Annotated in this window: 98 protein-coding genes and 1 pseudogene (1 of these 99 running past the window's edge); 73 read left to right on the plus strand and 26 right to left on the minus strand. The window is 51.8% G+C overall.

The window, feature by feature from the left end; all coding sequences use genetic code 11:
* From VOI14_RS10160 to VOI14_RS10185, 6 genes are all read left to right on the plus strand, one after another.
* A partial coding sequence (locus VOI14_RS10160; protein ID WP_323751939.1) for a BolA family protein occupies positions 1-206 on the plus strand: 206 nt, incomplete at its 5' end.
* A 19-nt stretch (positions 207-225) separates the two neighbouring features.
* Positions 226-1,488, plus strand: coding sequence for a UDP-N-acetylglucosamine 1-carboxyvinyltransferase (gene murA, locus VOI14_RS10165; protein WP_323751940.1), 1,263 nt, complete (start codon positions 226-228; stop codon positions 1,486-1,488).
* 30 nt (positions 1,489-1,518) lie between these two features.
* Complete coding sequence (hisG, locus tag VOI14_RS10170) at positions 1,519-2,163, plus strand: ATP phosphoribosyltransferase (RefSeq protein ID WP_323751941.1); 645 nt, start codon at positions 1,519-1,521, stop codon at positions 2,161-2,163.
* A 35-nt stretch (positions 2,164-2,198) separates the two neighbouring features.
* Entirely contained in the window at positions 2,199-3,503 is a 1,305-nt protein-coding gene (gene hisD / locus VOI14_RS10175; RefSeq protein ID WP_323751942.1) for a histidinol dehydrogenase, read from the plus strand.
* 232 nt (positions 3,504-3,735) lie between these two features.
* The gene (gene hisC / locus VOI14_RS10180) at positions 3,736-4,797 is read left to right on the plus strand and encodes a histidinol-phosphate transaminase (protein ID WP_323751943.1); all 1,062 of its coding nucleotides are present in this window, start codon (positions 3,736-3,738) and stop codon (positions 4,795-4,797) included.
* Positions 4,798-4,927: 130 nt separating this feature from the next.
* Positions 4,928-5,671 (plus strand): Nif3-like dinuclear metal center hexameric protein, encoded by a 744-nt coding sequence (locus VOI14_RS10185; protein WP_323751944.1) that lies wholly within the window; start codon positions 4,928-4,930, stop codon positions 5,669-5,671.
* A gap of 49 nt (positions 5,672-5,720) precedes the next feature.
* On the opposite strand, the gene VOI14_RS10190 is transcribed toward VOI14_RS10185, so the two are convergent.
* Complete coding sequence (locus VOI14_RS10190) at positions 5,721-6,155, minus strand: YhcB family protein (RefSeq protein ID WP_323751945.1); 435 nt, start codon at positions 6,153-6,155, stop codon at positions 5,721-5,723.
* A gap of 234 nt (positions 6,156-6,389) precedes the next feature.
* Between VOI14_RS10190 and zapE the strand changes: the two genes are divergently transcribed.
* The 5 genes from zapE to VOI14_RS10215 all read left to right on the plus strand — a co-directional run bounded on the left by zapE (position 6,390) and on the right by VOI14_RS10215 (position 15,387).
* On the plus strand, positions 6,390-7,487 hold the full coding sequence (zapE, locus tag VOI14_RS10195) for a cell division protein ZapE (protein WP_323752045.1): 1,098 nt from the start codon (positions 6,390-6,392) through the stop codon (positions 7,485-7,487).
* Between the two features lie 38 nt (positions 7,488-7,525).
* Positions 7,526-8,710: an acetyl-CoA C-acyltransferase gene (locus VOI14_RS10200; protein ID WP_323751946.1), complete on the plus strand. Its 1,185-nt coding sequence runs from the start codon at positions 7,526-7,528 to the stop codon at positions 8,708-8,710.
* Between the two features lie 463 nt (positions 8,711-9,173).
* Positions 9,174-11,036 (plus strand): DUF1302 domain-containing protein, encoded by a 1,863-nt coding sequence (locus VOI14_RS10205; protein WP_323751947.1) that lies wholly within the window; start codon positions 9,174-9,176, stop codon positions 11,034-11,036.
* 33 nt (positions 11,037-11,069) lie between these two features.
* Complete coding sequence (locus tag VOI14_RS10210) at positions 11,070-12,431, plus strand: DUF1329 domain-containing protein (RefSeq protein WP_323751948.1); 1,362 nt, start codon at positions 11,070-11,072, stop codon at positions 12,429-12,431.
* Between the two features lie 271 nt (positions 12,432-12,702).
* Positions 12,703-15,387: a LuxR C-terminal-related transcriptional regulator gene (locus VOI14_RS10215; protein WP_323751949.1), complete on the plus strand. Its 2,685-nt coding sequence runs from the start codon at positions 12,703-12,705 to the stop codon at positions 15,385-15,387.
* Between the two features lie 25 nt (positions 15,388-15,412).
* Here VOI14_RS10215 and VOI14_RS10220 read toward each other — a convergent pair whose 3' ends face one another.
* The 12 genes from VOI14_RS10220 to pilB form a co-directional block, all read right to left on the minus strand.
* On the minus strand, positions 15,413-16,309 hold the full coding sequence (locus tag VOI14_RS10220) for an acyltransferase (RefSeq protein WP_323751950.1): 897 nt from the start codon (positions 16,307-16,309) through the stop codon (positions 15,413-15,415).
* Between the two features lie 33 nt (positions 16,310-16,342).
* A complete protein-coding gene (locus VOI14_RS10225; RefSeq protein WP_323751951.1) occupies positions 16,343-17,257 on the minus strand; it encodes a glucosaminidase domain-containing protein in 915 nt (304 codons plus the stop codon).
* A gap of 77 nt (positions 17,258-17,334) precedes the next feature.
* The gene (locus VOI14_RS10230; RefSeq protein ID WP_323751952.1) at positions 17,335-19,542 is read right to left on the minus strand and encodes a hypothetical protein; all 2,208 of its coding nucleotides are present in this window, start codon (positions 19,540-19,542) and stop codon (positions 17,335-17,337) included.
* A gap of 128 nt (positions 19,543-19,670) precedes the next feature.
* On the minus strand, positions 19,671-20,231 hold the full coding sequence (locus VOI14_RS10235) for a YfaZ family outer membrane protein (protein ID WP_323751953.1): 561 nt from the start codon (positions 20,229-20,231) through the stop codon (positions 19,671-19,673).
* A gap of 144 nt (positions 20,232-20,375) precedes the next feature.
* The gene (yacG, locus tag VOI14_RS10240; protein WP_323752046.1) at positions 20,376-20,564 is read right to left on the minus strand and encodes a DNA gyrase inhibitor YacG; all 189 of its coding nucleotides are present in this window, start codon (positions 20,562-20,564) and stop codon (positions 20,376-20,378) included.
* Positions 20,565-20,602: 38 nt separating this feature from the next.
* A complete protein-coding gene (locus VOI14_RS10245) occupies positions 20,603-22,981 on the minus strand; it encodes a hybrid sensor histidine kinase/response regulator (RefSeq protein WP_323751954.1) in 2,379 nt (792 codons plus the stop codon).
* Between the two features lie 19 nt (positions 22,982-23,000).
* Positions 23,001-23,750, minus strand: coding sequence for a tRNA (N6-threonylcarbamoyladenosine(37)-N6)-methyltransferase TrmO (tsaA, locus tag VOI14_RS10250; protein WP_323751955.1), 750 nt, complete (start codon positions 23,748-23,750; stop codon positions 23,001-23,003).
* Between the two features lies 1 nt (position 23,751).
* Positions 23,752-24,849, minus strand: coding sequence for a hypothetical protein (locus VOI14_RS10255; RefSeq protein WP_323751956.1), 1,098 nt, complete (start codon positions 24,847-24,849; stop codon positions 23,752-23,754).
* Complete coding sequence (gene coaE, locus VOI14_RS10260; RefSeq protein ID WP_323751957.1) at positions 24,836-25,435, minus strand: dephospho-CoA kinase; 600 nt, start codon at positions 25,433-25,435, stop codon at positions 24,836-24,838. Before coaE ends, VOI14_RS10255 begins: the two co-directional genes overlap by 14 nt.
* Before the next feature lie 18 nt (positions 25,436-25,453).
* Positions 25,454-26,329 carry an A24 family peptidase gene (locus VOI14_RS10265; RefSeq protein ID WP_323751958.1) on the minus strand — a complete coding sequence of 292 codons (876 nt, stop codon included), beginning with the start codon at positions 26,327-26,329 and terminating at the stop codon, positions 25,454-25,456.
* A 127-nt stretch (positions 26,330-26,456) separates the two neighbouring features.
* Positions 26,457-27,677: a type II secretion system F family protein gene (locus VOI14_RS10270; protein WP_323751959.1), complete on the minus strand. Its 1,221-nt coding sequence runs from the start codon at positions 27,675-27,677 to the stop codon at positions 26,457-26,459.
* Between the two features lie 2 nt (positions 27,678-27,679).
* Positions 27,680-29,392 (minus strand): type IV-A pilus assembly ATPase PilB, encoded by a 1,713-nt coding sequence (gene pilB, locus VOI14_RS10275; RefSeq protein WP_323751960.1) that lies wholly within the window; start codon positions 29,390-29,392, stop codon positions 27,680-27,682.
* Between the two features lie 396 nt (positions 29,393-29,788).
* Here pilB and VOI14_RS10280 point away from each other — a divergent pair, with 396 nt between their 5' ends.
* From VOI14_RS10280 to VOI14_RS10295, 4 genes are all read left to right on the plus strand, one after another.
* Positions 29,789-30,220: a pilin gene (locus VOI14_RS10280; protein ID WP_323751961.1), complete on the plus strand. Its 432-nt coding sequence runs from the start codon at positions 29,789-29,791 to the stop codon at positions 30,218-30,220.
* Positions 30,221-30,305: 85 nt separating this feature from the next.
* Entirely contained in the window at positions 30,306-32,189 is a 1,884-nt protein-coding gene (locus VOI14_RS10285) for a hypothetical protein (RefSeq protein WP_323751962.1), read from the plus strand.
* Positions 32,190-32,216: 27 nt separating this feature from the next.
* Positions 32,217-33,071, plus strand: coding sequence for a glycosyltransferase family 2 protein (locus VOI14_RS10290; RefSeq protein WP_323751963.1), 855 nt, complete (start codon positions 32,217-32,219; stop codon positions 33,069-33,071).
* Complete coding sequence (locus VOI14_RS10295) at positions 33,068-34,270, plus strand: glycosyltransferase (protein WP_323751964.1); 1,203 nt, start codon at positions 33,068-33,070, stop codon at positions 34,268-34,270. The genes VOI14_RS10290 and VOI14_RS10295 overlap by 4 nt, the downstream gene beginning before the upstream one ends.
* Here VOI14_RS10295 and VOI14_RS10300 read toward each other — a convergent pair.
* The 3 genes from VOI14_RS10300 to VOI14_RS10310 all read right to left on the minus strand — a co-directional run bounded on the left by VOI14_RS10300 (position 34,260) and on the right by VOI14_RS10310 (position 36,789).
* On the minus strand, positions 34,260-35,390 hold the full coding sequence (locus VOI14_RS10300) for a hypothetical protein (RefSeq protein ID WP_323751965.1): 1,131 nt from the start codon (positions 35,388-35,390) through the stop codon (positions 34,260-34,262). The genes VOI14_RS10295 and VOI14_RS10300 overlap by 11 nt on opposite strands.
* 258 nt (positions 35,391-35,648) lie before the next feature.
* On the minus strand, positions 35,649-35,894 hold the full coding sequence (locus VOI14_RS10305) for a hypothetical protein (RefSeq protein ID WP_323751966.1): 246 nt from the start codon (positions 35,892-35,894) through the stop codon (positions 35,649-35,651).
* A 613-nt stretch (positions 35,895-36,507) separates the two neighbouring features.
* Positions 36,508-36,789 (minus strand): pyrimidine/purine nucleoside phosphorylase, encoded by a 282-nt coding sequence (locus VOI14_RS10310; RefSeq protein ID WP_323751967.1) that lies wholly within the window; start codon positions 36,787-36,789, stop codon positions 36,508-36,510.
* 283 nt (positions 36,790-37,072) lie between these two features.
* Here VOI14_RS10310 and VOI14_RS10315 point away from each other — a divergent pair, with 283 nt between their 5' ends.
* The 42 genes and pseudogenes from VOI14_RS10315 (at position 37,073) to VOI14_RS10520 (ending at position 85,642) form a co-directional block, all read left to right on the plus strand.
* The gene (locus VOI14_RS10315) at positions 37,073-38,434 is read left to right on the plus strand and encodes an MBL fold metallo-hydrolase (protein WP_323751968.1); all 1,362 of its coding nucleotides are present in this window, start codon (positions 37,073-37,075) and stop codon (positions 38,432-38,434) included.
* A gap of 77 nt (positions 38,435-38,511) precedes the next feature.
* On the plus strand, positions 38,512-39,279 hold the full coding sequence (gene cysQ / locus VOI14_RS10320; RefSeq protein ID WP_323751969.1) for a 3'(2'),5'-bisphosphate nucleotidase CysQ: 768 nt from the start codon (positions 38,512-38,514) through the stop codon (positions 39,277-39,279).
* Between the two features lie 39 nt (positions 39,280-39,318).
* Positions 39,319-39,798, plus strand: coding sequence for a transcription/translation regulatory transformer protein RfaH (rfaH, locus tag VOI14_RS10325; RefSeq protein ID WP_323751970.1), 480 nt, complete (start codon positions 39,319-39,321; stop codon positions 39,796-39,798).
* A gap of 249 nt (positions 39,799-40,047) precedes the next feature.
* Positions 40,048-41,544 (plus strand): capsule assembly Wzi family protein, encoded by a 1,497-nt coding sequence (locus VOI14_RS10330; protein WP_323751971.1) that lies wholly within the window; start codon positions 40,048-40,050, stop codon positions 41,542-41,544.
* 92 nt (positions 41,545-41,636) lie between these two features.
* Entirely contained in the window at positions 41,637-42,761 is a 1,125-nt protein-coding gene (locus tag VOI14_RS10335; protein ID WP_323751972.1) for a polysaccharide export protein, read from the plus strand.
* Positions 42,762-42,772: 11 nt separating this feature from the next.
* Positions 42,773-43,207, plus strand: a complete 435-nt coding sequence (locus VOI14_RS10340) for a low molecular weight protein-tyrosine-phosphatase (RefSeq protein ID WP_323751973.1) — start codon at positions 42,773-42,775, stop codon at positions 43,205-43,207.
* A gap of 15 nt (positions 43,208-43,222) precedes the next feature.
* Positions 43,223-45,430: a polysaccharide biosynthesis tyrosine autokinase gene (locus VOI14_RS10345; protein WP_323751974.1), complete on the plus strand. Its 2,208-nt coding sequence runs from the start codon at positions 43,223-43,225 to the stop codon at positions 45,428-45,430.
* A 5-nt stretch (positions 45,431-45,435) separates the two neighbouring features.
* Complete coding sequence (rfbB, locus tag VOI14_RS10350) at positions 45,436-46,509, plus strand: dTDP-glucose 4,6-dehydratase (protein WP_323751975.1); 1,074 nt, start codon at positions 45,436-45,438, stop codon at positions 46,507-46,509.
* Positions 46,510-46,567: 58 nt separating this feature from the next.
* Positions 46,568-47,437, plus strand: coding sequence for a glucose-1-phosphate thymidylyltransferase RfbA (gene rfbA / locus VOI14_RS10355; RefSeq protein ID WP_323751976.1), 870 nt, complete (start codon positions 46,568-46,570; stop codon positions 47,435-47,437).
* On the plus strand, positions 47,437-48,537 hold the full coding sequence (locus VOI14_RS10360; RefSeq protein ID WP_323751977.1) for a DegT/DnrJ/EryC1/StrS family aminotransferase: 1,101 nt from the start codon (positions 47,437-47,439) through the stop codon (positions 48,535-48,537). Before rfbA ends, VOI14_RS10360 begins: the two co-directional genes overlap by 1 nt.
* Entirely contained in the window at positions 48,534-49,223 is a 690-nt protein-coding gene (locus VOI14_RS10365) for a WbqC family protein (protein ID WP_323751978.1), read from the plus strand. Before VOI14_RS10360 ends, VOI14_RS10365 begins: the two co-directional genes overlap by 4 nt.
* Positions 49,224-49,270: 47 nt before the next feature.
* Positions 49,271-50,296 carry a sulfotransferase gene (locus tag VOI14_RS10370; RefSeq protein WP_323751979.1) on the plus strand — a complete coding sequence of 342 codons (1,026 nt, stop codon included), beginning with the start codon at positions 49,271-49,273 and terminating at the stop codon, positions 50,294-50,296.
* 374 nt (positions 50,297-50,670) lie between these two features.
* Positions 50,671-51,921 carry a hypothetical protein gene (locus tag VOI14_RS10375; protein ID WP_323751980.1) on the plus strand — a complete coding sequence of 417 codons (1,251 nt, stop codon included), beginning with the start codon at positions 50,671-50,673 and terminating at the stop codon, positions 51,919-51,921.
* Between the two features lie 135 nt (positions 51,922-52,056).
* On the plus strand, positions 52,057-53,502 hold the full coding sequence (locus VOI14_RS10380; RefSeq protein WP_323751981.1) for a lipopolysaccharide biosynthesis protein: 1,446 nt from the start codon (positions 52,057-52,059) through the stop codon (positions 53,500-53,502).
* A gap of 22 nt (positions 53,503-53,524) precedes the next feature.
* On the plus strand, positions 53,525-54,619 hold the full coding sequence (locus VOI14_RS10385; RefSeq protein WP_323751982.1) for a glycosyltransferase family 2 protein: 1,095 nt from the start codon (positions 53,525-53,527) through the stop codon (positions 54,617-54,619).
* Between the two features lie 157 nt (positions 54,620-54,776).
* Positions 54,777-55,946, plus strand: a complete 1,170-nt coding sequence (locus VOI14_RS10390) for a glycosyltransferase (RefSeq protein WP_323751983.1) — start codon at positions 54,777-54,779, stop codon at positions 55,944-55,946.
* Positions 55,947-56,038: 92 nt separating this feature from the next.
* Positions 56,039-56,983 carry a Gfo/Idh/MocA family oxidoreductase gene (locus VOI14_RS10395; protein ID WP_323751984.1) on the plus strand — a complete coding sequence of 315 codons (945 nt, stop codon included), beginning with the start codon at positions 56,039-56,041 and terminating at the stop codon, positions 56,981-56,983.
* 10 nt (positions 56,984-56,993) lie between these two features.
* The gene (locus tag VOI14_RS10400; RefSeq protein WP_323751985.1) at positions 56,994-57,569 is read left to right on the plus strand and encodes an acyltransferase; all 576 of its coding nucleotides are present in this window, start codon (positions 56,994-56,996) and stop codon (positions 57,567-57,569) included.
* A 20-nt stretch (positions 57,570-57,589) separates the two neighbouring features.
* Positions 57,590-58,672 carry a DegT/DnrJ/EryC1/StrS aminotransferase family protein gene (locus VOI14_RS10405; RefSeq protein ID WP_323751986.1) on the plus strand — a complete coding sequence of 361 codons (1,083 nt, stop codon included), beginning with the start codon at positions 57,590-57,592 and terminating at the stop codon, positions 58,670-58,672.
* A 155-nt stretch (positions 58,673-58,827) separates the two neighbouring features.
* Positions 58,828-59,925 (plus strand): glycosyltransferase, encoded by a 1,098-nt coding sequence (locus VOI14_RS10410; protein ID WP_323751987.1) that lies wholly within the window; start codon positions 58,828-58,830, stop codon positions 59,923-59,925.
* A 26-nt stretch (positions 59,926-59,951) separates the two neighbouring features.
* A complete protein-coding gene (gene asnB / locus VOI14_RS10415; RefSeq protein WP_323751988.1) occupies positions 59,952-61,838 on the plus strand; it encodes an asparagine synthase (glutamine-hydrolyzing) in 1,887 nt (628 codons plus the stop codon).
* Positions 61,831-62,964: a glycosyltransferase family 4 protein gene (locus VOI14_RS10420; protein WP_323751989.1), complete on the plus strand. Its 1,134-nt coding sequence runs from the start codon at positions 61,831-61,833 to the stop codon at positions 62,962-62,964. Before asnB ends, VOI14_RS10420 begins: the two co-directional genes overlap by 8 nt.
* Before the next feature lie 6 nt (positions 62,965-62,970).
* Positions 62,971-64,143 (plus strand): hypothetical protein, encoded by a 1,173-nt coding sequence (locus VOI14_RS10425; RefSeq protein WP_323751990.1) that lies wholly within the window; start codon positions 62,971-62,973, stop codon positions 64,141-64,143.
* A 121-nt stretch (positions 64,144-64,264) separates the two neighbouring features.
* A complete protein-coding gene (locus tag VOI14_RS10430; protein ID WP_323751991.1) occupies positions 64,265-65,371 on the plus strand; it encodes a glycosyltransferase family 4 protein in 1,107 nt (368 codons plus the stop codon).
* A gap of 7 nt (positions 65,372-65,378) precedes the next feature.
* Positions 65,379-66,401 (plus strand): NAD-dependent epimerase/dehydratase family protein, encoded by a 1,023-nt coding sequence (locus VOI14_RS10435; RefSeq protein WP_323751992.1) that lies wholly within the window; start codon positions 65,379-65,381, stop codon positions 66,399-66,401.
* A 10-nt stretch (positions 66,402-66,411) separates the two neighbouring features.
* Complete coding sequence (locus tag VOI14_RS10440; RefSeq protein WP_323751993.1) at positions 66,412-67,374, plus strand: DHH family phosphoesterase; 963 nt, start codon at positions 66,412-66,414, stop codon at positions 67,372-67,374.
* Positions 67,375-67,464: 90 nt separating this feature from the next.
* The gene (cysD, locus tag VOI14_RS10445) at positions 67,465-68,379 is read left to right on the plus strand and encodes a sulfate adenylyltransferase subunit CysD (protein WP_323751994.1); all 915 of its coding nucleotides are present in this window, start codon (positions 67,465-67,467) and stop codon (positions 68,377-68,379) included.
* A 9-nt stretch (positions 68,380-68,388) separates the two neighbouring features.
* Complete coding sequence (cysN, locus tag VOI14_RS10450; protein ID WP_323751995.1) at positions 68,389-69,801, plus strand: sulfate adenylyltransferase subunit CysN; 1,413 nt, start codon at positions 68,389-68,391, stop codon at positions 69,799-69,801.
* The gene (cysC, locus tag VOI14_RS10455) at positions 69,798-70,400 is read left to right on the plus strand and encodes an adenylyl-sulfate kinase (protein WP_323751996.1); all 603 of its coding nucleotides are present in this window, start codon (positions 69,798-69,800) and stop codon (positions 70,398-70,400) included. Before cysN ends, cysC begins: the two co-directional genes overlap by 4 nt.
* Positions 70,401-70,439: 39 nt before the next feature.
* Entirely contained in the window at positions 70,440-72,206 is a 1,767-nt protein-coding gene (locus VOI14_RS10460) for an SLC13 family permease (protein WP_323751997.1), read from the plus strand.
* A gap of 149 nt (positions 72,207-72,355) precedes the next feature.
* Entirely contained in the window at positions 72,356-73,414 is a 1,059-nt protein-coding gene (gene wecA / locus VOI14_RS10465) for a UDP-N-acetylglucosamine--undecaprenyl-phosphate N-acetylglucosaminephosphotransferase (RefSeq protein WP_323751998.1), read from the plus strand.
* 152 nt (positions 73,415-73,566) lie between these two features.
* On the plus strand, positions 73,567-74,340 hold the full coding sequence (locus tag VOI14_RS10470; protein WP_323751999.1) for a hypothetical protein: 774 nt from the start codon (positions 73,567-73,569) through the stop codon (positions 74,338-74,340).
* An 18-nt stretch (positions 74,341-74,358) separates the two neighbouring features.
* Positions 74,359-75,693, plus strand: a complete 1,335-nt coding sequence (locus VOI14_RS10475; RefSeq protein WP_323752000.1) for a lipopolysaccharide biosynthesis protein — start codon at positions 74,359-74,361, stop codon at positions 75,691-75,693.
* Positions 75,694-75,696: 3 nt separating this feature from the next.
* Positions 75,697-76,845 carry an O-antigen ligase family protein gene (locus VOI14_RS10480; RefSeq protein WP_323752001.1) on the plus strand — a complete coding sequence of 383 codons (1,149 nt, stop codon included), beginning with the start codon at positions 75,697-75,699 and terminating at the stop codon, positions 76,843-76,845.
* 55 nt (positions 76,846-76,900) lie between these two features.
* On the plus strand, positions 76,901-78,115 hold the full coding sequence (locus tag VOI14_RS10485) for a glycosyltransferase family 4 protein (protein ID WP_323752002.1): 1,215 nt from the start codon (positions 76,901-76,903) through the stop codon (positions 78,113-78,115).
* Entirely contained in the window at positions 78,112-78,720 is a 609-nt protein-coding gene (locus VOI14_RS10490; RefSeq protein WP_323752003.1) for a sugar transferase, read from the plus strand. The genes VOI14_RS10485 and VOI14_RS10490 overlap by 4 nt, the downstream gene beginning before the upstream one ends.
* Before the next feature lies 1 nt (position 78,721).
* Positions 78,722-79,378 carry a NeuD/PglB/VioB family sugar acetyltransferase gene (locus VOI14_RS10495; protein ID WP_323752004.1) on the plus strand — a complete coding sequence of 219 codons (657 nt, stop codon included), beginning with the start codon at positions 78,722-78,724 and terminating at the stop codon, positions 79,376-79,378.
* Between the two features lie 68 nt (positions 79,379-79,446).
* On the plus strand, positions 79,447-80,622 hold the full coding sequence (locus VOI14_RS10500; protein WP_323752005.1) for a DegT/DnrJ/EryC1/StrS aminotransferase family protein: 1,176 nt from the start codon (positions 79,447-79,449) through the stop codon (positions 80,620-80,622).
* A gap of 40 nt (positions 80,623-80,662) precedes the next feature.
* Positions 80,663-82,615 carry a nucleoside-diphosphate sugar epimerase/dehydratase gene (locus VOI14_RS10505; protein ID WP_323752006.1) on the plus strand — a complete coding sequence of 651 codons (1,953 nt, stop codon included), beginning with the start codon at positions 80,663-80,665 and terminating at the stop codon, positions 82,613-82,615.
* Positions 82,616-82,664: 49 nt separating this feature from the next.
* Positions 82,665-83,798: pseudogene (locus VOI14_RS10510) on the plus strand (MBL fold metallo-hydrolase).
* 52 nt (positions 83,799-83,850) lie between these two features.
* Entirely contained in the window at positions 83,851-85,113 is a 1,263-nt protein-coding gene (gene tviB / locus VOI14_RS10515) for a Vi polysaccharide biosynthesis UDP-N-acetylglucosamine C-6 dehydrogenase TviB (RefSeq protein ID WP_323752007.1), read from the plus strand.
* A 160-nt stretch (positions 85,114-85,273) separates the two neighbouring features.
* Complete coding sequence (locus VOI14_RS10520) at positions 85,274-85,642, plus strand: histone-like nucleoid-structuring protein, MvaT/MvaU family (RefSeq protein WP_323752008.1); 369 nt, start codon at positions 85,274-85,276, stop codon at positions 85,640-85,642.
* A gap of 40 nt (positions 85,643-85,682) precedes the next feature.
* Here VOI14_RS10520 and VOI14_RS10525 read toward each other — a convergent pair whose 3' ends face one another.
* Together VOI14_RS10525 and VOI14_RS10530 are read right to left on the minus strand one after the other, a co-directional pair.
* Positions 85,683-86,639 (minus strand): diguanylate cyclase, encoded by a 957-nt coding sequence (locus VOI14_RS10525; RefSeq protein WP_323752009.1) that lies wholly within the window; start codon positions 86,637-86,639, stop codon positions 85,683-85,685.
* Between the two features lie 2 nt (positions 86,640-86,641).
* Entirely contained in the window at positions 86,642-87,667 is a 1,026-nt protein-coding gene (locus VOI14_RS10530; RefSeq protein ID WP_323752010.1) for a response regulator, read from the minus strand.
* A gap of 226 nt (positions 87,668-87,893) precedes the next feature.
* Between VOI14_RS10530 and VOI14_RS10535 the strand changes: the two genes are divergently transcribed.
* The gene (locus tag VOI14_RS10535) at positions 87,894-88,781 is read left to right on the plus strand and encodes a hypothetical protein (protein WP_323752011.1); all 888 of its coding nucleotides are present in this window, start codon (positions 87,894-87,896) and stop codon (positions 88,779-88,781) included.
* 45 nt (positions 88,782-88,826) lie between these two features.
* Positions 88,827-90,275, plus strand: a complete 1,449-nt coding sequence (gene sbcB / locus VOI14_RS10540; protein ID WP_323752012.1) for an exodeoxyribonuclease I — start codon at positions 88,827-88,829, stop codon at positions 90,273-90,275.
* Between the two features lie 34 nt (positions 90,276-90,309).
* On the opposite strand, the gene VOI14_RS10545 is transcribed toward sbcB, so the two are convergent.
* On the minus strand, positions 90,310-92,313 hold the full coding sequence (locus VOI14_RS10545; protein WP_323752013.1) for a hypothetical protein: 2,004 nt from the start codon (positions 92,311-92,313) through the stop codon (positions 90,310-90,312).
* A 192-nt stretch (positions 92,314-92,505) separates the two neighbouring features.
* Entirely contained in the window at positions 92,506-94,296 is a 1,791-nt protein-coding gene (locus VOI14_RS10550) for a flagellin (protein ID WP_323752014.1), read from the minus strand.
* Between the two features lie 380 nt (positions 94,297-94,676).
* Between VOI14_RS10550 and VOI14_RS10555 the strand changes: the two genes are divergently transcribed.
* The 6 genes from VOI14_RS10555 (at position 94,677) to VOI14_RS10580 (ending at position 102,094) form a co-directional block, all read left to right on the plus strand.
* A complete protein-coding gene (locus tag VOI14_RS10555; protein WP_323752015.1) occupies positions 94,677-96,473 on the plus strand; it encodes a flagellin in 1,797 nt (598 codons plus the stop codon).
* A gap of 70 nt (positions 96,474-96,543) precedes the next feature.
* Positions 96,544-96,978: a flagellar protein FlaG gene (locus VOI14_RS10560; protein ID WP_323752016.1), complete on the plus strand. Its 435-nt coding sequence runs from the start codon at positions 96,544-96,546 to the stop codon at positions 96,976-96,978.
* A 216-nt stretch (positions 96,979-97,194) separates the two neighbouring features.
* Positions 97,195-99,177 (plus strand): flagellar filament capping protein FliD, encoded by a 1,983-nt coding sequence (gene fliD, locus VOI14_RS10565; protein ID WP_323752017.1) that lies wholly within the window; start codon positions 97,195-97,197, stop codon positions 99,175-99,177.
* A gap of 55 nt (positions 99,178-99,232) precedes the next feature.
* Complete coding sequence (gene fliS, locus VOI14_RS10570) at positions 99,233-99,634, plus strand: flagellar export chaperone FliS (RefSeq protein ID WP_323752018.1); 402 nt, start codon at positions 99,233-99,235, stop codon at positions 99,632-99,634.
* Between the two features lie 135 nt (positions 99,635-99,769).
* Positions 99,770-100,981 carry an argininosuccinate synthase gene (locus tag VOI14_RS10575; protein WP_323752019.1) on the plus strand — a complete coding sequence of 404 codons (1,212 nt, stop codon included), beginning with the start codon at positions 99,770-99,772 and terminating at the stop codon, positions 100,979-100,981.
* A 90-nt stretch (positions 100,982-101,071) separates the two neighbouring features.
* A complete protein-coding gene (locus VOI14_RS10580; RefSeq protein ID WP_323752020.1) occupies positions 101,072-102,094 on the plus strand; it encodes an AraC family transcriptional regulator in 1,023 nt (340 codons plus the stop codon).
* Between the two features lie 220 nt (positions 102,095-102,314).
* On the opposite strand, the gene VOI14_RS10585 is transcribed toward VOI14_RS10580, so the two are convergent.
* Positions 102,315-103,286, minus strand: a complete 972-nt coding sequence (locus tag VOI14_RS10585) for a response regulator (RefSeq protein WP_323752021.1) — start codon at positions 103,284-103,286, stop codon at positions 102,315-102,317.
* A gap of 135 nt (positions 103,287-103,421) precedes the next feature.
* Between VOI14_RS10585 and VOI14_RS10590 the strand changes: the two genes are divergently transcribed.
* Both VOI14_RS10590 and VOI14_RS10595 read left to right on the plus strand, forming a co-directional pair.
* Complete coding sequence (locus VOI14_RS10590) at positions 103,422-103,904, plus strand: YajQ family cyclic di-GMP-binding protein (RefSeq protein ID WP_323752022.1); 483 nt, start codon at positions 103,422-103,424, stop codon at positions 103,902-103,904.
* A gap of 85 nt (positions 103,905-103,989) precedes the next feature.
* On the plus strand, positions 103,990-105,330 hold the full coding sequence (locus tag VOI14_RS10595; protein ID WP_416361407.1) for an AmpG family muropeptide MFS transporter: 1,341 nt from the start codon (positions 103,990-103,992) through the stop codon (positions 105,328-105,330).
* Between the two features lie 18 nt (positions 105,331-105,348).
* On the opposite strand, the gene VOI14_RS10600 is transcribed toward VOI14_RS10595, so the two are convergent.
* Positions 105,349-106,803 (minus strand): protein adenylyltransferase SelO, encoded by a 1,455-nt coding sequence (locus VOI14_RS10600; protein WP_323752024.1) that lies wholly within the window; start codon positions 106,801-106,803, stop codon positions 105,349-105,351.
* 117 nt (positions 106,804-106,920) lie between these two features.
* Here VOI14_RS10600 and VOI14_RS10605 point away from each other — a divergent pair, with 117 nt between their 5' ends.
* Genes VOI14_RS10605 through VOI14_RS10615 form a run of 3 tightly spaced genes read left to right on the plus strand, consistent with a single transcriptional unit; the run spans position 106,921 to position 110,681 of the window.
* The gene (locus VOI14_RS10605; protein WP_323752025.1) at positions 106,921-107,724 is read left to right on the plus strand and encodes an HAD-IIB family hydrolase; all 804 of its coding nucleotides are present in this window, start codon (positions 106,921-106,923) and stop codon (positions 107,722-107,724) included.
* A 12-nt stretch (positions 107,725-107,736) separates the two neighbouring features.
* Positions 107,737-108,960 (plus strand): glycosyl transferase, encoded by a 1,224-nt coding sequence (locus VOI14_RS10610; RefSeq protein WP_323752026.1) that lies wholly within the window; start codon positions 107,737-107,739, stop codon positions 108,958-108,960.
* Positions 108,957-110,681: an alpha-amylase family glycosyl hydrolase gene (locus tag VOI14_RS10615; protein WP_323752027.1), complete on the plus strand. Its 1,725-nt coding sequence runs from the start codon at positions 108,957-108,959 to the stop codon at positions 110,679-110,681. Before VOI14_RS10610 ends, VOI14_RS10615 begins: the two co-directional genes overlap by 4 nt.
* Positions 110,682-110,859: 178 nt before the next feature.
* Here the strand turns inward: VOI14_RS10615 and VOI14_RS10620 are convergent, their stop codons facing one another.
* Together VOI14_RS10620 and VOI14_RS10625 are read right to left on the minus strand one after the other, a co-directional pair.
* Positions 110,860-111,300, minus strand: coding sequence for a VOC family protein (locus VOI14_RS10620; protein WP_323752028.1), 441 nt, complete (start codon positions 111,298-111,300; stop codon positions 110,860-110,862).
* Between the two features lie 25 nt (positions 111,301-111,325).
* Positions 111,326-112,234: a DUF1853 family protein gene (locus VOI14_RS10625; protein WP_323752029.1), complete on the minus strand. Its 909-nt coding sequence runs from the start codon at positions 112,232-112,234 to the stop codon at positions 111,326-111,328.
* 290 nt (positions 112,235-112,524) lie between these two features.
* Between VOI14_RS10625 and VOI14_RS10630 the strand changes: the two genes are divergently transcribed.
* A complete protein-coding gene (locus VOI14_RS10630) occupies positions 112,525-113,823 on the plus strand; it encodes a hypothetical protein (RefSeq protein ID WP_323752030.1) in 1,299 nt (432 codons plus the stop codon).
* On the plus strand, positions 113,795-114,169 hold the full coding sequence (locus tag VOI14_RS10635) for a hypothetical protein (RefSeq protein ID WP_323752031.1): 375 nt from the start codon (positions 113,795-113,797) through the stop codon (positions 114,167-114,169). The genes VOI14_RS10630 and VOI14_RS10635 overlap by 29 nt, the downstream gene beginning before the upstream one ends.
* A 62-nt stretch (positions 114,170-114,231) precedes the next feature.
* On the opposite strand, the gene VOI14_RS10640 is transcribed toward VOI14_RS10635, so the two are convergent.
* Complete coding sequence (locus VOI14_RS10640; protein ID WP_323752032.1) at positions 114,232-114,774, minus strand: cold shock domain-containing protein; 543 nt, start codon at positions 114,772-114,774, stop codon at positions 114,232-114,234.
* Between the two features lie 167 nt (positions 114,775-114,941).
* Between VOI14_RS10640 and VOI14_RS10645 the strand changes: the two genes are divergently transcribed.
* Positions 114,942-115,160 (plus strand): SlyX family protein, encoded by a 219-nt coding sequence (locus VOI14_RS10645; RefSeq protein WP_199008023.1) that lies wholly within the window; start codon positions 114,942-114,944, stop codon positions 115,158-115,160.
* Positions 115,161-115,223: 63 nt separating this feature from the next.
* Here the strand turns inward: VOI14_RS10645 and dapE are convergent, their stop codons facing one another.
* Positions 115,224-115,343: the 3' end of a succinyl-diaminopimelate desuccinylase gene (gene dapE, locus VOI14_RS10650; protein ID WP_323752033.1), read on the minus strand. It continues 1,011 nt past the right edge of the window; the window shows 120 of its 1,131 coding nt (coding positions 1,012-1,131); its start codon lies beyond the right edge, outside the window; its stop codon occupies positions 115,224-115,226.

The following is a 115,343-nucleotide window of genomic DNA, read 5'->3' on the forward strand; positions in this document are numbered from 1 at the left end:
CTGATTGTGAGGTTCAGGTACAAGTCGATGGCAACCACTACATGGTCGTTGCAGTGGGTGACGTATTTGAAGGCCTGCCTACCATTAAAAGACAGCAGATGATCAACAAGGTACTGTTCCAGCACATCATGGACGGCACCATTCACGCTCTTCACCCGAAGGCTTTCACTCCGAGCGAGTGGGCTGCGCGGCAGGCCAACGCCTAAACAGAACAGGATTACTATTGTGGATAAACTTCTGATCCGAGGCAGAAAACCTCTGGATGGCGAAATTCGGATTTCCGGTGCCAAAAACGCGGCGTTGCCGATCCTGGCATCAACTCTACTGGCTTCTGAGCCGGTGACCGTCGGCAACCTGCCGCATCTGAATGACGTCACCACCATGATCGAGTTGCTGGGCCGAATGGGCGTCGAGCTGCTGATTGATGAAAAGATGAGTGTTGAAGTGCACGCCAACACCATCGAGCACTATCACGCGCCTTACGAGCTGGTCAAAACCATGCGCGCGTCGATTCTTGTGCTGGGGCCGCTGGTCGCACACTTTGGTGAGGCTCAGGTGTCTCTGCCCGGTGGTTGTGCCATTGGTACGCGCCCGGTCAACCTGCACATCCACGGCCTCGAACAGATGGGCGCGGACATCAAGGTTGAAAACGGTTACATCCATGCGAAAACCAATGGCCGCCTGAAGGGTGCTCATATCTTCATGGATACCGTTACCGTAACCGGCACGGAAAACCTGTTGATGGCCGCTACTCTAGCTGACGGTAAAACCATTCTGGAAAATGCCGCCCGTGAGCCCGAAGTGGTGGATTTGGCTGAATGTCTGATCGCCATGGGCGCAGACATCAAAGGCCACGGCACCGCGACGATTGAGATCAACGGTGTTGAACGTCTGCACGGCTGCCATCATAACGTCCAGCCGGATCGGATTGAAACCGGCACCTACCTGGTTGCTGCTGCGGCCACTGGTGGTCGGGTGAAACTGAAGGATACCCGTGCTGATTTGCTGGAAGCGGTGTTGCTGAAGCTGGAAGAAGCGGGTGCCCACATCACCACAGGTGAGGATTGGATTGAGCTGGACATGAAAGGCCAGCGCCCGAAAGCAGTGAGCATTCGTACCGCGCCTTATCCTGCGTTTCCCACCGACATGCAGGCCCAGTTTGCAGCTATGAATGCGGTAGCGGAAGGCACTGGAACCATCGTGGAAACGGTGTTTGAAAACCGTTTCATGCACCTGCAGGAATTGATCCGCATGGGTGCCGACATCACGCTGGAAGGTAACGCAGCCATTATTAAAGGCGTGGATCATTTGACCGGCGCGCCGGTTATGGCCACAGACCTTCGTGCATCGGCCAGTCTGGTGATTGCCGGTTTGGTTGCTGAAGGCGACACCATCGTAGACCGCATTTACCACATTGATCGCGGCTACGAATGTATTGAAGAGAAGTTGCAGTTGTTGGGCGGCAGTATTCGCCGCTTGCCAGCGTAATCAAACACCAACGGGAACCCGGAAAGACCCATGACAGATTCCATCACCATCGCCTTGTCGAAGGGACGAATTCTCGAAGAGACTCTGCCACTGCTGGCTGAAGCTGGCATTGAGCTGGTGGACGACGTGAAAAAGTCCCGCAAGCTGGTGTTCCCCACCACAGATCCGAATGTGCGTGTACTGATTATTCGCGCAACGGATGTGCCTACTTATGTTCAGTACGGTGGTGCAGACCTTGGCGTGACCGGCAAGGATGTGCTGATGGAGCATGGTGGGGAAGGGTTGTACGAGCCGCTGGATTTGAATATTTCCCGTTGTCGCCTGATGACGGCCGGTAAGGTGGGCGAGCAGCCTCCGGCCGGTCGTATTCGTGTGGCCACCAAGTTTGTGAACATTGCCCGTCGCTATTATGCGGCTCAGGGTCGGCAGGCGGACATCATCAAACTGTATGGTGCGATGGAGTTGGCGCCGATTCTGGATCTCGCGGACGAAATTGTGGATATCGTCGATACCGGTAATACGCTGAAGGCGAATGGGCTTGAGGCGCGGGAGTTGATTGACGATATCAGTACGCGGTTGGTGGTGAATCGGGCGTCTATGAAGATGCAGCACGGGAAGATTAATCCGATCATCGAGATGATGGCGGCAGCTGTGGATCGTCGCCGTTCCGAGTAAAGCACTAGTTTTCAATCCAAAGCAGGATTTGAGTTATGACCGATAAGATCACCAGACTGAACACCACCCAAGGCGATTTTGACAGTGCGCTCGCCAAACTGTTGGCGTGGGATGACAGTGTGGATCATCAGGTGAATGAGTCGGTGCGTCATATCCTGCATGAGGTGAAGACCCGTGGCGATGAGGCGGTTCTGGAGTTTACCGAGACGTTTGACCGTCTGAAGGTCAGCTCGATGGCTGAACTGGAGATGGGGCAGGATCGTTTGCAGGCGGCTTTGACGTCGATTCCTCAGGATCAGCGTGAGGCGCTTGAGACGGCAGCTGAGCGGGTTCGCGATTACCACGAGCGGCAGAATCAGCAGTCCTGGCAGTATCAGGATGAAGACGGAACGATTCTGGGGCAAAAGGTGACCCCGTTGGACCGTGCCGGTTTGTATGTGCCGGGTGGTAAGGCTGCGTATCCTTCTTCTGTTCTGATGAACGCCATTCCTGCGAAAGTTGCCGGTGTTGGTGAGCTGATTATGGTGGTTCCTACGCCGGATGGCGTGGTGAACGATATGGTCCTGGCCGCAGCCGCCATTGCCGGTGTTGACCGTGTGTTCGCCCTTGGTGGAGCGCAGGCAGTAGGTGCTCTGGCTTACGGCACGCAAACGGTGCCCGCGGTGGACAAGATTGTTGGTCCGGGCAACATTTTTGTGGCGACAGCCAAGCGTGAAGTGTTCGGTGTTGTTGGTATCGACATGATTGCCGGTCCGTCTGAAATCCTGGTGATTTGCGACGGCAAAACCGACCCGGACTGGATCGCCATGGACCTGTTCTCTCAGGCTGAGCATGATGAGCAGGCACAAAGCATACTGGTAAGCCCGGATGCGGACTTCCTGGATGCCGTGGAGGCGAGTATCAACAAACTCCTGCCAACCATGGAGCGCGAAGAGATTATCCGTACATCCATGACCAGCCGTGGTGCGCTGATCAAAGTGGCCAACCTGAAAGAAGCGGCTGAAGTTTCCAACTGTATTGCCCCTGAGCACTTGGAGCTGTCGGTAGAAGAACCACAAGCCATGCTGGAGGATATTCGTCACGCTGGCGCGATCTTCATGGGCCGTTACACAGCAGAAGCCCTTGGCGATTATTGCGCTGGCCCAAACCACGTGCTGCCCACTAGCGGTACCGCTCGATTCAGTTCACCTCTGGGCGTCTACGACTTCCAGAAGCGTTCATCCCTGATCGGTTTTACGCCTGAAGGCGCCGATCGCATGGGGCGTGTAGCTTCGGTTCTTGCCCGTGGCGAGGGACTGACAGCTCACGCCCGATCGGCGGAATATCGCGTCAAAGACTGAGATATTGTGCGCAGGGCGGTTTCGGGTTGGGTGCTTGAGAGCATGGCAAGAAAGCCTTTCCAAAAACCGCTCCTTCGGCACGTCCATGTGACGCTTCTGCTCCGCCATCCATGGTTCCGCACATTTTTGGAAAGGCTTTCTTGCCACACTCTCCGAAATCTTGTGCATTGCCGCCCTGCATTAGCGTCACCATTGAATTCTTGTTACAGCACCAACTCGGAGTGCGTGAATCATGAGTAAATACTGGAGCTCACTGGTCAGCGAGTTACAGCCGTACGTGCCAGGCGAACAGCCTAAAATGGCGAACCTGGTGAAGCTGAACACGAACGAAAACCCTTTCGGGCCTTCACCGAAAGTTATCTCGGCGATTAAGTCTGAGCTGAACGATAACCTTCGTTTATATCCGGACCCGCAAGGGCAGGCTTTGAAAGAAGCCATCGCCTCTTATTACATCGATTTTGGTATAGAAGAAAACCAGGTTTTTGTGGGCAATGGTTCTGATGAAGTGCTGGCCCACATCTTTCAGGGGTTGTTGAAGCAGGACAAGCCGATCTTGTTCCCAGACATTACCTACAGCTTCTATCCCGTTTACTGCGGTCTGTATAAAGTAGAAAGCAATATCATCCCGTTGACCGAGAACTTTGAAATCAACCCGGATGATTACAAAAGTGCGAATGGCGGCGTTATCTTCCCGAACCCGAACGCCCCGACAGGTCGCTACCTCGGACTGCAGCACGTAGAAGCGATCTTGCAGTCGAACATCGACAGCGTGGTGGTGGTGGACGAAGCCTACATCGATTTCGGTGGTGAAACTGCGATTCGCTTGGTTAACCAATACCCGAACCTCGTTGTGTGCCAGACCCTGTCCAAAGCCCGCTCCTTGGCCGGCTTGCGAGTTGGTTTTGCCGTTGCCAATGAAGAGCTTATCGAAGCTCTGAATCGAGTTAAAGACAGCTTCAACTCCTACCCGCTGGACCGCTTGGCTCTGGCCGGAGCGGTCGCAGCATTTGAAGATCGCCAGTGGTTCGAAGACTCCTGTAGCGGTGTGATTCGTGAGCGTGAGAAGGTTGCCAAAGGGCTGGAAAATCTCGGTTTCGAAGTGCTACCGTCAAAAGCCAACTTTGTGTTCGCCCGCCACCCTGAACACGAAGGGGCAGAGATCGCGGCGAAGCTCAGAGAGCAGGGCATTATTGTTCGTCACTTCAGCAAGCCACGGATCAGTGATTTCATTCGAATTACGATCGGTACCAGTGATCAGAACAACGCCTTGATCAAAGGTTTGGACTTTCTCTAGGCGATAAAGAAGTTGATCAGTGAAATGACGCGTAATCAAGTTGGTTGTAAGGCCTTCCTGTGCCTTACTGTTCACCAGAATAAATGCACTGATCCGATCTCAAAAGTTCTGAAAGATAGAGGGATGCAACATGGCAAACCGGAATGAGATCCTGGCGAAGATAAACGAATGGCTTCAGCCGGAAAACTTCCAGGACTACGCTCCAAATGGCCTGCAGGTTGAAGGCAAGGATGATGTCCAGACAATTGTCTCCGGCGTGACCGCCTCCCAAGCGCTGATCGACGCCGCCGTAAAGCAAAACGCAGACATGATCCTCGTGCACCACGGATACTTCTGGAAAGGCGAAGATCAAGCCATTCGCGGAATGAAAAAGCGCCGCATCAAACAGTTGCTCGACAACAACATCAACCTCGTCGCATACCACCTGCCATTGGATGATCATCCCGAATACGGTAACAACCGACAGTTGGCAAACGTACTGGGTATTCAAAACCCGCGCCCGGCAGATGGCTTGGTTTGGCAAGGCGAGCTAACCGATCCCATGACCCCGGAAGACTTTGGCCGTCAGATCGCAAACGCGCTGAACCGACCGCCGCTGCACGTAGGTAAGGGCGCAGACGTCATAAAAACCGTCGCCTGGTGCACCGGTGGTGCCCAAGGGTTTATCACCAAAGCATTGGAACTCGGTGTCGACGCTTACATCAGCGGCGAAATATCCGAACCAACCACCCACACTGCACGGGAGTCTGGCATCCACTACTACGCGGCAGGCCATCACGCGACCGAGCGTTATGGAGCCAAAGCACTGGGTGAGGCGTTAGGGAAAGCGTTTGGGGTGAAGCACCAGTTCATCGATTGCGATAATCCGGTGTAGGGGCAGGCTAACTGCCCCAACCTAATTCCAAAAGATGTCTTACGTCAGATTAAGCAGGCCGCTTCTCATCCTTAGGCAGCCCGAAATCCTCAGCCAGCGTACCCTTCTCTTCAGGATCGGCCTTCGGCGCATAATCCCGAGGTGGCTCAGAAGAATCGGAGTCAGAGTGCTCAATACGCCCTGACACATCCTGCGCCAGCGACTCCGGCCACTCCTCATCATTGCACAAACGATTCGCCCCGCGCGCCATATGCTGATTCACATCGCGATAGGCATCATTGAACCGCTCCATTAACTGTGCCGACTCAAGAAAATGCTCATTCACCTGAGCCTGATAGCGCGTAAACTCACCACGAAGCTCGTCAATCTTCTGTTCAGCTCTCCGCTGACGCAAAGAAGCACCCTGGCCAGAGCGGCCAAAAAGAACCCCAATGATAATGCCCACTACCAGCGCGGCTACCGCCGCAAGAATCAGGTTCGTCATATAACAATCGTCCTAGTCAGTACATGCGAGAGAGCGAAAACCTATAAAAAGAGTATACGCCTCCGAAGCGCCAGCGCCCATGCCGAAACACTGCGCCAATCGTCGTATTGCTCCAAGGCCTGTGTGCCGTGGCCAAAAAGCACAAAATGAGCGACAATACCGCGCCCAGAAATCCACCCAGATGGCAGGAAAACCCTGATGACAGAAGCCGTGCTCACCGAAACTGTTGCGAACCTGACTCCTTGGCAACGTTACCAGCAGGATCTAGAACGCCCGGATTTTCACAAGGACCCTGCGCAGGAAGACGCCGTTCGCCGCCTACAAGCACTGTACGACAAACTGGTGGAAGCTGAAAGTGAGCGTAGCAAAGGTCTTAAAAAATTACGCCGCAAGCTGAAAAAAGGTAAAGAGACTCCGGTTAAAGGCCTGTACTTCTGGGGTGGGGTAGGCCGCGGTAAAACCTACCTGATGGACACTTTTTACGAAGCCCTTCCGTTCGAGCGCAAAATGCGCGTGCACTTCCATCGCTTCATGCAGCGTGTTCATGCCGAACTTAGAAAGCTTAAAGGCGAGAAAAACCCGCTGGAACAAGTTGCCAAAACCTTCGCCGGTGAAACGCGGGTTATCTGCTTCGACGAGTTCTTCGTGTCCGACATCGGCGATGCCATGATTCTCGCCACGCTGATGGAAGAATTGTTTAGTCGGGGCGTAACTCTGGTGTGCACCTCCAACATCGTCCCGGACGGACTCTATAAAGATGGGCTCCAGCGTGCCCGCTTCCTGCCGGCCATCGAACTCGTTAAAAAGCACACCGACGTGGTCAACGTAGATGGGGGTGTCGATTATCGCTTGCGCACACTCGAACAGGCCGAGCTGTATTATTACCCGCTGGACGAAGGCGCGAATGCCAGCTTGCGGGAGAGTTTCGATGCGTTGGCGGTTGAAGCTGGCAAGCACAGTAAATCCATGGAAATAAACGGCCGTAAAATTCCGGCGCAAGCCCACGCCGACGACGTGGTCTGGTTCGATTTTTTGGACGTGTGTGACGGCCCCCGCAGCCAAAACGACTACATCGAAATGGCCCGCCAGTTCCACGCCATCATCGTCAGCAACGTACCTGTCATGGGCGTAGAAAAAGACGATCAGGCTCGTCGTTTCATCAACTTGATCGACGAATTCTACGACCGCAACGTCAAACTCATCATCTCCGCCGAAGCGCCGATCACCGAGCTTTACTCCGGTGGCAGCCTGAGCTTCGAGTTTGAACGCACCGAATCCCGCTTGCTGGAAATGCAATCCCAGGAATACCTGGAAGCACCCCACAAGCCTTAGTCAAAAACTAGAAAGAACCAAAACAGAGAGGTCACAACATGAGCCAAGACAACGTCGTAATCGTGAGCGGTGTACGTACACCCATGGGCGGATTCATGGGCAGTCTTGCCCCGATTACAGCGCCTGAGTTGGGTGCTATCTCCATCGCAGAAGCCGTCAAGCGCGCGGGCCTTCAGCCTGCCGATGTGCAAGAAGTAATCATGGGTAACGTACTGCCAGCAGGTCTAAAGCAGGGCCCGGCTCGCCAAGCCATGCGTAAAGCTGGCCTGCCAGACAGCACCGGTGCGACCACCATTAACAAACTGTGCGGCTCAGGCATGAAGGCTACCATGTTCGCCCATGACCTGATCAAAGCAGGCACCAACGACATCATGGTTGCCGGTGGCATGGAAAGCATGTCCAACGCTCCGCACATCCTGCAAGGCGCCCGCCAGGGCTACCGCATGGGCCCCGGTCCAGCACCGCAAGACCACATGTTCCTAGACGGTCTTGAAGACGCTGAAACCGGCCGCCTCATGGGCTCCTTCGCGCAAGAGGTTGCTGACCAAAAAGGCTACACTCGCGAGGAGATGGACCAATACGCCATCACCTCCTTGAACCGCGCGAAAAAAGCCATCGACGACGGCGTGCTCAAAGATGAGATCATCCCGGTCACCGTCAAAACCCGTAAAGGCGAAGTGGTTGTCGCAGATGACGAACAGCCCCACAACGCCAACATCGACAAAATCCCAAGCCTGCGCCCGGCCTTCGCCAAAGACGGCACCGTAACCGCAGCCAACGCCTCCTCAATCTCCGATGGCGCCTCCGCTCTGGTTCTGATGCGTGAGTCTGAAGCCGAAAAACGCGGCCTCAAACCGCTGGCTCGTATCGTCGGCCATACTACCCAATCGCAGCTCCCTGCTGAGTTCACCTGTGCCCCCGTGGGCGCGATTGAAAAACTGTTCGCTAAAACCGGTTGGAGCAAAGACGACGTTGATCTGTACGAAATCAACGAAGCCTTCGCCATGGTCGCCATGATGCCGATCAAAGAACTGGGCCTCGACGCTGAAAAAGTAAACGTTCACGGCGGCGCTTGTGCTCAGGGCCACCCCGTAGGTTCCACAGGTTCACGCCTGCTGGTCACCCTGATGTACGCTCTACAGTGTTACGGTAAAAAGAAAGGCGTAGCGGCACTGTGCATCGGTGGCGGCGAAGCTACCGCAATGGCGATCGAAATGATCTAACGAGTATTCGCTCATTGTTGCCCGGACCGAAAGCAAACAGTCTGGGCGAACAACGCCGGGCTTCCTTCTGGAAATTTCGTAGGCCATGGATGGCCGGAGGCAAGCGCACAGGGATGTGCTCGTAGCGGTTTCCGGATATCCAGCCCGGTGTTGTTTGCTTGCTCTGTGTTATAGCTCCAGAAGAGCGGCTGTAACCTCGAATTCCCCCTCCAAAACTCCCCCAATGAGCTCACTTAAAACCACCCGCCCCAAAGTGGTTGCATCCCAGAATCTTGTCTATAGTGATGAGGTGCGAGAAAGACGGCTCACGAAGAGTGATAGCAAAATCATACTTTTGACTGATCAAAGCCGCGAGAAGCCTTAGCTATAGTGCTAGCATCACGGCATCGTATACATGGCCGCAGAATACCAACCAATAGAAGAATCGAGCAGCGACTCAGAACAACAACGGAGTAGCCTTCCAATGACAAGAAAAACTCAACCCTGGCAGCGCTGGACAAAGTTACCACTCGCGGTCGCCATCGCAGCTGGCGTATCCAGCCCGGCCTTTGCTATTTCGTACCCCTTGGGGAATGCCGGGCAGATTCAATTTAACACTACGCTGTCAGCCGGGGCTTCATGGCGTACCGAAGAAGCTGATAAGCGTTTGCTTGCACCCCATGACGGCCGTGGTACAGCGTCTACAAACAACTACGATGATGGCAACCGGAACTTTGATAAAGGCGATGTCGTTTCCAAAATTGTCAAAGGTAACAGTGAGCTGTTCCTGGATTACAGCGTCGACAACGAATACCTGACCCGTATTGGCGGGTTGCTGCGAGGTCGTTATTGGTATGACTTCGAACTGAAGGATGAGGATCGTAATTACCGCCCGCTAAGCAGCGATGGTAAAGATAATGCTTCGGGCGGCGAAATTCTGGATGCATATATCTTCTCAGATTGGTATTTCGGAAACGTTCCGGTCAGCATCCGATATGGTAAACAAGTTCTGAGCTGGGGTGAGAGTACGTTCATTCAGGGTGGTATTAACACCATCAACCCAGTCGATGTGCCTGCTTTCCGGGCGCCAGGTTCTGAGCTGAAAGACGCTCTTTTGCCGGTTGAGATGCTTTATGTGTCTGCGGGTGTCACCGAGAATGTTACCGTCGAGGCCTTTGTCCAAACTGACTGGGAGCCTGTGCGCGCCGACGATTGCGGCACCTTTTTCTCGACCATCGACTTCGTCTCTGATGGTTGTGGGCCGATTTGGCCAGCAGGAGATATTAGCGAAGAGCAGAGCGAAATCTACGATAAAAATAACAGTCTGGGGTTGCCTGGCGGTCGATATGCCATTGCGAGGGAAGGTGACAGAAGGCCTGACGCAAAAGACCAATTTGGGGTAGCGCTTCGCTGGTACGTGCCCGAACTGAACGACTCTGAGTTGGGCTTTTATTTCATCCAATACCATAGTCGCTTGCCCTATGTCAGCGGTATTGTGAATGATGGGCCGGGACCTCAAGCGGGTGGTTTTCCTGAATATTTCATGGAATACCCGGATAACATCAAGCTCTATGGTGTGAGTATCAACACCACGACCCCAGGTGGTTGGTCGTTGGGCGCGGAATATAGTTTCCGTGAGGATGTGCCGTTGCAATGGAACGCTTTTGAATTGATATATGCGGGTCTGCAGCTACCTCTGCCGGATGGCACCCCGGTGAGCATGCTGCAACGGCAGCGACAGGAAGAGCTCGGAACCACGAATGTGGATGGCCTGGTTGCGAGCGGTAACGATCGCTTTAATGTGTCTCAGTTCCAGTTCACGCTCATCAAATTCTTCGATCAAGTCATGGGGGCTAGCCGGCTATCGCTTATCAATGAAGCCGCCGCTACATGGGTGCATGATTTGCCCGGTTATGATGAGGCGCGTTACGGTCGTTCTGGCACATTTGGCGTAGGCCCCGTGCCGACAGCCAGTGGCGATGCCTGTTCCCAGCCAATCGTTGGTGGGAAGGCGTTGAACTTGAATACGGATTACTGCGAAAACGATGGCTTCACTACCGATTTTTCATGGGGTTATCGCACACGTCTGGTTTGGGAATACCCGAATGCAATTGCCGGTATAAACCTGAAGCCACAGTTGGCATGGAGTCATGATGTCGAGGGCTACTCTCCGCAACCGGGTGGTGCGTTTAACGAAGGTAGTAAATCTCTTGGTTTGTCTTTGACAGGCGTTTACCAAAACCGGATCACCGGCAGCATCGGCTACACCAACTACTTCGGTGGCAAACCCTACAACGAGAAGACCGATCGCGATTTCGTAAGCGCGAGTGTTTCTTACTCATTCTGAATCGGACAGATTTTGTTCCAAGAGGTGATTTAAATGAAACTGAACAAGAAACTATTGGCTACAGGTATTTTGGCTGCAAGCATGTTCGCTGGCCAAGCCTGGGGTGCAGTTTCTGCCGGCGAAGCAGCCAAACTGGGTGACACATTGACCCCTATGGGTGCAGAAAAAGCCGGTAACGGCGGCGCCATTCCAGCTTGGGACGGTGGCATGACAACGCCGCCCGCAGGTTATAAAGGTGACGGGATCTATGTAAACCCCTTCCCCGACGAGACGCCGGAATTCGTGATTGATCAAAGCAACGTTGATCAGCATGCAGATAAGCTGTCGCCGGGTCAGGTCGCGATGATTCGTCAGTACGCCGATTATAAAATTCCGGTGTACGCAACTCACCGGACTGCGACTTACCCGCAAGACGTGATGGACAAAACCGTTGCGAACGCGAGCAAAGTGGAGCTTATTCAGGACGGTAACGGTCTTGGGAATTATGAAAGTGCGACGCCATTTCCTATTCCTCAGAACGGTCTTGAGGCGATATGGAACCACATCACCCGGTATCGGGGTGGTTCGGTCCAGCGTAACGTAGGGCAGGCTACGCCTACGGCCGGTGGCGCATACTCGATTGTGCGGTTCCAGGATGAGATTACTTGGAATAGTGCATTGTCTGACTACGAGAAGGGGCAGGATGATAACGTTCTGTTTTACTTCAAACAGGCCATTACTGGGCCGGCACGTTTGGCGGGTAACGTACTCCTCGTTCACGAGACCATTGACCAGGTAAAAGAGCCTCGCCGTGCGTGGGTCTATAACGCGGGTCAGCGTCGTGTTCGTCGTGCGCCTCAGGTGGCCTACGACGGACCAGGTACCGCGGCTGACGGTATGCGTACCAGTGATAACTTCGACATGTTTAACGGGGCTCCAGACCGTTATAACTGGGAGTTGTTGGGCAAGAAAGAAATGTACATCCCGTACAATTCCTACAAGCTGGTCGATCGCGATCTGAGCTACGACGAAATCATCAAGGCAGGGCATATCAATCAAGATTTGACCCGTTATGAACTGCACCGGGTGTGGCACGTACGCGCTACGTTGAAAGACGGTGAGCGTCACGTATATGCCCAGCGTGATTTCTACATTGATGAGGATTCCTGGCAAGCTGCGGTGATTGATCACTACGACGGTCGTGGAGAGTTGTGGCGTGTAGCGGAAGCACACGGTATGCAGTTCTATGACAAAGACGTTCCTTGGTACGCTATTGAGGTGCTGTACGATTTGCTCTCGGGCCGCTATTTGGCGTTGGGTCTGACCAACGAAGAGAACAATCCGTACACCTTCGGGGCCGAGCGTCATTCGCGTGACTACACGCCGGCTGCCTTGCGCAGAGCAGGTACGCGTTAATCGCAGAGTTGACGTAATCAAAAAGGCGAGCCACAGGCTCGCCTTTTTTGTGCCTGAAAATAATTGTCTAAAATGTGATGTATATCACATACATACGTTGCAATGGCGAAAAGGGCCATTTTTTGCTAATGGCCCGTAGTTTGGTTTACCCTCTACCCGTAATCTCATACTAAAGGCGACCCCACGTAGGTCGCCAACGCTTAAATGCTTAAGCGAATCATAGTTGTACCGGGCGGCTCGAAATTTGGCCCGGTTTTGAATGGGGCAGAGCGTGAAACCTTTAAGCGACGGTTGTGCAGCCAATGATGAATATCAGATTGCCAATGCAGGCGTTCAGCATGGTGAATTGGTTCGTGACCTTTTAGAGCATCGACTTCAACTACCGACGATACCCGCAGACCGGCTGCTCCGTCCCGAGTTGGATCAGGCAATACGCGCAGCCTTAAGTCCAGGCCATGTATTGTCTATTGACGCGCCCGGTGGGTATGGCAAAACCCATGCTCTCGTTAGTGCGCTTATCGGCACTGCAGAAGCCCCTGACGCGCCGTCAATACGTTGGATATCTCTGAGTGCCGCTGATAATGCGCCCTCGCGTTTTCTCTCCGTCCTGGCTTCGGCGTTTAAGATCTCTTACCGGGTCAAAGGGAATAGCAAAGCGTTTGAAGACCATCTGGCTTTGATGCTTGTGTCTAAGGCGCGACAGGCTAGCAAGCAGGCCGAAGTGCTGGTGTTGGATAACCTTCAGCACGTAACCAATCCTGCGGTCGTTGGTTTGCTTCAATACCTGGTGACGCATATCCCTGGCAATCTCGCGATTGCGATGGTGTCTCGTTTACCGTTGCCATTTGCCAGCCACACACTGCAACTCAATGGGAATTACGAGCGAATCGGAGTGGATCGCCTTGAATTGACTCGGTCTGAAACCTTTGAGTTTTTCCAGAAAGCCAAGACGGAACGGCAGATCACCAGTGTCGCAGTCGATCATCTCTATAACCTGACGGAAGGCTGGCTAACGCCTCTGGCATTGTATCGTCGGGAAATGGAAACCGCAGAGGATCGTCGCCCCATTCAGGAAAGCGCCTATGTGGAACGCTTTCTGAAAGACTCTGTGTGCCAGCCTCTAACAACAGCGCAGATCAAGTCTCTGAAAAGCATTGCAGAACTGGATAGTTGTTGTGATGAGCTGTTTTATGCAATAGGCGGTACCGACCTCGGCTCCGGTTTAACGCCGTCTCAGGCGGTGGAGCTTGGCTTGCCACTCAAGCAAGTACCGGGGCGCGGTCGTTGGTTCCGGTTAAACCCGTTGCTACAGACTTTCTTACAAAGCCCTCCTGTCGCCGGTCGTGCAAAACGAATGCTCTTGGCCAGTCAATGGTTTGGCCAGCGAGAGCAGTTCCCTGAGGCACTGAAGTGCGCGGTGCTGGCCGGTGACAATGATGAAGTAGTGCGTATTGCATCGGAAGGAACGGAAGCGCTGTTGCTGGGGCAGGACACGGCTTCGCTGCTTACGCTCCGAAAAAATTTACCGGAACATCTGCTCGAACGCAGCGCCAGATTGAGAATTGTGTACGGCTGGGTTCACGCCATCGGTGGCCAATTTCGACAGGCACGGCAGCTGTTGGAGGGATTTGCTCCAGAAGGTTGGAGAGAGCACGAGTCGCGAATTTTCGCCCTTAAAGCCTTTATTTTGAGAGGTGAAGGATTTGTTCAGCCGGCCTTGGCGATGGCGGACAAAGCGCTCAGCGCCGGAGGTTTGTCTGCTCAGGCCCAGTTGGTTACACACATTGTGCGCTCCAATGCTTTATGTGCTGCAGGCCGTTTTCAGGAGGCACGAGAAGCCAATCGCCATGCGTCAAAGCTGGCGAGGGAAGCGGGCGACTCGGGGTCAGAGGCACTTGCCGTGTATTCGCACGCGCGAATTGAATTGAGCAAGGGAGCTTTGGGGCATGCAGAAAACCTGTTGCGTACCGGTTTGGATGCTTCCCTGCAGGAACTTAGCCGACCAGCGCGCATTGGCGAGACCCGGCTTCAGTTAACTCTGGTGCTGGTGCTGTGGCACCAAGGCCGGATGAAGGAGGCTGACCGCATACTGGTGAGTTGTAACCGGCATGCGGAGCAAACAAGGGATTTGGGCCTGCTTCTTGGCATGGCGCTCAGAGTATTTATGTGCCGAAGCCAGGGGCTGCTTGACGACGCCTTTGTTTGGATTGGTCGTGCGGAGCGCACCATGCATGCCTGGCAAGTCGATGAGGCGCTTTATGTGCCGGTGTTGGAAGCGCTCAAGGCCAGTTGTTGGCTGGCATGCGGCCAGCCAGATAGCGCTAAGCAGGCGATTGCGAAGCTTGAACCTTATCGTCAAGACGGCTGTGTGCCAGAACTGTTCCCCACCATGCCGGGGTTGATGGATTGCCTGCACGTACGTGAGGCGATTGCGTCGGGTGATCTGGTGCGGGCGAGAGAAAATCTCGACGGCATCTATCAGCGCTATGGCGATGCGCTTCCATGGGGATTGCAGCTACACGTTGGTTTGCTGAACTCGGTGTTGTTGCAGGCTGAGAAGGGGGTTCAGGCTGCGAGAAAGCAGCTGGAAGTCTTGGTTGTTCAAGCCTCCACAGAGAACTTCATTAGTCCATTCATCGAACTGTCCAAAGAGTTGGCGCCGTTAATGGAGAAAGCTTTTTTCTTCTTGCCAAAAAGCGAGTTTACCAGTGCGCTAGGTGAATTGTTTGGTTGTGAAGTTACGGGCACTAATGAGCAGCTGGCTGAGCCCATCAGTGAGCGAGAGCAAGGGGTGCTGGAGTTGATTGCGATGGGGTTGTCGAATCAGGCCATCGCCGACAAGTTGCATATTTCACTGCATACGGTGAAAACCCATGCCCGGCGGATTAATGCCAAATTAGATGTGAAATCCAGAACTCAGGCGATTGTTCGGGCCAGAGAATTGGGGCTGCTCTGAGCCCCGATTCTCGGCTTATGTTGCGTTAAGCTCCATTTTTCAGCTGGTCGATCCGAGCATCTTTCTCGGCCCAAATCGCGCTGACCCAGCGCTGAAATTCCACCCGCATTTTCCGGTCCCCCTCATAGTTCATGCCCAGAAATTGCTCGGGTATCTCTCGAGTTCGGATGTCCACGACGATCTTCTTTACGCGACCGCACATGTAATCCCAGATCCCGGCTTGGCCGCCGGGATAAACAATCGTCACATCCAGCATGGTGTGAATCATCTCGCCCATCGCACCAAAGACAAAGGCCGTGCCGCCGGCTTTGGGTTTCAGCAGGTTGTTGTAAGGCGAGTTCTGGCGCTGGTGTTTTTCGGGGGTGAAGCGGGTGCCTTCCATGAAATTAAAAATGGTGACTGGCGTGTATCGGAATTTCTCGCAGGCTGCTTTGGTCGCCTCGATATCCTTGCCTTTCAATTCCGGGCGTTTGGCGAGCTGCGCCTTGGTGTGGCGGTGCATGAATGGAAAATCCAACGCCCACCAAGCGATGCCTAGAAGGGGCACCCAAATAAGCTCTTTTTTCAGGAAGAACTTTAACAGAGGAATCTTGCTGTTCAGCACATACTGAATGGCGGTGATGTCAGCCCAGCTTTGATGGTTGCAGGTTACGAAATACCAGTGCTCTTTACTTAGTGTTTGCGCGCCGCGTACATCCCATTCCACTTTGTGGAAAATCCGCATCAAGGTGTTGTTGAAACCGATCCAATACCAAGCGATGCCGTTAATGACGATGGTACAGCCCTTGCGAATAACAGTGACGGGCAAAATCAGTTTGATAATGGCAAACAACAGCAGGAACGGCAGGAAAGTGACCGTATTCAGAACGATGAGTAGCAATACCAGAACCCCTTTCAGAGGGGCGGGCAAGAAGTTAAGCATATCGCAACGTCTCTGTTGATCCAGGTTACAGGGTTAGTGTTCGAGTGAAGTTGTACCAGCGTTGCCGGGCAGAAGGGCTTCAGCGTTGGCGGCAGTGGCCAATTCCCGCAGGCGATCTGAAGACTGGTCTGCGAGTAACGTCCGGAACTGTTTGTCGTAGAACCCGAGATTGTTATATCGGATCATCGCCCGGATTTCCTCAACGTAGTCTTCACCGCGCTCGGAGTAGCCGAGAAGCCCGTCTGCCATGGCCACACCGGACAACGATTTATTGGCTTGAAGGGTTCGCTGGCGAACGTCTCGAAGCCGCTGGTAAGTCGGGTGGCGGTTCAAGTTCTGGATGTATGCGCGAATCGATGCATAGGGAGAGGAGAACCTGGCGACTTCGTGGCTGGCACCGGACACGCGGCTAAGGGGCACCAGACCGCAGCCTTTAGAAAAACACCATTGCCCAAAAAGATTGTTGCCTTGGGTTGCAAAGCGCGAAGTGCCCCAAGCGGATTCATTGGCGGCTTGAGCGAGAATGAGAGACGGCGGTATCACCCCTAAGCGCTTCTTTAGCAGAGCGAATTGTGCCTCACTCCCGTTCGCCTCATCAACGCGCAGCCGAACCGCGTGATCGGCCAGCCACTTCCGTTCGGTGTCGGAAAGTTCTGTTTTAGTGCGCAGAGCTTCGAGATATTGTCGTTCGATCAAAATGCGGCTGTTGGCCAGCACAATGCGAGGATACAAAAAGGAAAAAAACGCGGCTTTTCGCTCCGTGGTGTCCTGGATGGCAGAAAAGTCCGGAAGGGGCGCTGCGACCCAAGAGGGGAGATTAGGCAGTGTGCTAAGGGCAACGTCGCTTTCGTCACCAATCTGACCGCCGAATGGCGTGTAAAGCGCGCCTGCGCCGGCAAACAAAATCAGTGGAACGCAGAGCAACAGTGCGCGGTGAACAGCCGTCATAAACCCCTCTCGACAATCGATATAGCGGGAATTATAACAGGTTATGTACCTTTTTCCGGCTTACGAGTCGTCTTGGCCTATTCTGGAATCCGCGTGGCTAAAAGCAGACCTGCGCGCGGATTGGTTCTGGAGGTATCTTTGATCGCCAGAAAGACCTGATCGGCGTCTCCGGTGTAAAAACCGTCCAGTTGGAGGCCGGAAGTGATGGATGTTAGCGCGAGGCTGCCTTCAGGTGTGCTGGTGTAGTTGAAGATCTCTGTTATGTCCGAACCCTCTGGGCCGGTCACCTGTCGCTCGCTTACGCTATGACTCACGTTGAATTGTGTCGCGGTGAGCGTCGCTTCGGTGCTGCTATTGAATGTGAGTACGCCGCCATTCAATTGTTGGAGTTCGTTCGCACTGTCGGTCATCGACAAGAGCGCGCCTTGAATGCGATAGCGAGCGTCGGTTTGCAGGCTCGCTGACGGCTTATTGCCTGCGATCAAGATCCCGTCGCCCCAACTACTGTCATCGAGATTAAAGACCAGCAAGGTGCCATCGGGGGAAGCCGCGCCTTGGCCGCTGTCGGGTTTGGTGTAGTCGGTGTCGGGGCAGGTGGAACATAAGCTCAACCGGCCCATAAAGAGGGTTTCATTGCTTAGTTTTGAACGGCGATTGGCGATCTTCAAAGCTTGTGAGTCGGTGCCTGAGATAAATGATGTCGCCCCGTTGGCTGCGCGAGACAGTGTAAACGTGTTGGCGCTGATGCTTGCGGATAGCTCGTTGTCGGTGACGTTCCCCGCGTTAAGTGTGCCTGAGCCTGTTTCAAAAACAATCGGATCGGGGCCACCAAAGCGTCCCGAGAGATACACTAAATTAAAATCACCCGGTACCTTGGCCAGATCGAAGTCTTTGCTCCGTAATAAGTGCAGTTCGAAGGCTGAAAGGTAGTGGTTTTCCAGCGTATTACTGCGCTTCAGCTGACCGTCCTGGTTACTTAGTGCAATTGCTTTGCCAGCGCTGAAGTAACTCGCCAGAACCCGGTTGGGGCCGGTTTCCGCATTGCTTGGTTTTGTTGTGTAGGCGTCAAAATAATACGGGTTTCGAGTCCAGCCAATAGGCTGGCTATCATCGGGGTAGGTGATGCTTTGGTAAAGGGCGCGACCGGAAAGCAGTCGTGCGGGCTGGAGGTCATCATCAGAAGATGATTTGGGGGTCAGAGTGGCCGCTCCAGGTGAGCTGGAATGGCTATTACGCAACCAGGCCTTGGTGGCAAATTGGTTATCCGGCGTGTGCGTAACGGTTTGCCGATCATACGGCATGTCAGTGGCCAGCGAGGTCACGCTCAAGCCAAAGGCATCAAAGGTGGTTAGGGTTAACGCCGGATAGAGAAATGCTTCCGCGTTGTTATTGGTCAGATCTTCTTCCTGCGTGGAGCGTAAGCCCCACTGGCCGGCCGCAGACGTACCGTCACTCTGTAGAGTCTCTCCGAGTTCCAGCCCGAAAAACACCGAATTATAGTCGGCTGAACTGGCTTTGATACTGCCTGAAGTGCTTTCATTGAGCCGGGCATATTGGGCGATACCGTCGACATAGGTTGCAAAGTCTGCACGGTCTTTCAAGCCAGCGAGGGCCGTGGCCAAATTGGCGCCAGTTGGAATATCAATCTCGAAATCGTGTACCTGATCGGCGAGGGTAGCCCACACATATTTGTTCAAGCACAAACCGCCGCCGGTGTCGTTCACACAGTCCATCACGGTTTGAAAGTCGTTAGCCTGGTACTTGCCCAAAGTCTCTTCAACCACATAGTGAGAGAACGGGTTCACCTTCACATCACGGTCGGAATCGGCGGCTAGTGCTTTCATGGTGATGCCACCATGGCTATTCCACGTGGCTTCGATGACGACGTCGGGGCCAATGGGAAGTCCGTTATTGAAGCCAACGATGAAATGGCCGTCATCACCGGTGTCTATCGTGTGGTCAACGTTATCCAGTTTCTGCAGCGAATGATTGGTTGTGTATACCTGAATGCGGTCGGGAACCACGATTCTCAGGTTGCGGCGTGTGGGTTTTCCGTTGGGCGCAAAGTAGGCAGGCACTTCCATCGTGACGCGCACTTCATTTTCTTTCAGACCCTTGGCGTTGCTGGAATCACCAGTGCTTCCGGTACTGAAATCATCGAGCGCGTTGACCGTGTTACCAAACCGGTTGGGGATATCTCTGGCCCCATCAATCGCACTGTCACCGCCGCCGCAGGCAGCAATAACCACGGATGCAGAGAGCAGGGAAGCAAGCTTGAAATTCATGCCAAGGCCTATCCAAGTACAGAGTATTGGGAGAGCCTAACAGCTAAATGGGGGAAAGGGCGTGAAGGGGTGCACGATTGGGTTACCCGTAAGGTGTACGGGTAACCCAAGTGACATAGGCGGCAGATTTAGAAGAAAATCTTAATGCCTGCCAGAATGCCTTCGTCCAGGTTAACGTCTGGGCTGCCGGCAAAATCCAGTTCGGTGTTCAGGTAACGGTAACCGCCGAAGACTTCGGCGTTGCGGATCAGTCGGTAGCTGGCGCGTAGTTCTAAGCTCGTCATCTCGTCGGAATCACCGAACGATAGGATGCTGGGCGCGTAGTGCAGACTGCCGCCGAAAGACAGGCCGGGAACATCCGGAACATTAACGGTCGCAAAGCCACCTACGCCAATCGCACCGCCGTCGAGGTGATCATCATCCCAGCCAAGACCGCGCAAGCCAATGCCGGCGGTAGTGGGCAGGTTGCCCAGTGCAGTGCGACCTTGGGCATGAAAATCAACGTTGGCAATGTGACGACCGCCTTCGTGGTAGGTGTAGCCGGCACCTACTTGCAACTCTTCCTGAGAACCAAAGAAGTTGACCTGGCCTTTAACCGAGTCGGACGTCAGGCTCAGATCCAGATCAGATGCCATAACAGGGGCCGCGGCCAAAGAAAGGGCCAAAGCAGAGATGCGGGTAATTTTCATGTGTACACCTTTGTAACTGTCGTTATTAGATGCAGAGCGGGTGTTGGTTGCTCGCATCGGTGATCATTCTGACGGAGCACGATGGTAACACCTGTTCCACGCAGTACAACTTAAAAGCCCGTAAGCCGGCGGAAAGGGACGGGGTTAGTGGAGCTGCCCCTCGTGGCCCTGATCCAGATCTTCGGGCGATACATTTTCAGCAGGCACGCGGTATTCTTCATTGGCCCAGGCCCCAAGATCAATCAGTTTGCAGCGCTCGGAACAAAATGGCCGCCAGGCGTTGGCTTCAGTCCATTCAACGGATTTTTTGCAGGTGGGGCATTCAACGTTCATGGGGATCAGTCCGGGCTGTGTGTATGAGCTGCCGGTCATCAATTCTCGGCAGGTGCGTGACAGTATTGTTCCAGCACTGCCCGTAGCATTTCAAGGTTGACAGGCTTGGCAACGAACACATCCATGCCCGCCGCGCGGCAAAGTTCTTCATCTTTTTCCATGGCGCTGGCGGTCAACGCCACCACAGGCACGCGCAAGCGATTGTTTTTCTGTTCCCAGATACGAAACCTTCGTGTCGCTTCAAAGCCGTCCATTTGCGGCATGAGGCAATCCATAAAAATCAGGTCAAATGGTTGCTGTTGCCAAAGCGACATCGCCGCTTGCCCGTCGTTAGCTGCGGTTACCTCGCAGCCCAGTTTTTCAAGAAGACGCTGAGTGAGAATCCGGTTTACCTGGTTGTCCTCAACCAGCAGAACCCGCATGCGCCCGCAAGGCAACTCCCGGCGGATAGAACCTGAGTCACTCAGCCCTTTCAGTGAGAAACGGGTAAGGAAGCGCCGTTCCTGTTGCTCGATATCACTGAACAAGTGATTGAGGATCGGGATTAGATACGATTCCCGCAAGGCCTTGCTGAGAAATGCGTCGGCCCCGGCCTGACGGAAATGCTCGGCATCACCGCGCTGCGGGTTGGAGGATAAAATCAATAGCCGGGTTTCGCTCCATAATGTGTTGCTGCGAATCTGTCGGCAGAGAAGGTCGCAGTCCATATCGGGCACAAACCCATCCAAAATGATCGCGTGGAAAGGGTCGCCAGCATCGCAGGCTTGCCGCAGAGAGGTGAGGGCTTCGCCGGCAGATTTAACCGCTTCGATCTGCAGATCAAAGCGGGATAACATTTCCAATGTGATCTTGCGTGATAGTTCGTAAGAATCCACCACCAGAATGCGCCGGCCACGCACCATGCTGGAATCCGGCCGGGTACGTGTTGCACTGTCACTGACCTCTTCCAGATTCAGTTCAATCCAGAAGGTGGAGCCTTCACCAAGGCGGCTCTCTACATCCAGAGCGCCGCCCATCCGGTCAATCAACTGTCGGCAGATGGTCAATCCCAAACCCGCTCCAGGCAACTGTCGTGTGAACCTTTGCCCAAGCTGCACATAAGGCTCATACACTAACGGCAGTTCATCGGGGTTGATGCCTTCGCCTGTGTCTTCCACCGCCAATCGTAAGCGAACCTTGCCATTCTTGCGGCCGAGCACCTCTACGCTCACCAGAACGTGGCCGGAATCGGTAAACTTGATGGCGTTGGCGAGCAGATTAACCAGCACTTGCCGGATACGAACGGGGTCCCCCGTTACCGCCCACGGCAGGCTTTCGTCCACCCGCATTTCCAGCGCCAAACCTTTCTCTCGAGCTCTCTCGCCCAGCATATGAACGAGATCGTTCAACGTTTCGCGAAGGTCGAACGGAATTTCTTCAAGTTGGAGTTTTCCCGCTTCCATACTGGAAATGTCGAGTAGGTCATTGAGAATGGCAGAGAGATTTTCAGACGCATTGATCAGCGTGCTGACGTATTCTGTTTGTTCTTGATCCAGCGGCGTGTCGGCCAACAGATGGGCGTAACCCAGCACGGATTGTAGTGGTATGCGCAGCTCGTGGCTGACATTGGCCAAAAACTGATTCTTGGCCTGATTTGCACGTACCGCTTCGTCCCGCTCACCACGAGTCTTCACAGAAATTTGGCGTAATGAGCGTGTGTCTTCCAAAATCTGCAGCCGCATTTTGTTCAATGCCTGTTCCAGTTCTGAAAGTTCATCCGGTTGAGCCGGTTTCTTTCGACGCAGCTCCAGCGGGGCAACCAAGGCGTCTAAGTTGAGTCTGGCGGCATAGTCCGCCATGGTTTCAAGGTGTCGGGACAGTGCAACGCGCACGATTAATAACAGGCCCAGTGTTCCAAGCATCACGATAATGGACTGATACAACAGATTGGTCAGAGCACTGGCCAGAATTTCTTCATAAACGCTTTCAACGGAAGAAACGATTGTTAGCTCGCCTACCCGTTGGGGCTGTTTTAAGTGGCTGCTTTTGAAATCCAGCGGGAAGGTTTGAGAAATGATTCGGCCGGCCGGGGAAGTGCCGGCGCTGAACTCCTGCTCGGTAGACGTTATTACGCGGGAATATTGGATAGAAGGTACGTTGCGCAAGTCATCGAGATTAGCGGCTACTTCACTGTAATTCAAAACCCAGAGGTTTGAGCTTAGCGTGCTGGAGATGAGCTCTACGGCTCGGCTTTGATTGGCTTCTAACCGCGATTTCTGGCGTTCGAATTCGCCAATCATCTGAACGCCCGTGGCGACCAGTGATAATGCAAGGCTGTACAGCAGCACCCACCCGAGTAATCTCAGGGCCAGTGGGCGAACACCCCAACGCGTTAAAAAGCGGTTTGAAGGCAAGTCACGAATTCCCTGTGTCGACAACAAGTTAACCTGTGGCAGTTTAACAGATGGACACTACTTCCACACGCACCATTCCGCCCGCAGTAATAAAGCGAAAACGCACGTTCAGGTCATACAAGTGCGCGCCGTAAATGCGGTCTTCGTCTCGTCCTCGGCGAAAAGAAGGGCGGGGATCGTAGCTGACAACATCTTCGATCAAACCCTGAAGATCCGGGTAGTCAGTCGGGGACAATGTTGCCAGTGCTGTTTCCGCCTCTGGCGTAAAACCTACGTCAACGCGGTCTACCGGCGGCGTGTCTGCCCAGCCCATAGATGCGTCCGGCAGGGCATCGGCAAAGGGCAGGTAGGGTTTGATGTCGAGAATCGGTGTGCCATCAATGAGATCGTGATCGCGAATTCTCAACACCAGGCGGCCATTCTTCCGCTCAAGCCCGTCGTTGCGCACCACCGACAACCCGAGACTGTTGGGGCGAAAAGGCGAGCGGCTGGCGAACACGCCAATTTTCTTGTTGCCTCCCAAACGGGGTGGGCGCACGACCGGCCGCCATTCGGCACGCACGGCTTCGTGAAACTGGAAGGTGAGCCACAGATGGCTGGCGGTTTCCAAACCCCGAAAGGCATCTTCTCGATCAAACGGGGGGGCGATGACCAATTCCGCATGGGCGTGACGGGTGAGCCCAGGTTGGCGTGGAACCCCGAATTTATCCTTAAAGCAGGAGCGGGTATAGGCAATGGGGGTCAGGGTTAAGGCTTCGGCTGCCGGTCTGCTTTTGTGTTTGGGTCGGGTCATGTCAGTCTCTATCAATGGTGCCGGCGAAGTACATCTCGATACGGAAAATCACAGAAGCCTGGTCTTTAAAGCTTTCTTCCCGCGGGAATTCCAACGCGGGAATTAGCTCCGCAAACAACCAGTCCTCGAACACCCGGTAGCGCCATGTGACATCCGCGAAATAAGACGTGGTTCGCCATGATGGTTGGCTTTCACCAAGGACACCGATTCGGGGTGAAACAACGGATCGCGAACTCAAACGTTTACGAAGACTGAAGAGCTGCGCCGCCTCAAATTTGCGATCGCTGTGCACCCACTCCAATTCGGACGATGTGAAGAAGTGCCAGCCGTTCCATGCGGGCCGATCCGCGCCGAACCAGGAGCGGGAGCCCCAGCCGGAGGTGTGGTAATAATAAGCCCGTTGTTTCACCCCTATGCGCCAGTTGTCTGCAGCCAGCCAGCGCTTGCCTGCCTCTAAACGCCAGAACATCTCGGGCGGAAGTCGAAGCCGGCCACCGACATCCATCGATAAATTGATGGCGTCGCCCACATCCGTCAAATAACGCAGAGCGCCGGTGGTGTCGGTATCGGTTCGCTCCGGTTCGGTGAGCTGGCGGTCCCGCTCGCGCTCGCCCAGCGGAACCAATTCGTCGCTGTCACTCTCGATGACCAAGCGGAGCTTCTTTTTCGTGGTGGGCAAATCAAGGCGAAAGCGTACTTCCGGCTTAAATTGCGCAGGGTTACTGTATTCGGACTCCGCCGCAAAGCCTAGCCGCAGATAACTCTCGTTGTTCGGCAAGGCATGTTCAGAGCCGGATAAGGTGCGGTCGGCCCATTTCCCAATGCCTTGAACCTTGCTGCCATGCAGGCGTTCCTGATGGATAACCCAGTTGCTGGCATTCATCCACCAGGAGTCCACCGGTTCCGCCCAGTATTCGTCTGGTTCAACCGTGAAAAATGAAACCGGTAAGCTGTAGGGCGAGAGTTTGTCTCCTAGGGATTCGTCCTCAATAACCACCGGACCGGCGCTGCGGGCATACGGAGATACCGCCAACGCCAGCGGCAAGAGAAGAACAAAAAACGGGAGGTAACGCAGACAGAGCCCCTTAACTGAAATCAAGCACCCACTGATTATGCAGCTCGGCAACCTGCCGCTCAACCTCAACCAAAGGCTGGTTGTTATCAATGATCGCGTCTGCTTTCAATCGGCGATCCTCCCGAGGCATCTGCGCCGCCATAATGCGCTCCACCTGTTCCCGGGAGTTGTCGTCCCGAGCCATGGTGCGCTCGAGCTGCACCGACTCCGGCACATCGATCACGAGCACTTTGTTCACGAGTTGGTGCTGGTCCGTCTCAAGCAGTAACGGTGACACGAGTAAAGTATAGGGCAGGGCATAGTTCTCTGGCTGCAACTGTCGAATCAGTTCCTTGCGAATAATCGGGTGAAGTAAGCCTTCCAGCCAAGCCCGTTCCTCCGGCTCCGCAAACACCCGCTGCCGCAACCAAGCCCGATCAAGCGCGCCGTCTGCCAGCAGCACTTCACCGCCAAAGTGCTCGGCAATGGCCTTTAAAGCTGGCGTACCCGGCTCAACTACCTCCCGAGCCACATCATCCGCATCTACCCAGTGCACGCCTAACTCACCAAATAGCCGCACCACCGTAGATTTCCCAGAACCAATCCCGCCCGTTAATCCAACAATTGCCAACTTACTCACTCCCAACCGTTAAACCCCAAGGAACCCGTACCAAGCACCAATAATTTCCGCACCAAACCACAAACACATCACCCCGGCCACCGCCAAATACGGGCCAAAAGGAATCGGCACCTCCCGGCCATGCTTTCGGAACACCATCAAACTAATGCCCGCAATCGCGCCCACCAGAGACGAAAGTAAAATCACTGCGGGCAATACCTGCCAGCCCAGCCAGGCGCCAAGGGCCGCTAACAGCTTGAAATCGCCATGCCCCATACCTTCCTTTCCGGTTGACAGCTTGAACAGCCAGTACACCGACCAAAGCGATAGGTAGCCGGCTACGGCGCCCCAGAATGCGCTTTCGAAATCCGTCAACATTCCAAAGTAATTCAGCACTAAGCCCAGCCACATCAGCGGCAGTGTAATGTTGTCTGGCAGCAGCTGCGTATCAAAATCAATCACCGTCAAAGCAACCAGGGCCCAAATTAAGGGCAACGCCCATAGTGCAGCGTCCGTTGGGCCTAGTAGGTAAACCGTGATAACCGAAGCCGCAACGGTAAAAGCTTCGATCAAAGGATAACGAGCTGAAATTCGGGTTTTGCAGGAAGAGCATTTGCCTCCGAGCATTAACCAGCTCATGACGGGGATATTTTCCCACGCCCGGATTTTGTGCCCGCAGGACGGGCAGGTGGAGGCTGGTTTTGACAGCGTGATCAGGGAATCGGTGGCGCGTTTTTCATCCGCTACTTCAAGAAACTCTTCACACTGACAGCGCCAGTCTTGATGCATCATCTTTGGCAAACGCAGGATGACCACGTTCAGGAAGCTGCCGATGCAGAGGGAGACGATGGTGACGGTGGTGTAGAGGATCCATGGGGTTGAGAGGAAGGTTTCTAGTGATGGCATCGGAGACTCGTAGATAAAGAATTCAACTCCCTGAGGAGTGTAAACACAAATTTAAACTACCCACTCCTCTTGCGAGAGAGAGGGTAGAGTCGTTCGGTCAGGCATTTTGGAGAGTGGGTGCGGTTGGTTAACCGACAACCTGCCCCATTTGAAAGATCGGCAGGTACATGGCAATAATCAAGCCGCCAACCAGCACGCCGAGAACTGCCATAATCATTGGTTCCATTAGGGTTGTTAGGTTATCCACCATGTCGTCGACCACTGCTTCGTAATGCACTGCCACCTTCTCTAGCATCTCGTCCAGATTACCGGACTCTTCGCCGATAGCCGTAAGCTGAACAGCCATGACCGGAAACACGTCTTGTTGGCGCATGGATGCTTGTAGCTGAGTACCGCTAGATACATCGGTTTTGATATTCATGATCGCATCGCGGTAAACCGCATTACCGGTTGCGCCAGCCACGGAGTCCAGAGCATCCACTAATGGGACGCCTGCAGCAAATGTCGTTGATAGAACCCTGCCAAATTTTGCTACGGCTGACTTATCGAGGATTTCGCCGACAACTGGAAGCTTCAGTACGTACTTATCAACGAAATCAGAAAACTTCTGCGATCGTCTTTTGGATTCCTTGAATAAAAAAATGGTTCCAACAATGCCTAGGAGTACGATAAACCACCAGCTCTGCATCCATTCCGATAGGCGTACGACCATCTGAGTGAAAACGGGAAGTTCCGCTCCAAATCCTGAGAATAGACTTTGGAACTGAGGGACCACTTTTATCAGTAGTATTGCGGTAACGATAATTGCAACCACAATAATGGCAATCGGGTAGGTCATTGCTTTCTTAACTTTTTTCTTGAGTAGCTCTGTTTTCTCCAGATAAGTAGCAATGCGGTCTAGCATGGACTCTAATGCGCCGGCTTGTTCACCTGAGTCGACTAAGTTGCAGTATAACTCATTGAAATACTTTGGATGTTTCCGCAAGGCTCCGGCAAAGCTTGTGCCTGAAGAAATGTCATTCCGGATCGACATCACCAGTTCTTTAAGACCTTTGTTCTCAAGACCATCCGCCACAATGTCAAAACTCTGCACTAAGGGCACGCCCGCTTTCATCATTGTCGCCAGCTGGCGTGTAAGCATGGCGATGTCGAAAGGTGAAATTCTCTTACTTCCACCAAATAGCGGCTTGGGCTTTTTCTTTACTTTGTCTGGTATAACACCTTGCTTGCGAAGCTGGGCCTTTACCAATGCCAAACTCACGCCGTTCAGCTCACCCTTGGTCTTGTTGCCCTTTCGGTCTTTGCCTTCCCAAACGTACGCTTCCAGCTTTTGTGATTTTTCTGCCATGCTTAATCCTTCGTCACGCGGTTGGCTTCCTCAAGACTGGTCACTCCCTGAATTACCTTCATCAGGGCCGACTGCCTGAGAGTGCGGAAGCCTTCGGCCTGCGCTTGTTTAGCAATTTGAATCGAGCTGGCTTCTTCCATAATCATATTTGCCAGCTCAGCTGTAACCTTGACCACCTCGTAAATGCCGACGCGGCCTTTATACCCACCACTGCATTTATCACAGCCCTTGGGGCGGAACAACGTGAACCCTGTATCAATTTGTTCCTGTGTGAACCCTTCGGCTAAAAGTACGTCTTTTGGCACATCTGCCGGTTGTTTGCAGCTACATAAGCGGCGGCCGAGGCGCTGGGCGATAATCAAGCTCACGGAGGTCGCAATGTTGAACGCGGGAACCCCCATATTCATCATGCGAGTGAGTGTTTCTGCCGCGCTGTTGGTGTGTAAGGTAGATAAAACCAAGTGACCGGTTTGGGAGGCTTTGATGGCTATATTGGCAGTTTCCAGATCACGAATCTCGCCCACCATGATGACGTCTGGATCCTGCCGCAAGAAAGCTCGCAAAGCTTCAGCAAAGCCGAGGCCAACTCGTGTGTTTACGTTAACTTGGTTGATGCCTTCCAGATTGATCTCAGCCGGGTCTTCGGCAGTAGAAATGTTCCGCTCATTGGTATTGAGAATGTTCAGGCCAGTATAGAGAGATACCGTTTTACCCGAGCCGGTGGGACCTGTAACCAAAATCATGCCTTGGGGCTGTTCAAGTGCCTCCAGATACAATTGTTTTTGATCTTCCTCATAGCCAAGAACGTCGATGCCCAGTTTTGCCTGGCTGGGGTCCAGAATCCGCAACACAATCTTCTCACCCCATAGCGTGGGCAGCGTGTTAACTCGGAAATCGATGGCTTTCGTTTTAGACAGCTTCATCTTGATCCGGCCGTCCTGAGGCACTCGCCGCTCAGAAATATCCAGCTGGGCCATGATCTTCACGCGGGCAGAAATCTTAGGGGCGAGCTTGATAGACGGACGCGACACTTCTTTCAAAATCCCGTCAGTGCGATAGCGCACGCGGTAGGTTTTTTCGTAAGGCTCGAAGTGTATATCGGACGCGCCGCCGCGAATTGCGTCTAGCAGCATTTTATTGACGTATTTAACGATAGGCGCATCGTCAACTTCAGCAGTCGATACGACGTTGTCTTCTTCATTCTCGCCGCCTTCCGTTTCAACGCCTTCTAAATCTGCATCGTCAAGGTCGCCCATGGATGTGTCGTGGGACTCGAGATACTTGTCTATAGCGGCTCGGAGTTTTGCATCGTCTACCAGAATGGCATCTGTACTCAGGCCGGTATTGAACTTGATTTCGTCCAAGGCTTGAATGTTCGTTGGATCAGAAACCGCAATGAAAAGGCGGTTACCTCTTCTATAGAGGGGGAGTGCGTTGTGCTTTCGAATGAGTTTCTCGTCAACGGTCTTATCCGGCATCATCTCAGGCAGAAAAGAATCCAGGTCGAGAACGGAGATTCCAAACTCCATGGCGGCGGAAAAGGCCAGCTTCGAACTGTCGGCCAAGTCGTTCTGGGTGAGGTAGGTGATCAGTGGGATCCGGTTCTCGGAGGCTTGGATGAATGAATCTTTAGCGATGTCCTCATCCAAAAGACCGTCATCCACAAATCGACGGGCCAGGCCCGTTAGTGTTACGTTTCGGTTGCTGCTCGCCATAAATACTCTGAGAAAAGTCTTATAAGTGGCTGAATCACGTGTTTATGGGCACTGAGTTTAGATGTAGTAGCCGAGTTTGGAAAGGTTGCTGGGCCTCTGGTTTTGGTTTTTGTTGGGGTTACGTGTGAGCGTGTTGAGGTTTCACGGGATCCATTTTGTCAGGCGAGTGACAAAAACTGTCACTCCCGGCCGCTTAGCGACTCAAGAAATGGACTGATCTTTTGTGTGATTCGTGTCACGCGGAGCCTTTAACTTGTTGAGTCGGCGTTAATTATAAATGTTGTCTTGCATTTGGCACGCTCGATGCTTAACTTAGCTTAAGCTCAAAGGGGTCACCAGGTAATACGTCACCGCCCCGGAGTTATGAAGAACCAAAATGACAATAGAGGTCGAATTATGCAAAAGATTCAGATGAACAAAGGGCAGCAGGGTTTTACTCTGATTGAACTGATGATCGTTGTTGCGATTATTGGGATTTTGGCAGCAGTTGCTATTCCTGCTTATCAGGATTACACAGCTCGTGCCCAAGCGGCCGAAGCTGCACAGCTTCTTGCTGGATTGAAGACGCCTGTTGTGGAACATTACAATACTAATGGTCAGATTCCAGATAAAACAGCGCTTGGTAACGCTACGTTCTCAGGGCAATATGTTCAAAAAATCGAATTTGCCACCGACACTTACACTGCAACTTTCAAAGGCGTGGGTAGTGTGAGTGAAAAGCTTGCGGGCAAAACTGTTGCAATGCAGTTTGTGACAGCGAGCAATAGTTTTACATATACTTGTGATGGGACTATGGATAGCGCTATCCAGCCAAAGATCTGTAACTGATTTCGTGTTTTAGAATTCTAGTTGAGAATGTTTAAGTGTCGTCTAACCTTATGGTTAGGCGGCATTTTTTAATGGTGTAATGCGAATGGTTGCAATTGATAATCGGTTTTTATGTGCCGCCATATTTGCAATTATTGTCATTGCAGGGATAGTTTGGTGGCCGGCAATGTACGGTCAATTTTATCTCGACGATTGGCCGAACCTTTCTGGGTTGGGCCAGATAAATGACGCTCGTTCATTTGTTGCCTATGTGTTGGATGGGATCTCCAGCTTTGTGGGGCGTCCTCTCTCGTATCTAAGTTTCGCTTTTCAGTTTGATTCTTGGCCAAACTCGCCCTTTAATTTTAAGGTTGTGAATTTAGTCATACATCTTGCCAATGGTATATTGGTAACGGGTGTTGTGGCGTACTTGTTAAGGCTAAACGGAAAAGCTGCCAGGGAAAGTTGGGTTTTAGCGATTGTTGTTGCTGGTGTTTGGCTTATCCATCCTCTTCATGGATCAACTGTGCCATACGTTGTTCAAAGAATGACGTTATTCTCAGCTTTTTTTTCTCTTTGCGCTTTGCTTTTTTACTGCTGTCTGAGGTATGAGAGGATAAGTTGGGGATGGAAAGAAGTGTCGCTAATTTCGTTAGTGATTTTCGGCTTATCCAGTCTCGGCATTCTATCTAAAGAAAACGCGGTTCTCACTGGGATGTTTATTCTAGTGGTCGAAGTTGTTGTTATAAATCGCCCACCATTTACTTTGTTTAAGTACTGGGTTTTCTTTATATCTGTAATTCCTCTTGTGGTTGTGTTTGTTTTTCTTGGTGTGCTTGGTCATTTTGATGGCGTCGAGAGTTATAGGGGGTTTTCTGTTTTCGAAAGATTGTTGACCCAAAGTAGAGTGGTTGTTGATTATTTGAGCGCTATAGTGTTGCCCACTCCCTCAAAAATTAATATTTATAATGATGGTTATGAGGTTTCTCGGAGTCTTACTGAGCCAGTGTCTACAATTTTAGCTGTTTTTTTTATTTTTATTTGCACCATTTTTTTATTGGTATTTAGGAAAAAGTTTGAGTGGTTTGCTTTTGGGTGGCTGTTTTTTTTGGTTGGGCATCTTTTAGAATCTACTATCTTGCCTCTCGAATTGTATTTTGAACATAGAAATTACCTGCCTATGTTGGGTATTGTTGTTGCTATCGTAATTCCTTGTGCTGGTTTGTTTTTATTGCCGAAGTTATCTAGACGAATTTTTTTTCTGATGTTTGGGTGTCTTTACGTATTATATTTGGGGGCAGTCGCGTATTCGGAGTCAATAAGCTGGTCTAGCCCATATAGGTTCGTTGTGGCGGCTGTCAGTGAGCGCCCTGAGTCGCTGCGAGCACGCCAGGAGGCGACCAATTATTATATGTTAAAAAGAGATTATATAACCGCGTCTAAGCTCATGTTTTCTCTGCAAGAGCAAATGGGAGAAAGCCCAGGTGTAACTTTGCAGCTCAGAATTATCCAGTGTTTGAGCCCTGAAACACTGAGGTTGAAAGATTCTGATGTGGTTCGAATGATGCGATATGGTCAACGTGACAAGCTCGCGGTGCAGGCACTGCACGAATTGTGGAAAATGGTTAGAGCTGGTGGGTGTGAGGACGCTGATATGCAGGTTGTAAATGGTTATGCTGAAGGGTTGTCAAATAATCCTGCGTACCGGCCTGTGTCCGAAAACTTGTCCTTAGTCCATGTCTTTACTCTCGCGGATATGCATCGTTTTGCCGAAGCGGCGGAGTTGATGAATTCTAATCTTGAGCGTTTTGGGGTTGAATACGGAATTTTGTGTGCTCGGTTGTTCGATGCTGCTGGAGATATCGATAGTGCCCTTCGGACTCTCGATAAAATAGATAATCGATTTTCGGGACAGGTTAAGTTTGAGGTTGCGTTCAGGGGGTACGTCGAGGAGATTCGAAAAGCTATACTTAAAAGGGGTCAACCTTGAAATTCTTGAACAGGTGCCATTGAAAATATGAGTGATTTTTGCGTTGTTATACCAGCAAAGAACGAAGGTTCGATCATCGCGAAAGTGGTTGCTGATGTTATCGTTTTGCCTAATTGCAAGGAGGTAATCGTAGTAGACGATGGCTCAGATGATAATACGGCTATTGCTGCTGGAAAAGCAGGGGCACGAGTTATATCTCACCCCTATTCCAAGGGTAATGGTGCTGCTATTAAAACGGGTGCTAGAGCAGCTCAAGAGTCATTGGTCGTATTTATGGATGGGGATGGGCAGCATCGAGCAGTTGATATTCCTCGCTTGCTCGATAGGCTAAGTGAGGGGTTCGATCTCGTGGTCGGTGCAAGAATAAAAGGGTGTCAAGCTAGTTTCGGGCGGAAAGTTGCTAATCGCTTATATAACTGTCTTGCCAGTTTTATGACAGGGAACCGCATCGAAGATTTGACCTCGGGTTTTCGTGCAGTGAAGCGAGAGAAGTTTCTGGAGTTTATTAACTTGCTACCGAATGGTTTTTCATATCCGACGACGAGTACTATGGCCTTTTTTCGTACCGGATATTCGGTTGATTATGTATGGGTAACTGCAGATAGCCGTCAAGGGAAAAGTCATATTAAGCCAATTCAAGATGGCATTAGGTTTATGTTGATTATTTTTAAAATAGGTACGCTCTATTCCCCGCTGAAGCTATTTGTTCCTATTTCATTGATATTGTTTTTTATTGGGTCGGCCTATTATGGTTTTACATTTTTCACAATGGGTCGCTTTACAAATATGAGTGCGTTAATGTTTACTACCTCGCTGGTGGTGTTCCTAGTTGGCCTCGTATCGGAGCAAATTACAGCGCTGATGTATAGTAAATCCGGATGAAGCTTTTAATACTTGCTTCTACCTACCCTCGCTGGGTAAACGACCACGAACCTGGGTTCGTACACGAGCTTGCTAAAAGGTTGGTCGGAAACTTTGATGTGACAGTGCTATGTCCGCACGCACTAGGGGCCGCCGTTTACGAGGAGATGGATGGTGTATCTGTTATTAGGTTTCGCTATGGACCGGGTCCACTTGAGCTATTAGTGAATAATGGTGGAATCGTTAACAACTTACTTAAAAAGCCTTGGCTTTGGGCCATTCTTCCGTGTTTTTTTGCATCTATGGCGTTCTCGATTTTTAGGCTCAATCGGCAGTTCAGACCAGATGTCATTCATGCTCATTGGATTATTCCTCAAGGTTTAGTGATAGCCTTGCTTAAAATGCTGGGGGTACGGCTTCCTCCTATTTTATTAACATCTCATGGAGGTGATCTTTATTCGCTGGATCGACCTGTGTTCAGGAGGTTAAAAAGGTGGGTCATTTCTAACGTCGCTGCCTTTACGGTAGTCAGTGAAGCTATGAGAAGGTTTGCATTAGGTCTAGGGGTTCCCAGGGAGCATGTTTCAGTTCGCTCTATGGGGGTCGATCTCAAGAAGCGCTTCAGATTGGGGCATGAGTCTCCCGGCGGAAAGCCGAACATCTTATTTGTAGGGCGGTTTGTGGAAAAAAAAGGGGTTGATGTCCTCCTTGACAGCCTCCCTTTTGTGCGAAAAGAAGTCCTAGGTGTGTCTGTTACTTTGGTGGGGTATGGGCCAGAAGAGGTTGACCTAAAGAAAAGGTCTTGTGAATTGGGGCTTGCTGAAATTGTTCGATTTGCTGGTGCTCAGAGTCAAGAAAGTGTCGCCGGATTCTATCGTGAAGCTTCGGTTTTAGCCGCACCTTTCGTGCGAGCCCAGTCGGGCGATGCAGATGGGTTGGGGCTTGTGGTAGCAGAGGCTTTGGCCTCTGGTTGTCCCGTCGTTACTTCGGATTTGCCAGCTACTGCAGATCTTACCTTCGGCATGGAGGGGGTGCTAACGGTGCCGGAAGGCGATTCTCAGGCGCTGGCTTCTGCTCTTGTTGGCGTGCTTCAGAGTCGGACTGAGTGGAAACAGAGAGCAGCTAATGATAGGGTTCGTCTTGTTCGTCAATTGGATTGGTCTTTTGTGGCGGATGATTACGGACGGCGTCTTGCTTCCTTGGTTAAAGCTAGCGTTTAAACGCTTGTTTGTGGCGAATTATGTCTTCGCAAACGTTTCTGGCGCGCTCTTCCCAAGAGTGACGGTTCTGTTTGTTCTTCACTTGTAACTTTGCACGCCTAATCATCCATGGTTTTGTTCTTAGTTCCATAAGGAAGTGTGGGATTTGCTTGAAGTCTTTGACCCATCCTAATCCTTCCTTTTCGATGATTCGGGCAGCTTCTGAGTTGGGTGTGGATAATACAGGAACTCCGTGACCGATCGATTCAAAAAGTTTCACCGGGACAGCAAAATCTAAGTAATCGTTAGGGTGCCGAATTAGTGTTTGGATGTCGGCTTCTTTGTATAGGTCATTTAGCTCTTTACCTGATTTATGGACAATTTTTATGTGTTCTGTAAGTTTTCTTTCATAAAGGTGCTTGTATTTGTGCCACTCTGTTTTGCGGCAGCATATTGTGAGCTTTGTGGAGCTCGATTTTTGCATGCTGTCTAGTAGTGGGGTTAGGTCGTATATTGGGGGCTCTATCCCCCCAATATAAAGGAGTTTTAGGGTGTCATCAGGCAGGGTTTTGGTTTCAGTAACGTGTGGGCTGGAGGCCGGGGGGAGCGATAGCACTTGAAACTGGTAGTTTGTGTCAGGAAGGTGAGAAGCCATCTCTAATGATGGTAGGTAGAGCAAGGTTGTGTGGTTTTTGATTTGTTTCCAGTCGAAATGGTATAGGGGTATGGTGATTAATCGGGCCCACCAAGGAAGCTTCTGCGCATATGAGTTGTCTCTCCAGAAAATATCACGGTAAAACATGGCGACTGGTATGTTGTTTCTGTCACAGAAAGAGAGGAAGTTGTGGTCAAGAAAGGGATGAGTGGGCAGTCTATGAGCCTCTGACATTGCAAACGGAATCGAGAGGCTTTCTGAGTAGACAAAATCAAAGGTTTCACCGGAATCGACTCTTCGTTTTATGGCTCTTATTTTCTGGGACCTTTGACGGGCATCACCAGTCACTTCGGATACATTAATCCCAGCCTGGCGGAAAGCGCAAAGCATTTTGTAAGGCCGAACCTGGCTTCCGGAGTTTCCATCGCTTTTTAAAGTACTAGGGTGATGGAAAACCATGTTCAATTTAAATGGTGCGCTGGTCATAGGATAAAGCTGCTTTCGCATCTGGTGGGAAAACTTGATCGTTTGTAGTCATGGCCATTTAGAGCATTCTACTTTCGGACTGTCCTTGGCGCTAGGTGCTATGGGGTGATAGCCGAGTAGGGCTGCAATCCCCCCATTTTGAAGCGCTTAAACTTTACCGTACTTATTGGGATGTCAAATAGATTGAAAGTGCTTGCACTTGTCGATCCAATAGTTTGGTGGCAACTGGAACCATCGTAGAATTGCTTTCAGCTGAGGTCATCTTCCTAAACCGCCTAAGTGCAATCCCCAAATACTCCGCAGGCTGCCCAGCCAGCCTAGGCATACCCCGAAACCCCTGAGCATCTTGCCCGTGACAACCTCGCAACGTGTTTTAAACAGCGATTCACCCGCCTCGATAAGTGCGGTATCGGGGCTAGGGCGGGCCTTTGCCGTCCGCTGGCTAAAATAAACAGCAATATTGATTTGCTCTTCCACGGATAAGGTTTTCGCGAGTTTAGACATCACATAGTCTTCGCGAGTGCCGTTGCCGAATTTTTCAAATTGGTTGAACAGGTATTGCGGTTGCTGCGCAGCTAGATTGGGAATGTAGTCCCGCTAGTTGTTGCCGTCCTCCCCATGCCAATAACCGCAAAATCGGATTCGTTTGTGACCAGCTTCGTATGTCGATTGCCGTTGTTTATCGTCGGCCATAATCGCTCGTAATTTCGCCATGGCGTCGCTGTTCTCCGCCTGAACCATCGTAGGGCAGCTGATGCCCGCCAAGCAAACCAATTGTCTCACCCGAAGACCAAAAACCATATTGCACCCTGTAGTCTGAAAAAGGGCGGAGCTTAGCTTTGTCTTCGGAGTGAGGCCTTGAGAAAGGTCAATGAAAATCCAAAAGACGCTTGGCTCAGAAGCATAGAGCCCTCTGTAAAGCCAAAGCCGCATCTTTGACGGTCTCTTCAGGCAACTCCTCCATCGGAATATGTCCTCTTGTCGGGTGCACGATCAGCGAAAGATTTTGTAGTGGATCGTGGGCGCTTGCCGTCTTAGTTTAACCAATTTTCACGCTAGGTTTGCACCAAGTGCCTGCCGTGCCATTGACGCGGTGGCCTCCAATCTCCCAGCTACGCTATTCATAAGTGCAGAAGTATGCCGTATCAACTTCAGCCTTAACCTTAAAGCTGGCATTCGCGGCCACTTTAAACGTATCGCCGGCCCCATAACGAATCCAGCTGTCACTACCCGGTAGCTGAACGGTCAGTGCACCCCTAACAACTGTCATGACTTCCTCTTTCTTAGTGCCGAATTCGTATTCACCTGAGCTGATTACGCCCACAGTGGCAGGCAGTGTGGCGCCCTGAAAGGCAATGGATTTCACTTTACCGTCGTAGTACTCATTTACACTCAGCATGGCCATGATTCCTGATAAGTTGGGCGGCTAATATACTGCAAATACCGATGGATAGGCACGTGGTAATGATGCGCTATTAATATGGGGGGCAGATCCCCCGATACATTTCGCTGGGCAGAATGTGTTCGAGTATAACCCTTGGCACGGTTATATATAACTGAGGTTTGGAGTGGCTGACTGCGGAGCGTGTAAGTTGGGTCACAATGGTCTTGGTTGGCGCTCTGACCTCGCGCCCGATATTGAACTAAGCTGAAATACAAAGCCAAAGAATGGTGGGAATGCTATGAAACTTCATTTCCTAGGTGGTACGGGCACGGTAACTGGCTCTCGGTATTTACTCTCTGATGACAGTCACCGGTTGTTGGTGGATTGCGGTATGTACCAAGGCGTGAAAACCCTACGCCGGCGTAACTGGGCACCTTTTCCGGTAAAGCCCTCGACTATCAATGCGGTAGTGCTCACTCACGCCCATATCGACCACTCCGGTTACCTGCCGGCACTGGTGAAAAACGGCTTCAAGGGCAAGATATACTGCACTAAAGCCACCCACGAGCTGTGTAAGGTGTTGCTGCCGGATGCAGGCTTCTTGCAGGAAGAAGATGCTCGGTATGCTTTCCGAAAGAAATTCTCCAAGCACGAAAAGCCCGAGCCGCTTTTTACCGAGAAAGATGCATACGAAGCGCTGAAGCATTTCGAGTCGTTGAACTACCACGAGAGATTCGAACCGGTGAAAGATTTTGAGGTGTCTTTCACGCCCGCCGGCCACATTCTGGGTTCAGCGTGTGTGCATGTGCATCACAAAGACGCTAATCGCACGGTTGTGTTTAGCGGTGACGTGGGGCGGCAAGGCGACATCATCATGCGTCCACCAGAGCCGCTGAAATATGCGAATGTATTAGTGTGCGAATCCACCTACGGCGACCGCACTCATGGTGAGTCAGATCCCGAGGGTGATCTTGAAAGCATTATCACCAAAACGGCCAGTCGTGGCGGAATTGCCCTCTTGCCCGCCTTCGCCGTTGGTCGCGCACAGATGTTGCTCTATGTGGTGCACAAACTGATGGAAGAGGGCCGCATTCCGGAAATGCCGGTGTATCTAAATAGTCCGATGGCGATCAAAGCCACCGAAAGCTTTTGCCGATACCACGCGGAGCACAAATTGAGCCGCGAACAGTGCGCCTTGGTCGACCATAAAACCACATTCGTTCGCACTGTCGATGAATCCATTGAACTGGATGCCAAGCGCTATCCGTGTGTGATTGTTTCAGCCAGTGGCATGGCTTCAGGTGGGCGGGTGCTTCATCATTTGAAAACTCTGCTGCCTAATCCTCGCAACAGCATCGTCTTTGCTGGCTTCCAGGCGCCGGGCACTCGCGGAGATGCGCTGGTTAATGGAGCGGAATCGGTCAAAATCCACGGCGAATATTGGCCCGTCAAAGCGGAGGTGTTCTCGTTAGACTCCATGTCTGCCCACGGCGACTATCAGGAAATACTCACGTGGCTGGAGCAAGGTAGCTTAAAGCCCGATAAGGTCTACGTTACCCATGGCGAAGCCTTGGCGAGTGATGTCATGCGCAAACGCATCACTGAAAAGTTCGGTTGGCCCGCGGAAGTGCCAGAGTTGTTCGAAGAAGTGGAAATATGAGTCTCTAAGGTTGGCAGAGGGTCTGCCTCCCGAAAGTTTGTTAATATGTGCAAAGGCCAAGCAGGGAGCGAGTGATCATGCACTACAGTTCAATACTACCGGATGTCATTAAAGTGGCAGATGAAGCCAGCGAACGGGTGCTGCACATCTACCAATCCGATTTCAAAGTGCAGTACAAAGACGATCATTCGCCCATCACGGCGGCCGATATGGCCAGCCATGACATTATTGTGAAAGGGCTTCGAAGCATCAGCCGGGATATCCCGATTCTCTCGGAAGAAGGCGAGTTGGTTCCTTGGGAAGAGCGCAAGCATTGGCGCCGATTCTGGTTGATTGATCCCATCGACGGCACCAAAGACTTCACCCAGCGCACTGGAGAGTTTACGGTAAATATCGCTTTGATCGAGGACGGCGAGCCCGTCATGGGTGTGGTCACAGCTCCGGCATTGAAAGAAGCGTTTTGGGGTATCAGAGGTGAAGGGGCATACCGGCGCGATCGCACGGGGCGAACCCATAGAATTCACGTGGCTGAGCCTAAAGTTATTAAACGCGTGGTTGCCAGCAAAAACCACTTAAACGATGAAACTCGTGCTTTTATCGAAACTCTGGGCGACCACGAAACCCTCCAGGCCGGCAGTTCTCTGAAATTCTGCCGAATCGCCGAAGGTCACGCCGACATATACCCCCGCATGGGCCTCACCTGTGAATGGGACACCGCTGCGGCCCACGCTGTGCTCTCCGCGGCAGGCGGAAAAGTGCAAACCCTGGACAACACCCCGCTGCAATACGGGAAAAAAGACATACTCAACCCGCACTTTATTGCCGCAGGCAACTGGTACTTTTAACTTTCGGGGCCAAGCTCGGGGCCCTATATCGGATTATTTATGACTTGGTACGCGCTTCAGCACAAGCCGGCACAGAGTGATCGGGCGGTTCAGCATTTGCAGAATCAAGAGATTGCCTGTTTTTACCCGAAGATCGAAGTAGAGAAGATTAAGGCGGGTAAGCGCGTTAAGAGATTAGAGCCGCTGTTCCCCGGGTATATCTTTGTGAGGCTGGAACAAACCGACCCGGTGTGGGCGAAGCTACGGTCCACCCGCGGTGTGTTGCGCATGGTCAGTTTTGCCAACAAGCCGGCGGCGATTGCCGACGAGGTGATCGAACACATCAAAGCCAGCATGGGCAAGGTGGCGGAGCAAGGAGGTATTAAAGCCGGGCAAGCAGTAGAGCTAGAAAATGGCCCTTTTAAAGGCTTGGGGGCTATTTTTCAGGCTTACGATGGCGAAGAACGAGCTATCGTGCTGATCAGCTTTATGCAGAAACAGCAGCGGGTGAGTGTGCCGGTGTCGGCGATTCGGTCTTAAGCTACATGTGGCCTAGGCGCCGGCAACTCTCAAATGTATCGGGGCCAGGTCTCATATTGGGTCTTTACAAAAGTTTACGTTGCTAACCCATTGATTATTTATATGCAAAAGTAATTGTCACTTGTTTGTCACGTAGCTTCTAGTAGAATTCCCCACCGCTTCGGAATAGTATTTTTTTCAAAAACCTGACAGGGATCACGTTAGGGCCTTCCTTTTTTGGCTTTTCCCTGTCCATCAGAAGTTTATTCTATGACCTTAAAACACTGGGCCCTGGTCGGTGGGGCGGTAGCGTGCCTGATCTGTCTTGTTACCACCACGACCACCTATGCCTCACCTTGGATCGAACCCGGCGATGCTCGTGCCCGCTTTGTACTGCAAAAGCTGGCGGACCGCGGCCATTTTGATCGAACCGTATCTACCTGGCCGGTGATGTGGAACAGCGTAGCGAAAGATATCAGCAGCACTGTCACCTCCGATGCCAACGCAACAGCCGGTGCTGTGGCCTATTTGAAGGCAGAGCGGCAGGCGCAATTCTCAGGCGGGACCCAGGTTGAGCTTACCTTGGCAGGCAGTTCTGAGCAGTCACTAGTTCAGGGGTTTGGCGACAGCCGGCAAGAAGAAGCGCAGGCAACGTTAGATGTTCAATGGCAGGGCGAATACTGGGCGCTTGGCCTATCGCCTTCGGTTGTCGCTAACCCAGCAGACGACGAAGAATACCGTTACGATGGCAGCTACCTCGCTGCAACGCTTGGCAACTGGGTGTTTGGCGCAGGTGCTATAGACCGCTGGTGGGGGCCGGGTTGGCAGTCTAGCTTGATTCTTTCTAATAACGCCCGGCCGATGCCTGCGGTGTGGCTTAATCGAAAGCGGGATCTCGCGCCCACGACATCGTGGCTGAGCTGGATTGGCCCTTGGAACTTCACCCTTTTTGCGGGCCAGTTTCAGGATGAGCGAGTTATTAACGACCCCAAGCTCATCGGCATGCGCGTTACCTTTCGCCCAATACAAGGCCTCGATATCGGCCTCTCGCGGGCCATTATGTTCGGCGGCGAGGGTCGCCCCGAAAACGGTTCCGCTCTATGGAATGCCCTAACAGGTAGAGATAACAGCCAAGATGGCGGCGAAAACGACCCAGGCAACCAGCTTGGCAGTATCGACATCCGCTACGGTTTTGCCGTGGGCAGCCAGAGTATGGGGCTGTATACCCAAATGATGGGCGAAGACGAAGCGGGGGCTTTCCCCGCACGGAAATCCTGGTTGTTAGGGCTAGATTGGACTACGGATTTCCTCAACACAGACCAGCAATGGTTCTTGGAATATGCCAGCACCACGGCGGACGACCTCTTTGGCGACGCCATGCCTAATGTTACGTACAACCACTTTAACTACAATACCGGTTACCGCCACCACGGTCGGAACTTAGCGACTACCTTTGAAGGTGACGCCGAAGCTATTTCTCTAGGCGCGTTTCAGTTTTTTGATAACGGCGACAACCTCTCTGTGACAATCAGCTACGCAGAGCTGAACAGCGACGGCGTTGTACGCACCGTGATGCCGGACCCCAGCGTGCAGTACTTTATTCCAGCCACTAATCAGAAAGTCGGCATTCTGAATCTTGGTTATAGCATTGATCTCTTCAAAGGCAGGCTGAAACTTAACCTACGCGGCACCGATAAAAAAATCGAACTGGCCAGCAGCGAATTAGATCAGTGGTCTGCTGGCGCGAGTTGGCATTATCGCTTCTAGGGATTGCGTTTTAGCATCCTAGGCATGCAACAAAGTAAAGTTCCGGTTATTATCGGCTCCCAAACAACCAAAATCGCCCCGGCACCACGACTATGTTTTTAAGGATTTTGCTCCCTTTCGCTTTAATAGCTTTGCAAGGCTGCGCCTTCGCGCCTGGCTCGCACATAAGTACTGGCGGCTGGAATGCCGATTACCAAAGCCCGAAAGAAGAAGACCTCACGAGCTTAGTGAATGTCAGCCGTATTGGTCCCGATACCTTACGCCACGCCATCGTGGCTGAAGTGCCCGCACCCCGCGCCGAGCTTATCCGCGAAGACAGCGAATACGAGTATCGCATCGGTATTGGTGATGTTCTGCAGGTCACGGTTTGGGATCATCCGGAACTCACCATACCCGCCGGCTCCAATCGCAGCTCTCAAGAATCCGGTAATGTGGTTAACGAAAACGGCACCATCTATTACCCTTATATCGGCTATGTAGATGTGGCCGGACTGACTACGTTGGAAATTCGGGAAGAAATCGCCAATCGGCTTTCAACCTATATTGAATCGCCACAGGTAGATGTATCGGTAGCTGGTTTTCGCAGCCAGCGGGTTTATGTCAGTGGCGCGGTTGAGAAGCCGGGGGTTTACCCTCTTACTAATGTGCCTACACGCATCGTCGATGCCATCAGCCAGGCAGGTGGTTTGGATATGTCGGAAGGTGCAGATTGGCGCAACGTTACCCTCACCCGCAATGGCGAGGATTTTCGCCTTTCATTGAAAGCTGTATACGAGCAGGGCAACAAGTTGCATAACGTATTGCTACAAAGTGGCGACGTGATTAACGTTCCTCTGGGCGACGATCAAAAAGTGTTTGTGTTGGGTGAAGTGGGCACCACGAAAACCCTGCCGATGGGGCGGAATGGGCTAACTCTGGCCGAAGCGATCTCCAATGTGGGTGGTCTGGATCAGCGCCAGTCTGATGCAACAGGCGTTTTTGTAGTCCGGCGTTCAGGAAATGCCTCACCAGACAGTGAATACTTGATCGACATGTATCAGTTGAACTTGAAAGATGCGACAGCCTTGGTATTGGCCGACAGCTTTAACTTGCAAAATCGCGACATGGTCTATGTTACTGCTGCCCCTCTTGCACGTTGGAACCGTGTAGTATCGTTGTTGGTGCCATCATTCTCGGCCCTATTCCTGGGTGATCGGGCCCTCAATCTCGGTAACTGAGCCTAAGCGTCATGTTTGATCATATATTGGTACTTTGCGTGGGCAACATCTGCCGTAGCCCGGTTGCAGAGGCATTGTTAAAAAAGAACCTGCCAGACAAGGCCGTTGAGTCTGCAGGATTGGGTGCGCTCGTTGATCATGGTGCAGACGCAACGGCTTCTGGCCTGGCAGGGCAGGCGGGTCTGGATCTCAGCCAGCATCGCGCAAGGCAAGTGACTATCGATCACCTGCGGCGAGCCGATCTTGTATTGGTTATGAGCGAAGGCCAGCGGGCCCAAGTTCGCACGCTGGACCCAACCGCCGCCGGTAAAACTATGCTGCTCTGCCACTGGCTACCCGGAAAGCCGGACGTTCCTGATCCCTATAAAAAAAGCCGCGAAGCCTTCGTGCACGTACATCACTTACTCGAAGAAGCCGTACACGCGTGGCTTCCCCGATTGAAATAACTTTAAGAGCGACGAATGACTCAAGTAAGCAACACTTCAGCGCGTACCCGCGAAACCGCGCAAGATAACGATGAAATTGACATTGGTTTTCTGCTGGGTAGCCTGTGGGACCATAAGATATTCATCGTCACTCTGACGGTTGTTTTAGCGCTGGTCGGTCTTGTCTACGCTACTTTGGCAACGCCTGAATACAAAGCCGATGCATTGGTGCAGATTGAACGAAAATCCGGCACCATCGGAGGCGCTGACGTAAGTAGCATGCTGGGCGAACAGGAATCTAGCACAAGTACGGAAGTGGAAATTCTTCGTTCTCGCTTAATTCTTGGGCAGGTGGTTGATCAGACTGACTTAGATATAGCTATTGTTCCCAATACTTGGCCGGTAATCGGAGATTGGTTGTTACGCAAAGGTATCAGCCGGCCCGGTTTAGCGAAGGGCGGGGAGACGGTGTGGGCCGGCGACACACTGCGAGTAGGTGAATGGGTCACAAACCACAACAGCCAAACTTTGCAACTTACTCTGCGATCGGAAGGAAATGGGCGCTATACCTTGTTAAGCAGCGAGGACGATAGCTTAGGGCAGGGAATAGTTGGCAAGAAACTCACCGTAGAAAACCCCTGGATTGAACTCACCGTCAGCGAGTTAAACGCCCCGGCCGGCGCAACGTTCACTTTGGTCAAGAAAAGTCGGCTTGCTGCCATTCGAGGTCTGCTGAATCGTCTGGAAACACTCACACTGGGTAAAGATACCGGAATGCTTCGCTTGGAATTAACAGGGCCTGATCAGCGTGAGCTAGTAGCCAGCCTCAACGCCACCACCGAAGTGTTCCTGACTCAAAACATTGCCCGCCAGGCCGCCGAAGCCGACAAGAGCTTGGAGTTTTTGGAAGAACAAGCCCCCAAGGTCCGAGAAAAGCTCAACGAAGCCGAAAACCGCCTAAACGAATACCGTCTGCAAAGTGACAGCATTGACCTAAGTTTTGAAACCCAGAACGCCTTGAATAGCTTGGTTGCTATAGAAGCCAGCCTAAACGAACTCCAGCTACAGGAATCGGAGCTGGCCCGGCGCTTCACTCCCAACCATCCGGTGTATCGCTCATTACTGGAAAAGAAAGAGCAGTTGCAACGGGAAAAACAACGTTTAGAAGAGCGCACCGGAAACCTCCCGGAAACCCAGCAGCAAATCCTGCGCCTGAGCCGCGATGTAAAAGTCACGCAGGAAATCTACGTGCAATTGCTCAACCGGATGCAAGAGCTGAGACTGGCTCGCGCAGGTACCGTGGGTAATGTGCGTATTCTGGACGATGCCGTAGTACAAGGGCAGGTTGCCCCCAAGCGCAACTTGATTGTCGCGGTGGCAGGTATGAGTGGTCTGCTGCTGGCCGTGATCATTGTGTTGTTGCGAGCGGCCTTTAACCGTGGACTTGTCTCCCCTGAACAGTTGGAAGAGTTGGATCTTCCAGTGTATGCAACGATACCGCTTTCCGAAGAAGAAAAACGCCGCAATGAGAAAGCGAAGCAGTCTCGGGGCAAGCGGGCAAATGGCGGCCTGTTAGCCGTGCGCAACCCGGCTGATCTCTCGATTGAAGCCATACGAAGCCTGCGTACTTCCTTGCACTTTGCCATGATGGAGGGCAGTGATAACCGTTTGGTGATTACAGGCCCAAGCCCGAGTATCGGCAAAAGTTTCACCTCCACTAACCTTGCAGCTATCTGTGCACAAGCAGGTCAGAAAGTGGTAGTGGTAGACGGCGATATGCGGAAAGGCCATGTACATCAAGAGCTGGGCCAGGACTCCAAAGATGGATTGTCAGATGTGCTCTCTGGAAAGTTGGAGTTCGAACAAGCTGTAAGAGTCTCGGAATTGGAAGGCCTCAGCTGGGTAAGTCGGGGCAGTGCACCACCCAACCCATCGGAACTACTTATGCAGGCGCGTTTTACTGAGTTTACGAATTACCTGAGCCAACAGTTTGATTTAGTGATCATAGACACTCCCCCGATCTTGGCCGTAACCGACGCAGCCATCATCGGCAAACAGTGCGGAACCACGTTGATGGTTGTACGTTTTGGTGTAACGACACCTAAAGAGGTCCAGATAGCCGAAACCCGCTTGGCGAACGGTGGTGTTCCTATCAAAGGCGTGATTCTAAACGCCATGGAAAAGAAAGCGGCCACTAGTTACGGCTACTACGGCTATTACAACTACTCCTACAAATCTGAATGAAAAATATGAAACTACTAATAACCGGTGGCGCCGGTTTTATAGGCTCTTCGGTTATCCGTCACATCATCAAAAAAACCAAAGATGAAGTGGTCAACCTCGACAAACTTACCTACGCCGGAAACCTCGAAAGCCTGACAGAAGTAAGCGACAGCGAACGCTATATTTTCGAGCAAGTAGACATCTGCAATCGAGCCGACGTGGACCGCGTGCTGGCCAAACACCAGCCAGACGCCGTTATGCACCTGGCGGCAGAAAGTCACGTAGACCGCTCGATAGACGGCCCGGCCGAGTTCATAGAAACCAACATCGTAGGCACTTATAACCTGCTGGAAGCCACCCGTCAGTACTGGCAGGCACTGGAATGCAAGAAAAAAGTAAACTTCCGCTTCCACCACATCAGTACGGATGAAGTATACGGCGATCTACCGCATCCTAGTGAAGTGGCCAGTGCAGAAGAACACCTGTTCACCGAACAAACCTCTTATGCTCCAAGCAGCCCATACAGCGCCAGCAAAGCCAGCTCAGACCACCTAGTACGAGCCTGGCTAAGAACCTATGGCTTGCCCACGTTGATCACCAACTGCAGCAACAATTACGGCCCCTACCATTTCCCGGAAAAGCTCATCCCGTTGATGATCCTCAACGCGCTAGATGGCAAACCGCTCCCGGTATACGGCAAAGGCAACCAGATCCGCGACTGGCTCTACGTAGAAGACCACGCCCGAGCTCTTTACAAAGTGGTCACCGAAGGCAAACCCGGCGAAACCTACAACATCGGTGGCCACAACGAAAAACAGAACATCGAAGTAGTCCACACCCTCTGCGACATTCTTCAGGAGTTACGCCCACAAGAAGGCAGCTACCGAAACTTGATCACCACTGTAAAAGACCGCCCCGGCCACGACAGGCGTTACGCCATAGATGCTAGCAAAATCCAGAAAGAACTGGGCTGGGTGCCCCAAGAAACCTTCGAAACCGGCATCCGTAAAACTGTCGAATGGTACTTAGACAACCTCGATTGGTGCCAACGAGTACAAGACGGTAGCTATCAGCGTGAACGCCTCGGCATAGACAACTGATGATCGGAGTCTGGCTCTAGGAGGACACTCCTCTTGCGGCAAACCTAAAGGATATAAAGTGAAAGGAATAATCCTAGCAGGCGGATCCGGCACCCGCCTTTACCCCATAACACTCGGCACCTCCAAACAACTCCTGCCGGTGTACGACAAACCCATGATCTACTACCCGCTCTCCGTACTCATGCTGGCGGGCATCCGGGACATCCTCATCATCACCACCCCGGAGGATCAGGCCGGTTTCAAACGTGCCTTGGGTAACGGCGAACAGTTTGGGGTTAACCTGAGCTACGAAATCCAGCCAAGCCCGGACGGCCTCGCGCAAGCCTTTATCATCGGTGAAGAATTTATCGGCAACGACAGCGTGTGCCTGGTGCTGGGTGACAATATTTTCTACGGGCAGGGGTTCACCCCGAAGCTGAAACAAGCAGCCCAACGAACCGAAGGCGCCACGGTATTCGGCTACCAAGTGAAAGACCCGGAACGCTTCGGCGTAGTAGAGTTCGACGAAGACAAGCGCGCCATCTCCATCGAAGAAAAACCCCAACACCCAAAATCGAATTATGCAGTAACCGGCCTCTACTTCTACGACAACAGCGTGGTAGACATCGCCAAACAGGTACAACCCAGCCATCGCGGCGAACTGGAAATCACCTGCGTAAACCGTGCCTATCTGGAACAAGGCAACCTGAACGTAGAACTGCTGGGCCGGGGCTTCGCCTGGCTAGACACGGGCACCCACGAAAGCCTGCTGGAAGCAGCGCAGTTTGTAGAAACCATCGAAAAACGCCAGGGCTACAAAATTGCCTGCTTGGAAGAAATCGCTTTTAACCAGCAGTGGCTCAGCAAAGAGCGACTACTGGCCCAGGCCGATCAGCTCAAAAAGAACGGCTACGGCGAATACCTGACGGACATAGCGAGAGACGCCTAATGATACCGGTAACCAAGCCCTACCTCCCCAACCGGGACAAGCTCAAAGCTTACATCGACGGCATCTACGACCGCCAATGGCTGAGCAACAACGGCCAACTGGTGCAAGAGCTTACCCAACGGCTGGAAGCCTACCTTGGGGTTGAAAACCTGCTACTGGTATCCAACGGCACCCTGGCACTGCAAATTGCCTACCGCGCTCTGGGCGTGAGCGATCCTGACCGTAACCAGAAACCCGAAGCCATCACCACGCCGTTTAGCTTCGTGGCAACCGCTAGTTCCCTTAAATGGGAAGGCGTGCAACCGGTATTTGCAGACATAGACCCACACACCTGGTGTCTGGCCCCCGATAACATCGAAGCCGCCATCACCCCCAGCACCCGCGCTATCGTGCCCGTGCACGTATTCGGCAACGCCTGCAACGTAGAAGCTATTGGCGAAATTGCCCAAAAGCACGACCTGAAAGTCATCTACGATGCAGCCCACGCCTTCGGTGCCACCTACAACGGCGGAAGCCTGCTTAACCGCGGCGACGCAGCCACACTGAGCTTCCACGCCACCAAACTATTCCACACTGGCGAGGGCGGGGCGATCATCTTCAAACGCAAGGAAGACCTGGAGCGGGCGAAGAAAATGATCAACTTCGGCATCACCGGGCCGGAGAGCATTGATGAGCTGGGCATTAACGCCAAGATGAACGAAATCCAGGCTGCTATGGGCCTGTGCGTGCTGAACGAAATGGAAGAAAACCTGAAAGCCCGCGAACAGGTATGGCGGCGCTACCAGCAAGCACTGCCGGCATACCTGCAACTGCAGGCCCGGCACGAAGCCCTCGGCTACAACTACGCCTACTTCCCCGTAGTGTTTGAAAGTGAAGAACAGACCGTGCGTGTCGCCGCCACTCTCAAGGAAAACGGCGTGCTGGCAAGGCGTTATTTTTATCCTTCGCTGGAATCGTTGGAGTGCCTGGGTGCGCAGGCGGCACAGCCGGTGTCTCAGGACATTGCCAGCAGGATACTTTGCCTGCCGATCTACGCGGAGCTTGCACCTGAAGCCCAGAACCACGTAACCCATCTGATTGAGGCGGAGCTAAAGGCATGAAGCTGGCGGTAATGCAGCCTTACTTGTTTCCGTACATTGGCTATTTTCATCTGATTTGCGCCGCCGACCTCTTTCTTATTTATGATGACGTTGCATACATAAAGCGTGGGTTCGTCAATAGAAATAACGTGTTGTCTCCGAGCGGAGTGACGCGCTTTACGGTGCCGGTCCCCGGAGCTTCTCAGAATAAATTGTTCTCTGACCTAGAATTTTCTGAAGACGTAGATAAGGTGCTTAAAACCACTGAGCATAGCTACTCTAGGGCCCCTTACTTTGAAAATGTCTTTCCGATAATTCGGGAAACCTTGGAGCATCCGGATCGGTCAATCGCATCTGTATGCAAGAAAAGCTTCGAAGAAATTTTCTCGTACCTTGATATCGAAAAGAATTTTGAGAAGGCGAGCGAAATCGATTACGACCGTTCCATGAGCGCTCGTGATCGCTTGATAGCGCTTTGCCATCACTTCGATGCAGATGGCTACATCAACGCACCAGGCGGGCGAAAGCTATATAGCAAGCAGGACTTCCTCGAGAAAGGAGTTGACCTGGAATTTGTAGACTCGTTGCCAGTGGAGTATCACCAAGGCAGAGAGGACTTCGTACCAAACCTGTCAATTATTGATGTTTTGATGAACTGCTCGCCAGAGGAAGTGAAATGCATGCTGCAAAGCTACGAATTGGCTTGATGAGCTAACTGAAGTCACATCATTTCTAACGGCGAATGAGTAACGTTATGGCTAAAGAAGAACAGCGATCAGAAAAGTTTTCGCGGGTCTCCGATCTCGAAACTTTGCTAGCAGAGTTGAATGGCAATCTTGCTGGTGCCAATGAGCAATATTTGGAGAATGTGTCAGAGGAATTCTCAAAGATATTCGTCGTGGGCCCACTCCGGTCGGGCACTACCTTGTTCACACAATGGCTAGCCAACACCGGCCTCGCTGCCTATCCAACCAACATGCTCTCCCGCTTTTTCGGAGCGCCACTGGTAGGCGCAAAAATCCAGCAACTGTTGACGGACCCGCGTTACAACTTCCGTAATGAAATTCTGGATTTCAACTCCGACATCAATTTCAGCTCCGACAACGGCAAAACCAAGGGCGCGCTTGCCCCGAACGAATTCTGGTATTTCTGGCGCCGTTTCTTGCCCTTCGATGAACTTGACAACCTGCCCGGCGAGGAATTGCGTGAGAAGGGTAACCTGGCTGGGTTCCGTGATGAGTTAAACGCGCTGGCGAACATCTTTGAGAAGCCGTTCGCCATGAAAGCCATGATCATGAATCAGAACATCCCCGAACTGGCCGAACAATTCGACAAAGCCCTGTTCATCTGGATTCGTCGCGATCCAATTTTTAACATTCAGTCAGCATTGGAAGCTCGCAAGCGCCAGTATGGTGATATCAATACCTGGTATTCCTTTAAAATCAAAGAATACCCCGAATTGAAGAATCTGGACCCTTTGGAATCCGTAGCGGGGCAGATTGCTGCGATTAACCGTTCGGTTGAGCAGGGTATTGCTAATCTGCCAGACATCCAAAAGCTTGTGGTGCAGTACGAAGACTTCTGCCAGCGCCCCGAACACTACTACAACGAAATTGCCCGACGCCTCACCGAGCAAGGCGGTGTTGATGCTGTGCCTGACTATTCCGGAGAGGCTGCGTTCTCAAATACTAACCGTTGGCGGTTGGAGGAGTATTCGCAGGGGGAGGCGGAGCGGGTTTGTGAAGCTATGAGCGATAGCGGTGTTAATGAGACAAGGTAGATGGGGGCGTTGGGGAAAATAAATATAAAAATAGACCTAAGTGATGCGAATAAAAAAGAGCTTGCCTGCATTTGAGACTGTTCAGTAGACGGATTTTTTAAAGCCCTTTCCGCCCACTCATCAGCGGCGCTGAACGAATATGTTTCAATGTTTTTAGGCCAAAAGATGTTCAGACGTGGCTCAGATCAAAACGAATATCGGTTGTTTCCCCTGATTACAACAGTCTTTGGAAAGTTGTCAGTGCAAAGTCTGTTCTATGCTTAGCGGCTTTATTCGAAGTTGCGAGACAGTAGATCCTGACAGGAAAACGATGGTGCTCTCTGTTTCCGGTATTTCTGCCCAAAAGTAGCGATAGGAATTTACGAAGGTTCTAGATGAAAAATAGAAAATTAGTTTTGCATATTGGTTATTCGAAATGCGGTTCCACCACTATTCAAGAAACACTGACTGGAAACTATGGCCAACTTTTGGAGAGGAATGTTCTTTTTCCGAAGGTGTTGTCAGATTCTCCGTCGTGGCTAAGATTTTTTTGGGAGCCAAATCTTCCTGTTACATACTCAGAGGAAAGGGTTAGGGCTAAGTTTATCCATTTTGTGGATAGGTTAAAAAAAGAAGTCAGCGATTCAGATGCTCAAACGATAATTTTATCTGATGAAGGCCTGATCAGCCTGCCATCGTCAGGGGTATCTGCTTTAAAGGAATTTCTAGCTAAGTTTTTCGATGGATATGAAGTCGAAGTGGTCTGTCTTGTTCGAGAACCAGTTTCATTCTTTACATCAAGGTGTCAGCAGTTTATTTCTGATAGGTGTTTTGATGATGATTCAATAAGGCAATTTATTGAGGGTGCCACAATTGAAAAAGGTGAAGTTCGAAGTGACTGCTACGCAATGAACCCTGAGTTTTTTTTCTCGAAAAATATTAGGAAGTATCAGGATTGCTTTGGTGATGTTAAAGTTTTGAGTTTTGAAGCTGCAATAAAAGATGATGTTGGGTTGGCTAGCTTTTTTTTAAAAAGTATAGGTTTGGATAATAACTTCAGTGATATAAAGTTAAATGAAAGTCGCTCTGATAAAGCAATAGCTATTATTTCTTATATTAACTCGGTGATGCCATTTGATGCTCGGTCAGGTCGCTGGATGCATAGGAGGTACGGTGATTTAGGTGTGTTTTGCAAGTTTAAAGGTGAAAAATACACCCTGCCTTCTGACTTGGAAGTGACCGTCAGAGAAAAAACCAAAAGCGAAGTTGAATGGCTGAATGACAATTTTGGTATAGATTATCGCCTCAAGGAAATTAAAAAATCGTCATCTAGATTTGATTGGGAAGAAGGCTTTTTCGACGAAGTTGTAGATATGTTTCCTGGGCTGCCGTTTCACCTGAAAGTATTCTTTAAGTCATTTTTATTAGTGAAGGCTAGTGATTCGGGCTATTCGGGTGATTCTGGTGTTCTTCTGACAATATCTTGGATCAAAAAAGAATACCCTTTGGTTTATGCTTGTAACGACAGGCTTGCACTTGATTTTTTGAGAGCAAAGAGTGGTTTAAGGGGTTTGTTAAATGATTTTAAAGGTTTTGTTCGTCCTTTTTATTATCGGTTGCACACAAGGCAAAGTTTTAGATCGTAATTAGAATGGAAGTATAAATGTCATGATTGCTTGCCAATATTTAGACAAGTTTTGTTTTTGAAAAACCTAGTTGGCTGAGAACTGCTTTAATTGTAATTTTTTAGGAAAGACAAAATCGATGCTGAGCCGGGTTAAATGAAGACAATGAACCGAAAAATCGGCGCCGGTGTATTGTGGAACCTTGCGAGTTTATTCTTAACTCGCGGTGCCAGCACCATTTTTATGCTGTTTCTGGCCCACATGCTGGCGCCGGAGGCCTTCGGCTTGGTTGCCATGGCGGCAGTGGTGTTCGAACTGGCCAATGCTTTCATTAACTCGGGGCTGGGCGCGGCATTGATCCGCAGTAAAGAAGTGTCTGAGGCCGACCTCAACACCGTGTTTTACACCAACCTCGGCCTCAGCCTCGCCGCGTATGCCGCCATTTTCGCCGGGGCGCCCTACATCGCAGCCTTTTATAGCCAGCCAGAGCTGACGGCACTGGTGCAGGTGATGGCCCTTGTAGTGTTCATCAACGCCGCAAAGATTGTTCAGTTAGCGGTGCTAAGCCGCAAGATGGACTTCAAAACCCAAATGAAGGCCAACACCCTGGCCACTGTCATTTCTGGTATTCTGGCGGTGACAGCGGCTTACCAGGGTTGGGGCGTGTGGAGCCTAGTGGTGCAGATGCTCAGCCAGGCCGCTGTTTCTGCAGCGATCCTCTGGATGGCCAGCAACTGGCGGCCGGCCTGGCAGTTTTCCACTGAATCGTTCACACGGCTGTTCGCGTTTGGGCGAAACTTGCTCGCTGAGGGGCTGCTTCAAGTTGCATTCCAAAACTCGTATGTTTTGGTGATTGGCCGTTTCTTTAGTGCAGAGCTTACAGGCCTGTACTTTTTTGCAAAGAAACTCAGCAAACTGATTTCAGAACAGCTAACCGGCGCTGTTCAGCAGGCAACGTTTCCGGCGCTATCCACCTTGCAAGACGACAACGCAATTCTGAAGTACAAGTATCGCCAGATCATGCAACTCATGATGTTTCTGATTGCGCCGATCATGATGCTTTTGGCAGCATTGGCGCCCCTGCTATTCAGCCTGGTTTTTGACGAAAAATGGCAAGGCGCAGTGCCATACCTGCAACTGCTATGCGTGGTAGGAATGATATACCCCCTCAACGCCCTGAACATGAACCTGCTCAACGTAAAAGGGCGATCAGATCTGGTTTTCAAAGTTGGTCTGCTTAAAAAAGGCGTCAGCCTCACCATGCTGTTACTGGCCATACCCTACGGTGTATTCGGAATTGTTGTATCCCAGGTGATCGCCACTTTCCTGGCGCTTATACCAAACACCTATTTCTCAGCCAGACTGGTGGGCTACTCCACCGTTGAGCAAGTGAAAGACGTAATCAAACCCATCGGTGCCGCAATGCTGGCCGGAGCATGTGCATGGTGGAGCGCGCACGCCATACCAGCGCACCCGATGATTGTGTTGATGCTCTCCGGGCTTGCTGGGGCGGGAATATACATACTCGCCAGCTTCATCATTCACGCCGAAGGAGCTTTGATGGTTTGGGGTAAAGTGTCCGGCCAGTTTCAGCGTGCATAGGTTTTTTGAAAAGTAGGATTTTATGTCAATTGAGCATTTGAAAGCGGGCGATTTGGTGCCTAAGCCGCCGGAGCCGAGGTCGGAAGCGGAGATTATGGCGGGGTGGAAGGGGGAGGTGGATAAACCTCTAGTATCGGTTGTTTGTCATACCTATAACCATGAACACTTTATAAGAGATGCTCTAAATGGTTTTTTGATGCAGGAAACTGATTTTCCGTTTGAGATCATTTTAAATGATGATGCCTCGCAGGATGGAACCTCAAAAATTGTTCAAGAGTACCGGAAGCGCTACCCGAGATTGGTCCAGGCAACTATCCACGAAGAAAACCAATTTTCTAAAGGAATAAGTCCAAGAAATTATTCGTTTCCAAAGGTCCGAGGAAAATATATAGCATTGTGTGAGGGGGATGATTACTGGATTTCGCCTAAAAAGATTCAAGAGCAAGTTGAAGGGTTTGGACCTGATATCTCGATAGTGTTCCATGATGCATTAACTTCATCAGATGAGTATCTTCTGGATAATGGTTATTACGCTAAGGGAGTAGAGCCGCTAAATGGGTATACGCCAAACCAAATGGCGAGAGGGTGTAAAATTCCCACGGCCTCAGCATTATTCATATCGCAGCCTTTTCAAATAGATGACCATGAAAGTGTTGTGAACGGTGACCACCTTATCTGGGCAACACTTGCTTCATTTGGCAGTGCAAAGTTTTTGCCTAAAAAATACTCTGTGTATCGTTATCATCCTGGAGGAATTTGGTCCTCTCGCTCTGTTCTGGATATGGTTGAGCCCGCGCTAAGATCAAAAAGAGTTATTTTTCAGTGTGTTGATCAGAAATTCAAAACTTCAGCAATGACCGGTTTTTGTAGTACTGCTATTGCACTTGCTGGTCGATTGGTGAGCGAGCGACAGCATGCCCAAGCATTGTTATTGATTAGGCGCCTTTACCTTGAAGTCCTTAAAATGAGTCCGAAATTAAGGATATATAATCTAAATAGTTTGATAGATATTGCTTTGGTTTTGAGGCAGCTAGGGCTGCGCGCTCCAATTGTATGTATAAAGGCGATAGGGTATGGGCTTTTCTGTGGAAATCCTAAAAAGAAAAAAGTTATGTGAGGATGTTTTTTATTTTAGTCGAATGCTAAGTGGGAATAGGTTCCTCATTGGTAGCATCTGAATATTTATTGATGACATTCTTAGCTTAGAGCCTGTGTTGTGAAAAGCGGCTCATGGAGTTCGTGATTTTTGCGCTTAACCAAGTTGAATATTATTTATGCATATACTCATACTTCCTTCATGGTACCCTAGAGCCTCAAACGACGTCGGAGGTGTCTTCTTCCGAGACCAGGCCATGGCTCTTCTGAACTATGGTCATAAAGTAGGAGTGCTATCTCCTCAAATGAACTCTTTGCGGAAGTTGTTTCGCCGCCCCCATGAAGTAGATTTTCCATACTTCGAATTTGATTCTAGTATAGCAACCTATCGAAAAGGAGTGCTCGCAGCGCTACCGCGTGTACCCTATGGCAATTATTGGCTTTTCGCCCGAGCGGCTAGAAAAATGATGCGAGATTACGTGCGGGAAAATGGCACGCCGGATATCATTCATGCACATTCAGCCTTGTTGGGTGGAGCAGCTGCAGCAAAAATCGGTCGTGACTGGAATATTCCTGTTGTCTTAACTGAGCACAGTAGCGGATTTGCTAGAAATATTTATATGAGGTGGCAGTTGCGTTTGGCTTCTAAAGCGGCAGAATCGTCCCATACGTGTATATCCGTGAGTCCCGCTTTAGGCGAACTGCTTACTAAAAAACTGTCTGCACCGAAAGTTTCTTGGAATTGGGTTCCTAACGTGGTTGCGGATAGGTTTGGAAAGCCTGCGCCTGAAGAGCGAGCCAATCGCCCCATCCGGTATTTGAATCTTGCATTGATGACAGAGAATAAAGGTCAGAAAGATTTACTGAACGCATTTAGACATGTGCTTGAAAGTGGAGTAAGCGCGGAGTTATGGCTAGCGGGTGATGGCCCCATTCGTTCGGAACTAGAACAGCTTGCACATGATTTGTGTGTGTCTGATCACGTTCGCTTCACTGGCCTCATACCGCCCGGGGAAGTGCCGGCTTTAATGGGTGAGGTGGATGTGATGGTTGTCTCCAGCCACTACGAAACATTTGGCGTAGTTGCTGCAGAAGCTCTAATGGCTGGGCTACCTCTCATTGCTACTCGATGTGGCGGTCCCGAGTGTATTGTTTCAGAAGGCGATGGATTACTGGTTCCCCCGAAGTCACCTTTAGCCCTAGCCGATGCAATGATTCAAATTGACGGCGACATCAACAGTTACGAGCCCGACAAAATTGCGAGACGTGCAAGAGAGCGGTTTTCTGGGCCTGCAGTCGCTAAGCAGCTAACTGAGATTTACGAGGGGATTCATCGGGCGAGGGGATAAGGGGTCGACGTTATTTTCGAATCAAACCGTATTTTCGCTAGCCTAGCTTGCCATCCATTTCAATAGATTAAAATTTAAGAAAAGAGGGTTACATGAAGAAGTTTGCTCTCATCGGTGCCGCCGGCTACATCGCCCCGCGTCACATGAAGGCCATTAAAGACACGGGCAACAATCTTGTCGCAGCACTAGATAAAAACGACTCCGTTGGAATAATCGACAGCTATTTTCCAAACGCAGACTTCTTTACCGAATTCGAGCGCTTCGACCGTCACATCGACAAACTCCGCCGGGCCAACGGTGGGCAGGCCGTAGATTACATGTCCATCTGTTCTCCTAATTACCTGCACGACAGCCATATGCGCTTTGCACTGCGTGCCGGGGCCGATGCCATCTGCGAAAAGCCGTTGGTGCTTAACCCGTGGAACATAGATGGCCTGATTGATATCGAGAAAGATACCGGTCGGAAGGTGAACACCATTCTTCAGCTGCGCGTACACCCTTCGATTATTGCATTGCGTGACAAAGTTCAGGCTGAAAGCCGGGAAACTAAGCACGAAGTAGACCTGGCTTACATCACTTCTCGGGGGCACTGGTATCTGCAGTCCTGGAAGGGTGACAACAAGAAGTCTGGAGGTATCGCTACCAACATTGGTGTGCATTTTTATGACATGCTGCACTTCATTTTCGGTGAGTTGCAGGGAAACGTAGTGCATCACAGCGATGAAACTATGGCCGCCGGGTACCTGGAATACGAGAAAGCCCGCGTGCGCTGGTTCCTGTCGGTGGATTACAAATACGTGCCAGAGAGTGCTAAAGCCCAGGGGCAGCGGACCTATCGGTCGATTACTGTGGATGGCGAAGAAATTGAGTTCTCGGGCGGTTTTACCGACCTGCACACTCGCAGCTATGAAGAAATTTTGGCTGGCCGGGGCTTTGGGCTGGAAGAAAACCGCGTAGCTATAGAAACAGTGTCGCATATTCGCAATGCCACGCCCGTAGGCTTGACCGGTGACTACCACCCATTCCTGAGTAACTAAGGGAGTTTGTATGTCAGTCAGTATTCACCCCAGTGCCATTGTAGATGATGGGGCGCAGATCGGTGACGGCTCCCGCGTGTGGCACTTCGTACACGTATGCGGTGGTGCTAGGATCGGTGAGAATGTCTCCCTAGGCCAAAACGTATTCGTGGGAAACAAGGTGACCGTTGGCGATAACTGCAAAATTCAGAACAACGTGTCGGTTTATGACAACGTGCATCTTGAAAAGGGTGTCTTCTGTGGCCCGAGCATGGTGTTTACCAATGTGTACAACCCTCGCTCGTTAATCGAGCGTAAAGACGAATATAGGGACACACTGGTGAAACGCGGCGCCACATTGGGCGCTAACTGCACCATTGTTTGCGGTGTGACTATTGGTGAATTCGCTTTCGTGGGTGCCGGGGCAGTGGTTAATAAAGATGTGCCACCGTACGCGCTGATGGTGGGAGTGCCTGCTCGACAGATTGGCTGGATGAGTGAGTTTGGCGAACAACTGGATTTACCCGTGTCAGGGAACGCTGAAACTGCTTGCGTCCATACGGGTAGTGTATACAGGCTTAAAAGCAATACTGTTACTAAGCATTAATTTTGCAAAGGTTTTAGTCCATGCAATTCGTAGATCTAGCTGCACAACAAGCAAGAATCAAAGACAAGATTGACGCGAATATCCAGAAAGTTCTGTCTCATGGCAAGTACATTCTTGGCCCGGAAGTCGCGGAATTGGAAGAAAAGCTTGCAGCTTTTTGTGGGGCTAAGCATTGTATATCCGTTGCCAATGGTACTGATGCTTTGCAAGTTGCCCAAATGGCGCTGGGTGTCGGGCCAGGTGATGAAGTGATTGTACCTGGCTTTAGCTATATCGCAACGGCTGAAACCCCAGCTGTACTAGGCGCCAAGCCCATTTACGTAGACATAGACCCTAAAACCTACAATATGGATCCTGCGCTTCTCGAAGAGGCTATAACGCCACGAACTAAAGCGATAATTCCTGTGTCTTTGTATGGCCAGTGTGCGGATTTTGATGCCATTAACGCCATTGCCAGTAAGCACGGCATCCCGGTGATTGAAGACGGCGCTCAAAGTTTTGGTGGCAGTTATAAAGGCACTAAATCGTGCAACCTAACGACAATCGGGTGTACCAGTTTTTTCCCGAGTAAGCCATTGGGGTGCTATGGAGATGGCGGTGCTATCTTCACAAACGACGATGAGTTGGCTTTGGTGCTTCGGCAGATCGCTCGGCACGGCCAAGACCGCAGGTACCATCACCTGCGCGTAGGGGTGAATAGCCGGCTGGACACATTGCAAGCAGCGATACTACTCCCCAAGTTGGAAATTCTTGCTGAAGAAATCGAACTTCGGAATCAAGTCGCTAAGCGGTATACGATGTTGTTGAATGATGCGGGCGTACAGACAACCCCTCTGATAGAAAACGGCAATGTTGCAGCTTGGGCTCAGTATACGATTCGCGTGGAACATCGCGATGACGTTCAGGCCAAACTGAGCGAAGCTGGTGTACCTACAGCTGTTCATTATCCGATTCCTCTGAATAAGCAGCCTGCTGTGGCTGATGCTAGGGCTAGATTGCCATTTGGAGATGCGGTGGCTGAGGTGGTTTTGAGTTTGCCTATGCACCCTTATCTGCTTAGTTCTGAGCAGGAAGAAGTTGTTTGTGCTCTTGGGTTGATGTAGTGCCACGAGGCGGTTCCGTTTGATCCTATATACAGCGTTTATTAATGTTCGTTGCGCTTTCTTTTCCCTTTTGAATTAATGCAAATAGATCCTCGTCGTGAATTTTTCGCCCTTTTTACTATATAACGAGTTTTAAGAATTTAAGTAAGGTGTTTATGAAAAAACCAGTTTTGATAGTTTCGATACTCTACAAGTCTCGTGGCGGTGTGGGGGGGATGGCACAGAGGTTTAGTTATCTTGGTGGTTATTTAACTAGCAGATTGGATGGATTTGAAGTTCTTACAACGAAAAGCTTAGTAGATTCGCTTGAGCTAAAGGTTAATGATAAAGTTAAAGTGATAGAGGATGGAGGGGATCTTTTTTCATTAAAAAATTTTTTTGTCTTGTCTTTAGTTCTGTCACGTATTTTATTTCGTAAATACTCTCAGGTTCATATTGCTGGAGCTGGTCGTCTAATAAAGATAATAATGCCGTTATGTAAGTTCTCAAATACAAAAGTTTCTTGCACATTTGCCTCTAGAACCTTAGAAATGGCGAGTTATGGTGATCGGAATGCCAAAAAACAATGGGTTGAAGTTCTTGAGGCGGTTGACGCTATTGATGTGCTTAATCCGAGTCACGATTTGAAGGGGTGGGCTGAAAAAATATCTGTTTCCCCTTGTAGTTTTCCATCAAAAAGGAATTTGATTGATGCATGCTTTTCTGATATGAGGGAAGAAACAGTTGTATTTTGTGGCGCCTTAGAGAAAACCAAGAATCCAATCTTAGCGCTTGATATTGTGGACCGCTATCTCGAATTATATGGTGGCGGCCTTTCTATCGTGATCTTCGGTAGCGGAAGTCTCAAGGAACAGGTCGAAAACTATGCACAGAAATTGAACGAAAAATATGTGAGAAACGTTGTTGTATTTGGTGAACAATCGCAGCTAGTCAGCACGCTTTCTAAGGCTTCTGTATTTTTTTCGCTTCAAGAATACGATAATTATCCGTCTCAATCGATGATGGAGGCCATGTTGTTAGGATGTAAGGTTATCGCCACCGATGAGGGTGATACACGTTTAATGCTGCCTAAAGATGAGGCTATGAATGCGGTTGTTGCATCAAGGGAGTCTGAGGACTTCATGTTTAGCCTTCACGCTGCATTGTCAGATAGCACTGCATCAAAAATTAATTCCAAATTTATAGATGAGTCCCACAGCGTAGAACGATTTTCTGATTATTTTTGTGGCTTTGTTGGCTTGAAAGAGTCTTGATTTGTCGTTTTTCTTGGGATAATCGTATGTGTGGCATTGCAGGTGTTCTAAGTGGTCGTGCTATTTCTTCTGAGTCTGCCTTAGTTAATGACATGATAGATGCGCTCAGTCACCGTGGCCCGGATGAGGCCGGTTATTGGAGCGATAAAAACAATGGAGTGCTTCTTGTACATCGCCGCCTTTCTATTTTAGACATTACGGCGGCTGGCCAGCAGCCCATGCACAGTCAATGTGGGCGCTACGTTATTGCTTACAACGGGGAGATATACAACCATTTGGCCTTAAGGGAAGCGCTACAAAAGAAGGGGGCCGCTCCGAAATGGAAAAGCCACTCCGACACGGAAACGCTTTTGGAGTGCCTAGCTTCCTGGGGCGTAAGAAAAACTCTTGAATCTCTTGTTGGCATGTTTGCATTTGCTTTGTGGGATAGGCAGACGAACACGTTAACGCTAGCTAGAGATCGGATGGGGGAAAAACCGCTGTACTGGGGGAGGCAGAGCGGTACTTTGCTATTTGGCTCAGAACTAAAGGCGCTTAAAGTCCACCCAGATTTTGTAGACGAGGTTGATCGCAATGCTCTGTCTGTGTACCTGCGCCACAATTATATTCCTGCGCCACACAGTATTTATAAAGGTATACAGAAACTGCCCCCGGGTTGCTTTGTGCAAATATCAGCTTCCGATAATGGCCTCTTGCCGGAGCCAGTTCCATACTGGAGCGTTAACAAATCCGTCGCTTCCGGCTTGGCTACCCCTTTTGCTGGCAGTGCAGAGGAGGCGGTAATTGAATTAGAGCGCGCTATTACCCAAAGCGTGCAGGGGCAAATGCTGTCTGATGTACCGCTTGGAGCATTTCTCAGTGGTGGTGTCGATAGCAGTCTCATTGCCGCATTGATGCAGTCCCAGTCTTCCAAACCGATTAAAACCTTTGCGGTTGGTTTTGATGACCACCGTTACAATGAAGCGGAGCATGCCTCAGCAGTCGCTCGGCATTTGGGTACAGAGCATACCGAGTTTTATGTGTCTGCGAAGGATGCTTTAGATGTAATCCCCAAGCTGCCTGACATTTACTGTGAACCTTTTGCAGATAGCTCTCAAATACCGACTTATCTGGTCACTAAGCTTGCTAGGGAGCATGTAACTGTTGCTCTTAGTGGTGATGGCGGCGATGAGTTGTTTGGCGGGTATACACCTTATCAATTTGTTCCGAGATACTGGGCCGCATTGACCAAAGTTCCGTTGTCACTTCGATATGGGGTAGCCGGTATGATGGAGCGCCTCCCCTTGCCGGACAAGTATCTGAAGCTTGCGGGAGTGATGTCGGCTAAAGACCGTGAAGGATTTTACAGGGCAGTTATTTCCCATTGGCTGAGCCCCGACTCCGTGGTTCTTGGTGGTACGGAGTATCCGACAGTTCTTAATAGTTCTCGGCATTGGCCCAAGACAGATGGCTACGAGCACTGGATGATGGCAATGGAGAGCCAGATGTATATGCCAGAAGATATTCTGGTCAAGGTTGATCGCGCTGCTATGGCGAATAGCCTCGAAACCCGTGTGCCGCTTCTGGATCACAGAGTGGTCGAGTTGGCTTGGCGCTTGCCTTTGAGCATGAAAGTACGTGAGGGGCAAGGAAAGTGGGTACTACGGCAGGTGCTTTATCGACATGTCCCCCAATCGCTGATCGAGAGACCTAAAAAGGGGTTTTCCGTACCCATGGCTCACTGGTTAAGAGGGCCTCTGCGCGACTGGGCGGAAAGTCTGTTGGATGAGCGCCGCTTACGGAATGAGGGGTATTTCCAGCCGAAGATTGTACGAAAAGCGTTTGAGGAGCATCAGTCCGGAAGGCGGGATCACTCTAATCGTTTATGGAGCATTTTGATGTTCCAGGCTTGGCTGGAACATCAAAATGGGTAAAAAAGTTCTTCACGTTATAACAGGGCTTGGGGATGGCGGTGCGGAAGGCGTTTTAAGTCGCATTTGCCTCAATAGCCATGGTGCGGAGCATGTCGTTATTTCTTTGACGGATGAAGGTAAGTACGCGTCGATTCTTCGCGAGGGGGGGGTAAAAGTCGAAGCACTGGGAATGATCTCTGTGAGAGCTAGTATTGGTCATTTCTGGCAGCTTATAAAAATGATTCGCGCGGAGAAACCCGATGTGGTGCAAACGTGGATGTACCACGCGGATCTTATCGGGGGCCTTGCAGCAAGATTTGCAGGAATTCGAAATGTAATATGGGGAATTCGACAAACAACGCTTGGTCGAGCAATAGCAAAAAAAAGTACAATTGCTATTGCTAGAGTGTGCTCGGTCTTATCTTATATTGTGCCCAAAAAGATTGTCTGTTGTGCAGAAAAAGCGCAAAAGGCCCATGTAGGCTTGGGATACTGTAAGAATAAGATGATGGTGATCCCGAATGGTTACGACCTCTGTAAGCTGAAGCCGAGTACTGAGGCTAGAACCCGAATCCGCGCTCAAATTGGTGTTGATTCGGAAGAGTTTCTTTTGGGAATGGTTGGACGATACCATCCTCAGAAAGATCATAAAAATTTGTTGGAATCCTTAGTGCTTTTGAATAAGTGGGGGTATTCCATAAGGTGTGCTTTAGTCGGCACAGGCTTAACGGCTGAGAACCAAGAGCTTAGGCGCATGATCTCTAAAATGGGGCTTGATAATACGGTGCTTCTGTCAGGTCCTCGGCGAGATATCCCAGATTTCATGAATGCATTGGATGCACATGTTTTGTCCAGTTTCAGTGAGGGGTTCCCAAATGTCGTGGCCGAGGCGATGGCGTGCGGAATCCCATGCGTATCGACAGATGTTGGTGATGCATCAGTTATTATCGGTGATACCGGTTTTTTGTGCCCCCCCGAAAATGCAGAGGCTTTAGCTCGGGCCATAGCGTCCTCACTTGAAGAGCGTTTGCATTACCCGGAAACCTATTTTGATCGTGGTGAGCGCAGCAGAGCTAGAGTTATGGCGAGATATTCACTCAATCATACCGTGCAGCTTTACGAATTGGCTTGGAACTTGGGTGATTAATTACTCGTGAGCGATATTAGCTGGGTTTTAGGTGAAGGCTTTGCAGGCATGCGTTTTTACGACATGCCAAATTTTTTGTTATGTACATTGTTTGTCCTATCTTTTGGTAGGCTGCTAAAAGTCGAGCCTATTGTTCAGGTGGTACTGCTGTTACATTGTGCTCTCCCATTTTTTCTTAATGGCGTCCTTTTTTCATTTAGCTATATGCCGGATGCGTTTAAATATTGGAGGGTATTTAATGCTATTCGAACAGGTGATTTGTCTATAGTTGACGCTTGGAGTGGTGGGAATGTAGAGCAAGCGTCGGTGTTGTTCTCATTTATTCCATTTCCGTTTGCTATCACGCCATTGAGCTTAGGCTTTTTTAATACATTTCTATGGTCAGCGCTATTTTTTTGGCTGTTTGCTAAGCGTGTCTTTACACCAATCTCTCTCTGGTTTTATTTGCTTTATCCCAGTTTGGCACTCTATACGGGGATGGGGTTGCGAGACACGTTAATTTTTATATGTATGGTAGTGGCGGTTCAGTGGACAAGAGAAGGGCGGTGGTGGTTTGCACTCTTACCTTTGTACTTTTTACACGCTATCAAGTTTCAGAATTTTTTCATCGTGGGGCCAGTTCTTTTGGTTTACGTGTTGTTCGGTATCCGTAAAAGTGGTATTGCAGGCAGTCGGGCGATAGCCGTTGTGGTTGGAGCTTTGATTACGTTGGTAGCAGTATCGCCTATTGCGCTTCCCGAGGTGAATAAATTCCGGGGATCCATGTATGTGGAAGATGGCGGGAATGTTGAGGATGTTGAGTTCATAGGTAGTCCCGCAGAATTTGTCGCCGAAGGCATGGTGAGCGGGCTTTATTTTTTGGCTAAGCCTTTCCCCTGGGAAGCGAGCAATTCTCTTCAATTGATACAGGCCGGCGAGAACCTGTTGGTGCTGTGGTTGCTTTTTCTCATTGCAAAGGTTGCCTGGAAGCAGGTGCCTAGAAAACTGATGTTCTGGTTGTTGTTTATCGCTCTGGCGCTTTCGGTTTATGGGTTGGTGGTGTTCAACTACGGTACTGCAGCCCGCTACCGCTATCCTTTCGTGGTGTTGTTTGTGTTGTTTGTGTGTGCGGATTGTCGTGTGCAAAGAATAATGCCTTTCACTGTAAGACGGCGCAGCCACAGACAGCCCTTGTCGTGACCTAGACTCCCGATGCGGACATTGGCAGCGCGGCGAGTAAGCTGGGGTATAAGATTTGTGAGGCTATTGCTAAGGCTATGCATTGGAATATAGAGCATTGAGCAAAATTACAGGAGCACCTTTGAAGTCGGTCGTTTTTCTTAGCTCGAACACCTCTTGGTATTTATACAACTTTCGCCGTAGTACCATTCGCTCTTTGCGAGAGCAGCGCAAGCGGGTAATTTGCCTATCTCCGCCGGACGACTTCAGCCAGCGACTGGTAGAAGAACTGGGGGCGGAACATATTTCACTGCCACTGGATGGCAAAAGCACGGGCGCGGTTCAGGAGCTTCGCAGCTTGCGATATATCTGGAAGGTGACGCGGGAGCATCGGCCGGACTTTGTGTTCAACTTTACGGTTAAGATGAACATCTATTGCGGCTTGGTATGTGCACTTCAGAAAATCCCGTTTGCCAACAACATCTCGGGCTTGGGCACAGCGTTCATTCACGATACTTGGCTATTTCGTCGTGTTCGGCAGGTTTATGGACTTGTGAACCAGCGGGCGCGGCATTTGTTCTTTCAGAATGAAGAAGACCTTTCTGTTTTTCGCGATCAAGCGATGTTGGGGGCCACCCCTTATACCTTGTTGCCGGGTTCTGGAGTCGACTTGCAGCGGTTTCAGGCGTCGCCCTTGTCCCAGTCTGGGCCGATTACCTTCATTATGATAGCCCGCTTACTTGGCGACAAAGGCGTTCGAGAGTATGCAGAGGCCTGCGGGCAGCTGAAGGCACAAGGCCTTGAAGTGCGTTGCCTGCTGGTCGGGCCGCTGGGTGTGAGCAACCGTACTGCCATTACTAGGGAAGAAGTTGATCGCTGGGTTACTCAGGGTTGGCTGGAATATCTCGGCGAAACGGATGATGTGCGGCCATTGATTGAGCAAGCTCATGTGCTGGTGCTGCCTTCCTATCGTGAAGGTATGCCTCGCACTGTACTGGAGGCGGCTGCCATGGGACGGCCTGCTATCGTGACGGATGTGCCAGGCTGCAGGCATGCCATAGAGCCGGATGTGACTGGGTGGTTGTGCAAGGTGCGCAGTGCTGAGTCTTTGGCTCAACAAATGAAGCGGGTATTTGAATTAAATCCATTCGAGCGGCAGCGGGCAGGTGATGCTGCGCGCCGGCGGATGAAGGAACATTTTAGTGAAGATCGGGTGGTTCAGGCTTATCTGGATTGCCTCCCCAATTGAGGATGTTATGTCGGCTTACCAAGAATTGAAAAGCGCTCTTGCGGATAACCCCAAAACCTGGTTGATCACTGGCGTCGCCGGTTTCATTGGCTCCAATCTTCTGGAGCATTTGCTGAAGCTTAATCAAACCGTTGTCGGTCTAGATAACTTCGCCACTGGCTATCAGCATAATTTGGATGAAGTTGAGTCTCTGGTCACTGGTGAGCAATGGGCACGGTTCCGGCTTATGGAAGGGGATATTACAAATCTTACGGATTGCCAGAGTGCCTGTGCCGGCGTGGATTATGTGTTGCACCAGGCCGCCTTGGGCTCGGTGCCGCGCTCTATTAATGATCCGATTGCCAGCAATGCCGCAAATGTCTCCGGTTTTCTGAATATGCTAGTGGCGGCGCGGAATGCCACAGTTCAGAGCTTTACCTATGCGGCATCCAGTTCTACCTATGGCGATCACCGAGCTTTGCCGAAGGTGGAAGATGTAACCGGTAACCCGTTGTCGCCTTATGCGGTCACTAAATATGTAAACGAGCTATATGCGGACGTATTTGACCGTACCTATGGTTTCAAAGCCACCGGATTGCGTTACTTCAATGTGTTTGGTCAGCGCCAAGACCCGAACGGCGCCTACGCGGCGGTGATTCCAAAATGGGCTTCTGCAATGATTGCGGGCGAGCCGGTTTTTATTAATGGCGATGGCGAAACCAGTCGGGATTTCTGTTTTATCGAAAATGCTGTGCAGGCGAACCTATTGGCGGCTACCGCGCCTGAGCAGGCAAGAGGCGAGGTTTATAATGTGGCCGTTGGCGACCGTACCACGCTTAATATTCTGTTTGATTCACTGAAGGCGTCGTTGACGGGCATTGGTTGCCCTTATACTGAACTGCCGGTGTACCGGGAGTTCCGGGAGGGAGATGTTCGGCACTCGCAAGCCAGTATGGAGAAGGCCCAAGATCAGTTGGGTTATGAGCCTGAGTACCGGATTCAGGAAGGGATCGCGAAAGCCATGCCTTGGTACCGGGCCACTGTTAAATAAAGTAGGTTTTATGAACGTTTTTGACGTATTCAACGGCGATGCTGACGGCATCTGCGCCCTGATTCAACTCCGCCTAGCGGAGCCCTGCAAGTCCACACTTATTACCGGCGTAAAGCGGGATATCACATTGGCTAAACAGGTGCCGCGAGATTCCCCCGCCCGAGTGAACATTCTCGACATCAGCTTGGATAAAAACCGTCCCGCGGTTGATAGTCTGCTAGCCGCTGACTGCTCCGTGTTCTATGTGGATCACCACTTCCCGGGCGACACTTTGCCGGATGCGCCTGGTTTCAAGGCCCTTATCGACACTCAGCCGACTACCTGTACCAGTTTGCTGGTAGACGAGCACTTGGGCGGCCAGTTCCATCACTGGGCGATCACAGCAGCCTTTGGTGATAATTTGAATGAGGTAGCTGAGGAGTTGGCTCAGGAGGCGGGTTTGTCGTCTGAACAGGCAGCTCTGCTGAAAAACCTTGGAGTGTGTATTAACTACAACGGGTACGGTTCTACGGTTGAGGATTTACATTTCCACCCCGCTGATTTGTTCCGGGAGTTTTTGAAGTTTGCTGACCCGCTGGACTTGATTTTCTCGGAACCTGCTGCCTGGCAACAGTTGCGCGATGGTTATGAGGCCGATATGGCGGAAGGCCTTGCTGCGCCGGTTCTGTCAGAAACCGACACGTCGTTGGTGGTGAAGTTGCCGAATGCAGCTTGGGCGCGCCGGGTGAGTGGCGTGTTAGGTAATGAGCTGGCGAATCGCAACCCGGATAAGGCATGCGCGATCGTTACGGAGACTGGAAGCGATCATTACTTGGTGAGCATTCGGGCGCCTTTGAATAACCGCACTGGCGCTGACGAAGTGGCTCGGAAATTTCCTACCGGTGGTGGGCGTAAGGCGGCTGCAGGGATTAATGAGTTGCCCGTTGCTCAGTTGGATGAGTTTGTTGGTTTGATGGCTGGGTTTTGGCGGTAGGTTCAAACTTTGGGTGAGGTCAGACCCGTAGGGTCTGACACGTTTCTAGCCTGCCGGGAAAGTATTTCGAACATAATCTGGATTTAAGAAATGACATTAACCCCCCCTAAGAAAACCCACCTCAATCAGCTTGAGGCGGAGTCGATTCATATTATTCGCGAAGTGGCGGCCGAGTTTGATAACCCGGTAATGCTGTATTCCATCGGTAAAGATTCCGCCGTCATGTTGCACCTCGCCATGAAGGCGTTTGCCCCCGGTAAGCCGCCGTTCCCGTTGATGCACGTAGACACCACCTGGAAGTTCAAGGAGATGATTACCTTCCGGGACAAGATGGCCGAAAAACTGGGTATGAAGCTGATTGTGCACACCAATCAGGAAGGCGTGGAGCAGGGTATTGGGCCTTTCACCCACGGCAGTGCGACCCACACGGACGTGATGAAGACCCAGGCGTTGAAGCAGGCGTTGGATAAGTATGGTTTCGATGCTGCGTTTGGTGGTGCTCGCCGGGATGAAGAGAAATCCCGAGCCAAAGAACGGGTGTATTCATTTCGTGACAAGTTCCACCGCTGGGATCCGAAGAGTCAGCGCCCGGAATTGTGGAACCTGTACAACGGTAAGGTGAGTAAAGGCGAAAGCATTCGCGTGTTCCCTCTGTCGAACTGGACCGAGCTGGATATCTGGCAGTATATCTACCTAGAAAACATCGATATTGTTCCGCTGTACCTGGCCGCTGAACGCCCAGTGGTTGAGCGTGACGGTACCCTGATTATGGTCGATGACGACCGCATGCCTCTGGAGCCGGGTGAAAAGCCGATGATGAAAAAGGTGCGTTTCCGTACCTTGGGCTGTTATCCGCTCACCGGTGCGGTGGAATCCGAAGCGGCTACCTTGCCTGAGATAATTCAGGAAATGTTGCTGACAACCACCTCTGAACGTCAGGGCCGGGTGATTGACCACGATGCTTCGGCGTCAATGGAACAGAAAAAACGCGAAGGGTACTTCTAAGGAATTATTATGTCTCATGCATCGGCTTTAATTGAAGAAGATATCCTTGCTTACCTGGACCAACACGAAAATAAAGATCTACTGCGGTTTTTGACGTGCGGCAGTGTGGATGATGGTAAATCCACTCTGATCGGTCGTTTGTTGTTCGATTCCAAGTTAATTTTTGAAGATCACTTGGCGGCATTGCACAAAGATAACGAGCGTCAGGGTAACGCGGGCGAAGCGCTGGATTTGGCGTTGCTGGTGGATGGCTTGGCTTCTGAGCGGGAGCAGGGCATCACCATTGATGTCGCGTACCGGTATTTTTCTACCGACAAGCGTAAGTTCATCATTGCGGACTGCCCGGGCCACGAGCAGTACACCCGTAATATGGCCACGGGCGCATCCACCTGTGATCTAGCCATCGTGATGGTTGATGCTCGTAAGGGTGTATTGACCCAATCTCGCCGTCACAGTTTTATCGTTTCACTCCTCGGCTTGAAGCACGTGGTGGTGGCCATCAATAAGATGGACTTGGTGGAGTTCAGCGAAGAGCGTTTTAACGAAATTCGTGCGGAATATGAAAAGTTGGCCGCGCAGCTTGGTTTGAAAGATGTGTATTACGTACCCATCTCAGCGCTGAACGGCGATAACGTGGTAAACCGCAGTGAAAGCACGCCTTGGTACCACGGCGAAACATTGATGAATATTCTGGAGCAGGTTGAACTGCGGTCTGATCAGAATGTCATCGACTTCCGGTTCCCGGTGCAGTTTGTGAACCGGCCAAATCTGGATTTCCGTGGCTACTGTGGCACGGTCGCCAGTGGTGTAATGCAGAAGGGTGATGAATTGGCTGTGTTGCCTTCCGGCAAGAGTTCTCGAGTGAAGGGTATTCACACCTACGAAGGTGAGCTCGAGCGGGCGTGGCCGGGTGATGCGGTGACCATTACTTTGGAAGATGACATCGATATCTCTCGTGGCGATTTGTTGGTGCACGCGAACCAGCAACCTGACATGGGGCAGCGCTTTTCCGCCAATGTGGTTTGGATGAGTGAAAAAGCTTTGGTGCCGGGCCGCGAGTACGGCATCAAAATTGGCACTAAAGTGACCGGCTGCTTCGTCAACAAGGTTTTGGAAGAAATTGACGTCAATAGCCTGGAGCGGAGTGCGCAAACGGTCAATGGTCTTGAGCTGAACGGCATCGGTGTCTGTGACATTGAACTCGCAGAGCCCGTTGTCGTGGAAGGCTATCAGGACCACCCGGGAACAGGGGCCTTCATTCTGATTGACCGCCTTACGAACGTGACGGTGGCAGCAGGCATGGTTGAACGTGCGTTGGATAGTGCCGGTGGGCTTACTGAGCGTGAGTACACCGAAGCCGAGCGAAACCTGAACATGTATGTTCGTGAGAATTTCCCAGAGTGGGGGTGCAAGGAAGTATGAGCAACATCGTTTGGCACGATCATAAAATTACTCGCGCGGAGCGCTCAGCCAATAAGAACCAGAAGCCTTGTTTGCTTTGGTTCACTGGCTTGAGTGGTTCTGGTAAATCTACTATCGCGAATGCGTTAGACGTCGCTCTACACCAACGGGGTTACCATACTTTTTTGCTGGACGGTGATAACGTACGCCACGGTCTGTGCAGCGACTTGGGTTTTTCTGACGACGACCGTGAGGAAAATATTCGCCGAGTTGGCGAAGTGTGCAAGTTGTTCGCCGATGCCGGGTTGATCGTGATGAGTGCGTTTATCTCGCCATTTACCAGCGATCGCCGGATGGTTCGCAAGCTGTTTCCGGCTGGTGAATTTATTGAGGTCTTCATGGATGCACCCCTGGAAACTTGCGAATCCCGTGATCCAAAGGGTCTTTACAAAAAAGCGCGCTCCGGCGAGATTAAGCATTTCACAGGCATCGATTCTCCCTACGAAGTACCGTCTCACCCCGAGCTTCGCTTGGATACTTCCCAGAACACCGTAGAGGAATGCGTGGATTCGCTCATCGCGTACTTACTCGACCGTGGCATGATTACCCCTAACTCATAACGCTGCGGCGTCAGACCTCGATCTGGAGTGCTTCAACGCATGGAATGGCAGGCCGTTTTTACCCTGATCACGCTAATTGCCGTGCTGGGCACTTTGGCTTTAACGCGGCTGTCGGCTGATTTGGTGCTGATGGCTGCGTTGGCGTTATTGTTAGTGTGCGGTGTGCTGGGGCCTGTTGCGGCGCTTTCGGGTTTTGCGAGCCCGGGTGTGATCACCATCGCCACATTGTACGTGGTGGCGGCGGGCTTGAAGGAAACGGGAGCAGTTCAGTGGATTGCCCGATTGTTGTTGGGGCACCCGAAAACCCAGCGTGGTGCGCAGCTGAGAATGATCGCGCCGACCGGTGTGTTGAGTGGTTTCATGAACAACACAGCGGTTGTGGCTATGTTTATTCCTGCCATTCAGGATTGGGCCCAGCGCCTAGGCATACCGGGTTCAAAGCTGCTGTTACCGCTAAGCTATGCCGCGATTTTAGGTGGTACTTGTACCTTGATTGGTACGAGCACGAATCTCGTGGTCGACGGCATGCTCCAAACCCGGCTTGGCATTAATCTCGGGCTTTTCGAACTTGCCTGGGTGGGCGTGCCTTTGTTGGTGGTTGGCGGTGCTTTCCTGGTATTTATTGGTCACCGGTTGCTGCCGGACCGAGGCGGTTTGAGCGAGGAACTGGATCAGGTTCGGGAGTACGGCGTTGAAGTTCAAGTAGAGGAGCGCGGGCCACTGGCGGGTAAAACCATTGCTGAAGCGGGTTTGCGAGCACTGACGTACGGTTACCTGACGGAAATTGACCGCGAGGGACGTTTGATCACGGCGGTAGAGCCAGACCGAACTCTGCAGGCCGGTGATAAGCTGTATTTCGTGGGTGCGCCTGAATGTGCCAGTGAGTTGCGCCGCATTCAGGGGCTCAAGCCTGCTAACGGAAGCGTCCACAAGCTCGAAGTGGAAAACCACCAGCGGTGCTTGGTGGAGGTGGTTCTGGGGCCGGAGTTCCCGGCATTAAATAAGACCATTCGCGACAGCCGTTTCCGCACGCGTTTTAATGCCGTGATTTTTTCTGTTTCGCGGGAAGGGAAGCGAGTGCCCGGTAAGCTGGGTGATATCACTTTCCGCATGGGCGATACCCTGTTGCTGGAAGCGAGTCATCAATTTGTTGAGCAGTACCGGTTTCGGCGGGATTTTTTGCTGGTTAGCGCGCTCAACGACTCCACGCCGCCTGATTTTCGCAAGGCGCCGAGGGCTTTGAGCATTTTGGCTGTGATGGTTGTTCTGAGTGCTTCCGGATTGCTTTCTATTTTGGAGTCGGCCTTTTTAGCGTCTGGCGCAATGATTGCTACCGGTTGCTTAACGGCAAGCCGGGCTCGCCGAAGTGTGGATTTGCCGGTATTGGTAGTGATTGCGTCGTCTTTCGCTTTGGGTAATGCCATGACAGAAACCGGTGCGGCTCAATGGGTGGCTGGGGGTTTGCTCGGTTTTGGCCCTCTTACCCCTTGGGTAGCCTTGGCTATGGTGTATGTTTTGACCGCGCTGTTTACGGAAGTGATCACCAACAACGCGGCGGCTGTGTTGATGTTTCCCATCGCACTGGCAGTTTCTGAGCAGTTGGGTGTTAGCTTTTTGCCATTTGCTGTTGCGGTGATGTTTGCGGCGTCGGCTTCGTTTATTACTCCGTTGGGCTATCAGACGAATTTGATGGTGTACGGACCAGGGCGCTACCAGTTTTTGGATTATGTGCGTATTGGTGCGCCTTTATCGGTGTTGGTGGCGGGTGTGGCGATTGGATTGATACCTTTGGTTTGGGCATTTTAATGATAGGGCTGCGTACTTTAGTCGATAGTCATCATATTGTGATTTAACAAGTGTTATTCTGTTCCGCCATCACCGGTATATCGAATGTAAATGTCGTTTAAAGTGATGCTTTGATTAGGCGATGTAGATGTCATTCAGGAGAGTTGTCCATGGAAGCGGCTAGTCCGGTTGGTCTGATGGCCGTCTTTTTTTCTTACGTATCCCTATTTCTGCTTCGCCCTGTTGCGCATCATTTGCGACTAATGGACACGCCAGACCATCGAAAGTTGCACAAAGGGTCGGTGCCCTTGGTGGGTGGGTTAAGCGCATTCTTGGGTGTTTTTATAGCGTGGGTGATATGGATGCCCATGCTGAATGCCCATGGGCTTTTTTTGTTATGTGCTGCGCTGCTGGTGATTGTGGGTGCGGTGGATGACGCCCGCGATTTACCGGCGAAGTTGCGATTGGTTATTCAGGTGGTTCTGGGGGCTGTGCTGACGTTTGGTTCCGGCACGTCGTTAACCACGTTTGGCAACTTGCTGGGCCTTGGCCCCGTTGAGTTAGGAATTTTGGGGCCGCTGGTAACCATTGCGGCGGTTATCGGCGCCACGAATGCGTTTAATATGGTGGATGGCATAGATGGGCTGGCCGGTAGCTTGTCTATGGTTGCGCTAGGATCTCTGGCATTTTTGTTTGGCTCAACCTCTGGTTTCACTCCCGAGTTGGCGCTAGCTATGGGTATCGGATGCGCCTTGGTGCCCTATTTGATGGCAAACCTGAGGATTCCGCCTTTCCGGCTTCGCATCTTTATGGGTGATGCCGGGTCGATGTTTATTGGGTTTGCGGTGGTGTGGATGCTGGTCAACGCAACCCAGCCAGGTCATACAGCTATGCGCCCGGTGACTGCGTTGTGGATTATTGCGGTTCCGTTGATGGATATGGTTGCGATTATGTTTCGGCGTGCCCGCAAGGGGGAGTCTGTGATGAAGCCAGATAGAGATCACCTGCATCATATTTTCATGCGTGCGGGCTTTACGGATCGTGAAGCATTGGTGGCCATCACGTTGGTTGCGTTGACTCTAGCCGCCGCCGGGCTATTGGGTGAGGTCTACCAGGTGCCTGAGTGGTTTATGTTTGTGGCATTTCTTGGGTTATTTGGGTTATATGACTGGTCGTTGAGGCATGTTTGGAGGCTTTTGGTCGTGTTTAGAGGGCGCGGGACAATTTGAAAAGGCGTATGTGCGGGGCTAATGAAGCGGGGCGTTGTCCCCGTTTTCTTTTTTTAGACGAAGTGTAACCTTGAGATCCTGAAAACCTTCGGCGAAACGCGTAAAATGGTCGACCCATTGGCATTGGCGCAACCATCTTCAAGGATAAGGTATTGCAGTTTATGGTAGACAAGCTAAAGAATCAGGAACCGTGTGTTCGCAGCGAACTTTCGGTAGTGGATATGGCGGTCACGATTATTCGGCGACGTCGAGCATTTCTGGTGGCGTCGATCGTTGTATTTTTTGCGGCTCTTGGTTTTGCTGTTTTGCCTGCCGACGAATATGAATATACGAGCTTGGTGCAACTCGCGAAGGATGCTGAAGGTGAGACAATCGAGCCTGTCGATACGTTGGTTGAAACCTTCGAGAGGCGATGGCTTCCGCAAGTGGAACGCTCGTACGAAACGGAATTTGGAGAGATGCCGTTTGAAGTGAACTTCAAGGCTTCGCAATCGGGCGAGGTCATTCGATTGACCACGTTGGCTGCTGACGAATTGAGTAGCAAGGTGGAAGAAGCGCACTCTGAACTACTCGATGTATTTATGAAGAGACAGGAGTTGCTGGTTAAGAGACAACAGCAGGTAGCAGCCCGACAGATCCAATCGTTACAGGAGCTTAGGAGTTCATTGGGAGAAGCCCGGCCAAGCTCTGATGCTGATACGTCTTTAGCTGCCCGTATTGCAGAGTTGCAGGTCGATGCGGATGCATTGATTGAAGCGGAAGTTATCGCAGTAAGTAAACGTAGCTTCCAACCTAAAGGGCCGCATAGGTTGTTTATTGTGGCGGTTGGCATTCTCCTTGGTATTGTCATTGGTGTTTTGACGGTGTTGCTTTTAGAGTTTGGTAGCGCCGTTAAGACGCGACTGAGGTCAGGTGAACCTTGCTAGTCATTAGAGACGATAATCGTGGCTCGATTCGTTAGGGCGTTTGGCGCCAGAGTGGTTTCAGCTGGCGGCAGTCTGGTTATCGTATTGGTTCTGGCCAAGTTCTTTGGCGTAGAAGCGCTAGGGGTTTTTGCGGTTGCCCATGCATTTTTCGTCGCTGGTTCACTGGTCGCGACTTGGGGCGCAGGCAATGCGTTAATGAAGTTTGTGGGCGCCGATCGTGTAAGCGCCGGCACTTTGTGCATTGTCGTTTTCGCAATCAAGCGTGCAGTGTGGGTTGGGGGTGTTTTGGGGGCGGTGTTGGCCGCTTCAGCCCCTTGGCTAGCCGACCGTTTCGATATGGCGGAGTTGTCACCCATTCTGATCGGGGTCGCTGTTTCTATTCCTCTGATGGGATTGGTGCGGGTCCTCTCGGGTATATACAAGGGGCTGGGTCGCGCAGACATCGGGTGCTTATTGGATAATGGCGGCGTCTTGCTGGCAATGTCGTTATTGGCCTTGGCCAGCGTTTGGCAAAGCGGCGAGTTTGCAATCACACTTGCGGTGTCTTACGGGGTTGCGACGCTCGCGTTTCTTGTATTCGGCCTGGTTGGTCTTCTGGGGTACTGGAAGCAATTGTTGGCTGCTTCAGCCGAAGTGGATACCTTCCGTACAGGCGCGCATCGTGAAGACTATAAGCGCTATAAAAGTGTTGCCCAAGATTTCCTGTACGTAAATTGTAGCAGTCTCCTGATGCATTCTGGTGCCTTTATCCTGGCTGGTTTATATCTGAGTAAACAGGACGTTGGTTTATTAAAGGCTGCTCAGCAGGTGGCGGTTGCCGTTGAGTTCGTACAAATGGTGCTGAATGCTATCTATCCGCCGAAGTTCGCTCGGGCATGGGCTAAGCGTAATACCGCCGAACTACGGTCGTTAGTGCATAGTTGTTTTGTGTTGGGTTTTTGGGGCGCTTTCCCATTTTACATTGTGATTACTTTGTGGCCCGGGGAGGTGTTGAGTTTGCTTGATAGGGGCCTGGCACAAGGCGGGGGCGTGTTGATACTCGTGGCCACGGGGCAGATGATCAATGTGTTAACTGGCCCCGGAGCTCAACTCTTGGGAATGACCGACTATTCCCGCCGGATGCGGAATATTTCGATTGCCTCTTACGTTTTGTCATTTTTAGTGATGCCCCCGTTGATCGATGCGTTTTCTGTGGAAGGTGGCGCGATTGCGTTGCTGTTGTTTATCGCTCTTCCAAACGTTATCGCCTTATATTACGCCTCTAAGCTGGTAAGTATCAGAGTTGTTCCAGGTTTTCGGGATTTCTGGGGCATCACCAAGCGCTGCGTTGCAATCAATCAAGGGCGTACTTAAAGCATGATGTTCATTGAACGGAATAGTCTGCTGGTTTTCCTGGGGGCTTTCTTTTTTTATGTTCTCATGGCATTTGGCGGTTTTTTCTCGTTTTTGTCACAGTATGTTTTCTTTTCACTATCTGTATTGTTGATTTTTTTTGCATCGGTGTTTTTTTATCTGCTTAAATCTCGTGGATCTGAGTTTGGTTTCGTCTTTTATGTGTTGCTTGTATTTAGTGTTTTTCTGCTGATTGGAGCAGTTCGGAGCTACGAGCCCGTTTACGCGTTAGAGAAGTTCGATGCTTTCATTGTTGTGACCTTAATTGCGTGTATTCTATCCGGAAAACTCATATCAAATTACGGTCAATATCGATTCTGGCATTGTTATCTCCTTGTTTCGCTGGCGATTCTCGCGATGACCATCGTGTTCAAGTTGAAGTTTGGGTTAATGGATCGTGATGTTCGGTTCTTTCTGAACGGTCCGATCGTTTTTGGTTGGTTAATGGGGTTTGCCGCGCTGGTATCCTACGTGAATTTTCTTCGGCGACAGAAGTTGCACCTGTTTCTGGTAACGGTGCTGTTTTCATTGGCGGTGGTTTGGACAGCTTCGAAGGGGCCGCTTGTTGCCTTGGCTTTTGTCTTCTTCTATTTTTCTTTGGCCCACCGAATTGGTCGGCGTTATCTACTGCTGGGTGGTTTTTTTGCGATAGGTGTCGCAGCCGTTTTCTTTGATGTGTTATGGGCGGCGTTTTTGGATTCACGATTTTCCGGTGTGTATAGACTAGCGCAAGCAGATGTAACTCAGTCTGACTGGGGCTCTATCGGAATCCGACAGGCGATGTTGTTTGATTCCTTAGCTAAAATTTTGGAGTTCCCTCTGCTTGGTATCGGTTTGGGAAATTATCAGTACGACGTTTTGTTTTATCCACACAATGAACATTTGGAAGTGTTTTTAGAGCTGGGTGTATTTGCGGGTTTTTTTCACATTGCGGTCGTGATGTGGATGCTGGCAAAAAGTAACGTCGAGTACAGAGGCTATATTTTATTTTTCTTGTTGTGTACGTCGTTTAGTGGCGATATAGGTTATCTTCGGTTCGTTTATGTGCTTGGCTTTTTGGGTGTTATCCTTCGAGCCTCGTGCGTTATGAAAGAAACTGAAACTGTTAAATAATGCATGAAAGTGCTGTCTTAAAGATGGCGCTAAATTACCGGATAGGTTTGGCTTAATGCGAATTGTTTACCTGCACCAATATTTTAATACACCGGATATGGTCGGGGGGACCCGTTCATATGAAATGGCTCGCCGGATGGTGATGGCCGGCCATCAAGTGGACATGGTTACTTCAAGAACAGACAATGCTTTCACTGGTAACGAGTGGGTGAGGGAAACCATTTCGGGTATTAACGTTCATTGGTTGCCGGTTCAATACAACAATTCAATGAGTATTGCGCGGCGACTTCTCGCATTTACGGAGTTTGCTCGAAAGACCGGAGCTTATGCGGCGAAGTTAGAGGCTGATGTTGTTTTTGCATCCAGTACGCCTCTCACGATAGCGCTTCCAGGCGTGCGCGCCAGCCGAAAGCGAAAAGTCCCTCTGGTTTTTGAAGTCAGGGATCTGTGGCCGGAAGTGCCGATTGCGATGGGAGCACTTCGTCTACCTGGGAGCGCTTTCCTCGCTAAGCGGCTTGAAAAATGGGCGTATGAGAATTCTGAGAGGATTGTTGCTCTATCACCTGGTATGCGCGAAGGGGTGATCAACGCGGGCATTGATCCCGCCAAAGTTTCTTGCATACCCAATAGTGCGGATTTTGATTTGTTTAACTGCGCGCCGTCGGTTGGTGAGGGCTTTAGGGCCAGTCGCCCTTGGCTTGGAGAGCGCCCCCTTGTTTTGTACGCCGGGACTTTTGGCCGTGTAAACGGGGTAGATTACATGGTGAAGCTTGCCGAGAAGATGCTGGGCATTAACTCTGACGTGCGTTTTCTCGCGGTTGGAGCCGGAGCTGAATGGGATAGCGTGCGGAACCTGGCGAGTGCTTCCGGTGTGCTCGATGTCAATTTCTTTATGGAAAGCGCGGTGCCTAAGAAAGAGGTTGCTCAAATGTTCTCTGCGGCGACAATATGCTGTTCTTGGGTGATCGGGATGGAGGAGCTTTGGAAGAATAGTGCGAACAAGGTTTTTGATGCCATGGCCGCAGCCAAACCCGTTGCTATAAACCACGGAGGGTGGCAAAAACAACTCATTGAAGATCACGGCATTGGCGTGGCTCTGCCGACTGAAGTCAGTGAGGCGGCGGCTATAAAGTTAAATGAGTTTTTGCTGCAACCCGCGCTGGTTGAGTCTGCCGGGCAAGCAGCATTTAAGCTAGCTGAGGCTGAGTTTTCTAGGGATATACTAGCCAAGCGCCTAATCGGCGTTCTTGGAGAGGCAGTTGAGTCGTGATTAAGCGTGTGTTTGATGTTGTTGTTTCTGGGGGGGCCCTGCTGGTTCTGTTTCCTCTTTTAATGATTCTTGCGGTTGTTGTTGCCTCTAAGTTAGGCCGACCTGTGTTGTTTTCGCAGTTGCGCCCAGCGTTGGGGGGCAAGCCTTTTCGTATGGTGAAGTTTCGCACGATGACGGATCAGCGGGATGCGAATGGCGAGTTGCTACCGGATTCGGAGCGTATGACCGGCTTCGGCCGGTTTTTGCGTTCGACGAGCCTTGATGAGCTTCCGGAACTTTGGAATGTCTTGAAAGGTGATATGAGCCTTGTTGGGCCAAGGCCGCTGTTGATGAGCTATTTGTCGCTGTATTCCGAAGAGCAATACCGTCGCCACGATGTTCGCCCTGGCGTGACGGGTTGGGCACAGATAAATGGCCGTAATGCGATCTCTTGGGAAGAGAAATTCAAGCTGGATGTATGGTATGTGGACAACCGGTCGTTGTGGCTGGATTTAAAGATACTGTTTTTGACCGTGAAAAAGGTTCTCGTGCGAGATGGAATTAGTGGTGAGGGGGAAGTTACTATGGCACCTTTTACCGGTAGCGAAAAAAAGGATATGAAGTGATATGGCCGAAACACTGGTAGGAATTTACGGTGCAAGCGGGCTAGGACGCGAAGTCTTGCCCTTGGTCCGCGCCCAGCTGCAGGCAGTCGATGCTGATTTGGTTTTTGTAGACGACGGTGACGTTGGTGCTTCGGTTAACGGCTATAGGGTTCTGAGTTACGAACAGTTTTTGGCTTCTGATGCACCGGGTAAGCAGATTGTTTTCGCGATCGCTGATGGAAAGATCAGAGAGTTGCTCGCACAAAAGTGTGCCAACGACGGTGTCTCTGTGCTTTCAGTGAGAGCTGACAATGTGGTTGTGCTTGACGACGTATCAATCGGAGAGGGAGCGATTCTTTCTCATTTTACTCAGCTTACTTCCAATATTCGCATTGGTAAGCATTTTCACGCGAATATTTACAGCTATGTAGCCCATGATTGTGTGATTGGAGATTATGTGACTTTTGCTCCATCAGTACGCTGTAATGGCAACATAATGATTGAAGATCATGCATATATTGGAACAGGGGCTATCATCAAGCAGGGCGCCCCTAATAAACAACTGATCATTGGCCGAGGTGCGGTTGTTGGTATGGGGGCCGTGGTTACAAAGGATGTCCCGCCGGGCGTTACTGTGGTTGGCAACCCTGCTAAGGTGTTTGCGCCCCGAAAAGCGTAAAGTGCGCCTCTGTATTTAAGCGTAAGTGGTTGTCTCATTTTTCAATCTAGAAATAGAACTCGTTAATTATGTTAAACGGTCCGTTTTCCCCTTGGCCATCTTTCACCGATGAAGAGGCCAATGCTGTACGCGATGTGCTGTTGTCTAATAAAATCAATTATTGGACTGGGCAGGAGTGTCGTGAATTCGAGCGAGAATTTGCCTCTTTTGCCGACGCAGGACACGCCGTTGCCGTGGCGAATGGTACGGTGGCATTGGACTTGGCGTTGAGGGGATTGAATATTGGGCCGGGAGATGAGGTTGTGGTCACGCCTCGAACCTTTTTAGCGTCCGTTTCAAGTATTGTGACTGCTGGAGCTATCCCGGTGTTTGCAGATGTTGATCGGGATAGTCAGAACATTACGCCCGGTACCGTGCGCGAGGTGATTACTCCCCGGACGAAGGCGATTATCTGTGTGCACTTAGCCGGCTGGCCTTGTGACATGGATGGCTTTATGGCGTTGGCAGAGGAATATTCCCTTTTTGTGATTGAAGATTGTGCCCAGGCCCATGGTGCTCGATATAAAGATCGCTCAGTTGGAGCTCTTGGCCACGTGGGGTGTTGGTCGTTCTGTCAGGACAAAATCATGACGACTGGCGGCGAAGGCGGCATGGTGACGACCAATGATAAGGCCCTGTGGAAGCGTATGTGGGCTTTCAAAGATCACGGTAAAAGCTGGGATGCCGTTTATGAACGCGAGCATCCACCTGGTTTTAGGTGGTTGCATGAAAGGTTCGGTACGAACTGGCGAATGACTGAAATGCAGGCTGTGATTGGCCGTATCCAGTTGCAGAGGATGGATGAGTGGCATCATCTGCGTATTCGTTATGCTCAGAAAATCTGGAGCACTGCTTGTGCACTCCCGGGGTTACGAGTCCCCGATATTGACGACGATATCGAGCATGGTGCATACAAAACTTATGTATTCGTAGAACCCGAAAAGTTGGCAGAAGGCTGGGGACGTGATCGCATTCAGCAGGCCATTGTCGATGCCGGTGTGCCGTGTTCCTCTGGCTCTTGTTCGGAGGTTTACCTGGAGAAGGCTTTCGATAACACTAATTTTCGCCCTGATCAGCGTTTGCCTGTAGCCCAGGATTTGGGAGAAACCAGTTTGATGTTTTTGGTGCATCCAACGCTTACGCTGCAGGAGATCGAGAAAACCTGCCGCGTGTTGCGTGATGTGATGGCCGAAGCAGCTGAGTGAGTTGGTGTGCTTTAAAGGAGTGTGGAGTGTGAGAAATAAAATGATTATGAAAGTTCTGCACTTTTCACGGCCAACAAAACGAGCGATTTCCGTGATCACGGACATTGTGCTGCTGTTAGTGGCGATATGGGCAGCCTTTGCTTTACGGTTTGAGAGCCTTTCTTGGGTGCCTAGTTGGCATCAGTTGTGGGTATCGGGCGCGACAGTGCTCTTCACTGTTGTGGCTTTCGTGAAACTCGGTTTGTATCGCGCTGTCATTCGATACCTGAGTGAGTACGCCTTTCTCGCCATCCTTTCGGGGGTGGTTATATCCAGCATTTCATTGATTGTTTTTGGGTTTCTATTTCAGGCCTTGGTGCCGCGTTCGGTGCCTGTTTTATACGGCGCGTTTGCATTTTTATTGGTTGCCGGAACGCGGTTTGCAGTGAGAAGTATTGTCCGCCAACCGGGGCGGAGCTCCAAGGAGGCGGTGCTGATTGTAGGGGCCGGACCGAAGGGGATGCAGCTGGCTTCAGCGCTTGCTCAAGGCGTTGAGTTTAGGCCTGTTGGTTTTGTTTCGTTGGTTGAATCAAATCATAAATCGCTAATTGGAAACCTTCCCGTTTTCTCTATCGCGCATATTGAAAAAGCCGTGCGCAAGCAGGATGCCTCTCGAGTGTTGCTTGCCCTTGAAGATAGCGCGCCGGTTAATCGTAAACAGTTAATGCAGGTTCTTGAACGGTTGTCGGTGCCCGTGCAAACAGTGCCATCCATGTCGGAGTTGGTGGCAGGGCAGGCCCGCATTAACGATATCCGAGATTTGGAGATTGAAGACCTATTGGGGCGGGACCCGGTTCGCCCTGATGCTGCCGCTGTTACTCAGAGTCTTTTCGGGAAGTCAGTTCTTGTGACAGGCGCGGGAGGTTCTATCGGCTCGGAGCTGTGCAGGCAAATTCTGAAGCACAGGCCAAAAACGTTGGTGCTGTTCGAGCAATCTGAGTTTTCACTTTACTCCATTGAGCGCGAGCTCCGAACAATTAACCAGATTGAAGGGTTGAACGTTTCGTTGCACGCCGTTCTGGGCAACGTTGTGCACCGTCGCCGGTGTGAGACAGTTATGCGTTCGTTTGGCGTTCAGGCGGTCTACCATGCAGCAGCGTACAAGCATGTGCCACTCGTTGAGCACAATGTCATTGAAGGTGTTCAGAATAATGTATTTGGTACTTGGCACGCGGCGGAAGCGGCGGTAGCGGCGGGCGTTGAGCGCTTTGTGCTGATTTCAACCGATAAAGCTGTGCGCCCGACAAATGTGATGGGGGCGAGTAAGCGCTTGGCAGAGTTGGTGTTGCAGGGTTTGGCGCAGCACCAGAGCAAGACGGTGTTTTCTATGGTGCGTTTCGGCAACGTGCTGGGTTCGTCTGGCTCGGTTGTTCCTTTATTCCGCGATCAAATCCGTGATGGTGGGCCAGTGACAGTTACGCACAAGGACATTATTCGTTACTTCATGACGATTCCGGAAGCCAGTCAGCTGGTATTGCAGGCTGGCAGTATGGGCAAGGGAGGAGAGGTCTTTGTGCTGGACATGGGCGAGCCCGTCAAAATCGCTGACCTGGCCCGCAAGATGATTCATTTGATGGGGCTGGCAGAAAAAAACGACGAGAACCCTTCAGGCGACATTGAGATTGTTTATTCGGGGCTACGCCCCGGCGAGAAACTGTTTGAAGAGCTCTTGATCGGTGATGACCCGCAGGGTACTGAACATTCGCGCATCATGATGGCCAAGGAGGTCTCAATGCCGTGGGATGAGGTGCGTGTTTTGTTGGATAAGCTTGCCGAGGCGAGTCGCGAGTTTGATTGTGGTAGCGTTGTGGCGATGTTGCGTGAAGCACCGACTGGCTACTCACCGAATGGGGAGGTGGTGGATCTGGTTTGGTGCAATAGCGAGCGTGGTCAGAATGACCAAGATGCTCGTATAGCGAAAATTCACCATCTGCCTGGCGTTAATTCGTACTGAGATTGACTCCGTTGGTGCATAGAACCCTTCGTACAACAAGGATTGTTGCATGATTGAGATTAGTCACCATGGCGCTGTGAATGGCGTCATCGGTTCCTGCCAAGAACTCTCTATATCCTCGGATGACCAGCTCACTCAAGCTGGAACCCTCATAGACTGCGGCGTATTCCAAGGCAATGAATCCAAACACCGTGCGACCGCTGAAAACCTAGCAATAGATTTCTCCAACGATCACATCCGCGCCTTGGTGGTCACCCACGTTCATATCGACGACGTTGGCCGCATTCCCTATTTGTTAGCCGCTTGGGTTCGACCGTCCAATTATTTGCTCCGAGCCTTCCGCCGTGATGCTCCCAATGATTCTGGAAGATGCGCTGAAGATTGGCTTTACGCGGGACCATCGATTAATCGAACGTGTATTGGGTGTGATTCGCGAGCGTCTGGTGCCGGTACGGTGTTGATCCCGGCGTTCAGTATTGGGTGGACTCAGGAATTACTGTATGAGATTGAGCGACTAATTACGGAGTTCGGTGATTCGAAAATCGTACAGGCTAAGAGTGGTGCGGCTCGTATCTGGGATAATCTAGAGGTTGTGGTCGATTCTCCGCTGGCAGTGGAGTTCACCAACATATACCGTAAACTAAAGCCCTATTGGGACGAGGAAGCACAAACACTCGTTAAATCCGGCCGCCATCCGCTGTCGTTTGAGCAGTTATCGGTGATCAATTCTCACGATGAACACCTGAATGTCGTAGAATACCTCAGCAAATCTCATCGCCCGTGTGTGGTGTTGGCCGGTTCCGGCATGTGCGCCGGTGGCCGGGTGGTGAATTATTTAAAAGCCATGTTGGGCGATGCGCGCAACGACGTTTTATTGGTTGGTTGTCAGGCTGCCGGCACACCCCGGCGGGATATATTGACCTACGGCCCGGAAGGCGGCTGGGTTGGGCTAGATGGTGAACGTTACAACGTCCATTCGAAAGTGCATCAAGTAAGCGGTTATTCAGCTCGCGCGGGGCAGGACGATTTGTTGCGGTTTATTGGCGGCATTCCAGTCCCGCCCAAAGAAATCCGCATCGTGCACGGCGATGACGACGCAACGGCAGCGTTTAAGCGAGAACTAGAAACTCGCTTGCCCAACACACAAATTTTAATACCTAGGGCCAGGCCCACAGACATTTAACCGATTGAAATGTAGCCGGGGGCTGACCCCCATTCGGGTTTTTGGAGGAGTGATGAAGAAAATTGCGGTTGTAGGCTTGGGCTATGTGGGGTTGCCACTGGCTGCGGCGTTTGGTGAGAAGCGTGAGGTGATAGGTTTTGATATCAACACCAAACGTATTGAAGAGCTGAAAGATGGGGTGGATTTCACCCGCGAGTTGTCCCGCGAAGAACTGGCAACCGCCACTCAGTTGTCGTTTACGGATTCGGTGGACGGTATTGCCGATTGTCACGTCTACATTGTAACCGTGCCGACTCCGATTGATGAATTCAAAACCCCGGATCTGACCCCGCTGGTCAAAGCCAGTGAAACCGTTGGCAAGGTTCTGAAGCAAGGCGACATCGTCATTTACGAATCCACGGTATACCCTGGTGCTACGGAAGAAGTCTGTGTGCCGGTGCTGGAGAAAGTATCAGGCCTGACGTTCAACAAAGATTTCTTCGCCGGTTATAGTCCAGAGCGAATTAACCCGGGTGATAAAGCGCACCGTGTGACGACCATCATGAAAGTGACTTCTGGCTCTACGCCGGAAATTGCCGAGGAAGTGGATGCGTTGTATGCGGATATTATTACTGCCGGTACTCATAAGGCCAGTTCCATTAAAGTCGCTGAAGCGGCTAAGGTTATTGAAAACACTCAGCGCGATTTGAACATTGCGTTGATGAACGAGCTTTCCATGATTTTCGCCAAGCTAGGTATTGATACTCATGAGGTATTAGCAGCGGCTGGTACCAAATGGAACTTCCTACCGTTTAAACCAGGTTTGGTCGGTGGTCACTGTATAGGTGTAGACCCGTATTATTTGACCCATAAAGCTCAGGCGATTGGTTATCATCCGGAAATCATTCTGGCTGGCCGCCGGGTAAATGACAATATGGGGCCTTATGCCGCTTCTGAACTGGTTAAAGCCATGATTAAGAATGGCCAGTCCGTTTCAGGCGCGAAGGTGTTGGTGATGGGCCTGACGTTTAAAGAAAACTGCCCGGATTTGCGTAACACCCGGGTTGTGGATGTGATCGCAGAGCTGAAAGATTATAACTGCGAAGTGCACGTAACCGACTGCTGGGCAGATAATGCCGAGGCAGAACAGGAATATGGCATTTCTTTGGTAGATAAGCCTGAAAATGGGTATTACGACGCAGTATTCCTGGCGGTGCCTCATAATGAGTATGCTGCAATGAGTGCTCAGCAATTGAGAGCTTATGCAAAAGATAAAGGGATACTTTTTGACCTGAAAGGTATTTTGCCATTGGGTGAAGCGGATATTCGATTGTAATAATAGAGTCTGTTGTATTTAGAAGCCGACCATCGTGTCGGCTTTTTTGTTATATTTGATTAATCTACTTTGCTAAAGCTCCATTTATTCATTAATATTCACCCTGACTTTCCAGTCATGTTTTTTTTGTTTAAATCATCAAAGATAAGGTCTGACTTCCATGGCGAAGATCAACGATTACTATCAGAAAAAACAGCTTATGGAAAAGCTTGCAGCAGAGCTGGAGCAGCTCGAAAATGACCAAGCGCTTAAACGCGAGTTGGAATTTGAAAATAAAGTTCGTGATTTGATGACCGAATACGACAAGTCACCAAAGAGTGTATTGCAAATTCTGGCCGCGATTGATCCTTCTATTGCCGGTGCTAAAGCGGAAACAGCAACAGGTACTCGTGCCAAGCGCCCGATGAAGACCTATAAAAACCCGCACACCGGTGAAGTGGTTAAAACCCGTGGTGGCAACCACAAAACTCTGAACGAGTGGCGTGAGAAGCACGGTAAAGAAGCGGTTCAGGGCTGGCAGCAGGACTAAGTCGCTTAGGTAGCCCCCTTTCCCCGCAATGGGGGAGGGGCTATGAATAAATCACTACTTTATTTCGCCCGCCTTCTTTCGCTTTATATAAAGCCTTATCCGCCTCTTGCATCCACTGCATATAATTCTCCCGCGTACCGGTTAATTGGGCTATCCCCATACTGATGGTGTATTGGATATTACCGGCGCTTGTGTTTACCGTGCTTTGTGCAATGGTTTCCCTAATGCGTTCGCACAGGATACGCGCGTTTTCCGCATCGGTTTCGGGCAGGATAAGACCGAATTCTTCCCCGCCGTAACGGCCGGCAGAATCGGATTGGCGAATGCTGTCGTGGGTGACTTGTGCGGTGTGGCGAATAACGTCATCCCCGGCAAGGTGGCCGTAGGTGTCGTTTACTGATTTGAAGTGGTCGATATCAAACATCACCAAGGTGGTGGTTTGGCCATATCGGCCGTAGCGTTCGTATTCTGCATCCACCAGGTTTTCCCAAGTGCCTCGATTGAGCAAACCGGTTAGCCGGTCGGTCATACTCAGTTTGGCCAATTGTTGGTTGGCCCGTTCCAGTGCCCGTTTGCTGCTGGCGAATTCGGTGACGTCGTATATCAGTAAGCAGACCTTGTCGACTTTGCCCGCCGAGTTTGTGAGTGGGCTGATGGTCAGGTTTTGATACATGAATTCCTCAGTACCCGTGATGGGGCGGGAATTGCGAAACCTGAACAGGTAAGGGCGCTGCTCCCATGAGGTAAAGGTGCGAGTGTTCAGTGTGGTGACCGCATCCACTTTGCGGGTGAGCCAGGCTTGGGGAATATCCGGGAAGGCGTTGAAAATCTGTTGGCCACGAATTTGAGTGGCGGTAATGCCGCTGTGGTTTTCCATAAAGCCGTTCCAGGCTTGCACACGGAATTCGAGATCCAATACCACCAGGCCTACTTCCACGGTTTCGATCATGTCGGCAAGCCAATGGAAAGCGTCTGCGTTTTGCGTTTCAAAAGCCATGGTCAGTCCACCAAATATTCGAGACGTTTTTCCAGAAAGGGTACGGAGTCTTCGGTAAACAGCACCAGCATGTCACAGCGAATGTCCCGATTTTCGATGATGTAGCAGATTTCCAGACACAGCAACTGCTCTTCGCGGCTGCTGTGGTGTTCCAACAGTTCGTTGATCGGGCGGTGTTGACCCAGCACGGACGGGTGGCCAAGGCCTAGCTTGATGTCGAGTTGATCGCTCACGCCGTTCAGGAAGGCTCCAAACAGAATGCTGGACATGTCCATCAGCACTTCTACATCGATAGCGTCACCTTCTACGCCTTCGTAATGCAGTAGCTCTGCCATTTCCTCAAAGCTGGCGTCATCGAATAACAGCAAGGCTTCGCCGGCCAAACCCGCGCCAGTGAAACCCTGACATACGGCTGAAAAGGTATTGCCCGCCTCAGCGGAGGAGATCGCCATGTGAAGTTCTGAGCTGGCGATAAAGGCGACTTTCGGGATGGGTTGCTTGACGAACACGCGCAGCAGTCGAGCCAAAAGATCAGACGACCGCCCCATAGCGACGTTGGCAGTTTCCTGCAGGTATTCGGTCAGGCTGATAGAGATTTCCGGGGTGTGGCTTGGTTCCGAGAATGAACTTCCTTGAGCGGCCAGTGCAGCGAGCTCTTCTGGGCGGAAAAAACCGTATTCCTGCAATAGGTCTGCGACAAGTTCGGTGCTTGTAGGTTTTTTGATGAAATCGATGGCGCCAAGTTTACGTACCCGCTCCCGTGCTTCCGGCTGAATGTCGCCGGAGACCACAATTGTGAGCACCGAAAGATCTTCTTTGCGGATATGTTCGAGTACCTGGTAGCCGTCTAAACCCGGCATGTTTAAATCCAGAAACAGCAGTTCCGCTTGGCCTTCGCGCAGAATGGTAAGGGCTTCTTCGCCGTCTTGGGCGAACAGTACTTGGTCAGCGAGCCCGGAGGGCAACGCGCGGGCCATTTGTTTGCGGGCGAGCGCGGAGTCGTCGCATATCAGGATTTTGGTGTTCATGATGTTTGGTTTGGTGCCCGAATCGTCGAGTGACAAGAATAGCCTATTTTGATGTGTATGTATTTGCTACGTTTCGGGGGTTGCGCTGGATTTGAATTAAAGATGTGTGTTCTCCGATGTCTGGCAGGCTGTGATGTGGCTCACTCTATTGGCTGTTGGCTCTCGGTTATAGTGGGTCAGTCGGGCGTCGAAACTGACTTATAAACGATATTTAGAGACATTATCTATGATTAAGTGTGCGTTCGGATACGCTGCCCTTACCTTGTTTTGCTTGGGTATTTCGCCCGTTTCCCAAGCTGAATTAGCACCTATTACCGATGACGCGATGGGTGAGGTGACTGGGCAGGCGTTTATGCAAATAGAAAACATCGCCGACCAGAATCATGATTTTACCCGAATGTCGCTGGGCGTGGATGTAGAAACAAGGGTGAATGTTGATGAAGTGAAAATCGGCGAGCTCAATGCTGGCATTGACTTCGCGGCCACTCATGTTGCCCTTGGTCACATTGCACGTACGAACGGAGAAATCTACAACGGCGTTACCTATAACGAAGGCGATGCTGTTCCTTTCGAAGCCTATAGTCCTTATATCGAATTGGCTGAAGACGCTGCCGGTTTGGCGGGCTTCCGCATGGGCTTTCAGGAAGCCCGAGGGTCGATTTCTTCGAACACCACAAGTTTTAGCGGCAACATCGGGATGAAAATTGAATCCGGTGGTCAGATTTATGACGCTCAGCTGTTTGACGGTGCAGGGGGCGCGGCAACCGATTACCGCGCCACGCATATTGGCTTGGCGCCGGATGACCGGAATACAGTGGCCAGTTGTGACGTTGCGACCAATTGTGCGCCGTTAACTCAGCTTCGTTCGATCGATATCGGCGAAGATTCCGGGCAACCGGGCGTGGCCGATTTCACCGACGGATTCTTTGTCAGCTTTCTGAGGGATGACAGTGTGGCGTGGCAAACTCTGGATGGGACGAGTGCTATCAGCGTTGGCCAAGGTGTTTACATTAACCTACCCACGAACATGACGGTTGATGTTCAGCAACTGATCGGCCCGGGTATCGATCGCCTCCGTACTCATCAGGTGGATATGGGGACTAAGTTGTTTTGATTTTGTTAGACTCCTGCTAATCATTCACAAGGTGGGAGTCTTCCTTTGATTCGCTCTTTTTACTGGCACGATTACGAAACCTTTGGTGTAGACCCGCTGCACGACCGGCCCTCCCAGTTTGCCGGAGTTCGCACCGATGCGGATTTGAACGTGATCGAAGACCCGTTGGTGATTTACTGCAAGCCCACGGATGACTACCTGCCTTCCCCCGAAGCCTGTTTGATTACTGGCATCACACCGCAAAAAGCTGTGGAAGACGGGTTCCCCGAAGCGGAATTCATTGCCCAGATAAATGAAGCCTTCAGCCAGCCCGGCACTTGTGTGGTGGGCTACAACAGTCTGCGCTTTGATGACGAAGTCACCCGCAACACCCTCTATCGCAACCTGCGGGACCCGTACGCACGGGAATGGCAGAACGGTAACTCCCGGTGGGACATCATCGATATGGTGCGGCTGACCTACGCGCTGCGCCCTGAAGGCATCAACTGGCCTCGCAAAGAAGACGGCAGTCCAAGTTTCCGCTTGGAAGAGTTGACCGTGGCCAACGGGATTGCCCATGAAGCGGCTCACGATGCCATGTCAGACGTGTTGGCGACCATTGCCGTGGCCAAGCTGATCAAAGAGAAACAACCCAAGCTGTTTGATTTCGTTCTCAAGAACAAAGACAAACACGCCGCTCGTCAGATGCTGGATACCGCCACGATGAAACCGGTGTTCCACATCTCTGCGAAATTCCCAGCCAGCCGCGGCTGTTGTGCTTTGGTCGCGCCACTGGCGGAACACCCCACCAACAAAAATCAGGTCATTGTCTACGACCTGCGCGAAGACCCCTCCGAACTCATCAACGCTACGCCAGAGCAAATTCAGGAGCGAGTATTTACCTCTCAGGCTGAACTGGGTGAGGGCGTGAAGCGGTTCCCCCTGAAAGGTATTCAGGTGAACAAGTGCCCAGTGCTCGCGCCGGCCAACATGCTTTCCACGCTCTCTAAAGAGCGCCTTGCGGAATTGGAGTTGGATGGCGATGTGCTGCGCGCCAATCTGGCCAAACTGCGAAATGCCCCGGATTTGCCTGCACGAATTGCTCAAGCCTTTGACCGCACTTTTGAAGGCAGCGATTTGACCGATCCAGACGAGCAGATCTACGCCGGTGGCTTTGTCAGCAACGCCGACCGGGAGCGGCTCAAAGACCTGATTGCTCAGCCAGTAGAGACGTTAGGCGAACATGATTTCAGATTCGATGATGAACGCTTGGGCGAGATGCTTTTCCGCTACCGCGCTCGAAACTACCCGAGCACGTTAACGGGTGAAGAGATGGAGCGCTGGGAAGCCTTCAGGACGGAACGGCTGATGAACCCGAAAAAAGGCTGGCGTTCACTGGAAGCCTACGGGTTGGAATTGCAGCGGCTGGCGAGTGACCCGGAGCTGACGCCCAGAAATCAGCAGATATTGGAAGATTTACATTTGTATGGGGAGTCTTTGATTCCCTATATGTAAAAAACGGGGGCCAGATTCTGGCCCCCGTTTTCGTTTATCTCCGCCGCTGAAAATAAACGCTCAAACTCTGCCCCATCAAGCTTTGCACTTCACTCCCCAGCGCCTCCGCCTGAATCTGCTTCTGTACCGGCGCAGTCGCCAAGCTGTGGCCATCCTCGTCGCGGGCTTTGACGAGTTTCCATTCCACTTCGTTGCTGACCAGCGCCAGCAGATCTTTTAGCTGGCTGGCATCCTGCGGGCGGAACCAGCGGTCGCGGCAGCCGCCCAAACTGTAGAAGGCTTCGTCTTTCAGCAGGTCAGCCCAGGTGGCATCCTGCTTGTTCGCAAGCACCATGCGGCGCAGTTGGCGCAGAGCGGTGCGGGTTGGCTGTAGGTTGTGCTGCACAATCAGGTGGCGGATGTGTTTGTCGCCTTTGGTTTGTTCGGCCATGTTGGTGTGCATATGAACAACGGCACCGCTGGTGGCGACGTTATTGATAAATGCAGCAACAGAAAGCTCCGTCATGGCGGGTGACGGCAAGCGGCCGACGTCTACCCAGTGTACTTGATGGCCATCGGCCACAAATCGTTGGGCGATGGACCAAGGCCAGAACACGATGTTATTGATGTTCAGGGTGCTTGCCATGCGAGTGGCTTTGGCGATGTTCGCCAGTGATTCGTCAACCGCGATCACTTCTACATCATCCAGATACTGCGCCAGCTCCATGGCCCGCTGGCCGGACTGTGCGCCACAGACCATGATGCGCTGGGTGGCAGGCAGGTGTTCGGTGTTCAAACCCAGCTCCTGTGCCATTACTGATTTCAGGCTGGTTTCGGTGCGGTAGGCCAGTTGGCTCCATGCAGGCCAGGCTTGCGGCACGTCGGTTTTGGCGAGGCAGAGTTCTTCTGCTTTCTCATCAAAGTTTTGTTTAATGGCTTCTTCGTCCGCCCGGTGGTAGTAACTGGCGGCCATCATGGCCTGCATAGCTAAAGGCCAGTCCACCAAGTTCCATTGGCCGAGGCTGGTCGCAAAGCGTTGATGGAATGGCGCGCCATACATGGCGCTGATCATCAGGCTACCGATCAAGGCTTCTGGCGGTTCGCTCATGGCAAATTGGGCGACGATGCTGTCGTTAATGGTGGCGATAAGGCGTTCTTCATCATCTTCGACCGCCAAGACGTACCCGGTGCGGTCGGCGTATTCGGCAATTGCCAGGCACAAAGGCTGGAGTTCATCCCGCAGGCTAACGGTTTGGACGACTTCGGCCAGAATGCTGCGACGAAGCAGTGTAACCAGTTCTTCAACCGCGGCGCTGGGCATCAGCGTGTTCGTGAGCGCGAGAATCAGCAGTTCGTCTTCTGCCGCAGCATCCAGAGAAATCTCGGCATTGGGGTTATCCAGGCCGTACTGCTGTTGAACGATGGCGCTCACAAACCGGCCGATTTCTTGATGGGGCAAGCCGTCGCGGCGGAGTAGGGCGATGGCATCTTGTGCCAAGTCAGCATCGGCTTGGTGTACCTCCAGATTCTGCGCGCAAGTCAGCATGCCGGAATAAACAGAATCCCATTCGGAACCGGTTTGCAGAAGTTTGCGGTAATGCAGGTAGGCCACATCGAACTGGCCTTGCAAGCGTTTGGCATGGGCAACACCGCAGAAAGCGGCGGCAGATTGCCGGTCGCATTCCAGTGCCTGCAGGAAGTGCTCTTCGGCCAAAGCTGGCCGCTCGGTTTTCAAGGCCCAATAGCCCAGGTTGCAATACTGCTGCGCTTGCCTCGGCTGACTGTTCAGGCTGGCATTGAACAGTGCTTGGGCTTTGTCCAGCTGGCCATCGTCCATCTCCACCCGGCCAAGCAAACCAAGCGCGGCGGCGTTGTCTTCCTCGATCACCAAGGCTTCTTCCAGATACTCACGGCAATCTTTGCGCGCTTGCAGTCGCTGGGTGTAGGAAAGCCCGTTGGTGTTGGACTCCCCATACGCCAGATTCGCCTGCAGCACCAGCCGCGCCGCTAGCGCCTGAACCGAACGGGGAAGATGAGCGTTGTTTTCTTGTACGTGCATGGAACACCTCGTTACCAGCCATTATCCGATGCGGCAAAGGTCTGCAGTTTTTTGCGGATTGCCGTGCTTTGGGGGGAGTATTGCGAAAGGTGTGCCAGCTTGGGGTGGGTCCGTGGATTTTGAACGTGAGGGAATGCACCAAATAAAAACGGCCAGGTAGTTAGCCTGGCCGCTTTGGAGTGCTGTCTTAATTTAGCCTTGCAGCAACTGAAGTACCTGCTGCGGCCGAGCGTTGGCTTGGGCCAGCACGGATAGGCCGGCAGACTGGAGCACCTGAGTCCTGGCGAGTTCTGCGGTTTCCGCAGCGAAGTCTGCATCGCGGATTCGGCTGTTAGAGGCCGAGAGGTTTTCCGAGGTGGTGCTTAGGTTCGCGATGGTGGACTCGAAGCGGTTTTGGACTGCGCCTAACTCTGCCCGATAACCGTTAATCGTGTCGATGGCGTAGTCTAGGGATATCAAAGCCAGATCGGCTCCATCACGTGTCGAGATGTCGACATCGTCAATCGAATAGTTGTCGGTCGCCGACGTGTTTACAGTTATCGAGAGGTCTTCGTCCGACCCGAAGTTGCCGTCATCATCGAGATCACCAGTTATGTCGACGCTGAATGGCGTGCTGAACTGTGATGAAAAGATAATCTCATCATTGTCGGAGTTTAGATTAGCGCGAATTCCGGTCGTGTTGGTTTGAGCATTGACTTGGCTGACAATATCGCCAAGGGATGAAACGTTGTTAAAAGTGAAGGTATCTCCATTCAGGTTTACCTCAAAGTTAAACGAATCGCCATCTGCTCCGAATAACGTGGGGGTATCTGAGAACCTCGCTGTTCCGTCATTAGCTTCAATGGTGACTGCTGGAGGGTCAAATTGACCGCTCGCAACATCAATGTCGAATGTGTTTGCGGCACTGTCAGCGAATGTCACAGTAACGCCGGTCGTATCAAATATTCCTTGAAGTTGGTTCGCAATATCCGTACCGGTGGCTCCGGCGGCAATTGCGTAATTTTCACCGCCTACAGTTAACGTGCCGCCGTTAGTGAAATTATGGCCGGCTATGTTGTAGTTGCCATCGTCGCTCGCCGCACCGGAAGAAGCGTCAATATTTGGTTCATCGCTAGAAATACTGCTGGCATCATTTGTTTGCAGGTTAAATGACGTTGCAATGTCTGTGCTGTTGGAGTTAGTGAAAAGTACCCCTCCAGAACCGTCATCACTTGTAGATATTCCGCTCAAGGCGGTTGCATCGGCACCCGATGCATTACTTATGGCTGTTTGTATCGAGGCGGCTAAGGTGTTGTCGGTGGCATTGTATGCGGAGTCAGGAATCGTGAGCGAAGCTCCATTAATCGTAATGGTTCCGCCAAATACTTCTGTACCGTCAAGAGCAAAGGTTCCTGAGAGATCTACAGTCGATTCAACGGCATTTCCTGTTCCGATTGCCGAGTTGGCAAACCCCTCTGTCTCGATCAATGTAGAGCCGATTGTACTACCGCGTGAATCCAAGCCACTGATGCCAATCGTTTCGCCCGCATTGGCACCTACTTGGAAAGTTTGTGTATTAAATGTTCCGTCTAGGACTTTTAAACCGTTGAACGAGGTCTGGCTCGCTATTCGGTTAATCTCTTCAATGCGCTGTTGAACTTCTTGGTTCAGCGCCTGGCGGTCTGAGATGCTATTGGTGGCGTTGGCAGACTGAACGGCCAGCTCGCGAATCCGCTGCAGGTTATTGGTGATCTCATCCATCGCCCCTTCAGCGGTCTGCGCCAAAGAAATGCCATCGTTGGCATTCCGCTGGGCCACATTCAGGCCTGAGATTTGGGATTGGAAGCGTTCTGAAATCGCCAGCCCGGCAGCATCGTCTTTAGCGGAGTTAATGCGCAGGCCGGATGATAGGCGCTCTAGTGCTGTATTGGCTTGGCTCTGTGAGGCGTTGAGGTTCCGTTGTGCGTTCAGTGACGCCATGTTTGTGTTAATTACCTGAGGCATATCGTTCTCCCTACTCAGAGATGCCGGAAGCTCAGAGCCTGAAGGTCAGGGCGCCGCGCCGGCAGAAAATTGTTTATTTGCCGTGTTGGTAGGGAGTAAGCGAAGGATGTGCCAAAACCTCCTGTATTTTTTAATTTATTGTTTTTGATGATTTTTTATTGGTTTTGTTTGTTCGTAGTAATGCCGTTTTGCCAACTTGCCGTCAGTAAAATCGGAAGCTGCTTGCCGCTTTTACATTCTTTTACAAAGAAATCTTCATTTTTCCTAAAGCAACTCGGCTGGGTGCCGTTAAGAGGAGTAACAGGGCGGCGCTACCACACCGAAAGTCAGGCGCCAGACCTTTTCCATGAAAGAACGACATCAGTCGAAGGGGAAGCATTATGGCTCTCGGAATAAATACGAACGTTGCATCCATTTCTGCCCAAAACCAGCTTGGTCAGTCTCAGAATCTGTCCAATCAGGCGCTGGAGCGCCTGTCTTCTGGTTTGCGGATCAACTCCGCCAAAGACGATGCCGCGGGCCTGGCCATTTCTACTCGGTTCCAGTCGCAGATATCGGGCTTAACTGTAGCCACCCGGAATGCCAACGATGGCATTTCTTTGGCGCAGACCGCTGAAGGCGCGCTTGAAGAAATTACCAACAACCTGCAGCGTATTCGTGAGCTTTCGGTCCAGTCAGCTAACGCGACCAACAGCGCTTCCGACCGTGAGGCTTTGAACGCTGAAGTTCAGCAGCGGGTTGCTGAAGTGAATCGGATTGCCAGCCAGACCTCGTTCAACGGCTTGAAGGTATTAGATGGTACTTTTGGAGACCAGGCTTTCCAGGTAGGTGCCAATGCTGGTGAGACGATTTCTATTGGTGGTCTGGATACTCGTGGTAGCGAGTTGGGGGCCACTATTTCTCAAACATCTGGGTTGTCGTCAACGGTCCTTGGCGCGGGTGATGCTGCAGAGACGACCGTAGATCTTTCTGGAACTTTTGCATTCGATGGTACTGAAACCTTCGGTGGGACAATCGACATTAACGGGGAGACCCTCACCATCGCAGACTCGGCTTATGCCGATGCTGATGCGCTAGCTTCCGCCGTGCAAACGGCCATTGACGCGAACACTAGTGGTAACCTAGATGGTATCACAGTGGATGATGACGGTTCTGGCGGTCTGGTCTTCACGAATGCAAACAACACGGCTGCGACTTCGTCTTTCAATCTGCAGACGGATGATGCAAACACCGTTACTGAGGATGTTTCAAACATTGACGCCAGTGCTGGTAGTACGACATCTCAAGATAACTATGATATCTCTGGGTTTGACTTCACTAACGGGGGTACCCTAACCGTTGACGGCACGGATATCACGATTGCCAGCGGGGCAAGCGGAAGTGACATTGCAAGTCAGCTTCAAGACGCTTTTGGCAACGCCAACACTACCGTCACCTACGATGCGACAAATGAAGCTTTCGACATCTCGGTGAGCAATGGCAATCAGTTTAATCCACCCGAGGTGACTATTGCTGCCAACGACGCGTCAGCGAGCTTTTCCGAAGCTCCCTCGATCGCAGCAGCTCCTACCTTAGCGGAAGCCTTTGAGGCTGGCGATACAGTCACGTTTGAAGTGACAGTGGAAGATGAGTCGTTCACGGTTACCGATGCGAGTAACCTGCAGGATGTGGTTAGCCAGATTAATGGCAAAACTACGGATACAGGTGTCTCCGCATTTTTGAGCGCCAACGGTGACGAAATTGTGTTTGCTTCTGAGAAAGGTGAAGATTTCACAGCGTCCATTACTACCGATCTTGATAGCAATGCGACAACTGTGGAAGTCAATCAAGCTATCGACACAGCTTCGGACGCGAGTTCAAGTGTATCTCTGAATAGTCTCGATATCAGCACTCGAGCGGGCTCTGACGAGGCGTTGGTAGCAATCGACTTTGCTATTAACCAAGTCAACGAGTTCCGATCAGACCTTGGTGCGGTGCAGAACCGCTTCGAGTCTACTATCGCCAACTTGGCAACGTCGGTCGAGAACCTGAGCGCTTCTAACAGCAGGATCCTGGATGCAGACTTCGCGGCTGAAACTGCGAAACTGTCCAAGGCTCAGGTGCTGCAGCAGGCTGGTATCTCTGTTCTGGCGCAGGCGAACGCCCGTCCGCAGCAGGTTCTGTCTCTCCTGCAGTAAGGGATTAACGGTAATCGCCGGAACCTTCGGGTTCCGGTTTTACGCCGTTTGAGTATAGCGAGGAAAAGCTATGAATGACGTTAACCTGAATAACCCGGAGCTGAAGATAGTGCGCTCTGGTGCCCCGGCTCCGGCTAAGGCAATGTCGTCATCTCAGGCCAAGGGCCAAAATGCTCCTGACCTTGTTTCACCGGCTGCTGGAAATCGTCCGATTCAGAGTGTTGGTGTTGCTAATGAGGCCTCTAAAGCTGAAAGGCTGGAGCAGGCCAATAAAAAGCAGCAGCAAGATTTGGATCAAGCGGTTAGTCAGCTGAACGACTATGTTCAGAATGTGCAGCGGGATTTGCAGTTTGAAGTGGATAGTGAACTGGGTCAGACCATCGTGAAGGTGGTTGACCAGTCTACCCAGGAAGTGATCCGCCAAATGCCGAACGAAGTGGCATTGAGGTTGGCAGAAAACTTGCAGCAGGATGAACCGCTGACGTTGTTCAACATTAAAGTGTAAAAGCTTGCCGCTTTAGATTTGAAGTTGGCAACGGCATTTCAGCACCGCCGCACCCCAAAGGGTGAGGCGGTGTTCTGCGTTATAGGCCTGGAAAGTGCGTCATGCTTGGGCTTATACGCGCTGTTACAAAAGTCTTGGTAAAAAGGGCAAAGTTTTGCCGCTTTCTGCCGATAACTGAATTACTGAACAGTTACGCCCCCTGCAGGAGGCATGGTTATGGCTAGTATTTCATCGTTAGGTATCGGTTCTGGTGTGCTCACCTCGGACTTAGTTGACCAGTTGGTGGAGGCGGAGCGGGCTCCAACCGATGCTCGTCTTACCCAGAAGACAACAGAAGCTGAGGCGCTGATTTCGGCCTATGGCACCCTGCGTAGTGCGGTGACTGAGTTGCGTCTGCCCATGCAGATGCTGAGTTCACAGGAAAATCTGACGGCTTTTTCCGCCAGTTCCTCCAATGAAGACATTGGCGTTACGGTTGATAGTGCCACGGCCAGTCGCGGCACATACAGCGTTGAAGTGACCAGCCTGGCAGGTGCCCAGGCGCTGGCTTCCCGTGATGTATTTGCGGATCGGGACAGCACCAGCGTTGGTCAGGGGACGCTCACCTTGTCCGTAGGAGACAACACCGTTGATGTCGTTATAGATGACAGCAACGACACCCTGCAAGGGTTGGCCAATGCGATTAATGACGCGGATGCGGGAGTCTCTGCCGGCGTAATTGATACCGGTAACGGATTTCAGTTGGTGTTTTCTGCAGATGAAAGTGGCACAACCAATGCCGTGAGCATTTCAGTTTCCGGGGACTCCGAGGGTACGGCTACGGATCATCAGGGACTGTCCCGCTTTGCCTTCAACACCAGCATGGATGCGGACTCTGGCCTGCAGGAGACCATCACGGCGACCGACGCTGTAATGTCGATTAATGGGGTCGAGATTACCCGCTCCAGCAACAGTTTTGAAAACGTTATAGATGGCCTGAGTTTCAACATCGCTGAAACCGGTTCATCTGTGATCAATGTGGAACAGGACTATGAGTCGGTAGCAGACCGGGTCCAAGGCTTTGTTGACCAGTTTAATGCGCTGCAGTCAACTATTGATGGGTTGGCCGGATACAATGCCGATGCCGGCGTTGGTGGGCTGCTCACGGGCGACAGTACGGTTCGCTCTATTCAGAATCAGCTTCGAGATGTGCTGACCCGGATCGTGCCTGGTTTGGAAAACTCCAGCGTGAGAAGCCTTGCGGATGTGGGGGTTACCACCGACTTTGAAACGGGTGGTCTGGAGTTAGACCGGGATACCTTCATTGAACAGCTCAAAGCCAACCCCGACGATGTGACGGCACTGTTTGCCGAGCAGGGCCGGACGACGGACAGCCAGGTTGAGTTTGTACGCAGCGGCCTGGATACAGTGCCTGGAACCTATGCGATCAATGTTACTCAAGCCGCGACGCAGGGCCGTGTGGCCGGTGATACAGCGCTTGCGGACGGTGTTGTCATTGACGGCACGAATGACTCGATCGAGTTTATGGTTGATGGGTCAACGAACTTTTCGATCCAGCTTACTCAGCAGACCTATGCAACGGCTGAAGAACTGGTTGCTGAAATACAGAGCAAGATTAATAGCAGTCCGCCGCTCAACGCTGCCGGCCAATCGGTTAAGGTCGACTTGGATCAAAGCGGTGCGCTCAGATTCACATCGGGTAGTTATGGTAGTAGTTCGAATGTGAGTCTTGTTTGGGCGGAAGGCGGTAATGATCTTGGTATTTCCGCTAAAACGGGCACGGTTGGTTTGGATGTGGCCGGTACCATTGGAGGAGAGGTCGCTGAAGGTGACGGTCAGGTGCTGTATCTGGGCAGCGGCGTCGGAGGGGCATCCGGACTCCAGGTTCGCATTCTTGGAGATCAGACGGGCAGTCGTGGTTCCATCACCTTCATAGAAGGGATCGCAGAGCGCACAGCGGATCTGGTCACCAGTTTTGTTGGAGAGGATGGTGCTCTTGACTCCCGGACCGTCAGCCTGAATCAGCAGTTGGTCGATATTGCAGAAAGTCAGGCGGAGCTGGAAATACGAATCGAGGCTTACCGGGAACGTTTGGTGAGCCAGTTTAGTGCTGCGGATTCATTGATTTCTCAGCTCAATAGCACTCGCGATTATGTGACTCAGCAGTTTGAAGCGCTGCTTTCGAGTAATAGTAATTGATCATCAGGTTTAACCTGTCAACGAACTGGCTGGGCCAGTGGGAAAGAGGCAAACTATGAACGGTTTACAGGCCTATCAGCGTGTTAATACCCAAACGAGCATCACCGATGCAGACCCCCACAAGCTGATTCAACTGCTGTACAACGGGGCCATTGAGCGTATCAATATGGCCAAGGCCCGTATGCAGGCGAAAGATTACGCCGGCAAAGGCCAGCTGATTGGCAAGGCCATTGAGATTATCGGTGGGCTGAAGAGTTTCCTCGACTTCGAAAAAGGTGGCGAGTTAGCGACCCGCCTTGAAGGTCTTTATGACTACATGGAGCGGTCGCTTCTTGAAGCCAGCGCGAAGAACGATATGGCCAAATTGGACGAAGTCATTGGCCTTCTTCGCTCGATTAAAGAAGGTTGGGATGGTATTCGCGATGAGGCATCTGCTCAGCCGGCCCAGGTCGGTTAAGGTTTAAATTCCGTGCCCCTCTCTCCCGCTGCGGGAGAGAGGGGTGCAACCTCCGAATAGCCAACTCCACCGCCATCCCGTACAATATGCCCCTTCTTTTCAATACATCCATTCTGTTCAGTCTGGAGCACAGACATGTCTGATATTAAAAAGGTGGTTCTGGCCTATTCCGGCGGCCTGGATACTTCCGTTATTGTTCGGTGGTTGCAGGATACCTACAACTGTGAGGTGGTGACCTTTACCGCCGACATCGGCCAAGGCGAAGAAGTAGAGCCGGCGCGTGCGAAGGCGGAAGCCTTGGGCGTTAAGGAAATTTACATCGAGGACCTGCGCGAAGAGTTTGTGCGCGATTACGTGTTCCCGATGTTCCGCGCGAACACCATCTATGAAGGCGAGTACCTGCTAGGTACCTCCATTGCCCGCCCGTTGATCTCACGTCGTTTGATTGAGATCGCTAACGAAACCGGCGCCGATGCCATTTCTCACGGCGCGACCGGTAAGGGTAACGACCAGGTACGTTTCGAGCTGGGCGCCTACGCTCTGAAGCCGGGAGTGCAGGTGATTGCACCATGGCGTGAGTGGGATCTGAACTCCCGCGAGAAGCTGCTGAAGTACTGTGAAGAGCGTGACATTCCCGTTGAGATGAAGAAGGGCAAGAGCCCTTACTCCATGGATGCCAACTTGCTGCACATCTCTTACGAAGGCATGAATCTGGAAGATCCTTGGGCGGAAGCTGAGGAAGACATGTGGCGTTGGAGTGTGTCTCCGGAAGCTGCTCCGAATGAGCCGACTTACGTTGAGTTGACCTACCGTAAGGGCGACATCGTTGCCATCGATGGTCAGGAGCTGAAGGCTCACGAAGTTCTGGAAAACCTGAACAAGCTGGCAGGTGCCAACGGCATTGGTCGTTTGGATATCGTAGAGAACCGCTATGTGGGCATGAAGTCCCGTGGCTGCTACGAAACTCCGGGCGGCACTGTCATGCTGCGTGCACACCGTGCCATTGAGTCCATCACTTTGGACCGCGAAGTCGCGCACCTGAAAGACAGCCTGATGCCACGTTACGCGGAAGTGATCTACAACGGTTACTGGTGGTCGCCTGAGCGTGAAGCCCTGCAGGCGCTGATCGATCAGACTCAGGAATACGTGAACGGTACCGTTCGCCTGAAACTGTACAAAGGCAACGTAGACGTTGTTGGCCGTAAGTCTGACGACTCGCTGTTCGATGAAACCATCGCGACCTTCGAAGAAGATCACGGTGCTTACGACCAGAAAGACGCAGAAGGCTTTATCAAGCTGAACGCGCTGCGCTTGCGCATTGCCGCCGGCAAAGGCCGCACGCTCTGAGAGCAGCCTTTCTGAATCAAAAACGCCCGGCACATGCCGGGCGTTTTTGGTTATACTCTGCTGAAAACTCTAACAGCCAAAGCCTGTGCCATGACCCCTCTGGGAACCGCTTCTGTAGCCGCACTTCGTCAATACGTTCGTTTCGCCGATGCCAAGTCGATTGCCGTGGGGGATTTGTTGCGCCAATCCGGCCTGTCTGAAGACATTCTGGAAAGCGATGATGGGCGCATCGACGGCGAGCAGTTCCAATCCTTCCTGCATTTGCTGGCAGAGCGTTCGAGCAATCCGATTCTGGGGTTGGAAACCGGCGATTTCGTGCAGCCAGGTTCCTACAGTGTGCTGGGCTATATCACCATGAGTTGCGCTACGTTGGGCGAGGCCGTTACCCGCATCGCGCCCTATGAAAAGCTGGTGGGCGATATGGGTACCACTCGCATGCAGATGGCGGGTGACACGGTGACCTTGGTGTGGCGCTGTAATTACAAGGACCCGGTGGTGCAGCCTCATGTGGTGGATAACGTGTTTGCGTCATGGGTGAATTACGCTCGCTGGTTGGCCGATACGAATGAGGCTTCGCCTTTGCGTGTGACCTTGCAGCGGCAATCGCCTGGGCCGGCGGTGGAAGGCGAATACCGAAAGCGATGGGGATGCCCGGTCGAGTTCGGGGCGGAGGAGAACACGCTGTCGCTGAGCAAGCAGCTGTTGTCTGAGCGGCTGCGACAGCCGGACCCGTTGCTTCGTAAAACTCTGGAAGCCCATGCCTTGTCACAATTGGCGGAACTGGAAACCGACACGGATCTGACCACCAAGGTGAAACAAGGAATTCAGCGGCAATTGGCACGGGGCATTACGCGGCAGGATATGATTGCCGAAGATCTGGGGATGACCAGCCGAACCTTGCAGCGCAAGCTAAGCCAGGAAGGGGCTTCGTATCAGAAATTGTTGGATGAAGTTCGACAGCAGATGGCGGAAGATTATTTGCGAGATACCCAGATGAGCATACCGGATATTGCTTTGCGGCTTGGGTATAGCGAAACCACGTCGTTTCATCGGAAGTTCAAAGCTGCGGCAGGGCAGACGCCGGGGGAGTATCGGAAAAGCATGCTCCAATAAAGAAAGCCAGCTCATTGGAGCTGGCTAAATCATAGTTGGAAAGAACGAAAGTGCCTGAAAAATTCGTTAATCCTGAGGGAGAGCACCCATACGGCGGCGGAGGTACTACATGGCTCCTCCGCCATGGGTGGGTACTGCTTGATCCCACAAATTTAGAATAGGACTTTTCGTGCTTCCGGTCTGTTTGTGATGTGTGTCGCAGTGTTACTGAATGTATTGGCTACACACTTTCCCGCAATTCCGGTTTGGTTTCCGTAAAGCGCCGGGTTTCGTAGGCGTCTACCAAGCCTTGCACTGCCGCGCGCTCTACCTCTTGTACCGTGGGCGTACCGTTTTCTGCGCTGGCGCGGCAGAGCACCATGCCGGCTTCCACGGAAATATAGCCCGCTGAGGTTTTCAGCGCCTTGTGGTTGATGCCATCGAAAATTCGGCGAAAGGCGGTGGTGGTGCAGTGATCGCTGTTGGGAAAGTACGAGACCGTGGCAAACTGGTTATCCCCCACGCGGCACAGGGCGTCGATCGGGCGAATCAATGTGTTCAGGCGGCGAGCAATGCCCACGCAAAGTTCGCTCATGATGCTGGGTGGATGTTTGCGTTTCAGTTCCTGCCAGTTGCGGATGCCACACATCACATAGGCGGTGGATCCGCCCCGAGATTCGGCATGGTGCAGCGTTTTCTGCAAACGCTGGCGCGCGTATTTGGCGTTGCACAGGCCGGTTTCCAAATCAATGATGTTGTTATCTTTCAGTTTCTGGTTGTTCTCGACCAGCAGGGCGTTGGCGCGTAACAGGGTGTTCTGGCGGTCTGCCATGCGGTCGGCAGCGAAGATTCGGGGAATCAGCTGTTTGGTCATGTCTGACTTGTAAATGAAGTCGTCTACGCCTCTGTCAAAGGCCTCCGACAAGGCTTCTACGCTTTCTTTGGCGGTCAGCAGGATGATGTAGGTGTAGTGATTTTCGTGTTCATCGTGCTGGCGCACGCGATCGGTAAGTACCAGACCGTCCATTTCAGGCATCAGCCAGTCGGCAATGAGCACGCTCACAGCGCGTTCTTCGAGCAGCTTTAAGGCGTCGGGTGCGTTGTTGGCCACGCGTATGTCACGGTAGCCAGCATTCCGTAACGTGCGGCCGACGACCATACTGCTGAATTTAGCGTCATCTACTACGAGAATGGGTAGGTCGAGATTGGGCATCGTGTATCTACTTGTTACCAGTCCATTGTCAGATGCGATTAGTCGCCGCTCTTGGTATGCTTTGGCGGCTTCTATCATCCAGAATTTAAAATGTCGCCCTAGTATACCCTTGGCGGCCTTTGGAGAATAACGACTATGCCTTCTTTTGATATTGTTTCAGAAATTGAAATGCACGAAGTCACCAATGCGGTAGACCAAGCCAAGCGTGATTTGGGTAACCGCTGGGATTTTAAAAACGTGGACGCCGGTATCGAGCTGGAAGATAAACGCCTGACGCTGAGCGCCGAGCAGGAGTTCCAGTTGGAGCAGTTGGTGGAAATGATGCGGATGGCATTCGCCAAGCGCAACATTGATAGCCGTGCACTGGAGGAAGACGGCGAAAGCAAGGCTGGCAAGCTGGTAAAGCAGCACTTTGCGCTGAAGCAAGGTATTGAAACGGATATGGCCAAGAAGATCGTGAAGATGATCAAGGACAAGAAAATGAAGGTGCAGGCCAGCATCCAGGGCGACAAGGTACGGGTAACGGGCAAGAAGCGTGACGACTTGCAGGAAGCCATTGCCATGCTGCGTGAAGCAGAGCTCGATATTCCGCTGCAGTTTAATAACTTCCGCGATTGATGAGTGTTGGGGCTGGGTGTCTGTTGCCCAGCCTTCGCTCTGCTCAGGAGACTAACCTATCCAACTCAGCTCCCTGCTAACCCTGCTGAAAGAAACGCTCTACACCTACAGCCGTTGGCAGTCGATTGCCATGCTGTTTCTGGGCTTTTCTGCCGGTCTGCCTTTTCTGTTGGTGTTTTCCACGCTGAATGCGCGGTTGGCGGACGTGGGTGTCGAGACGGCAACCATCGGGTTCTTCAGCTGGCTGGGCATTACGTATTCCATCAAGGTGATCTGGGCGCCGGTGGTCGATCGGCTGAAGTTGCCGCTGCTCGATCGATGGTTGGGGAAGCGCCGAAGCTGGATCTTGTTGGCGCAGTCTGGCATTGCGTTGGGCTTGTTTCTGATGGCCACGGTCGACCCGATAAAAACCCCGGAGCTGATGGCGCTGTGTGGCTTGCTGGTGGCGTTTTCCTCGGCGACACAGGATGTGGCTATTGACGCATATCGCATCGAAATTGCCGAAGAACGGCTGCAGGCGGCCTTGGCGGGGACTTACATATTTGGTTACCGGCTGGCGCTGCTGGTGGCCGGGGCGGGTGCTCTGTATCTGGCGGCGTTCTGGTCTTGGGAAGTGTCTTATCTGGTGATGGCGGCGCTGGTGGGGGTCGGGGCATTAACCGTGTTGCTAGCCCGTGAGCCTGAGGTGAATCACTACGCGGCCGCTCAGGATATTGCTCACAAGATTGAAGACGAGGCGAGTAAACGTACCCATTTGCCGCCTCGGGTGGCTCGGTTCGTGGGGTGGTTCTATGCCGCTATTGCCGGGCCGTTTGTGGATTTCTTTCGCCGCTACAAGGAATTGGCAATTGCCATTCTGGTGCTGGTGGCGGTCTACCGGATTTCTGACATCGCCATGGGCGTGATGGCCAATCCGTTTTACCTGAACTTCATGGGCTTCAGCAAAACCGAAGTTGCCGATGTGACCAAAGTATTCGGGTTCCTGATGACGATTGTCGGTTCGCTGGTAGGTGGCGTGCTGGTGATGCGTTACGGCGTTCGGCGTATCTTGCTGGCGGGCGCAGTGCTGACGGCAGCGACGAACCTGCTGTTTGTTTGGCTGGCCCAGAACCCGCCGGACTTGGCGACCTTGGCGGTGGTGGTCAGTGCCGATAACCTCAGTGGCGGCATTGCCAACGTCGCGTTAATTGCCTGGCTTTCCAGCATGACCAGCGCGTCCTTCACCGCCACCCAATACGCGCTGTTCAGCTCGTTGATGACTTTGCCGGGCAAGTTCCTCGGCGGCTTCTCGGGCATTGTGGTGGCGAATTTCGGCTACGCCGAATTCTTCGCCGTGGCTGCGGCAATGGGCGTTCCTGCCATTCTTCTGGTGCTTTACCTGTTTAAGCACGGTGCCCGGCTGGATGCTTTGGCTCCGGCTAAATAACGCCCCTCTCGCCTCTCATTAAGAGGAACAGCTGATGTTCATGTGCTTGCCCCACTCCGGGGGCAGGGCGGCGTAGCGCTCGAAATCCGGTTGTTCGTCGAACGGCGTTTCCAGCACCTTCAATAGTTCCTTCATTGGCGTGTAATCGCCGTTTTGAGCTTCCAGAATCACTTGCTGGGCCAGGTAATTGCGCAGGATGTATTTCGGGTTTACTTGGCGCATGGCGTGTTCCCGTTCGTCGTGGGCACGGGATTCTTTCTGTAAGCGCGATTCGTAGCGTTCCAGCCATTCGTCGGCCACGCTGCGGTCGACAAACAGGTCCCGAACGGGCGCATGGCCGTGACGATTCAGGTTGGAGATGCCTCGGAAGAAGTGGGTGTAGTCCACTTTGTGTTCGTGCAGCATGCTGAAGGTTTCCATAATAAAACTGAGGTCGCCTTCGTCGTTTTCTTCCAACCCGAGTTTGCCGCGCATGTTGTGCTTGAAACGTTCGTTGTAGGCGCTTTCGTAGCGACTCAGACTTTGGCGAATGGTGTCTTCTTCCATGACAGGCAGCAGCGCGCTGGCCAGATACTGGCAGTTGGTGAAGCCCATTTGTGGTTGGCGGTTGTAGGCGTACCGGCCGCCTTGATCGGTGTGATTGCAGATGTAGCCAGCGTCGAAATCGTCGAGGAAAGCGTAGGGGCCGTAATCGAAGGTGTCACCGATGATGGACATATTGTCGCTGTTCATCACGCCGTGGCAAAAGCCGACGGCTTGCCAGTCGGCGATGAGCCGCGCAGTGCGTTCAACCACTTCTTCCAGCCAGCGGGCGTGGCGTTGTTCTTCCGGCAGGTTGATCAGGTGCGAGAAGTGCAGGCTGATCACGTGTTCTAGCAAGGTTTTCAGGGCTTCCGGGCCTTCGTGATGCGCTGCGAACTCGAAGTGGCCGAAGCGGATGTGGCTCTTGGCCACTCGCATAAGCGAGGCGGCAGTTTCGATGGATTCCCGCCGAATCGGATCTTTTGCACTGACCATGAACAAGGCGCGGGTGGTGGCTATACCCAAACCATGCATCGCTTCTGAACACAGGTATTCCCGAATACTGGAGCGCAACACGGCTCGCCCATCGCCGAAACGGGAGTAGGGTGTGCTGCCCGCGCCTTTTAAGTGCCAATCCCAGCGAGTGCCGTCTGGATCTACGGTTTCCCACAGCAGCAGGCCACGGCCGTCGCCCAGCTCCGGGTTGTAAACGCCGAATTGATGGCCGGTGTACTTCATGGCGACAGGGTCCATGCCTTCCAGTAACTCTGCACCCGCGCCGATTCCGGCCCAGTCGTGCTCATTCTGCACATGAAAGCCCAGCCGGGCGGCAAGTTTGTGGTTGAAACACACCACTTCGGGTTCTGACAAAGGCGTGGGCTGCACCCTGCTATAGAAGCTGTTTGGCAGATCGAGGTAGCGGTGTTCCACTTGGAAGGCGTTGTTGCTCATACATTGGCCCGGTTATTGAATCGATAAACTGTAAGCGGCTCAGCTCCGGATACACATGTGTAGATGAAATGTCACCGGGCTAAGACTCAACAACAGAGTGCAGAGTGGGGGTGTCGAATGCAACCGCGACTGGTTGTTTTTACGGATTTGGATGGCACTTTGCTGGATCACCATAGTTACAGTTGGCGTGCGGCGTTGCCTGCGCTGGAGCGCCTGGCAGCGAACGGGATTCCTCTGGTGCTGAATTCCAGTAAAACCTCAGCGGAGATGCGCGTACTGCAGCGGGCCATGAGGGTGAGGGCGCCGTATATTGCCGAGAACGGAGCGGTGGTGGTGATTCCGGCGGGGTGTCTGGACAACCGCGAAGAGGAGATCGTGCATTTCGGAGTATCCCATCACGAGTTGATGTGCGCACTTTTGGTGCAGAGAGATAAGGGTGCACGGTTCAGGGGCTTTTCTGACTTGTCTGCGTATGAGGTAGCAAAGCTTTCGGGACTTAAAGAAGACGAGGCGGAGCGAGCTAAACAGCGCCTAGGCACTGAACCGCTGCTATGGGATGGATCCGATGCTGAGTTGGCGCAATTCCGCGCGGCGCTTGAGCTTGAGGGCTTGCGACTGGTGCAGGGCGGGCGCTTCTGGCATGCCATGGGCACCTTTGATAAGGCAAAGGGGGCCCGGTTCTTGCTGAAGCGTTATCAGGAGCGCTTCGGTAACGAAACGGTGATCAGCATTGCTCTGGGCGACAGCCCGAATGATCAGAGGATGCTGGAGGAAGCCGACATTCCGGTGGTGATTCGAGGGGTGAACAGTGACCAACTGCAGTTTTCGCCCGCCCGGCACGCCATGCGCTCTCTGAGCCCCGGCCCTGAGGGTTGGAACGCCTGCGTACTTAACTTGCTATTCGAGTACGGTTATCAGTAAAGGAGAGCCGCCATGGGCGACTTTTACCAGAACGGTATAGTGACCACCCTGCACAACCTCGTACGCCGGCCGGTGGAAGACATCGAGGCAGACCTGATGCGCTTTCGCGAAACCCGGCCCATGTCGCTGGTGCTGCCGTCCCTGTATTCGGAGCTTGAAGGACCGGCTCTGCAGAATATTGTCCAGGAACTCTGCAAAGTACCCTATCTGGATGAGGTGGTGATTGGTCTGGACCGGGCTAACGAGGAGCAATACCGGCACGCTCTGGAGTATTTTTCAGAACTGCCGCAGCCGTTCAAAGTGCTGTGGAATGATGGCCCGAGACTGCGGGCACTGGATTTGAAACTGCGGGAGCAAAATCTGGCGCCGACCGAGATGGGTAAAGGTCGGAACGTTTGGTACTGCTTTGGCTATGTGCTGGCATCCGGCGTGGGTGAATCGGTGGCGCTGCATGACTGCGACGTGCTGACCTACTCCCGGGAGTTGCTGGCACGGCTGATTTACCCGGTTGCTAATCCCGGCTTCAATTATATGTTCTGCAAGGGCTACTACGCCCGAGTGGCGGACAGCAAAATGAATGGTCGGGTGAGCCGGTTGCTGGTAACGCCATTGATCCGTGCTCTGAAAAAAGTCTGCGGGCCCAGTGACTTTCTTGATTATCTGGACAGCTATCGCTATCCGCTGGCCGGTGAATTTTCCTTCCGTACGGATGTCATTAACGATCTGCGCATCCCGAGCGATTGGGGGCTGGAAATTGGCGTGTTATCTGAAATGAAACGCAACTACGCCACCAACCGTTTGTGCCAGGTGGATATCGCAGATGTTTATGATCACAAACACCAAGAACTGTCGCCGGAAGATGCCAGCCGCGGATTGTCGAAGATGAGCATGGACATCTCCAAAGCCCTGTTCCGAAAACTGGCCACCAATGGTGAGATATTTTCTAACGAGAAGTTCCGCACCATCAAAGCCAGTTATTTCCGCATTGCCTTGGATTTTGTTGAAACCTATCAGAACGATGCGGTGATTAACGGCTTGAGTTTCGATCGCCATAAGGAAGAAAAGGCCGTGGAGCTGTTTGCTCAGAATGTCATGCACGCCGGTGCCCATTTTCTGGATCACCCTATGGATACGCCGTTCATCCCTAGCTGGAATCGGGTAACCAGTGCGATACCGGACATTCGGGAGCAGCTGCTGGAAGCGGTAGAACTGGACAATCAGGAGTTCCGACCGTGACACAAACGCTTGAAAGCCGTTTGGTGGCCATGCTGGATGTGGTCTATCCAGCTTTGGATTGCGAGTTTCTGGCGGATCAGCTGCTAGCGGCAATGGATCTGCAGCCGGATGCTGAAGCACCGTCTCCGCAGCAGCACCGTTGGAGCGAATCCGATGTGGCGTTGATCACCTATGCCGATACCGTTCAATGCCCCCATGAGAAACCTTTGGTCACCCTGAAACGGTTTCTGGATGGCTGCCTGCGGGAGGTGGTGACGGCAGTGCATATTCTGCCCTTCTTCCCCTACAGCTCGGACGATGGTTTTGCGGTGATGGATTACCTGGCCGTCAATGAATCTCACGGCAGCTGGGAAGATGTGGAAGCGATCGGGCACGATTACAAGCTCATGGCAGACTTGGTGATTAACCACATGTCTGTTCGAAGTCGATGGTTCGAGAATTTTCGCAAGCGGGTAGGGCCAGGTAAGGATTACTTCGTTGAAGGAAATCCCAAAGACGACCTGAGTCAGGTGGTACGGCCCCGTACCTCACCCTTGCTGAACCCGGTTCAGACCGACGATGGGGAGCGCTATGTATGGTGTACCTTCAGTGAAGATCAGGTGGATCTTAATTTCGCCAACCCGGAGGTGCTGATCGAGTTCGTTAATATTATCCGTTATTACCTTGAGCGGGGTGTGGTGATTTTTCGGCTGGATGCTGTGGCGTTTTTATGGAAAGAACCGGGCACGCCGTGTATTCATCTGCAGCAGACCCACGAGCTGATTAAGATTCTACGGTTGCTGATCGAACATCACTCCCCGGATGCCGTTGTGATCACCGAAACTAACGTGCCGAACCGAGAAAACCTAACCTACTTCGGCAACGGCAACGAAGCTCACGCCATTTATAATTTTTCCTTGCCGCCGCTGCTGATCAACACGTTGGTGACCGGTAACTGCCGGCATTTGAAAACCTGGTTGATGAGCATGCCGCCAGCACAGTTGGGCACCACTTATCTGAATTTTATTGCGTCCCACGATGGTATCGGGCTGCGACCGACGGATGGGCTTTTGGAGGAAGAAGAAAAACAGCGCCTGATCAATACTCTGGAATCGTTCGGGGGACGGGTCTCGTACCGGCGCACGGCCGACGGCCGTGACCAGCCGTATGAATTAAATATTGCCTTGTGGGATGCCCTGAAAGGCACCGCCGAAGGCGGCGCAGACCACTGGCAGCTGCAGCGTTTTCTGTGTGCTCACACGGTTATGCTGGCACTGGAAGGTATTCCCGCCTTTTACATTCACAGTTTGCTGGCGACCGGTAACGATTATGAGCGGGTGGAGCATACAGGCCGGCTGCGTTCCATTAACCGGGGTCATTGGCAGTTGGACGAACTTGAGGCGATTCTGGCTGATCCCCTCAGTCACCAGGCTCAGGTTTACCAAGAGCTTTGCCGCTTGATCGATATCCGCCGAGCACAGCCTGCGTTCCATCCCAACGCCACCCAGTTTACCCTCCACTTAGGTCTGCAGTTGTTCGGTTTTTGGCGACAGAGCCAACGTCGGGAACAATCCATCTTCTGCATCCACAATATCAGTGCTGACGCGCAACAAGTTGCCTTGAGCGACATTAACTTGATTAGCACTGATCAATGGACTGACTTGATCTCGGGGCAGTCCATTGATGACCTTGGTGGCGTGATCACACTCAAACCCTATGAGTGCGTTTGGTTGTCTAACTGAACACGAGTTGGCCCTGTGTGAACCAACGCACGTGGGCCGATCCCAGTGGTTATGATCGGCGCGCACTCAGGATGAGTCTGTTGTTATTTATAAACTTCAGGGATCGAAGTTATTCCCCATGCAAGCGGATTGCAGTTCATCCCCCGTGTTGGCGAATTCCCCTCAGACCACTTCGTGGTTACCAGCTCCCCACATTCTCCATGCTCGCCCAAGGTTCCTGAACTGGCAGCGCCTCACCTTTCTGCAGCAGCTCGATGGAAATATCGTCTGGTGTGCGAATAAACGCCATGTAGCCGTCTCTTGGAGGGCGGTTAATCGTAATGCCGTTCGCTTGCAGCTTTTCACACAGAGCGTAGATGTCGTCCACTCGAAACGCTAGGTGCCCGAAGTTACGCCCACCCATGTATTCCTCTGGGTCCCAATTGTGGGTGAGTTCAATTGTCGGGGCCTTGTATTCCCGTGCGCGAGCTTCGTCTTCAGGGGCTGCCAGGAAAACCAGTGTAAAGCGGCCTTTCTCGCTGTCTTTTCGGCTGATTTCGACCAAGCCAAGTAGGTCGCAAAAGAAGTGAAGGGTGTCGTCCAGGTTGCTGACTCGAATCATGGTGTGCAGGTATTTCATGGTGATCTCCTGTGTTGATGTTTGGCTAGCGATGGTTATGGGGCCAGTTATTGGGAACCACGAACCAGCGGTCTGCTTCTACCCAGCCGTTTAGTTCGGCTTGCCATGTCATATCGGCAAACAGGGCAGGGATGCCTTCTGCCTCAACCCAGTGAATGGTTGCTCGCGCTGAATCGGCATCTGGTGCGTCGCTTTGGTTCCACGGTCCTATCCAGTGCGGCTTGTTCAGGCGTACCCAGTGGCTGGTGTCTTCAGTATCGAGGTCTGCAGCATAGCGCCATTTCCCGGTTAAGTGGTTGTCGGTCACCGTGTCGGGGAGCTCAACCGTTTCCTTGCTAGGGTAGAACAGGTAGCCGGGCATGAATATCCGTGGTTTGACGGGGTCATAAATGCCGAGCTCTGCTAATACGTTTCGGGTTTCGGGCCGCTGTGTCATTTGGCTTTGATGAGACAGCATGTGGTGGGTTTTAAGGTCGAGCCGGTCTCGTGCGTTGGGCCCGTACCACTTGGTTGGGCCATTCGAGGTTGGTACGCCCAGATAGTATTTAATCGCGATTTCATGGTGTTCCAAACCAGCGGATACAGGGTTTCTTAGCAGAAAGTCCAGTTCCCCCAGTGTTTGCTTTTCAGTGCGGATTTGTTGATTTTTGAGAACAATTTCCCAGCCCATGAGATCGCCCAGCATCACTTCGTAAAGTCGTTCAACGTAGTGTCCAAGCCGTTTTTCCATGGGCGCGAATAGATAGGGTGGCGCCGTCTCCGGGTGATTGTCCCAGCGGGTCAGCGTGGTTAGGTAGTCCGCTGGAAGGAACTCGGAGGGCTGAAAGCTGATTGAGGTCGCCACCAATTGGGGTGCCTGACACAGCCAGGCAAGATGGCGTATTACGGGAGTTTTGAAGCGATGTAGAGCGAATCGCGCTGAAGTTGTATCCATGGGCTCAGGATACCTCAATCTGCGGATTGTTGAGAGCACGAAACTCAGTTCATTAAATAGCCGTAGCGTCCATAAGTTTAATCCGGAGAAGGGCACGCCGTGTGATCTTCGCCGCCTTAGCGCAACACCAAGTTTGTTAGAGTTATGGGCTGATCTATTCCCCGATGGAGAGCGCTGAAATGGAAGATTGGCAAGGATGCCTGGAACCTCAATGCCAGCAAGCACTGCTTGTGGCTCGAGACAATGTTGGGTAACGCGGCGGCTCGGTCATTACCGCAGAAGATTTCTTCTTGGCGATGCTGGATGTGATCGATACGGTGGCCCCGTTTCTGAAGCGTCAGGGCGTGGATTTTGACGAGCTGATTCGCACCATCCAGGGGGAGCAGCGGATCGTGGCTGAAGTTCACGGGGATGGGGATTTATCATCGCAGCTGATTTATTGGATTTCTGAAACTCGAGAAGTTGTTGGAGGCCCCTGGTTGAACTGGTCTCAGCTTTTACGAGGGCTTGTGACCTTTGCCGAATGCTTGCAAGACAAAGCCTACGTCGCTGTGTTGGAGTTGGTGAATGTCTGGCCGGATGATGTTGGAAGCCCGGCTCAGATGCGTGGAGTGAGGGGGCTAGAGCCTGTGCCATTAACGGTGCTTGAGCCGAGTTGGCTGGCGCTGGCTGAGAATGTCGCAGTTGCGCTAGCGGCTAACGAAACCGGGTTGATTTGGGTTCAGGGCGAGCATGGCAATGGTAAAGCCGCGTGGCTTCAATTGCTTCTGGAAACTCCGGGGCTCTGCTGGGTGCAGCTAGACTTGCGCAGACAGGCCGAAATCATGGCTCTGGAGCAACCAGCGATACCACAGCAAAGTGGACGGGGTTTGGGGTGGCCTGTATTGGTGCTGGATAACGTATCGCCGGTGGCATTATTGGAGTTGATGGCGCAGCCAAACGGTGTCGCGAGAGAGGTAGTCTCGGGCTGGCAAGGACCAATCCTGCTGCTTGCACCGGATGAGGGTGGCGACACCGGCGAGGAGCAACGGCTAAGCCATTTGCTCGGGAGAAGTCTGGACGTTGTGCCAATGCCGGCCGTGAGCACAGCGCAACGACGAGCGATTCTCACGGCTCATCAACCGTTAATTGAGAAAAGGTTTAACGTTGAGATTACTCTTTCTGCGTTGGAATATGCGGCCACCCGCCAAAGCCGCTGTGTTGCGTTACCGGGGGGTATGCTTGAGTGGGTCCGAAGCGCCGCCGCCCGTCTGGAGATATTTGCGAACCGAGGTCCGTTGGAATCAGTGGCACTTACTGGAACGCAGGACGTTTTCCGGAGGCAGTTGCTGGTGAGCATGGCGCGGGGAGAAGAGGGCATCGATGAGGATCTGGATCTAAAAGACCTAGAGCTGGCCAGAGCTGCTGCCGAAGTGCTGTGGTACGAACGTCAGCGTGCTGGCAGTTTGCGCAGGGTGATGGTGGAAGATCTTCGGCAGGAATTGGAGCGATGGCTTGCAGCAGGGCCAGAGCCGGTTCAATATGTGCGGCAGTGTGAGCAACAGCATGGAGATACCTTGGGTGCAGGATCTGGAAATCTATATTCGTGACCTTGAGCCGGGTGCCGTATCCCGGTGGCTTGAAGGGCAGCTTGATAATGTCCGGCTGGATGATGCCGATGTCGCCTCGGTTTCAAAAGGCACAGCACGGTTCAACGGAAGAAGTTTACGTATTACGTTGTATCCGGGCGCGTTCGGGAAACGATTCACATCGTTGGTAATCGAGGGGGATGAGTTGCCTTGGAACAACGATCTGGAGTGCGCACGGAGTGCCTGGAGAATGATGGAAGGCGAGATCCGCTGCAGCTTGGGAGAGTGGAAAGAAGGCGATTCGCTCGATGATGAAAAATGGTGGCGGTTAGATCAGCGTGGTGAGCAGCAGGTTGTGTGGAATTAGCATGGCCCTGAACGTAAAAAGGCAGCCGATTAAGGCTGCCTTTTTGTTTTCTCAGATCGAGATCAATCGCTCAGGATAGACACGTTGTCTGCCTGTAGGCCTTTGTCGGCATCAACTACGTTGAAGCGAACCAGCTGGCCTTGACGGAGGACGCGGCGGCCACGGCCACGGATGGCGCGGAAGTGAACGAAAATCTCGTCACCGCTTTCACGCACGATAAAGCCGAAGCCTTTTTTGACGTTGAACCATTTGACGGTACCTTCTTCGTCTCCTTCCGGAGTGTTGTCGTCAAAGTCATCGTCTTCGTCGTCGTAATCGTTCTGTGGCTGACTGGCACGAGCCGGGCGGTTTTGGGTGCGAGCGTGAGCAGCAGGAGCCGCTTGCTTACCGGCAACCAAAACAGCGATAAAACCGACGATGGCGAAAACAGCAAACGCCATCACATATGCGGCAATACCACCTTGGCTACCCAGAGCTTCAACGCCTTCGCCTAAGGCGAGCAGTTTCAGCGGTTCCGGGGTGGCAGACAGTAACAGGCCCAGTACAAACGGTGCCGGAATTGCGATCAGGATAGCAACAAGGATCGCTTTGGCTGGATTACGCATTAGTTGGTTATTCTCCATAATTAAACGCTAACGATAAAAAGCCGCACATCGGGTAAAATAGCATGTCCGGCAGTGAACACCGCCGCTGAATTCTGTGTGTAGAATATCTGGCGTTGGCGGTAAAAGGCGCCATGATACCAGATTAAGGAAAGGGCTGACCAAATCTCATGAGCAAAAAGACTCTCGAAGACCGGATTGCGGATCTGGAAATGCGACTTGCGTTCCAGGATGACGTAATCAACACCCTGAGCGAACAGGTGACAAAGCAAGAAATGGATATTCGGGAGCTGTGGGAGGCGAAGCGGCTGATGCACCAGCAGCTTAAGGATGTGTCGCCTTCCAATATTCGGCGCGAGGATGAGGAAACACCACCGCCGCATTACTGAGTGTGGCGTTTGATTTCGAAATCGGGGTCAGACCTCCGCGAGGCCCTGACCCCTCATTCCAAATTACCCTAGCAGTTCTACCAGAATCTGTTCGTAGATTTCGGACAGCGTATCCAGATCTTCCGCTTTCACGCATTCATCCACTTTGTGGATGGTGGCGTTGATGGGGCCGAGTTCGACCAC

It is taken from the genome of Marinobacter sp. (genome assembly GCF_034669625.1).
GTDB lineage: Bacteria > Pseudomonadota > Gammaproteobacteria > Pseudomonadales > Oleiphilaceae > Marinobacter.

Excerpts from the sequence above, each read along its gene's own strand:
- VOI14_RS10295 (WP_323751964.1), top strand. The coding sequence starts at position 33,068 with ATGAAGCTTTTAATACTTGCTTCTACCTACCCTCGCTGGGTAAACGAC.
- cysC (WP_323751996.1), top strand. The coding sequence starts at position 69,798 with ATGAGCAACATCGTTTGGCACGATCATAAAATTACTCGCGCGGAGCGC.
- VOI14_RS10440 (WP_323751993.1), top strand. The coding sequence starts at position 66,412 with ATGAACGTTTTTGACGTATTCAACGGCGATGCTGACGGCATCTGCGCC.
- VOI14_RS10575 (WP_323752019.1), top strand. The coding sequence starts at position 99,770 with ATGTCTGATATTAAAAAGGTGGTTCTGGCCTATTCCGGCGGCCTGGAT.
- rfbB (WP_323751975.1), top strand. The coding sequence starts at position 45,436 with ATGAAACTACTAATAACCGGTGGCGCCGGTTTTATAGGCTCTTCGGTT.
- VOI14_RS10185 (WP_323751944.1), top strand. The coding sequence starts at position 4,928 with ATGGCAAACCGGAATGAGATCCTGGCGAAGATAAACGAATGGCTTCAG.
- VOI14_RS10310 (WP_323751967.1), bottom strand. The coding sequence starts at position 36,789 with ATGCTGAGTGTAAATGAGTACTACGACGGTAAAGTGAAATCCATTGCC.
- VOI14_RS10315 (WP_323751968.1), top strand. The coding sequence starts at position 37,073 with ATGAAACTTCATTTCCTAGGTGGTACGGGCACGGTAACTGGCTCTCGG.
- VOI14_RS10235 (WP_323751953.1), bottom strand. The coding sequence starts at position 20,231 with ATGAAAATTACCCGCATCTCTGCTTTGGCCCTTTCTTTGGCCGCGGCC.
- VOI14_RS10555 (WP_323752015.1), top strand. The coding sequence starts at position 94,677 with ATGGCTCTCGGAATAAATACGAACGTTGCATCCATTTCTGCCCAAAAC.
- VOI14_RS10505 (WP_323752006.1), top strand. The coding sequence starts at position 80,663 with ATGATTATGAAAGTTCTGCACTTTTCACGGCCAACAAAACGAGCGATT.
- pilB (WP_323751960.1), bottom strand. The coding sequence starts at position 29,392 with ATGGCGAGCAGCAACCGAAACGTAACACTAACGGGCCTGGCCCGTCGA.
- VOI14_RS10400 (WP_323751985.1), top strand. The coding sequence starts at position 56,994 with ATGTCAGTCAGTATTCACCCCAGTGCCATTGTAGATGATGGGGCGCAG.
- VOI14_RS10435 (WP_323751992.1), top strand. The coding sequence starts at position 65,379 with ATGTCGGCTTACCAAGAATTGAAAAGCGCTCTTGCGGATAACCCCAAA.
- VOI14_RS10525 (WP_323752009.1), bottom strand. The coding sequence starts at position 86,639 with ATGGCTTTTGAAACGCAAAACGCAGACGCTTTCCATTGGCTTGCCGAC.
- VOI14_RS10580 (WP_323752020.1), top strand. The coding sequence starts at position 101,072 with ATGACCCCTCTGGGAACCGCTTCTGTAGCCGCACTTCGTCAATACGTT.
- VOI14_RS10365 (WP_323751978.1), top strand. The coding sequence starts at position 48,534 with ATGAAGCTGGCGGTAATGCAGCCTTACTTGTTTCCGTACATTGGCTAT.
- VOI14_RS10590 (WP_323752022.1), top strand. The coding sequence starts at position 103,422 with ATGCCTTCTTTTGATATTGTTTCAGAAATTGAAATGCACGAAGTCACC.
- VOI14_RS10500 (WP_323752005.1), top strand. The coding sequence starts at position 79,447 with ATGTTAAACGGTCCGTTTTCCCCTTGGCCATCTTTCACCGATGAAGAG.
- VOI14_RS10605 (WP_323752025.1), top strand. The coding sequence starts at position 106,921 with ATGCAACCGCGACTGGTTGTTTTTACGGATTTGGATGGCACTTTGCTG.
- VOI14_RS10610 (WP_323752026.1), top strand. The coding sequence starts at position 107,737 with ATGGGCGACTTTTACCAGAACGGTATAGTGACCACCCTGCACAACCTC.
- VOI14_RS10395 (WP_323751984.1), top strand. The coding sequence starts at position 56,039 with ATGAAGAAGTTTGCTCTCATCGGTGCCGCCGGCTACATCGCCCCGCGT.
- yacG (WP_323752046.1), bottom strand. The coding sequence starts at position 20,564 with ATGAACGTTGAATGCCCCACCTGCAAAAAATCCGTTGAATGGACTGAA.
- VOI14_RS10220 (WP_323751950.1), bottom strand. The coding sequence starts at position 16,309 with ATGCTTAACTTCTTGCCCGCCCCTCTGAAAGGGGTTCTGGTATTGCTA.
- VOI14_RS10330 (WP_323751971.1), top strand. The coding sequence starts at position 40,048 with ATGACCTTAAAACACTGGGCCCTGGTCGGTGGGGCGGTAGCGTGCCTG.
- hisG (WP_323751941.1), top strand. The coding sequence starts at position 1,519 with ATGACAGATTCCATCACCATCGCCTTGTCGAAGGGACGAATTCTCGAA.
- VOI14_RS10485 (WP_323752002.1), top strand. The coding sequence starts at position 76,901 with ATGCGAATTGTTTACCTGCACCAATATTTTAATACACCGGATATGGTC.
- VOI14_RS10340 (WP_323751973.1), top strand. The coding sequence starts at position 42,773 with ATGTTTGATCATATATTGGTACTTTGCGTGGGCAACATCTGCCGTAGC.
- VOI14_RS10200 (WP_323751946.1), top strand. The coding sequence starts at position 7,526 with ATGAGCCAAGACAACGTCGTAATCGTGAGCGGTGTACGTACACCCATG.
- hisD (WP_323751942.1), top strand. The coding sequence starts at position 2,199 with ATGACCGATAAGATCACCAGACTGAACACCACCCAAGGCGATTTTGAC.
- VOI14_RS10640 (WP_323752032.1), bottom strand. The coding sequence starts at position 114,774 with ATGCGTAATCCAGCCAAAGCGATCCTTGTTGCTATCCTGATCGCAATT.
- VOI14_RS10300 (WP_323751965.1), bottom strand. The coding sequence starts at position 35,390 with ATGACCAGCGCACCATTTAAATTGAACATGGTTTTCCATCACCCTAGT.
- VOI14_RS10265 (WP_323751958.1), bottom strand. The coding sequence starts at position 26,329 with ATGCCATCACTAGAAACCTTCCTCTCAACCCCATGGATCCTCTACACC.
- VOI14_RS10385 (WP_323751982.1), top strand. The coding sequence starts at position 53,525 with ATGTCAATTGAGCATTTGAAAGCGGGCGATTTGGTGCCTAAGCCGCCG.
- VOI14_RS10230 (WP_323751952.1), bottom strand. The coding sequence starts at position 19,542 with ATGAATTTCAAGCTTGCTTCCCTGCTCTCTGCATCCGTGGTTATTGCT.
- VOI14_RS10625 (WP_323752029.1), bottom strand. The coding sequence starts at position 112,234 with ATGGATACAACTTCAGCGCGATTCGCTCTACATCGCTTCAAAACTCCC.
- fliS (WP_323752018.1), top strand. The coding sequence starts at position 99,233 with ATGAACGGTTTACAGGCCTATCAGCGTGTTAATACCCAAACGAGCATC.
- VOI14_RS10345 (WP_323751974.1), top strand. The coding sequence starts at position 43,223 with ATGACTCAAGTAAGCAACACTTCAGCGCGTACCCGCGAAACCGCGCAA.
- VOI14_RS10480 (WP_323752001.1), top strand. The coding sequence starts at position 75,697 with ATGATGTTCATTGAACGGAATAGTCTGCTGGTTTTCCTGGGGGCTTTC.
- VOI14_RS10530 (WP_323752010.1), bottom strand. The coding sequence starts at position 87,667 with ATGAACACCAAAATCCTGATATGCGACGACTCCGCGCTCGCCCGCAAA.
- tviB (WP_323752007.1), top strand. The coding sequence starts at position 83,851 with ATGAAGAAAATTGCGGTTGTAGGCTTGGGCTATGTGGGGTTGCCACTG.
- VOI14_RS10645 (WP_199008023.1), top strand. The coding sequence starts at position 114,942 with ATGAGCAAAAAGACTCTCGAAGACCGGATTGCGGATCTGGAAATGCGA.
- VOI14_RS10410 (WP_323751987.1), top strand. The coding sequence starts at position 58,828 with ATGAAAAAACCAGTTTTGATAGTTTCGATACTCTACAAGTCTCGTGGC.
- VOI14_RS10270 (WP_323751959.1), bottom strand. The coding sequence starts at position 27,677 with ATGGCAGAAAAATCACAAAAGCTGGAAGCGTACGTTTGGGAAGGCAAA.
- VOI14_RS10190 (WP_323751945.1), bottom strand. The coding sequence starts at position 6,155 with ATGACGAACCTGATTCTTGCGGCGGTAGCCGCGCTGGTAGTGGGCATT.
- cysN (WP_323751995.1), top strand. The coding sequence starts at position 68,389 with ATGTCTCATGCATCGGCTTTAATTGAAGAAGATATCCTTGCTTACCTG.
- VOI14_RS10620 (WP_323752028.1), bottom strand. The coding sequence starts at position 111,300 with ATGAAATACCTGCACACCATGATTCGAGTCAGCAACCTGGACGACACC.
- VOI14_RS10205 (WP_323751947.1), top strand. The coding sequence starts at position 9,174 with ATGACAAGAAAAACTCAACCCTGGCAGCGCTGGACAAAGTTACCACTC.
- VOI14_RS10225 (WP_323751951.1), bottom strand. The coding sequence starts at position 17,257 with ATGACGGCTGTTCACCGCGCACTGTTGCTCTGCGTTCCACTGATTTTG.
- VOI14_RS10585 (WP_323752021.1), bottom strand. The coding sequence starts at position 103,286 with ATGCCCAATCTCGACCTACCCATTCTCGTAGTAGATGACGCTAAATTC.
- fliD (WP_323752017.1), top strand. The coding sequence starts at position 97,195 with ATGGCTAGTATTTCATCGTTAGGTATCGGTTCTGGTGTGCTCACCTCG.
- VOI14_RS10560 (WP_323752016.1), top strand. The coding sequence starts at position 96,544 with ATGAATGACGTTAACCTGAATAACCCGGAGCTGAAGATAGTGCGCTCT.
- hisC (WP_323751943.1), top strand. The coding sequence starts at position 3,736 with ATGAGTAAATACTGGAGCTCACTGGTCAGCGAGTTACAGCCGTACGTG.
- VOI14_RS10370 (WP_323751979.1), top strand. The coding sequence starts at position 49,271 with ATGGCTAAAGAAGAACAGCGATCAGAAAAGTTTTCGCGGGTCTCCGAT.
- VOI14_RS10280 (WP_323751961.1), top strand. The coding sequence starts at position 29,789 with ATGCAAAAGATTCAGATGAACAAAGGGCAGCAGGGTTTTACTCTGATT.
- VOI14_RS10420 (WP_323751989.1), top strand. The coding sequence starts at position 61,831 with ATGGGTAAAAAAGTTCTTCACGTTATAACAGGGCTTGGGGATGGCGGT.
- VOI14_RS10335 (WP_323751972.1), top strand. The coding sequence starts at position 41,637 with ATGTTTTTAAGGATTTTGCTCCCTTTCGCTTTAATAGCTTTGCAAGGC.
- cysQ (WP_323751969.1), top strand. The coding sequence starts at position 38,512 with ATGCACTACAGTTCAATACTACCGGATGTCATTAAAGTGGCAGATGAA.
- rfaH (WP_323751970.1), top strand. The coding sequence starts at position 39,319 with ATGACTTGGTACGCGCTTCAGCACAAGCCGGCACAGAGTGATCGGGCG.
- VOI14_RS10600 (WP_323752024.1), bottom strand. The coding sequence starts at position 106,803 with ATGAGCAACAACGCCTTCCAAGTGGAACACCGCTACCTCGATCTGCCA.
- VOI14_RS10535 (WP_323752011.1), top strand. The coding sequence starts at position 87,894 with ATGATTAAGTGTGCGTTCGGATACGCTGCCCTTACCTTGTTTTGCTTG.
- VOI14_RS10545 (WP_323752013.1), bottom strand. The coding sequence starts at position 92,313 with ATGCACGTACAAGAAAACAACGCTCATCTTCCCCGTTCGGTTCAGGCG.
- VOI14_RS10380 (WP_323751981.1), top strand. The coding sequence starts at position 52,057 with ATGAAGACAATGAACCGAAAAATCGGCGCCGGTGTATTGTGGAACCTT.
- cysD (WP_323751994.1), top strand. The coding sequence starts at position 67,465 with ATGACATTAACCCCCCCTAAGAAAACCCACCTCAATCAGCTTGAGGCG.
- VOI14_RS10360 (WP_323751977.1), top strand. The coding sequence starts at position 47,437 with ATGATACCGGTAACCAAGCCCTACCTCCCCAACCGGGACAAGCTCAAA.
- asnB (WP_323751988.1), top strand. The coding sequence starts at position 59,952 with ATGTGTGGCATTGCAGGTGTTCTAAGTGGTCGTGCTATTTCTTCTGAG.
- VOI14_RS10210 (WP_323751948.1), top strand. The coding sequence starts at position 11,070 with ATGAAACTGAACAAGAAACTATTGGCTACAGGTATTTTGGCTGCAAGC.
- VOI14_RS10550 (WP_323752014.1), bottom strand. The coding sequence starts at position 94,296 with ATGCCTCAGGTAATTAACACAAACATGGCGTCACTGAACGCACAACGG.
- VOI14_RS10495 (WP_323752004.1), top strand. The coding sequence starts at position 78,722 with ATGGCCGAAACACTGGTAGGAATTTACGGTGCAAGCGGGCTAGGACGC.
- VOI14_RS10285 (WP_323751962.1), top strand. The coding sequence starts at position 30,306 with ATGGTTGCAATTGATAATCGGTTTTTATGTGCCGCCATATTTGCAATT.
- wecA (WP_323751998.1), top strand. The coding sequence starts at position 72,356 with ATGGAAGCGGCTAGTCCGGTTGGTCTGATGGCCGTCTTTTTTTCTTAC.
- VOI14_RS10375 (WP_323751980.1), top strand. The coding sequence starts at position 50,671 with ATGAAAAATAGAAAATTAGTTTTGCATATTGGTTATTCGAAATGCGGT.
- VOI14_RS10390 (WP_323751983.1), top strand. The coding sequence starts at position 54,777 with ATGCATATACTCATACTTCCTTCATGGTACCCTAGAGCCTCAAACGAC.
- VOI14_RS10405 (WP_323751986.1), top strand. The coding sequence starts at position 57,590 with ATGCAATTCGTAGATCTAGCTGCACAACAAGCAAGAATCAAAGACAAG.
- tsaA (WP_323751955.1), bottom strand. The coding sequence starts at position 23,750 with ATGACCCGACCCAAACACAAAAGCAGACCGGCAGCCGAAGCCTTAACC.
- VOI14_RS10520 (WP_323752008.1), top strand. The coding sequence starts at position 85,274 with ATGGCGAAGATCAACGATTACTATCAGAAAAAACAGCTTATGGAAAAG.
- VOI14_RS10305 (WP_323751966.1), bottom strand. The coding sequence starts at position 35,894 with ATGTCTAAACTCGCGAAAACCTTATCCGTGGAAGAGCAAATCAATATT.
- VOI14_RS10290 (WP_323751963.1), top strand. The coding sequence starts at position 32,217 with ATGAGTGATTTTTGCGTTGTTATACCAGCAAAGAACGAAGGTTCGATC.
- VOI14_RS10460 (WP_323751997.1), top strand. The coding sequence starts at position 70,440 with ATGGAATGGCAGGCCGTTTTTACCCTGATCACGCTAATTGCCGTGCTG.